The organism is Streptomyces drozdowiczii (genome assembly GCF_026167665.1).
Classification (GTDB): Bacteria; Actinomycetota; Actinomycetes; order Streptomycetales; family Streptomycetaceae; genus Streptomyces; species Streptomyces drozdowiczii_A.
In genome coordinates this window covers 6,350,498-6,465,840 of sequence record NZ_CP098740.1, presented here as the reverse complement: position 1 = coordinate 6,465,840, position 115,343 = coordinate 6,350,498, and the positions used below count along the sequence as shown (strand labels likewise).

At 72.8% G+C, this 115,343-nt stretch carries 86 protein-coding genes, 9 pseudogenes and 1 riboswitch (2 of these 96 running past the window's edge); of the genes and pseudogenes, 35 read left to right on the top strand and 60 right to left on the bottom strand.

Annotated features, from left to right (window positions below):
• Together NEH16_RS29285 and NEH16_RS29280 are read right to left on the bottom strand one after the other, a co-directional pair.
• A pseudogene (locus tag NEH16_RS29285) lies at positions 1–264 on the bottom strand (GNAT family N-acetyltransferase); it reaches 227 nt to the left of the window's first position.
• Between the two features lie 44 nt (positions 265–308).
• The gene (locus NEH16_RS29280) at positions 309–713 is read right to left on the bottom strand and encodes a DUF1992 domain-containing protein (RefSeq protein ID WP_265545992.1); all 405 of its coding nucleotides are present in this window, start codon (positions 711–713) and stop codon (positions 309–311) included.
• A 216-nt stretch (positions 714–929) separates the two neighbouring features.
• Here NEH16_RS29280 and NEH16_RS29275 point away from each other — a divergent pair, with 216 nt between their 5' ends.
• Both NEH16_RS29275 and NEH16_RS29270 read left to right on the top strand, forming a co-directional pair.
• The gene (locus NEH16_RS29275; RefSeq protein WP_265545991.1) at positions 930–1,535 is read left to right on the top strand and encodes a hypothetical protein; all 606 of its coding nucleotides are present in this window, start codon (positions 930–932) and stop codon (positions 1,533–1,535) included.
• A 357-nt stretch (positions 1,536–1,892) separates the two neighbouring features.
• Positions 1,893–2,108: a hypothetical protein gene (locus NEH16_RS29270; RefSeq protein ID WP_265545990.1), complete on the top strand. Its 216-nt coding sequence runs from the start codon at positions 1,893–1,895 to the stop codon at positions 2,106–2,108.
• Positions 2,109–2,182: 74 nt separating this feature from the next.
• Here NEH16_RS29270 and NEH16_RS29265 read toward each other — a convergent pair whose 3' ends face one another.
• From NEH16_RS29265 to NEH16_RS29255, 3 genes are all read right to left on the bottom strand, one after another.
• On the bottom strand, positions 2,183–2,986 hold the full coding sequence (locus NEH16_RS29265) for a tyrosine-protein phosphatase (protein ID WP_265545988.1): 804 nt from the start codon (positions 2,984–2,986) through the stop codon (positions 2,183–2,185).
• A gap of 180 nt (positions 2,987–3,166) precedes the next feature.
• Complete coding sequence (locus NEH16_RS29260; RefSeq protein WP_073969055.1) at positions 3,167–3,466, bottom strand: SHOCT domain-containing protein; 300 nt, start codon at positions 3,464–3,466, stop codon at positions 3,167–3,169.
• Positions 3,467–3,516: 50 nt separating this feature from the next.
• A complete protein-coding gene (locus tag NEH16_RS29255; RefSeq protein ID WP_242442258.1) occupies positions 3,517–3,945 on the bottom strand; it encodes a DUF6325 family protein in 429 nt (142 codons plus the stop codon).
• A gap of 193 nt (positions 3,946–4,138) precedes the next feature.
• Here NEH16_RS29255 and mutA point away from each other — a divergent pair, with 193 nt between their 5' ends.
• The 3 genes and pseudogenes from mutA to meaB all read left to right on the top strand — a co-directional run.
• Positions 4,139–5,995 carry a methylmalonyl-CoA mutase small subunit gene (gene mutA / locus NEH16_RS29250; RefSeq protein WP_265545983.1) on the top strand — a complete coding sequence of 619 codons (1,857 nt, stop codon included), beginning with the start codon at positions 4,139–4,141 and terminating at the stop codon, positions 5,993–5,995.
• The gene (gene scpA / locus NEH16_RS29245; protein WP_265545981.1) at positions 5,995–8,196 is read left to right on the top strand and encodes a methylmalonyl-CoA mutase; all 2,202 of its coding nucleotides are present in this window, start codon (positions 5,995–5,997) and stop codon (positions 8,194–8,196) included. The genes mutA and scpA overlap by 1 nt, the downstream gene beginning before the upstream one ends.
• An 11-nt stretch (positions 8,197–8,207) precedes the next feature.
• Positions 8,208–9,019 (top strand): annotated as a pseudogene (meaB, locus tag NEH16_RS29240) (methylmalonyl Co-A mutase-associated GTPase MeaB); the annotation flags it as partial.
• Between the two features lie 213 nt (positions 9,020–9,232).
• On the opposite strand, the gene NEH16_RS29235 reads toward meaB, so the two are convergent.
• The 6 genes from NEH16_RS29235 to NEH16_RS29210 form a co-directional block, all read right to left on the bottom strand.
• Complete coding sequence (locus NEH16_RS29235; protein ID WP_265545979.1) at positions 9,233–10,594, bottom strand: NAD(P)/FAD-dependent oxidoreductase; 1,362 nt, start codon at positions 10,592–10,594, stop codon at positions 9,233–9,235.
• Positions 10,595–10,727: 133 nt separating this feature from the next.
• Entirely contained in the window at positions 10,728–11,096 is a 369-nt protein-coding gene (locus tag NEH16_RS29230; RefSeq protein WP_265545977.1) for a hypothetical protein, read from the bottom strand.
• Positions 11,093–12,823, bottom strand: coding sequence for an aa3-type cytochrome oxidase subunit I (gene ctaD, locus NEH16_RS29225; protein WP_265545976.1), 1,731 nt, complete (start codon positions 12,821–12,823; stop codon positions 11,093–11,095). Before ctaD ends, NEH16_RS29230 begins: the two co-directional genes overlap by 4 nt.
• Before the next feature lie 185 nt (positions 12,824–13,008).
• Positions 13,009–15,228: an NADP-dependent isocitrate dehydrogenase gene (locus tag NEH16_RS29220; protein WP_073969814.1), complete on the bottom strand. Its 2,220-nt coding sequence runs from the start codon at positions 15,226–15,228 to the stop codon at positions 13,009–13,011.
• A 100-nt stretch (positions 15,229–15,328) separates the two neighbouring features.
• Positions 15,329–16,354: a glutathione S-transferase family protein gene (locus tag NEH16_RS29215; protein WP_265545974.1), complete on the bottom strand. Its 1,026-nt coding sequence runs from the start codon at positions 16,352–16,354 to the stop codon at positions 15,329–15,331.
• Positions 16,355–16,364: 10 nt separating this feature from the next.
• Positions 16,365–17,843: an MFS transporter gene (locus NEH16_RS29210; protein WP_265545972.1), complete on the bottom strand. Its 1,479-nt coding sequence runs from the start codon at positions 17,841–17,843 to the stop codon at positions 16,365–16,367.
• Positions 17,844–17,932: 89 nt separating this feature from the next.
• Between NEH16_RS29210 and NEH16_RS29205 the strand changes: the two genes are divergently transcribed.
• Complete coding sequence (locus tag NEH16_RS29205) at positions 17,933–18,328, top strand: TOBE domain-containing protein (RefSeq protein ID WP_265545970.1); 396 nt, start codon at positions 17,933–17,935, stop codon at positions 18,326–18,328.
• Here the strand turns inward: NEH16_RS29205 and NEH16_RS29200 are convergent.
• Complete coding sequence (locus NEH16_RS29200; protein WP_265545969.1) at positions 18,325–18,870, bottom strand: DUF1697 domain-containing protein; 546 nt, start codon at positions 18,868–18,870, stop codon at positions 18,325–18,327. The genes NEH16_RS29205 and NEH16_RS29200 overlap by 4 nt on opposite strands.
• A 147-nt stretch (positions 18,871–19,017) precedes the next feature.
• On the opposite strand from NEH16_RS29200, the pseudogene dhaK reads away from it, so the two are divergent.
• The 4 genes and pseudogenes from dhaK to NEH16_RS29180 all read left to right on the top strand — a co-directional run bounded on the left by dhaK (position 19,018) and on the right by NEH16_RS29180 (position 21,615).
• Positions 19,018–20,009, top strand: a pseudogene (gene dhaK / locus NEH16_RS29195) (dihydroxyacetone kinase subunit DhaK).
• A 26-nt stretch (positions 20,010–20,035) separates the two neighbouring features.
• Entirely contained in the window at positions 20,036–20,641 is a 606-nt protein-coding gene (gene dhaL / locus NEH16_RS29190) for a dihydroxyacetone kinase subunit DhaL (RefSeq protein WP_265545968.1), read from the top strand.
• Positions 20,638–21,042, top strand: a complete 405-nt coding sequence (locus NEH16_RS29185) for a PTS-dependent dihydroxyacetone kinase phosphotransferase subunit DhaM (RefSeq protein ID WP_265545966.1) — start codon at positions 20,638–20,640, stop codon at positions 21,040–21,042. The genes dhaL and NEH16_RS29185 overlap by 4 nt, the downstream gene beginning before the upstream one ends.
• Positions 21,043–21,123: 81 nt before the next feature.
• Positions 21,124–21,615, top strand: a complete 492-nt coding sequence (locus tag NEH16_RS29180) for an NUDIX domain-containing protein (protein WP_265545965.1) — start codon at positions 21,124–21,126, stop codon at positions 21,613–21,615.
• 27 nt (positions 21,616–21,642) lie between these two features.
• On the opposite strand, the gene NEH16_RS29175 is transcribed toward NEH16_RS29180, so the two are convergent.
• From NEH16_RS29175 to NEH16_RS29140, 8 genes are all read right to left on the bottom strand, one after another.
• A complete protein-coding gene (locus NEH16_RS29175; RefSeq protein WP_265545964.1) occupies positions 21,643–22,683 on the bottom strand; it encodes an NAD(P)-dependent alcohol dehydrogenase in 1,041 nt (346 codons plus the stop codon).
• Positions 22,684–22,769: 86 nt separating this feature from the next.
• Positions 22,770–23,537: an SDR family NAD(P)-dependent oxidoreductase gene (locus NEH16_RS29170; protein ID WP_265545962.1), complete on the bottom strand. Its 768-nt coding sequence runs from the start codon at positions 23,535–23,537 to the stop codon at positions 22,770–22,772.
• The gene (locus tag NEH16_RS29165; protein ID WP_265545960.1) at positions 23,534–24,211 is read right to left on the bottom strand and encodes a TetR family transcriptional regulator; all 678 of its coding nucleotides are present in this window, start codon (positions 24,209–24,211) and stop codon (positions 23,534–23,536) included. The genes NEH16_RS29170 and NEH16_RS29165 overlap by 4 nt, the downstream gene beginning before the upstream one ends.
• Before the next feature lie 77 nt (positions 24,212–24,288).
• The gene (locus NEH16_RS29160; protein WP_265545958.1) at positions 24,289–25,500 is read right to left on the bottom strand and encodes a PP2C family protein-serine/threonine phosphatase; all 1,212 of its coding nucleotides are present in this window, start codon (positions 25,498–25,500) and stop codon (positions 24,289–24,291) included.
• Between the two features lie 145 nt (positions 25,501–25,645).
• Positions 25,646–26,362, bottom strand: coding sequence for a GNAT family N-acetyltransferase (locus NEH16_RS29155; RefSeq protein WP_265545956.1), 717 nt, complete (start codon positions 26,360–26,362; stop codon positions 25,646–25,648).
• Complete coding sequence (locus NEH16_RS29150) at positions 26,359–27,276, bottom strand: NADP-dependent oxidoreductase (RefSeq protein ID WP_265545955.1); 918 nt, start codon at positions 27,274–27,276, stop codon at positions 26,359–26,361. The genes NEH16_RS29155 and NEH16_RS29150 overlap by 4 nt, the downstream gene beginning before the upstream one ends.
• Positions 27,277–27,515: 239 nt before the next feature.
• Positions 27,516–28,421, bottom strand: a complete 906-nt coding sequence (locus NEH16_RS29145; protein ID WP_265545953.1) for an NAD(P)-dependent oxidoreductase — start codon at positions 28,419–28,421, stop codon at positions 27,516–27,518.
• A 50-nt stretch (positions 28,422–28,471) separates the two neighbouring features.
• Complete coding sequence (locus NEH16_RS29140; protein ID WP_265547423.1) at positions 28,472–29,131, bottom strand: adenosylcobinamide amidohydrolase; 660 nt, start codon at positions 29,129–29,131, stop codon at positions 28,472–28,474.
• A 305-nt stretch (positions 29,132–29,436) separates the two neighbouring features.
• Here NEH16_RS29140 and NEH16_RS29135 point away from each other — a divergent pair, with 305 nt between their 5' ends.
• Positions 29,437–30,444, top strand: coding sequence for a PRC and DUF2382 domain-containing protein (locus NEH16_RS29135; protein ID WP_265545951.1), 1,008 nt, complete (start codon positions 29,437–29,439; stop codon positions 30,442–30,444).
• Between the two features lie 86 nt (positions 30,445–30,530).
• Here the strand turns inward: NEH16_RS29135 and NEH16_RS29130 are convergent, their stop codons facing one another.
• The 17 genes and pseudogenes from NEH16_RS29130 to NEH16_RS29050 all read right to left on the bottom strand — a co-directional run bounded on the left by NEH16_RS29130 (position 30,531) and on the right by NEH16_RS29050 (position 52,620).
• Positions 30,531–31,316: an ABC transporter ATP-binding protein gene (locus NEH16_RS29130; RefSeq protein ID WP_265545949.1), complete on the bottom strand. Its 786-nt coding sequence runs from the start codon at positions 31,314–31,316 to the stop codon at positions 30,531–30,533.
• The gene (locus NEH16_RS29125) at positions 31,313–32,380 is read right to left on the bottom strand and encodes a FecCD family ABC transporter permease (RefSeq protein ID WP_374215632.1); all 1,068 of its coding nucleotides are present in this window, start codon (positions 32,378–32,380) and stop codon (positions 31,313–31,315) included. Before NEH16_RS29125 ends, NEH16_RS29130 begins: the two co-directional genes overlap by 4 nt.
• Before the next feature lie 26 nt (positions 32,381–32,406).
• Positions 32,407–33,474, bottom strand: a complete 1,068-nt coding sequence (locus NEH16_RS29120; RefSeq protein ID WP_374215594.1) for an ABC transporter substrate-binding protein — start codon at positions 33,472–33,474, stop codon at positions 32,407–32,409.
• A gap of 47 nt (positions 33,475–33,521) precedes the next feature.
• Positions 33,522–33,679, bottom strand: a riboswitch (cobalamin riboswitch).
• Between the two features lie 51 nt (positions 33,680–33,730).
• On the bottom strand, positions 33,731–34,954 hold the full coding sequence (locus NEH16_RS29115) for a beta-ketoacyl-[acyl-carrier-protein] synthase family protein (protein WP_265545945.1): 1,224 nt from the start codon (positions 34,952–34,954) through the stop codon (positions 33,731–33,733).
• Positions 34,951–35,190, bottom strand: coding sequence for an acyl carrier protein (locus NEH16_RS29110; protein WP_073969632.1), 240 nt, complete (start codon positions 35,188–35,190; stop codon positions 34,951–34,953). The genes NEH16_RS29115 and NEH16_RS29110 overlap by 4 nt, the downstream gene beginning before the upstream one ends.
• 241 nt (positions 35,191–35,431) lie before the next feature.
• Complete coding sequence (locus NEH16_RS29105; protein WP_265545943.1) at positions 35,432–37,276, bottom strand: acyl-CoA dehydrogenase; 1,845 nt, start codon at positions 37,274–37,276, stop codon at positions 35,432–35,434.
• Between the two features lie 51 nt (positions 37,277–37,327).
• A complete protein-coding gene (locus tag NEH16_RS29100; RefSeq protein WP_265545941.1) occupies positions 37,328–38,575 on the bottom strand; it encodes a beta-ketoacyl-[acyl-carrier-protein] synthase family protein in 1,248 nt (415 codons plus the stop codon).
• An 81-nt stretch (positions 38,576–38,656) separates the two neighbouring features.
• Positions 38,657–39,589 (bottom strand): carbohydrate kinase family protein, encoded by a 933-nt coding sequence (locus NEH16_RS29095; protein ID WP_265545940.1) that lies wholly within the window; start codon positions 39,587–39,589, stop codon positions 38,657–38,659.
• A 79-nt stretch (positions 39,590–39,668) separates the two neighbouring features.
• Positions 39,669–40,553, bottom strand: coding sequence for an ABC transporter substrate-binding protein (locus NEH16_RS29090; RefSeq protein ID WP_265545939.1), 885 nt, complete (start codon positions 40,551–40,553; stop codon positions 39,669–39,671).
• 92 nt (positions 40,554–40,645) lie between these two features.
• Positions 40,646–41,272 carry a GNAT family N-acetyltransferase gene (locus tag NEH16_RS29085; protein WP_265545938.1) on the bottom strand — a complete coding sequence of 209 codons (627 nt, stop codon included), beginning with the start codon at positions 41,270–41,272 and terminating at the stop codon, positions 40,646–40,648.
• A gap of 43 nt (positions 41,273–41,315) precedes the next feature.
• A complete protein-coding gene (locus NEH16_RS29080) occupies positions 41,316–41,642 on the bottom strand; it encodes a cupin (RefSeq protein ID WP_073969638.1) in 327 nt (108 codons plus the stop codon).
• A gap of 109 nt (positions 41,643–41,751) precedes the next feature.
• Positions 41,752–43,377 (bottom strand): glycoside hydrolase family 13 protein, encoded by a 1,626-nt coding sequence (locus tag NEH16_RS29075; protein ID WP_265545935.1) that lies wholly within the window; start codon positions 43,375–43,377, stop codon positions 41,752–41,754.
• Positions 43,378–43,486: 109 nt separating this feature from the next.
• Positions 43,487–44,446: a carbohydrate ABC transporter permease gene (locus NEH16_RS29070; protein ID WP_265545933.1), complete on the bottom strand. Its 960-nt coding sequence runs from the start codon at positions 44,444–44,446 to the stop codon at positions 43,487–43,489.
• A 16-nt stretch (positions 44,447–44,462) separates the two neighbouring features.
• Positions 44,463–45,422, bottom strand: a complete 960-nt coding sequence (locus NEH16_RS29065) for a carbohydrate ABC transporter permease (protein ID WP_018102839.1) — start codon at positions 45,420–45,422, stop codon at positions 44,463–44,465.
• Positions 45,423–45,513: 91 nt separating this feature from the next.
• Positions 45,514–46,938: an extracellular solute-binding protein gene (locus tag NEH16_RS29060; protein WP_073969640.1), complete on the bottom strand. Its 1,425-nt coding sequence runs from the start codon at positions 46,936–46,938 to the stop codon at positions 45,514–45,516.
• A gap of 214 nt (positions 46,939–47,152) precedes the next feature.
• On the bottom strand, positions 47,153–51,430 hold the full coding sequence (locus tag NEH16_RS29055; RefSeq protein WP_265545931.1) for a discoidin domain-containing protein: 4,278 nt from the start codon (positions 51,428–51,430) through the stop codon (positions 47,153–47,155).
• 329 nt (positions 51,431–51,759) lie between these two features.
• Positions 51,760–52,620: pseudogene (locus NEH16_RS29050) on the bottom strand (SDR family oxidoreductase).
• A gap of 113 nt (positions 52,621–52,733) precedes the next feature.
• On the opposite strand from NEH16_RS29050, the gene NEH16_RS29045 reads away from it, so the two are divergent.
• Positions 52,734–53,462, top strand: coding sequence for a TetR/AcrR family transcriptional regulator (locus tag NEH16_RS29045; RefSeq protein ID WP_265545929.1), 729 nt, complete (start codon positions 52,734–52,736; stop codon positions 53,460–53,462).
• 33 nt (positions 53,463–53,495) lie between these two features.
• On the opposite strand, the gene NEH16_RS29040 is transcribed toward NEH16_RS29045, so the two are convergent.
• On the bottom strand, positions 53,496–53,975 hold the full coding sequence (locus NEH16_RS29040) for a GNAT family N-acetyltransferase (RefSeq protein WP_265545928.1): 480 nt from the start codon (positions 53,973–53,975) through the stop codon (positions 53,496–53,498).
• 158 nt (positions 53,976–54,133) lie between these two features.
• Here NEH16_RS29040 and NEH16_RS29035 point away from each other — a divergent pair, with 158 nt between their 5' ends.
• Positions 54,134–54,868: a 4'-phosphopantetheinyl transferase family protein gene (locus NEH16_RS29035; RefSeq protein WP_265545927.1), complete on the top strand. Its 735-nt coding sequence runs from the start codon at positions 54,134–54,136 to the stop codon at positions 54,866–54,868.
• A 46-nt stretch (positions 54,869–54,914) separates the two neighbouring features.
• A pseudogene (gene pgm / locus NEH16_RS29030) lies at positions 54,915–56,554 on the top strand (phosphoglucomutase (alpha-D-glucose-1,6-bisphosphate-dependent)).
• 54 nt (positions 56,555–56,608) lie between these two features.
• Here pgm and NEH16_RS29025 read toward each other — a convergent pair.
• Positions 56,609–58,492, bottom strand: coding sequence for a rhamnogalacturonan lyase (locus NEH16_RS29025; RefSeq protein ID WP_276598414.1), 1,884 nt, complete (start codon positions 58,490–58,492; stop codon positions 56,609–56,611).
• A 192-nt stretch (positions 58,493–58,684) separates the two neighbouring features.
• On the opposite strand from NEH16_RS29025, the pseudogene NEH16_RS29020 reads away from it, so the two are divergent.
• Positions 58,685–60,756, top strand: a pseudogene (locus tag NEH16_RS29020) (SpoIIE family protein phosphatase).
• Positions 60,757–60,822: 66 nt separating this feature from the next.
• Here NEH16_RS29020 and NEH16_RS29015 read toward each other — a convergent pair.
• Together NEH16_RS29015 and NEH16_RS29010 are read right to left on the bottom strand one after the other, a co-directional pair.
• Positions 60,823–61,314 carry a lamin tail domain-containing protein gene (locus NEH16_RS29015; protein WP_265545926.1) on the bottom strand — a complete coding sequence of 164 codons (492 nt, stop codon included), beginning with the start codon at positions 61,312–61,314 and terminating at the stop codon, positions 60,823–60,825.
• Between the two features lie 406 nt (positions 61,315–61,720).
• Positions 61,721–62,020, bottom strand: a complete 300-nt coding sequence (locus NEH16_RS29010; protein ID WP_265545925.1) for a DUF1876 domain-containing protein — start codon at positions 62,018–62,020, stop codon at positions 61,721–61,723.
• 168 nt (positions 62,021–62,188) lie between these two features.
• Between NEH16_RS29010 and NEH16_RS29005 the strand changes: the two genes are divergently transcribed.
• Positions 62,189–63,022 carry a PP2C family protein-serine/threonine phosphatase gene (locus NEH16_RS29005; protein ID WP_265545923.1) on the top strand — a complete coding sequence of 278 codons (834 nt, stop codon included), beginning with the start codon at positions 62,189–62,191 and terminating at the stop codon, positions 63,020–63,022.
• A 66-nt stretch (positions 63,023–63,088) separates the two neighbouring features.
• Positions 63,089–64,084, top strand: a complete 996-nt coding sequence (locus NEH16_RS29000; protein ID WP_265545922.1) for an MASE1 domain-containing protein — start codon at positions 63,089–63,091, stop codon at positions 64,082–64,084.
• A gap of 9 nt (positions 64,085–64,093) precedes the next feature.
• On the opposite strand, the gene NEH16_RS28995 is transcribed toward NEH16_RS29000, so the two are convergent.
• Positions 64,094–65,356, bottom strand: a complete 1,263-nt coding sequence (locus NEH16_RS28995) for a D-arabinono-1,4-lactone oxidase (RefSeq protein ID WP_265545921.1) — start codon at positions 65,354–65,356, stop codon at positions 64,094–64,096.
• 465 nt (positions 65,357–65,821) lie between these two features.
• Between NEH16_RS28995 and NEH16_RS28990 the strand changes: the two genes are divergently transcribed.
• Entirely contained in the window at positions 65,822–67,276 is a 1,455-nt protein-coding gene (locus NEH16_RS28990; RefSeq protein ID WP_265545920.1) for a sugar transferase, read from the top strand.
• Between the two features lie 87 nt (positions 67,277–67,363).
• Here NEH16_RS28990 and NEH16_RS28985 read toward each other — a convergent pair whose 3' ends face one another.
• Complete coding sequence (locus NEH16_RS28985) at positions 67,364–68,341, bottom strand: GDP-L-fucose synthase family protein (RefSeq protein ID WP_265545918.1); 978 nt, start codon at positions 68,339–68,341, stop codon at positions 67,364–67,366.
• Positions 68,342–68,453: 112 nt separating this feature from the next.
• Between NEH16_RS28985 and gmd the strand changes: the two genes are divergently transcribed.
• The 4 genes from gmd to NEH16_RS28965 all read left to right on the top strand — a co-directional run bounded on the left by gmd (position 68,454) and on the right by NEH16_RS28965 (position 73,394).
• Positions 68,454–69,467, top strand: a complete 1,014-nt coding sequence (gmd, locus tag NEH16_RS28980) for a GDP-mannose 4,6-dehydratase (protein ID WP_073969656.1) — start codon at positions 68,454–68,456, stop codon at positions 69,465–69,467.
• A gap of 146 nt (positions 69,468–69,613) precedes the next feature.
• Positions 69,614–71,860 carry a LamG-like jellyroll fold domain-containing protein gene (locus NEH16_RS28975; RefSeq protein WP_265545916.1) on the top strand — a complete coding sequence of 749 codons (2,247 nt, stop codon included), beginning with the start codon at positions 69,614–69,616 and terminating at the stop codon, positions 71,858–71,860.
• Positions 71,857–72,570 (top strand): hypothetical protein, encoded by a 714-nt coding sequence (locus NEH16_RS28970; RefSeq protein WP_265545915.1) that lies wholly within the window; start codon positions 71,857–71,859, stop codon positions 72,568–72,570. The genes NEH16_RS28975 and NEH16_RS28970 overlap by 4 nt, the downstream gene beginning before the upstream one ends.
• Positions 72,567–73,394, top strand: coding sequence for a glycosyltransferase family 2 protein (locus tag NEH16_RS28965; RefSeq protein WP_265545913.1), 828 nt, complete (start codon positions 72,567–72,569; stop codon positions 73,392–73,394). Before NEH16_RS28970 ends, NEH16_RS28965 begins: the two co-directional genes overlap by 4 nt.
• Here the strand turns inward: NEH16_RS28965 and NEH16_RS28960 are convergent.
• Positions 73,366–74,556, bottom strand: a complete 1,191-nt coding sequence (locus NEH16_RS28960; protein ID WP_265545910.1) for a glycosyltransferase — start codon at positions 74,554–74,556, stop codon at positions 73,366–73,368. The genes NEH16_RS28965 and NEH16_RS28960 overlap by 29 nt on opposite strands.
• A gap of 114 nt (positions 74,557–74,670) precedes the next feature.
• Here NEH16_RS28960 and NEH16_RS28955 point away from each other — a divergent pair, with 114 nt between their 5' ends.
• Positions 74,671–76,143 carry a hypothetical protein gene (locus tag NEH16_RS28955; protein ID WP_265545908.1) on the top strand — a complete coding sequence of 491 codons (1,473 nt, stop codon included), beginning with the start codon at positions 74,671–74,673 and terminating at the stop codon, positions 76,141–76,143.
• Here the strand turns inward: NEH16_RS28955 and NEH16_RS28950 are convergent.
• The 3 genes from NEH16_RS28950 to NEH16_RS28940 are packed head-to-tail and all read right to left on the bottom strand — an operon-like array spanning position 76,118 to position 80,336.
• On the bottom strand, positions 76,118–77,356 hold the full coding sequence (locus tag NEH16_RS28950) for a hypothetical protein (RefSeq protein WP_265545907.1): 1,239 nt from the start codon (positions 77,354–77,356) through the stop codon (positions 76,118–76,120). The two genes, NEH16_RS28955 and NEH16_RS28950, sit on opposite strands and share 26 nt — an antisense overlap.
• Positions 77,353–79,077 (bottom strand): lipopolysaccharide biosynthesis protein, encoded by a 1,725-nt coding sequence (locus NEH16_RS28945; protein WP_265545906.1) that lies wholly within the window; start codon positions 79,075–79,077, stop codon positions 77,353–77,355. The genes NEH16_RS28950 and NEH16_RS28945 overlap by 4 nt, the downstream gene beginning before the upstream one ends.
• Positions 79,074–80,336, bottom strand: coding sequence for a glycosyltransferase (locus NEH16_RS28940; protein ID WP_265545905.1), 1,263 nt, complete (start codon positions 80,334–80,336; stop codon positions 79,074–79,076). Before NEH16_RS28940 ends, NEH16_RS28945 begins: the two co-directional genes overlap by 4 nt.
• 166 nt (positions 80,337–80,502) lie before the next feature.
• Between NEH16_RS28940 and NEH16_RS28935 the strand changes: the two genes are divergently transcribed.
• Complete coding sequence (locus tag NEH16_RS28935) at positions 80,503–80,949, top strand: adenylyltransferase/cytidyltransferase family protein (protein ID WP_265545904.1); 447 nt, start codon at positions 80,503–80,505, stop codon at positions 80,947–80,949.
• On the opposite strand, the gene NEH16_RS28930 is transcribed toward NEH16_RS28935, so the two are convergent.
• Both NEH16_RS28930 and NEH16_RS28925 read right to left on the bottom strand, forming a co-directional pair.
• The gene (locus NEH16_RS28930) at positions 80,918–81,649 is read right to left on the bottom strand and encodes a CDP-alcohol phosphatidyltransferase family protein (protein WP_265545902.1); all 732 of its coding nucleotides are present in this window, start codon (positions 81,647–81,649) and stop codon (positions 80,918–80,920) included. The two genes, NEH16_RS28935 and NEH16_RS28930, sit on opposite strands and share 32 nt — an antisense overlap.
• 150 nt (positions 81,650–81,799) lie before the next feature.
• Positions 81,800–82,486, bottom strand: coding sequence for a ribonuclease H family protein (locus NEH16_RS28925; RefSeq protein ID WP_265545901.1), 687 nt, complete (start codon positions 82,484–82,486; stop codon positions 81,800–81,802).
• A 150-nt stretch (positions 82,487–82,636) separates the two neighbouring features.
• On the opposite strand from NEH16_RS28925, the gene NEH16_RS28920 reads away from it, so the two are divergent.
• From NEH16_RS28920 to ligD, 7 genes and pseudogenes are all read left to right on the top strand, one after another.
• Positions 82,637–82,804 carry a DUF6381 family protein gene (locus NEH16_RS28920; RefSeq protein ID WP_158070820.1) on the top strand — a complete coding sequence of 56 codons (168 nt, stop codon included), beginning with the start codon at positions 82,637–82,639 and terminating at the stop codon, positions 82,802–82,804.
• A gap of 143 nt (positions 82,805–82,947) precedes the next feature.
• Positions 82,948–83,682 (top strand): SDR family NAD(P)-dependent oxidoreductase, encoded by a 735-nt coding sequence (locus tag NEH16_RS28915; RefSeq protein ID WP_265545899.1) that lies wholly within the window; start codon positions 82,948–82,950, stop codon positions 83,680–83,682.
• A 23-nt stretch (positions 83,683–83,705) separates the two neighbouring features.
• Positions 83,706–84,223: pseudogene (locus NEH16_RS28910) on the top strand (hypothetical protein).
• A 97-nt stretch (positions 84,224–84,320) separates the two neighbouring features.
• A complete protein-coding gene (locus tag NEH16_RS28905; RefSeq protein WP_265545898.1) occupies positions 84,321–84,953 on the top strand; it encodes a class I SAM-dependent methyltransferase in 633 nt (210 codons plus the stop codon).
• 128 nt (positions 84,954–85,081) lie between these two features.
• Complete coding sequence (locus tag NEH16_RS28900; RefSeq protein WP_265545896.1) at positions 85,082–85,342, top strand: hypothetical protein; 261 nt, start codon at positions 85,082–85,084, stop codon at positions 85,340–85,342.
• Positions 85,343–85,398: 56 nt separating this feature from the next.
• Positions 85,399–85,920: a hypothetical protein gene (locus tag NEH16_RS28895; RefSeq protein WP_265545894.1), complete on the top strand. Its 522-nt coding sequence runs from the start codon at positions 85,399–85,401 to the stop codon at positions 85,918–85,920.
• A gap of 44 nt (positions 85,921–85,964) precedes the next feature.
• Complete coding sequence (gene ligD / locus NEH16_RS28890; protein ID WP_265545893.1) at positions 85,965–86,933, top strand: non-homologous end-joining DNA ligase; 969 nt, start codon at positions 85,965–85,967, stop codon at positions 86,931–86,933.
• Positions 86,934–86,971: 38 nt separating this feature from the next.
• On the opposite strand, the pseudogene NEH16_RS28885 reads toward ligD, so the two are convergent.
• Positions 86,972–87,732 (bottom strand): annotated as a pseudogene (locus NEH16_RS28885) (IclR family transcriptional regulator).
• Positions 87,733–87,985: 253 nt separating this feature from the next.
• Between NEH16_RS28885 and NEH16_RS28880 the strand changes: the two are divergent.
• Both NEH16_RS28880 and argB read left to right on the top strand, forming a co-directional pair.
• Positions 87,986–91,360, top strand: coding sequence for a pyruvate carboxylase (locus NEH16_RS28880; RefSeq protein WP_265545891.1), 3,375 nt, complete (start codon positions 87,986–87,988; stop codon positions 91,358–91,360).
• A 95-nt stretch (positions 91,361–91,455) separates the two neighbouring features.
• Complete coding sequence (gene argB, locus NEH16_RS28875) at positions 91,456–92,298, top strand: acetylglutamate kinase (protein ID WP_265545889.1); 843 nt, start codon at positions 91,456–91,458, stop codon at positions 92,296–92,298.
• Positions 92,299–92,347: 49 nt separating this feature from the next.
• On the opposite strand, the gene NEH16_RS28870 is transcribed toward argB, so the two are convergent.
• Together NEH16_RS28870 and NEH16_RS28865 are read right to left on the bottom strand one after the other, a co-directional pair.
• Complete coding sequence (locus NEH16_RS28870; protein WP_265545887.1) at positions 92,348–92,854, bottom strand: GNAT family N-acetyltransferase; 507 nt, start codon at positions 92,852–92,854, stop codon at positions 92,348–92,350.
• Positions 92,855–92,859: 5 nt separating this feature from the next.
• Positions 92,860–93,072 carry an MbtH family protein gene (locus NEH16_RS28865; RefSeq protein ID WP_265545886.1) on the bottom strand — a complete coding sequence of 71 codons (213 nt, stop codon included), beginning with the start codon at positions 93,070–93,072 and terminating at the stop codon, positions 92,860–92,862.
• Between the two features lie 103 nt (positions 93,073–93,175).
• Here NEH16_RS28865 and NEH16_RS28860 point away from each other — a divergent pair, with 103 nt between their 5' ends.
• Positions 93,176–94,297, top strand: a complete 1,122-nt coding sequence (locus tag NEH16_RS28860; protein WP_265545884.1) for an alpha/beta hydrolase-fold protein — start codon at positions 93,176–93,178, stop codon at positions 94,295–94,297.
• A 12-nt stretch (positions 94,298–94,309) separates the two neighbouring features.
• On the opposite strand, the gene NEH16_RS28855 is transcribed toward NEH16_RS28860, so the two are convergent.
• From NEH16_RS28855 to NEH16_RS28820, 8 genes and pseudogenes are all read right to left on the bottom strand, one after another.
• Positions 94,310–96,010 (bottom strand): ABC transporter ATP-binding protein, encoded by a 1,701-nt coding sequence (locus NEH16_RS28855; RefSeq protein ID WP_265545883.1) that lies wholly within the window; start codon positions 96,008–96,010, stop codon positions 94,310–94,312.
• Positions 95,997–106,853 (bottom strand): annotated as a pseudogene (locus tag NEH16_RS28850) (amino acid adenylation domain-containing protein). The gene NEH16_RS28855 and the pseudogene NEH16_RS28850 overlap by 14 nt, the downstream one beginning before the upstream one ends.
• A 57-nt stretch (positions 106,854–106,910) precedes the next feature.
• Positions 106,911–108,698, bottom strand: coding sequence for an ABC transporter ATP-binding protein (locus NEH16_RS28845; protein ID WP_265545881.1), 1,788 nt, complete (start codon positions 108,696–108,698; stop codon positions 106,911–106,913).
• A complete protein-coding gene (locus NEH16_RS28840; protein WP_265545879.1) occupies positions 108,695–109,753 on the bottom strand; it encodes an iron-siderophore ABC transporter substrate-binding protein in 1,059 nt (352 codons plus the stop codon). Before NEH16_RS28840 ends, NEH16_RS28845 begins: the two co-directional genes overlap by 4 nt.
• A gap of 113 nt (positions 109,754–109,866) precedes the next feature.
• The gene (locus tag NEH16_RS28835; protein ID WP_265545877.1) at positions 109,867–110,709 is read right to left on the bottom strand and encodes an ABC transporter ATP-binding protein; all 843 of its coding nucleotides are present in this window, start codon (positions 110,707–110,709) and stop codon (positions 109,867–109,869) included.
• Positions 110,710–110,748: 39 nt separating this feature from the next.
• Entirely contained in the window at positions 110,749–111,810 is a 1,062-nt protein-coding gene (locus tag NEH16_RS28830; RefSeq protein WP_265545875.1) for a FecCD family ABC transporter permease, read from the bottom strand.
• Entirely contained in the window at positions 111,807–112,865 is a 1,059-nt protein-coding gene (locus tag NEH16_RS28825) for a FecCD family ABC transporter permease (protein ID WP_265545873.1), read from the bottom strand. Before NEH16_RS28825 ends, NEH16_RS28830 begins: the two co-directional genes overlap by 4 nt.
• Positions 112,866–112,910: 45 nt before the next feature.
• Positions 112,911–114,257, bottom strand: coding sequence for a lysine N(6)-hydroxylase/L-ornithine N(5)-oxygenase family protein (locus NEH16_RS28820; RefSeq protein ID WP_265545872.1), 1,347 nt, complete (start codon positions 114,255–114,257; stop codon positions 112,911–112,913).
• A 247-nt stretch (positions 114,258–114,504) separates the two neighbouring features.
• Here NEH16_RS28820 and NEH16_RS28815 point away from each other — a divergent pair, with 247 nt between their 5' ends.
• Positions 114,505–115,343, top strand: the 5' portion of a protein-coding gene (locus NEH16_RS28815; RefSeq protein ID WP_265545871.1) for a methionyl-tRNA formyltransferase. Its footprint extends 109 nt past the window's final position; the window shows 839 of its 948 coding nt (coding positions 1–839); the start codon lies at positions 114,505–114,507; its stop codon lies beyond the right edge, outside the window.

The following is a 115,343-nucleotide window of genomic DNA, read 5'->3' as shown; positions in this document are numbered from 1 at the left end:
GTCCAGCTCGGGCGGGTCCAGGACGAGCGCGTAGAAGCCGAGCACGCGGTCCGTCGCCTCGCACACGGCCGCGAAGACCTCATGGGCCTCGATGTAGTCGGGACCCACCCGGTACCCGGCGACCATCGACGCGTAGGGGCCCTCGTAGGCGCGCGACGACCGGACCAGCCGGGTGAGCCGCTTGGCGTCGCGCGCGGTCGCCCGCCTGACGCGGACCGGGCCGCTGGGCATCCGGCGACCCGTCGGCGTAACGCTTGATCTCATGGGGCGAGTATTACGCATCCGTTCCGGGAGCGGCCCCGGCCCCTTCAGGAGGCGGCGCGTCCGGCGCGCCACTCCGCCACCAGAGCGTCCACGTCGAACGGGCTCAGGTTCAGCAGCGGGCCGGGCGGCGGCCTGCGGACGGCCTCGCGGATCTTCTCGTTCACCTCGCCGAGCACCCGGCGCACCTCGGCCTCGGTCCGGATCTCCGGCAGACCGGCGACGACGTCCTCGGCCTCCTTGCGCAGTGCCAGGGCGGGCGGGAGCACGGAGACGCCTTCGCGCTGCATCTTCGACTTGATCCACCACGCCTCGTCGTACGGGGCGCTCAGCGCCTCGATCGGCTTCCCGAATCCGGGCAGCTTGGAGACGTCACCGTTCCGTTCGGACTCCCGGATCTGCTGGTCCACCCATGATTCGAAGCTGACACCCGCGGGTTTGCGCTCGGTCACCGTGATCCCCTCTCGGAGTACGCCTGCTGCGGCGTCTCCCACCCTACCGAGGGGGCCTCAGGGGCCCCTTGGCCGCGCTTGTCGAAGCCGGTGCGTCTCGAACGCGTTCGCGGGGGTACACGAGCGTCACGCCCGGCCGGAAGGCACGCCGGGCAACGAACCCGAAGGGGTGGTGGGAGTGGAACACAGCGACCCGCGGACCGACTACCGCCGGGGGTGGTGACGATGACGACCCTCGTGATCATCCTCGCGGTCGTCGTGGTGGTGGCCGCCGGAGCGTTCCTCGTCTTCGGCCGGAAGAACGGCGGCCACGGCCTGCGGCGGCGTTTCGGACCGGAGTACGAGCGTGCCGTGGCCCGGCACAACGGCGACACCAAGGCCGCCGAACAGGAACTGAACGAACGGCTGAAGCGGCACGGCTCGCTGGACGAGCGTGCGCTGACGCCCGAGGAGCGGGAGCGCTACCTCGCGCGCTGGGCGCAGGTCCAGGACCGTTTCGTCGACTCGCCGCAGCAGGCGGTGGCCGAGGCCGACACGCTCCTCGCGGAGCTGGCCCGGGACATGGGCTTCCCCGACGGCAAGGACTTCGACGAGCAGAGCGACGCGCTCTCGGTCCACCACGCCAAGCACGTCCACGGCTATCGGCGCGTGCACGCCGCCAAGCGCGGCGAGGGCGACACGGAGCAGCTGCGGACGGCGCTGGTCGAGGCCCGGGGCCTCTTCGACGTTCTCGTGTCCAACGGCTCGGACCGCTCGGTCCGCCGGGACGGGCACCAGCACACGGACAAGCACCATCACGCGGAAGGAAGTGGCACGGCATGACCAAGGACACCGACCCGACCCCGCGGCCCACGGCCGCGCCCACGAGCCGTCCGGCCACCGAGGACCGGACCGTCCCCTCCCCGCACTTCTCCGACGACACCTCGGCCCGCCCGCCCGGACGGCGCCCTCCACTCCCCCGCCCGCCGCCGCCCCGGTCCCCTCGCCGAGAAGGACCTCGGCCACAAGGACACGAGCGGCACGGACCTGGGGCACAAGGACGCGCACAAGGACACCGACCGTACGGACCGGACGCACACCCCGGACCGCGACAGCCGGACGCACACCGCGCACGACGGCGCCGAGCGGCTCCTCCCGGCCGGCGACCAGGACAAGCTGGCCCACCGGCTGCACCAGGCGGTGACCGACTTCGTGGAGAGCCCGCACCGGGCGGTGGAGGAGGCCGAGTCCACCTTCGACGCGGTGGTCGCCGGCCTCACGAACGCCCTCAAGGAGCGCCGCAGCACCCTGCACGTCAGCGAGCGGGACGGCGGCGACCCCGGGACGCGGACCGAGGAGCTGCGGATCACGCTCCAGCACTACCGCGACCTCACGGAACGCCTCCTGAAGATCTGACGCGGACGCGAAGACGAAGGCTGCCCCGGCACTCGGCGTGCCGGGGCAGCGTGCTGTGCGGGGTGGGCGGCGGGCTACTGGCCGGTGTAGACGACGAGTTCGCTCCGCAGCCGTCGCAGCGTGGGGCCGGGGACGCGCAGGCAGTCGCGTACGTAGCCGTCCAGGCCGCCCCAGCGCTCGTCCATGGCGGCCAGCGCCGTTTCGAGGTAGCGGGGCCGGACCTCGATGATCGCCGAGGCGATCTCCGGGTCGCCGCCGGCGTCGAGGAAGCCCTGCACGTACGGCCGTCCGACGGCCCGCAGCACCGGGTTCACCGCGAGGAACTCCTCCCGCACGACGTCGCGCGAGGCGCCGAGGATCAGGAGCAGCAGGGCGGCCCCCCAGCCGGCGCGGTCCTTGCCGGTGGCGCAGTGGAAGAGCACCGGCCGCGCCGCGGGGTCGGCGGCCGTGTCGATGAAGGCGCGGTACGCGGCCGCGGCCCCCGGTGAGAGGACCAGCTGCCGGTACGACTGCGCGACCGCCTCCTCCGCCTTGCCGTTGCCCAGCAGCCGTTCGGCCTCGACGGGGTCGGCGAGCAGCGCGCGGAACCGGGCGGGGGTCACGCCCGGATTGTCACCCAGCACGTCGGCGACGAAGAGCCGGGCGCCGGGCGGCAGGGAGTCGGGGGCCGAGCTCCGCTCGTCGGCGGTCCGCAGGTCGACGACCGTACGGATGCCGAGTGCGGCCACGGCCGCGGCGTCGACCGGGTCGAGGCCGCCGAGCCGGCCGGCGCGCAGCACCACGCCCGGCCGTACCTGTCGGCCCGGGCCCAGCGTGATGCCGCCGAGATCGCGCAGATTGAGGGCGGAAACGGTCGGAACGGCCCTGACGGTTTGCACGATGGATTTCCTCTTTTCCCGGCGCGCATCCGAAATGATTTCGGCCTGGCCGGATCAAAAATCGCATGATGTCGTCACATCGACAAAGTAAAACGCCGGGGATCATCGAACGGCCGGACGTCGCCGTCATGCGGGCAGGCGGAACCGGGATTACGGAGCAGGCGCCCCGGAACCCTGCGCTCAGCCGGCCAGCAGCCGCGCCTTCTGGGCCTCGAATTCGGCCTCGGTCAGGATGCCCTGCTGCTTCAGCGCGGCGAGCCGCTCCAGCTGCCCGACCACGTCGTCGCCCGGCGCCGCGGGCGGTGCGGCGGGCTGCGGGGCCGGCGGCATCGGCTGCTGGGCCGCGTACTGCTCCGCCTCCTGCTGGGCGAACCTGTTCTGCTGGTGCTGCTGGACCCGCCCGGTGACGGCGGACGCGGTTCCGGCGATGACGGCCGTGCGCGCGGCGGCCCCGATGAGGCCGGGTCCGCGGCGGTTCATTCCGGGTCCTCGGAAGATCGGCATGGCGTGTTCCCCTTCCGGTGCGGGCGTCAGCTGTCGTGGCCGGCGGCGGAGGCGGCTGCCTCGGCGACCTCGGCGGGAATCCGTTCGTGGGCGATGACCTGTCCGCCGGAGGCCCGGACGGCCTCGGCCAGCGGGACCGCCCACAGGTCCTCCCACACGATGAGCGCGGCGGAGCTGCCCGGCGGAACGCGCTCGCCGAGCATCCGGATGTCCTCGCTGTTCAGCATGCCGCTGACTTCCCCCTCGACCGGCTCGAAGGAGACCAGGTCGTCGGGGTCCAGATCGTCCAGCTCGACGGCCTGGATCGTGCCGTCCTCGGCCCTCTGCACGAAGGTCAGGTCGAGGATGCGCACCGCCTTGGAGGCGACCGCGTCGGCCAGCGCCGGCGCGATGGCGCCGGTGAACCGGCTGCCCGGAAAAGCGACGACGAGGTATTCCACAGGTCCCACGGTCACGGGCGCGTCCTCTCCGCATGAATGGATTGGCAGCAGCATAACTTCGGGCATTCACGGCTGCACCGCGACAAAGGCCCGCATACCTCCTCTCTCGGCTACGCGACAGTACGTAAAGGATCAAGTGCGCTGGGGGAGGGCAAGGTCACAGGCCGACGCACTGCTCCTCCCCGGGAGCTGCCCTAGCATCTGGGCCATGACGGTCCAGCCTGCTGACGGGCTTCCGCTGGCCGCCGGATTCCCTGACCCCGCCCATGAGCAGTGGCAGAGCCTTGTCGAAGGTGTGCTGCGCAAATCGGGCAAGGACGTGTCGGGACCGGCCGCCGAGGAAGCACTGTCCACCACGGTGGAGGACGGGCTCATCACCCGGCCCCTCTACACCTCGCGCGACGACGCGCCCGATGCCGGTCTCCCGGGCTTCGCCCCGTTCACCCGCGGCAGCAAGCCGGAAGGGTCAACGGCGGGCGGCTGGGGCGTACGCCAGCGGCACGCGTTCACCGATCCCGCCCGGCTCAACGAGGCCGTGCTCGCGGATCTGGAGAACGGCGTCACCTCGTTGTGGCTGGCCGTGGGAGGCGACGACGGCGTGCCGGTCTCCGGTCTGGACCGGGCACTCGACGGCGTCCTGCTCGACCTGGCGCCGATCGTCCTGGATCCGGGCGCGGAACTTGATGCCGCGGCAACCGAGTTGCTGCGGCTGCACGCCGAGCGCGGTGTCCCGGCCGGGGAGGTACGGGGCAGCCTCGGCGCCGATCCGCTGGGGCGGGCCGCGCGCGAGGGCGGCGAGCCCGACCTGACGGAGGCCGTCCGCTGGGCGCGCCGGTGCGCCGAGGAGTACCCGGGCCTGCGCGCGGTCGTCGTGGACGCGATGCCGTACCACGAGGCGGGCGGCTCGGCTGCCCAGGAGCTGGGCGCCTCGCTGGCGACGGGCGTCGCCTATCTGCGGGCGCTGACCGACGCCGGGCTCGGCGTCGAAGCGGCGTGCGCGCAGCTGGAGTTCAGGTACGCGGCCACCGCCGACCAGTTCCTGACGATCGCCAAGATGCGGGCGGCACGCCGGCTGTGGGCGCGGGTCGCCGAGGTCTGCGGGGCTCCCGGCGCCGGGGCGCAGCGGCAGCACGCGGTGACGTCGCCGGTCATGATGACGCGGCGCGACCCGTGGGTGAACATGCTGCGGACCACGCTCGCCAGCCTCGGTGCGGGCGTCGGCGGGGCGGACGCGGTGACCGTGCTGCCGTTCGACCACGCGCTGGGCCTGCCCGACGCGTTCGCCAGGCGCATCGCCCGTAACACCTCCACGATCCTCCTCGAGGAGTCGCACCTGGCCCGGGTCATCGACCCGGCGGGCGGGTCCTGGTACGTGGAGCGACTGACCGACGAACTCGCCGAGGCGGCCTGGGCGTTCTTCCAGGAGATCGAGCGGGCGGGCGGTCAGGCGGCCGCGCTGGGCTCGGGTCTTGTCGAGGAGCGGATCGCGGCGACCTGGGCGGCGCGCAGCAAGGACCTGGCGCGGCGCAAGGAGCCGGTGACCGGGGTGAGCGAGTTCCCGCTGCTGACCGAACGACCGGTGGAGCGCGAGCCGTTCCCGGCGGCCCCGGCCCGGGGCGGCCTTCCGGTCGTCCGGCGCGACGAGGCGTTCGAAGCGCTGCGGGTCCGCTCGGACGCCCATCTCGCGGCGACCGGGAGCAGGCCGCGCGTGTTCATCGCCGCGCTGGGCCCGGCGGCGGTGCACACCGCGCGGGTCTCCTTCGCGGCGAACCTCTTCCAGGCGGGCGGCGTCGAGCCGGTGCACGAGCCGGTGCGGGTGGACGCGTCGACGGCGGCCGAGGCGTTCGCCGCCTCGGGGGCGGACGTGGCGTGTCTGTGCTCCAGCGACGCGCTCTACGCCGAACAGGCGGCGGAGGTCGCCGCGGCGCTGGTCGCGGCGGGCGCGCGGCGCGTGTACCTGGCGGGGCGGCCCGGCGCGTACGACGGTGTGGACGAGTACGTCTTCGCCGGCTGCGACGCGGTGGCCGTGCTCTCTTCCCTTCTCGACCGGATGGGTGTGGCGTAATGCGTATCCCCGACTTCTCCGACATCGGGCTCGGGCCGGGCAGCGCCCCCGAGGTCACCGAGGACCAGTGGCGCGCCGCGGTCAAGGAATCCTCCGGCAGCTCGGCGGGCGACCTGCTGTGGGAGACCCCGGAAGGCATCGCGGTCAAGCCGCTGTACACCGGGCACGACGTGGAGGGCCTGGACTTCCTCGGCACGTACCCGGGGATCGCGCCGTATCTGCGGGGCCCGTATCCGACGATGTACGTGAACCAGCCGTGGACGATCCGGCAGTACGCGGGTTTCTCGACGGCCGAGGAGTCCAACGCCTTCTACCGGCGCAACCTGGCGGCGGGCCAGAAGGGCCTTTCGGTCGCCTTCGACCTGCCCACGCACCGCGGGTACGACAGCGACCACCCCCGCGTGACGGGCGATGTCGGCATGGCGGGCGTGGCGATCGACTCGATCTACGACATGCGCCAGCTCTTCGACGGCATCCCGCTCGACCGGATGTCCGTCTCGATGACGATGAACGGGGCCGTGCTGCCGGTCCTCGCGCTGTACATCGTCGCCGCCGAGGAACAGGGCGTACCGCCCGAGAAGCTGGCCGGGACCATTCAGAACGACATTCTGAAGGAGTTCATGGTCCGCAACACCTATATCTATCCGCCGAAGCCGTCGATGCGGATCATCTCCGACATCTTCTCGTACACCTCGCAGAAGATGCCGCGCTACAACTCGATCTCCATCTCCGGCTACCACATCCAGGAGGCCGGGGCGACGGCCGATCTGGAGCTGGCCTACACCCTGGCCGACGGCGTCGAGTACCTGCGCGCGGGGCAGAACGCGGGGCTCGACGTCGACGCGTTCGCCCCACGGTTGTCCTTCTTCTGGGCGATCGGCATGAACTTCTTCATGGAGATCGCGAAACTGCGCGCCGCCCGCCTGCTCTGGGCCAAGCTCGTGCAGCAGTTCGACCCGAAGAACGCCAAATCACTCTCCCTGCGCACCCACTCGCAGACCTCGGGGTGGTCGCTGACCGCGCAGGACGTCTTCAACAACGTCACCCGCACCTGTGTGGAGGCGATGGCCGCCACGCAGGGCCACACCCAGTCGCTGCACACCAATGCCCTGGATGAGGCGCTGGCCCTGCCCACCGACTTCTCCGCCCGCATCGCCCGCAACACCCAGCTCCTCCTTCAGCAGGAGTCCGGGACCGGGCGGGTCATCGATCCGTGGGGCGGCAGCGCGTACGTGGAGAAGCTGACGTACGACCTGGCGCGGCGGGCCTGGCAGCACATCGAGGAGGTCGAGGCCGCAGGCGGCATGGCCAAGGCCATCGACGCCGGCATTCCCAAGCTCCGCATCGAGGAGGCCGCCGCCCGCACCCAGGCCCGCATCGACTCCGGCCGCCAGCCCGTCATCGGCGTCAACAAATACCGCGTCGAGACCGACGAGCAGATCGACGTCCTCAAGGTCGACAACACCTCCGTCCGCGCCCAGCAGATCGAGAAGCTGCGCCGACTGCGCGAGGAACGCGACGAACAGGCGTGCCAGGACGCGCTGCGCGCGCTGACCGCCGCCGCCGAGCGCGATCCGGGCCCCGGCCTGGAGGGCAATCTGCTGGCCCTCGCCGTGGACGCGGCGCGCGCGATGGCGACCGTGGGCGAGATCTCGGACGCCCTGGAGAAGGTCTATGGCCGCCACGCGGGCCAGATCCGTACGATCTCCGGTGTGTACCGCAACGAGGCAGGGGAGTCGCCGTCCGTGGACCGCACCCGCGCGCTGGTCGACGCGTTCGAGGAGGCCGAGGGTCGGCGTCCGCGCATCCTGGTCGCCAAGATGGGCCAGGACGGGCACGACCGGGGCCAGAAGGTGATCGCGACCGCCTTCGCCGACCTCGGCTTCGACGTGGACGTCGGCCCGCTCTTCCAGACCCCGGGCGAGGTCGCCCGGCAGGCGGTCGAGGCGGACGTGCACATCGTGGGCGTCTCGTCCCTGGCCGCCGGCCACCTCACCCTCGTCCCCGCGCTCCGCGAGGAGCTGGCCGCCGAGGGGCGCGAGGACATCATGATCGTGGTGGGCGGGGTGATTCCGCCGCAGGACGTGGACGCGCTCCTGGAGGCGGGAGCCGCAGCCGTGTTCCCGCCCGGGACCGTGATCCCGGAGGCGGCCCACGACCTGGTGACGCGGCTCGGGTCCGCGCTCGGCCACGAGCTGTGAGCCGCTGACCGATGGCCCCGAGGATCGATCTCGACAGTTATGTGAAGGGCGTGCTCGACGGGAAGCGCGCGCACATCGCGCGCGCCATCACCCTCGTCGAGTCCACCCGCCCCGACCACCGGGCGCTCGCCCAGGAGCTGCTGCGGCGACTGCTGCCGCACTCGGGCCACGCCCGGCGCGTCGGCATCAGCGGCGTGCCCGGGGTCGGCAAGTCGACGTTCATCGACGCGCTCGGCACCATGCTCACCGGCCTCGGGCACCGGGTCGCCGTGCTGGCGGTCGACCCGTCGTCCAGCCGGACGGGCGGTTCCATCCTGGGCGACAAGACCCGGATGGAGCGGCTGGCGGTGGACCCGAACGCCTTCGTGCGCCCCTCCCCACCGCCGGCACGCTGGGCGGGGTGGCGAAGGCGACCCGCGAGTCCGTCGTGGTGATGGAGGCGGCGGGCTACGACGTGGTGCTGGTGGAGACCGTCGGTGTCGGCCAGTCGGAGACCGCGGTCGCCAATATGGTCGACACGTTCCTGCTGCTGACCCTGGCGCGTACGGGTGACCAGTTGCAGGGCATCAAGAAGGGCGTCCTGGAACTCGCGGACGCCATCGCCGTCAACAAGGCGGACGGCCCGCACGAGCGCGACGCGCGGGCCGCCGCCCGTGAACTCGCGGGCGCGCTGCGGCTGATGCACCCGGCGGACGCGGCGTGGACCCCGCCGGTCCTGACGTGCAGCGCCCGCGAGTCGACCGGTCTCGACACGCTGTGGGAGCGGCTGGAACAGCACCGGGCACTGCTGGAGTCGACCGGCCGGCTCGCCGCCAAGCGCAGCGAGCAGCAGGTGGACTGGGCCTGGACGATGGTGCGCGACGAACTCCTGGAGAGCCTGCGCGGCCACCCCGGCGTGCGGGCGGTGGCGCCGGACCTGGAGCGCCGGGTACGGGAGGGGACGCTCCCGGCGACGCTGGCCGCCGAGGAGATCCTCAACGCGTTCCGGGGCTCCGGCCCGGCGGTCTGAGCGGCCGCCGCCGCCCGCCGCTTCCGGTCACATCCGGGTGTGGAGGGCGGCGGTGTGCTTCCGGACCTGCTCCGGGGTCAGGTAGCTGTCGGTGTATTCAAAGTCCCGCAGCGTCGCCGGTTTGCGCATCTGGAAGCCGGTGCGGACGAAGTCGTCACCGGCGGTGGCGTTGATCAGCCAGTTCGCCATGACGCGGGCCTTGGCCACGTTGGTGCGCAGCGCCGACCAGTGGTAGCCGCGCGCCACCGCCTGGGCGCTGATGCCGTGCATCTCGATGCCGAGGGGCTTGGACACGGCATCCTTCCCGCCGAGGTCCACGACGAGCCCCAGGTCCTTGTGGACGTACGGCTGGAGCGGCTGGTTGCGGAGCTTCGCGAGGAGGTTGTCGGCGAGCTTGCGGCCCTGGCGCTGCGCGTGCTGCGCGGTGGGCGGGCAGATCGCGCCGTCGCCCTTGGCCAGGTCGGGCACGGCGGCCACGTCGCCGAGCGCGAAGATGCCGTCGTGGCCCGGCAGCACCATCTCGGGCGTGACGGCGAGCCGGCCCTTCACGGTCTCCGCGTCGAAGGTGCCGACCAGCGGGCTGGCGGCGACCCCGGCGGTCCAGATCAGCGTCCGGCAGGGCAGCACCCGGCCGTCGGTGAACGTCACGGTGTCGGGCCCGGCCTCGGCGACGGACACGCCGAGCGACACCTCGATGCCCCGGTCGCGCAGCACCTTGAGGGCGCTGGCACCCAGCTTGTCGCCCAGCTCGGGCATGAGCTTCGGGGCGATGTCGATCAGGTGCCACTTGACGAGCTTCGGGTCGAGGCGGGGGTAGTGCCGCAGCGCGCTGGTGGTGAGCCGCTGGAGGCAGGCCGCGGTCTCGGTGCCGGCGTAACCACCGCCGACCACGACGAACTGGAGCCGGGACGCCCGCTCCTCCTCGTCGTCGCTGGCGTCCGCGAGGTCGAGCTGCGCGATGACGTGGTCGCGTACGTAGGCCGCCTCGGCCAGCGTCTTCATGCCGCGGGCGTGGTCGAGGAGCCCGGGGATGTCGAAGGTCCGGGTGACGCTGCCGGGGCTGAGGACGAGGTGGTCGTACCGTTCGTTGACGATCTCGTCGGTGATCTTGCGGATCACGCACACCTTCGCCTCGGGGTCCACGCCGATGGCCCCGCCGGGAATGATCCGGGTGCGGTGGCGGCTGCTGCGGCGCAGCGAGAGCGCGACGGACTGCGGGGTCAGCACACCGGACGCCACCTGGGGCAGCAGGGGCAGGTAGAGCTGGTACGAGAACGGGGCGACGAGCGAGACGTCCGCTTCTCCGGGCCGCAGCCCCCGCTCCAGACGGCGTACGCACTCGACCCCGGCGAAACCGGCTCCGACTACGAGAATCCTGGGTCGTGCCACAGTGATCGTCCCTTCTGGGGGTCTGCACGGTCGTCCGTTCGCCTGCCCCGTCACACGCGCCCGTCACCTCTCATCTTCACGACCGGGCGGCGAGTGCGCCTGCTGGGACGGCAGAACGGACGACCGCGCCGGCTCACCTGGCCAGGTAGCCGACCACGCCGCAGGCGCCGCCCGCCGCGCCCGCGCAGACCACGGCGGCGGCGACACAGCGGGCGCGCAGCCTGCGGTAGCGGTCGGTGTACTCGCCGCGCAGTTGCAGGGCGCGGGCGGCGATCCGGGTCAGCACCGCCCGGGATTCGGCGGTCCGCTCGGCGGTGTAGACCCGCTCCACGTCCTCCCGCTGGGCGGTGGTGAGCCAGGGCAGTTGGTCGGTGAAACGGCGGGCGAGCCTGCGTGCCTGCTCGACCTCGGCGTTCCACAGCAGGTAGCCCTCCATCTGGGCCAGTCCCCGGGCGCTCTCGGCGTCCGCGTCGGCCGGTGGCCGCCTCTTCTCGCCGCTCACTCCTGCTTGTCCCCCGGTGCCACCGTCATGGCGGTGTGGGGCCGGGTCGCGGCCTCCTCCAGCTCCCGTACGGCGGGGTGGTGGAGGTCGAAGGCCGGGGACTCGGAGCGGATACGGGGCAGGGTGACGAAGTTGTGCCGGGGCGGCGGGCAGGAGGTCGCCCACTCCAGCGAACGGCCGTAGCCCCACGGGTCGTCCACCTCGATCTTCTTGCCGTACTTGGCGGTCTTCCAGACGTTGTAGATGAAGGGCAGCATCGACAGGCCGAGCAGGAAGGAGGCGATGGTCGAGATGGTGTTCAGCGCGGTGAAGCCATCCGCGGCGAGGTAGTCCGCGTACCGGCGGGGCATGCCCTCCGCGCCCAGCCAGTGCTGCACCAGGAACGTGCCGTGGAAGCCCACGAACAGCGTCCAGAAGGTGATCTTGCCGAGCCGCTCGTCCAGCAGCTTCCCGGTGAACTTCGGCCACCAGAAGTGGAACCCGGCGAACATCGCGAAGACGACGGTGCCGAAGACGACGTAGTGGAAGTGCGCCACCACGAAGTACGAGTCCGAGACGTGGAAGTCGAGCGGCGGCGAGGCCAGGATCACCCCGGTCAGGCCGCCGAAGAGGAACGTGACGAGGAAGCCGACGGACCAGAGCATCGGGGTCTCGAAGGAGAGCGAGCCCCGCCACATCGTGCCGATCCAGTTGAAGAACTTCACCCCGGTGGGCACCGCGATGAGGAACGTCATGAAGGAGAAGAACGGCAGGAGCACACCGCCGGTGACGTACATGTGGTGCGCCCACACCGTGATCGAGAGCCCGGCGATGGCGGTCGTCGCTCCCACCAGGCCGATGTAGCCGAAGATCGGCTTGCGGCTGAAGACCGGGATGATCTCGGTGACGATGCCGAAGAACGGCAGGGCGATGATGTACACCTCCGGATGGCCGAAGAACCAGAAGAGGTGTTGCCACAGCAAGGCGCCGCCGTTGGCCGCGTCGAAGACATGGGCACCGAACTTGCGGTCCGCCTCGAGCGCCAGGAGCGCCCCGGCGAGGACCGGGAACGCCAGCAGCACCAGCACGGCGGTCAGCAGGACGTTCCAGACGAAGATCGGCATCCGGAACATCGTCATGCCGGGGGCGCGCATGCAGATGATCGTGGTGACGAAGTTGACCGAGCCGAGAATCGTGCCGAACCCGGAGAAGGCCAGGCCCATGATCCACAGGTCGCCGCCGATGCCGGGCGAGCGGACCACGTCGGTCAGCGGCGAGTAGGCGAACCAGCCGAAGTCGGCGGCGCCGTTCGGCGTGAGGAAGCCGGCCACCGCGATGAGCGAGCCGAACAGGTAGAGCCAGTAGGCGAACATGTTCAGCCGGGGGAACGCCACGTCGGGCGCGCCGATCTGGAGTGGCATGATCCAGTTCGTGAAGCCGGCGAACAGGGGCGTCGCGAACATCAGCAGCATGATCGTGCCGTGCATCGTGAACGCCTGGTTGTACTGCTCGTTCGACATGATCTGCATGCCCGGCCGGGCCAGTTCGGCGCGCATGAACAGGGCGAGCAGCCCGCCGCCGAGGAAGAACGCGAACGAGGTGACCAGGTAGAGCGTGCCGATCGTCTTGTGGTCGGTGGTGGTCGCCCACTTGATGACGACGTTGCCGGGCTCCCTGCTGCGCACCGGCAGCTCGTTGGAGTACGACTCCTCGTCCTCGGCCGTACCTGGTGTGCCCGTCGTCGTCACGGGGCCGCTCCTTCGCTTGTGCATCCGTGTTACCGGATGCAGCAAACCAGCGAAGCGGGTCCGTCGCGCGGCCCGGCACCCGCCGGGCCGCGACATTCACCCGTCAGGGGGGTGAACGCCTTGCCCCGGACACGCCGACGCCCCGGCGCGGCGGAGGCCGGCCGGGGCGTCGGGTGACCTTCGGGTCAGGCGAGGCTCGCGATCGCCTGGTTGAACGTCGCGGACGGGCGCATGACGGCCGCGGCCTTGGCCGGGTCGGGCTGGTAGTAGCCGCCGATGTCGGCCGGCTTGCCCTGGACCGCGATCAGCTCGTCCACGATCGTCTGCTCCTGCTCGGCCAGCGTCTTGGCGAGCGGGGCGAACGCGGCGGCGAGCTCGGCGTCGGCGTTCTGCTGCGCCAGCTCCTGGGCCCAGTAGAGGGACAGGTAGAAGTGGCTGCCGCGGTTGTCGATGCCACCGAGGCGGCGGGAGGGCGACTTGTCCTCGTTGAGGAACGTGGCCGTGGCCCGGTCCAGCGTGTCGGCGAGGACCTGGGCGCGGGCGTTGCCCGTGGTCTGCGCGAGGTGCTCGAAGCTGACGGCGAGGGCCAGGAACTCGCCCAGGCTGTCCCAGCGCAGGTAGTCCTCCTTGACGAGCTGCTGCACGTGCTTCGGCGCGGAGCCGCCGGCGCCCGTCTCGAAGAGGCCGCCGCCGTTCATCAGCGGGACGACGGAGAGCATCTTCGCGCTGGTGCCGAGCTCCAGGATCGGGAAGAGGTCCGTCAGGTAGTCGCGGAGCACGTTGCCGGTGACGGAGATGGTGTCCTCGCCGCGGCGGATGCGCTCCAGGGAGAAGGCGGTGGCCTCCTGCGGGGTCATGATCTCGATCCGGAGGCCCTCGGTGTCGTGCTCGGCGAGGTACGTCCGGACCTTCTCGATGAGCTTCGCGTCGTGCGCGCGGTCCGCGTCGAGCCAGAAGACGGCCGGGCTGCCGGTCGCGCGGGCGCGGGTGACGGCGAGCTTGACCCAGTCCTGGATCGGCAGGTCCTTGGTCTGGCACATGCGGAAGATGTCGCCGGCGCCGACGGCCTGCTCCAGGACGGCGTTGCCGGCCGCGTCCACGACGCGGACGGTGCCGGTGGCGGGGATCTCGAAGGTCTTGTCGTGGCTGCCGTACTCCTCGGCCTTCTGCGCCATGAGGCCGACGTTGGGCACGGAGCCCATCGTGGCCGGGTCGAAGGCGCCGTTGGCGCGGCAGTCGTCGATGACGACCTGGTAGACACCGGCGTAGCTGCTGTCCGGCAGGACGGCGATGGTGTCGGCCTCGTTGCCGTCCGGGCCCCACATGTGGCCGGAGGTGCGGATCATGGCCGGCATGGAGGCGTCGACGATGACGTCGCTGGGGACGTGCAGGTTGGTGATGCCCTTGTCGGAGTCGACCATGGCGAGGGCCGGGCCCTCGGCCAGCTCGGCCTCGAAGGACTCCTTGATCTTCGCGCCCTCGGGCAGGGCCTCCAGGCCCTTGAGGATGCCGCCCAGACCGTCGTTCGGGGTCAGGCCGGCCGCGGCGAGCACGTCACCGTACTCGGCGAAGGTCTTCGGGAAGAAGGCGCGTACGACGTGGCCGAAGATGATCGGGTCGGAGACCTTCATCATCGTGGCCTTGAGGTGCACGGAGAACAGGACGCCCTCGGCCTTGGCGCGGGCGATCTGGGCGGTGATGAACTCGCGCAGGGCGGCGACGCGCATGACGGACGCGTCCACGACCTCGCCCGCGAGGACCGGGACGGACTCGCGCAGGACGGTGGTGGTGCCGTCGTCACCGGCGAGCTCGATGCGCAGGTTGCCGGCCTCGGCGATGACCGCGGACTTCTCGGTGGAACGGAAGTCGTCGACGCCCATGGTGGCGACGTTGGTCTTCGAGTCGGCGGTCCAGGCGCCCATGCGGTGCGGGTGGGTCTTGGCGTAGTTCTTGACCGACGCGGGGGCGCGGCGGTCGGAGTTGCCCTCGCGCAGGACCGGGTTGACGGCGCTGCCCTTGACCTTGTCGTAACGGGCGCGGACGTCCTTGTCCTCGTCGGTCTTCGGGTCGTCCGGGTAGTCCGGGAGGGCGTAGCCCTGGGCCTGGAGCTCGGCGATCGCGGCCTTCAGCTGCGGGATGGAGGCCGAGATGTTCGGCAGCTTGATGATGTTGGCGCCCGGGGTGGTGGCCAGCTCGCCGAGCTCGGCGAGAGCGTCGTCGATGCGCTGGTCCTCGCGGAGGCGCTCGGGGAAGCCGGCGATGATCCGGCCCGCCAGGGAGATGTCCCGGCTCTCGACGGTGACACCGGCCTTGGAGGCGTACGCCTCGATCACGGGCAGGAACGAATACGTCGCCAGGGCCGGGGCCTCGTCGGTGTGTGTATAGATGATGGTCGAGTCAGTCACCCTGTGCTCCGCTCCACGTCTGCAACATTGCTTGACATCAAGATATCTCGTGAGCGGGGCGGACTCGACAGGACCCCGCCACACACGGCGGGATCACGCCCTAGGGCTGGTGGGCGGTGGGGATCGCCTCGTTCTCCGGCACGGGTCCGGGCGGGGTGCCGTCGCCGAAGGGGCGGCCGCCGAGCTGTTCGCGGTGGTGCGGGGTCAGCCAGCCGGAGAGGTCGGGGCCCGCGGGCACGATGCCGGTCGGGTTGATGCCGGTGTGCACCCGGTAGTAGTGCTGCTTGATGTGGTGGAAGTCGACCGTGTCCCCGAACCCGGGGGTCTGGTAGAGGTCCCTGGCGTACGCCCACAGCACCGGGTCCTCGGAGAGCTTCCGGCGGTTGCACTTGAAGTGGCCGTGGTAGACGGCGTCGAAGCGGACCAGGGTGGTGAAGAACCGGATGTCGGCCTCGGTGATGGTGTCCCCGACGAGGTAGCGCCGGTCCGCGAGCCGCTCGGACATCTGCTCAAGGCGGCGGAACAGCGCCTCGTACGCCTCCTCGTAGGTGTCCTGGCCGTCCGCGAACCCGGCGCGGTACACCCCGTTGTTGACGTCCCGGTAGATGCCCTCCATGACCTCGTCGATCTCCGCGCGCAGCGGCTCGGGGTAGAGGTCGGGCGCGCCGGGGCGGTGCAGGGCGGTCCACTCGGTGGCGAGGTCCAGGGTGATCTGCTGGTAGTCGTTGGTGACCAGCTTCCCGCTGGGTACGTCGACGATCGCCGGGACGCTGACGCCGCCCGGGTAGTCGCGCTCGCGGGCGTCGTACGCCTCGCTGAGGTAGCGGATGCCGAGCACCGGGTCCCGGCCATCCGGGTCGAGCGTGAAGCGCCAGCTGCGGTCGTCCTGGAGCGGGTCGGCGACGGCGAGCGAGAGCGCGTCCTCCAGGCCGAGCAGCCGGCGGGAGACCAGGGCGCGGCTGGCCCAGGGGCAGGCCCGGCTGGCGACGAGCCGGTAGCGGCCCGCCTCGACGGGCCAGCCGTCGCGGCCGTCGGCGGTGACGCGGTCCGCGAAGTGGCTGCGGGAGCGCTTGAAGGGCTTGTGACCGTACGAGCTGTTGCCGTCGGTGCCGGCGGAGTCGTTCATCGCGTTCTCCTCAGGAGGCGGCTGCGGGTGGGGAGTGCTGTGTACGCCGTCTGCCCCGTCGGCCGCCGCCCACGTCGGCGATGGCGACGAGCAGGGCGCCGACGACGAAGGCGACGGAGACGATGAGCCCGTGGTCGTACGCGTCGGACCAGCCGTCCCCGCCGACCTGGGCGAAGAACACCGCTCCGACGGCGGCGATCCCGATCGCGGAGCCGACGCGCTGCCCGGTCTGGAGCGTGCCGCCGGCGCTGCCCGCGGTGGCCACCGGCACCTCGGAGAGCGTCAGGGTCTGGTTGGGGGCGATGACCAGGCCGCTGCCGAGCCCCGCGAAGAGCAGCGGGGCCGCCATCGCCCAGCCGGCACCCCGGCCGGGCACCAGGTGGACGGCGAGCGCGGTGGCCCCGAGCCCGATGGCCACGGCGGCCAGGCCGACGACGACGAGGGGACGGCCGAAGCGTCCGACGAGCCGGCCACCGGGGCTCGCGGCGACGGCGGAGCCGAGGGCGAAGGGGGTGATCGCCAGACCGGCCTGGAGGGCGGTGTAGTGCAGGCCGCTCTGGAGGTAGAGCGTGGTGATGAAGAAGATCGAGGTGAATCCGGCGAAGTACAGCAGGATGAGCAGGCAGCCAAGCCAGTACGAGCGCACCTTGAAGAGCCGGAGGTCCACGACCGGCTGGGTGCCGCGCCGGCCGCACCGGGACTCCCAGCCGACGAACGCGCCGAGCAGCGCCACGGCCAGGATCAGCAGCAGCCACTTCTCGTCGCCGGGCCACTGGCGGGACTGGACGAAGGGCAGCAGCAGGGCCAGGACCCCGGTGCCGAGCAGCAGCACGCCGAGCGGGTCGAGGTCCCGCAGCCGGACCGGGCCGGCCGACGGGGTGTCGGGCAGCAGGCGGCGGGCCAGCAGGAGGCAGACGAGCCCCAGCGGCAGGTTGACGTAGAAGACCCAGCGCCAGCCCTCCTCGGCTCCGGCCGCCTGGATCAGCAGGCCGCCGAGGAGCGGGCCGACGGCGGTGGAGATGCCGACCACCGTGCCGAACATGCCGAAGGCGCGACCGCGCTCGCGGCCCTGGAACATCTGCTGGATGAGAGCGGAGATCTGCGGCGAGACCATGCCGCCGGCGAGCCCCTGGACCAGTCGGGCGATCACCAGCCACATGCTGGACTGGGCGGCCCCGCAGGCCGCGGAGGACAGCGTGAAGAGCGTGAGCCCCGCCATGAACACGGCGCGCCGGCCGCGGGCGTCGCCGAGCCGTCCGGCCGGGATGAGGAACAGGCCGAAGGCCAGCGCGTAACCGGAGAGGACCCATTGCAGGTCGGACTCCGGGGTGTGCAGCCCCTCCTTGATGGAGGGGAGCGCGACGTTGACGATCGAGACGTCCAGGAGGGTCATGAACCCGGCGACCAGGCAGACGGCAAGCGCGCGCCACCGTCGCGGATCGGGCGTGTCGTGCCCGTCGGAACCCCGGTCCCCCGCGCTGTCTGCCATGGTTCGCACCCTAGGACGCGGGCCCGGATTCCTCATCTCGGCTGGTCCACCCGGCCGTGCGGGGCGGGGCGCCGGTTAGGGTACGGCGCATGCAGTCGTACACGATCGGGCAGGCGGCCCGGCTCCTGGGTGTCAGCCCCGACACCGCCCGGCGCTGGGCCGACGCGGGGCGCGTCGCGACCCACCGCGACGAGGGCGGCCGCCGCCTCATCGACGGCCGCGACCTGGCGGCCTTCTCCGTGGAGGTCGCGCAGAGCGGAGCGGGCGACGAGGAGGTCTCGTACACCTCCGCGCGCAACGCGTTCGCGGGCATCGTCACCGCCGTGAAGCTGGGCGATGTGGCCGCGCAGGTCGAGATCCAGGCCGGACCGCACCGGCTGGTGTCCCTGCTGACCCGGGAGGCCGTGGAGGAACTGGGCCTGGAGGTCGGGGTGCAGGCCACCGCCCGGGTGAAGTCGACCAGCGTGCACATCGACCGGGCCTAGGCGGTTCCCTTCCTGGCCGCGGCCAGGATCTTCGCGACGGTGTGGAAGAAGCGGGTGGTCGCGTCGCGGCCCAGGACGCCTTCCTGGAAGCCCTTGGCGGCCGGTGCCTTGCCGTTGATGAGGTGCCAGACGACGAACGCGTCGTAGTCGGTGTGGCCGATGATCTCCATGTCCTTCTTCGGGGAGAGCATCGGCAGGTCCAGATCCGACGGGATGCGCTCGGTCGTGAACACGACGCAGCAGCGGATGTCGTCGGTGACGGTGACGTCCTTGAACGGGTCGAGCGCGATCAGCTCCTCCAGCTCGGGGACCGTGCGCAGGCAGACCGCGACGTCGTAGCCGAGGGCCCCGGCGAGGTGGTCGCCGATACGGGCGGCGAGGGCGGCCCGGTCGGTCTCGTCGGACTCGAAGAAGACGTTGCCGCTCTGGATGTAGCTGCGTACGGAGGCGAGACCCAGCTCCGTGAAGAGTCCGCGCAGCCGCTCCATCTTCACGGAGCGGCCCGGCACGTTCAGCCCTCGGAGCAGCGCGATGTACAGCAAATCCGGTCACCTGTTCCTGCGGGAGGGGGCGCGGGGCGCGGCGGACGGCGACAGCGTAGCCCCGCCGTCTTCGCAGCGGCGCGATCACGGCCTACGGTGGGAACGGTTCACGCCGTCCGGGTCCGACAGCTCTCCTGGGAGATTCCGTTGCGCATGCTGATCAACGTTCCCGAAACCGTGGTGGCCGACGCGTTGCGCGGGATCGCCGCCTCCCATCCCGAGCTGACCGTGGACGTGGAGAACCGGGTCGTCGTACGCCGGGACGCGCCCGTGGCCGGGAAGGTGGCCCTGGTCTCCGGTGGCGGGTCGGGGCACGAGCCGCTGCACGCCGGGTTCGTCGGGCCCGGAATGCTGTCGGCGGCGTGTCCGGGCGAGGTGTTCACCTCTCCGGTGCCGGACCAGATGGTGCGGGCGGCGGCCGCCGTGGACAGCGGCGAGGGCGTGCTCTTCGTCGTCAAGAACTACACCGGGGACGTCCTCAACTTCGAGATGGCGGCCGAGCTCGCCGAGGAGGAGGGGCTGCGCGTCGAGCAGGTGCTCGTGGACGACGACGTCGCGGTGACCGACAGCCTCTACACCGCCGGGCGCCGGGGCACGGGGGCCACCCTGTTCGTGGAGAAGATCGCGGGCGCGGCGGCCGACGAGGGCGCCCCGCTGGACCGGGTGGCCGCGATCGCCCGCCGGGTGGACGAGTCCTCGCGCAGCTTCGGCGTGGCCCTCAGCTCCGTCACGACGCCCGCGAAGGGCTCCCCACCTTCGATCTGCCCGCGGGCGAGCTGGAACTGGGCATCGGCATCCACGGCGAACCGGGCCGGGAGCGGCGGGCGATGATGACCTCCGGGGAGATCGCGGACTTCGCCGTGAACGCGGTCCTGGACGACCTGCGGCCCAGCGGCCCGGTCCTCGCCCTGGTCAACGGCATGGGCGCGACCCCGCTGCTGGAGCTGTACGGGTTCGGCGCCGAGGTGCACCGGGTACTGCGGGAACGGGGCGTGGTGGTCGCCCGTACGCTCGTGGGCAACTACGTGACCTCGCTCGACATGGCGGGCTGCTCGGTGACGCTGTGCCAGGTGGACGAGGAGCTGTTGCGGCTGTGGGACGCGCCGGTCGAGACGCCGGCGCTGCGCTGGGGACGCTGATCCGCGTGACGGACCTAGGAGATCAAGTGCTCGACGCCGATTTCTTCCACCGCTGGATGACCGCGACCGCCGGTCTGGTCGACCGTGAGGCGGCGCGTCTGACCGAGCTGGACTCCGCGATCGGGGACGCCGATCACGGCAGCAATCTCCAGCGCGGGTTCGCCGCGGTCTCGGCGGCCCTGGCGAAGGAGCCGCCGCGGACGCCGGGGGCCGTGCTGGCCCTGGCCGGACGGCAGCTGATCTCGACGGTCGGCGGCGCCTCGGGCCCGCTGTACGGGACGCTGCTGCGGCGTACGGGCAAGGCGCTGGGCGACGCCGCCGCCGTGTCCCCCGCCGATCTGGCGCGGGCGCTCGGCGAGGGCGTCGCCGCGGTGGCGCAGCTGGGCGGGGCGCAGGCCGGTGACAAGACGATGCTCGACGCGCTGCTGCCGGGCGTGGAGGCGCTGGGAACCTCGTTCGCGGCGGGCCGGGACGCGGCGGCCGCGGGTGCGGAGGCGACCGTGCCGCTCCGGGCGCGCAAGGGGCGGGCGAGCTATCTGGGCGAGCGGAGCGAGGGGCATCAGGACCCGGGGGCGACCTCGGCGGCGCTGCTGATCGCGGCGCTGGCGGAGGCGGACGGGGGCGCGGAGTGAGCGCGCAGGTGGGCATCGTGCTGGTCTCGCACAGCGGGGCGGTGGCCGAGTCCGTGGCGGAGCTGGCCCGGGGGCTGGCGGCGGGCGGGGCGACGGCTCCGGTGGCCGCGGCGGGCGGCACCGGGGCGGGCGGGCTCGGGACGAGCGCGGAGCTGATCGCAAAGGCCGCCCGGGCGGTGGACGGCGGGGCGGGGGTCGCCGTCCTGGTCGATCTGGGGAGCGCGGTCCTCACGGTGAAGGCGATGCTCGCCGAGGGCGACGAACTCCCGGCCGGGACGCGGCTGGTGGACGCCCCGTTCGTGGAGGGCGCGGTGGCCGCGGTGGTCACGGCGTCGGCGGGCGGGGACCTCGACGCGGTGGCAGCGGCGGCCTCGGAGGCGTACGACTACCGCAAGGTCTAGGACCTGTCCGGCGGACCTTCGTGGCCCGCGAGGATCCGCCGGACAGGCCCCGGCGGCCGGTTGCCGCGCACACTTGGCGGTATGACGGCCAAGAAGACCGCCCGCCGCAGCGCGGGCCTCCTGCTGTTCCGCACCGGTGCCGGGCGCGGCCTCGAAGTGTTCATCGGCCACATGGGCGGGCCGTTCTGGACGGGGCGCGAGGAGGCCGCCTGGTCGGTGCCCAAGGGCGAGTACGGCCCCGACGAGGAGCCGAGGGCTGCGGCGCGCCGGGAGTTCGAGGAGGAGTTCGGGCATCCGGCGCCGGACGGTGCGTGGGTGGATCTCGGCGAGGCCCGGCAGCCCAGCGGGAAGACGGTGACCGTGTGGGCGGTGGAGGGCGATGCCGATCCGGCGAGCGCGGTGCCGGGCACGTTCGCGATGGAGTGGCCCCGGAAGTCGGGGACGCTGCGGGAGTTCCCGGAGATGGACCGGTTCGCCTGGTGCACGCCCGAGGAGGCGGCGGTGCGGCTGGTGAAGGGGCAGCGGGTCTTCGTGGACCGGCTGCGGGGGCGTCTGGCGGAGGGCGGGGCCTGATGCCGGCCCCGCCCCGCCCGCCACGGCTCAGCTCTGCGGGAGGATGACCGCCCGGCCGTTGATCTTGCCGGCGTGCAGGCGCTCGTAGGCGAGCGGCGCCTCGTCCAGCGGGTAGGTCTCGACGTGCACGTCCACCGCACCGGCGTGGGCCAGCTCCAGCACCTCGGCCAGCTCGGAACGCGATCCCCAGTACGGGGCGGTGACCGTCGTGTTGAACGGAAGGGCGCCGAAGCCCACGGGCAGCGCTCCCCCGCCGATGCCGACGATGGTCACGTCGGAGTCGATGGCGGCCGCCGCGCCGGCGGTGGCGACGGTCGGCGGGGCGCCGACGAAGTCCAGGACGACCTGGGCGCCGATGCCGCCCGTCAGCTCACGGATGCGGGCGGCCGCGTGCTCGTCGGACAGGACGGTCTCGTGCGCCCCGACGGCGCGGGCGAGGGCGAGCTTGTCCTCGGTGACGTCGAGGGCGACGACCCGGGCGGACGTCAGGGCGCGCAGCAGCTGGATCGCCACATGGCCGAGGCCGCCGGTGCCGATGACGACGACGGTGGCCCCGGGCACCAGCTTCGGCAGCGAGCGCTTGATGGCGTGGTACGGGGTGAGGCCGGCGTCGGTGAGCGGCACGGTCCTCACGGGGTCGAGGTCGCCGATGGGCAGCAGGTGGCGCGGGTCGTCCACGATCATGTACTCGGCCATGGCGCCGGGCGAGCCGAGGCCGGGCGGGTTGATGCCCAGCTCGGCGGCGCGCAGGCAGTAGTTCTCCTTGCCCTCGGCGCACTTCACGCAGGTGCCGCAGCCCCAGGGGCCGTAGACCGCGACGGACTGGCCGGTCTCCAGGCCGGTGACGCCGTCGCCGAGCGCGGCGATCGTGCCGACGCCCTCGTGGCCGAGGGTGAGGGGCAGCGGGTACGGGAACTGGTCCGCGGTCCAGCTCATCACGGCGATGTCGGAGTGGCAGACGCCCGCCGCCGTGACCTTCAGCAGCACCTGCCCGGGGCCCGGCTCCGGGTCGGGCACGGTGACGACCTCGGGTGCGGCGCCGATCTCGCGGTACTGAACTGCCTTCATGGGGTCCTCCTCGACCTCTGTGGCTGTCTTCTGTGCTGACCCCCGGAAATGTGCTGACCCCGAATGCGCTGCCCCCCGAAACCCCCTCAGGAGGCCGAGTAGCCGCCGTCCACCAGGTGGTAGCTGCCGTGGATGAACGAGGCGCGGTCGGAGAGCAGGAAGGCGGCCAGCTCCGCGACCTCCTCGGACGTGCCCAGGCGGCCCGCCGGGTGCAGCGAGATCAGGTGGTCGCGGGCCGGGCCCTCCGTGTTCCGCAGCAGCGGGGTGTCGATGAAGCCGGGGCCCACCGCGTTGATCCGGACGTTCTGGGCGGCGTACTCGAGGGCGGCGGTCTTGGTGAGGCCGACGACGCCGTGCTTGGCGGCGACGTAGGCCGGCGAGCCGGCGAAGCCGTTGGTGCCCAGGATCGAGGACATGTTGACGATCGCGCCGCCGCCCGCGGCGACGATGGCGGGCAGTTCGTAGCGCATCGAGTAGAAGACGCCGCTGAGGTTGGTCGCGACGACCCGGTCCCAGTCCGCGACGGCGTACTCACCGGTCGGGTTGCTGGGTCCGCCGATGCCGGCGTTGTTCACGGCGAGGTGCAGGGCGCCGAAGGTGTCGACGGCGAACCGCACGCCCGCCTCGACGGACGCGGGGTCGGTGACGTCCATGGCCACGGCGGCGGCCCGGCCGCCGGCGCTCTCCAGGGCGGCGGCCGCCTCGCGGGCGCTCTCCTCGTTGTAGTCGGCGACCACGACCGAGGCGCCCGCGCCGGCGAGCCGGTGGGCGAGGGCCAGGCCGATGCCGGAGGCCCCGCCGGTGACGAGGGCGGTGCGGCCGGCGAACTCCTGGTCGGTGGGGGTGGTGCTCATGATGTGCCGTTTCCTTCCGTGGTGCTGGTGGTGCTGGTGGTGCTGTGCGGCGCGGGGCCGGTGAAGAGTTCGCCGACCAGGGCATCGAACGCCCGTTCCACGAGCCGGGGCAGCTCGTCGGGGCGGTCGCCGCGGACCCAGGCGGCCTGGGCGGCGAGCAGGGCGCCGGCTCCGGCGGCGACCGTGACGGCGGGCCGCAGGTCGCTGAGGGGGTCGGTGCCGAGCCGGTCCGCGATGATGGCGACCGAGTCCGCCTGGGCGTCCACCCGGATGTGGTGGAAGGCCGCGTAGAGGGTCGGTTCGCGCTCGGCGAGTACCAGCAGCTCGTAGATGCGCGGGCGGCGGTGCCAGGCCGGGATCTCGGGGTCCGCGAGCCAGTCCTGGACGGCCCGGCGGTAGGCGGTGAGCGGGGGCTCGTCGGCCGGGCGGGCGCGCAGGGCCTCGTTGATGCGGTCGCCGTCGCCCCGGACCGAGTCAAGGACGGCGTCCTCCTTGCCGGCGAAGTACCGGCTGAAGGTGCGGCGGTCCAGGTCGGCGCGTTCCGCGATCTCCTCGACCGTGACCTCCCGGAGCCCCCGGTCGAGCACGAGCTCGAACGCGGCCCCGGCCAGCGCGTCCCGGGTCCGGCGGGCCTTGCGGCCCCGCCTGTCCGGAATCTTCTGTTCCGCCTGCATGTCTTTCACCGTACACCCGAAAATGTCCCGGCGCGACAGAAGTCTCGCCGGGACATCGAATGCCTGGTGGGTGCCTGTTACCGCCCGCTGAACGCCTCGGCGGGCGGCATCGCCTCGTACAGCGTCGGTTCGGTCGGAGCGGGGGCCGACGCGGAGACCCGGCTCAGCGCCAGTACGGCGATGTCGTCGCGTCGCACACCGCCGGAGAACTCCTCCAGGTCGTGTCCGAGCGCGTCGAGCAGTTCCCGGGGCCCCTGGCGTGCCCAGCGGCTCAGCCGGGCGTCGAGCGGATAGAAGCGCCCCTCGGGGTCGCGGGCCTCGGTCACCCCGTCGGTGAACATCAGGAGCGTCGCGCCGGGCGGGAAGTCGAGCCGTTCCGCGGTGCGGCCCTCGTCGCTGAGTTCCGCCATGCCCAACGGTACCGACGTCCGGCGCAGCGGCACGGTGACGGCGACCCCGTCGTGCACCAGGCGCGGCGGCAGATGGCCGCAGTTGACGGCCCGGACCCGGCCGTCGCCGTCGAACCCGAGGACGAGCGCGGTCACGAAGCGTTCCGTGTCGCCGGTCTGGGCGGCGAAGGCGTTCTGCCGGACGACGGCGTCCTCCAGCCGGTCCACGACACCGATGAGGGAGGGTTCGCGGATGGCCGCCTCGCGGAACGCGCCGAGGACGGCGAAGCCCACACCGATCGCGGGAAGCCCCTTGCCCTGGACGTCGCCGATGATCACGCGGGTGCCGTAGGGCGACTGCACGACCTCGTAGATGTCCCCGCCGACCAGGTGGTCCTCCTCGATCGGCGTGTACGAGCCGTGGGCGGTGATCTGGTCGGTGGGGATGGGCAGCGGGCGCAGGATCTGGCGCTGGAGCGCGACGGCGGCGGAGCGGAGCCGGGCGACCTCGATGGCGTGCCGGATGCGCAGCACGCAGGCGCCGATACCGAGGAGACACGCCAGGACGGTGAAGACGACACTGCTCGCGATGTCCCAGTTGCTTCCCCCGGCCGCCAGGCGCGAGGCGACGGACACCGCCAGGACGAAGGCGGCGACACCGGTGGTCTGGGCGATGGTGCCGAAGACCGAGACGAAGGCCGGTACCACCACCAGCAGGGGCACCAGGCGCAGATCCTGGCCCGTCGACACGTCCAGGCAGACGATCGCGGCGGTCAGCAGGGCCAGCGCGCCGAACAGCACCCCGTTCCCGACCCGGGGGGCGCGCACGGCGGCCTCTCCGAGGTCGGTGCCGGGAAGCGTCACGGGGGGCGCGGGCCGGCTCAGGAGTCCGAACGTCAAGGCCCTCTCCTTCCGGGATCGGCCGGCCGGATGCCGGCGCCTGCCCCCATTCGACCCGGTCGGAGGGGTGGCGCACACGAGGCTTACGGCCCCGGGGGCCGCGCCGAAGGTCCCGGAAAGCGCGGAGACACCGCCCTGCCCCCTCTCAGCGCGCCGCCACGGGCACCCCGGCCGGGACGAGGGCAGCCAGGAATTCGACCCCTCGGCGGAGCTCGAAGCCCAGCGACTCGTAGAGCCGGACGGCTCCGGTGTTGGCGGCCGCCGCGTGCAGGAACGGGATCTCGCCGCGCTGCCGGATCTCGTGGGCGACGGCGCGCACGAGTCCGCCGCCGAGCCCTTGGCCGCGTACCGACGCGTCGGTGCAGACGGCGCTGATCTCGCTCCAGCCCGGCGGGCGCATCCGCTCACCCGCCATGGCGACGAGCACCCCGTCCCGGCGCACCCCGAGGTAGGTGCCGAGCTCGACGGTCCGGGGCTCGAAGGGGCCCGGCCGGGTGCGGGCGACCAGGTCGAGCATCTCCGGTACGTCGGCGGGGCCCAGCCGGACCGCTTCCGGCAGGGGCTCCGCGGCCACGCCCGCGTCCACCAGCTGGACGCCGGGGGCATGGAAGGTGATCTCCCAGTCGGCGGGCGGGGGCTCCCGGAAGGCGGTGATCGTGACGCCTCCGCCCGGCCCGGTGAGCGCCGCCACGTCGGCCCAGTCGGCCGGCCCGGGATCCGGCGGGAGGGCCACCCAGGGGGCGACCGCGGCGGGGTAGCGCAGCACGCGGCCCCGGCCCTCGGCGAAGTGGGCGTGCGGCCCGCGCAGCGCGCTGCCGACCGGGTCGTCGAGCGGGTGGCCCGGCTCCGGGTGCGTGGTCACGCGGTCACCTCGATCACGGTCTTGCCCAGGGCGTGGCCGTCCTCCACCGCGCGCAGCGCGTCGGCCGCCCGGTCGAGGGGCACGGTCCGGGTCACCTGGGTGCGCAGGACCCCTTCGACGGTCAGCCGCGCCACTTCGTCGAGGACGGCGGCGGTACGGGCCCGCCGGACGGGTTCTCCGCCGAGTTCGGTCACCAGGGGCTTGCCGCCGGCGCTGATGAGCGCGGCCGGGTCGGTCAGCCCGGCCGCCTCGCGCAGGGTGTCGCCGCCGACCAGGTCGAAGACGGCGTCCACGCCCTCGGGCGCGGCTGCCCGCACCCGGTCGGCGAGGCCGGTGCCGGACGGGATGTGCTCGGCGCCCAGGGACTCCACGAAGTCCTTCTTGGCCGCGCTCGCGACGCCGAGGACCCGGAGGCCCGCGTGGCGGGCGAGCTGGACGGCGGCGCTGCCCACGCCGCCGCCGGCCCCGGTGACCAGGAGCGTGGCGCCGGGCGCGAGGTCCAGCTGGCGCAGGCCGTCGTAGGCGGTGGCGGCGGCGACGGGCAGGACCGCCGCGTCGGTGAAGGACAGGGCGGCCGGCTTGTGGGCGGTGACGGCTGCGGGCATGAGCGTGTACTCGGCGTACCCGCCGGTCAGCGGGTTGCCGAACACCTCGTCGCCGGGCGCGAAGCCCTCCACTCCGGGGCCGGTCTCCACGACGGTGCCGGCGGCCTCGCTGCCGAAGACGGTCGGGAACGGCAGCGGCTCGCTGCCGGGCCGCGTGTAGCCGGTGCGCAGCTTCCAGTCGACCGGGTTGACGCCCGCCGCGCGGACGGCGACGAGCAGTTCGCCGGGGCCGGGTTTCGGCCGTTCCAGATCGGCGAAGCCCTCCACCTCCGGGCCGCCGTTGCGGGTGAACACGTACGCCTTCGGCATGAACTCCTTCTCCCCTGTTCCGTGCGCCGGCGCCCGCCGACGGGCGCCCCAGCTGCGGCAAGGACGGGTGGCGCCCGGGTATTCCCGTACCGTCGATTTCGACTCAATCACGGCCCGGTACGCGCCGGTCGGCCCCTGCGGCGGGCCGTCCTGTGGCACGCTGAGGGCGGCCGTCCCACCGGGCTCCCCCGTACCGGTGGGGCGGTCTCGCGCCGTTACGGGGCCGGGCCCCGGTCCGGTCAGTCGCCGTCCCGCCCGGGGGCCCGGCCCGCGAAGTAGGTGGCGATCATGTCCTCCTCGCCGTGTCCGGCGGCCTCCGCGCGCTCGAAGCGGGCGGCCGAGGCGGCGGCCAGGTCCAGCCGGACCCCGGCCTGGGCGGCTGCGTCGAGGATGAGGCGGGTGTCCTTGAGGGCGGTGGACAGGGCGAAGCTCGGCGTGAGGTCGCCGTCCAGGACGGCGGCGGACTTGGCCTGGAGGTAACCGGAGTCGAGCGGTCCGCCCTTGACGAGGCCGAGGAACGTACGCGGGTCGACGCCCAGCCCCTCGGCGAGGTTCAGGCACTCCGCGACGCCGCCGACCATGTTGACGACCCAGGCGTTGACCACGAGCTTCAGCCGGGACGCCGCGCCCGGCTCCTCACCGGCCCAGACCGTGCGCTGCCCGATCGCGTCCAGCACCGGTTCGACGACCGGGCGGGCGGCCTCCGGGCCGGAGAGGAGGACGGTGAGCGCGCCCTGCTCGGCGGGCTGCCGGGTGCCGACGACCGGGGCGTCGAGGTGGATCAGCCCGAGGTCGGCGGCGCGCTGGGCCAGTTCGACGGCGCCGTCCGGGCCGACCGTGGAGGTCTGGAGCAGCACCTGGCCCCGGTGCAGCCCGTCGGACGCGGCGGTGAGCGCGGCGGCGACGGCGGTCGTGTCGGTGAGCGCGGTGAGCACGACATGGGCGCCGCGCACGGCCTCGGCCGCCGTGTCGGTGACGGTGGCGCCGTCGGCGGCGAGCGGGGCGGCCTTGGCCTGGGTGCGGTTCCAGGCCCGGACCTCCAGACCGGCGCGGAGCAGGCTGCGGGCCATGGCCGCGCCCATGATCCCGGCTCCGAGTACGGCGACGACCGGCCGCTGGGGTGCTGCGGGGACTGCTGAAGTCATGGGGTTCCCTTCGTCGGCCGCGCTCCGGAGTGCGCGGCGGCTTCGGTTTCTCAGGGTTGCCGCAGCGCGCCTTCCAGCACGGCGGCGTGTACGGCTCTGGCGAGTCGCGCGCCCCAGCGGGAGCGCGGACCGGCGAACGGTTCGGCGGCGCCGGTCTCCGGCCCCGGTTCGGGCGCGGCGAGGCAGACGGCGTCCGTGGGGGTGCCGGAGCAGTCGAGTCCGGCGTCCAGGAGCGCCTGCACCTTGGCCTCGGTGGCGGTGGCCACGGCGTTGACCAGGGCGGCGTCGGTCAGCGGTACCGGAAAGGTCACCACGATGTTGACGGTGCCGGGGCGCGGCGGTCCGCCGGTGCCCTCGGCCGGTGCGGCGGCCCAGCCGCGTACGCCCAGACCGCAGGTGGCGGTGGCGTGCACGTCCCCGTCGTCGGCGGTGGTGTACGCGGTGACGTCGGCGGCGGTCAGGAGGCCGGCGCCGTGGCCGGTGAGGTGTGCGGCGGCGGCGATCTCGGCGAGGTGGCGGTCCGGGTCCATGCGGGGATAGCCGCCGGGCACCTGCGCGTTGAGGATCCACTCGCGCGGGCCGATGCCGCCGCCCAGGACCGCGCTGCTGCACACCCGCCAGCCGGGGCCGAGGCGCCACAGGAGGTGGTGCAGCTCCGCGCCGTCCTCGCGCCGGGCGAGCAGCTCGCCGCGCTGCGCGGGGAGCCGGATGCGTACGAAACGGATGGGGCACCCCCGGGTGGCGCGGCGGGACGCCGGTCGGCGTGGACCCGTTGATCATATGCGGCGGGGCCGGGGCGTCCGGGGACCGGCCCGTTCACCCGGATGGCGTAACGGGCGCGGAAGCCGCGCAGCCGCGTGACGCGGGGGCTGCGGCGGTCCGAGGCGGATGCGGCGCGCCGCCCCGGGTGGCCGGGCGGTTGCAGCGTCCATCCGGGTGAGGCGCGATGGAATCCGGACGCGCCTTCTCTGCTGGACCCACCCACAGGACGCGCCCGGGCGAGGAGGATTCGGATATGGGAGCCGCTGACGGTTTCACGGATTCCGGAGAGCTCGACGGCCTGACGGTGTACGACACCGAGGGCGAGAAGATCGGCAACGTGGGCCGCGTGTATGTCGACGACAACACCGGCCGCCCGGACTGGATCACGGTGAAGACCGGCCTGTTCGGCATGAAGGAGAGTTTCGTGCCTCTCGCCGGAGCCCGTCGAGTGGGCTCCGACCTGCACATCTCCCACGGCAAGGACCAGGTCAAGGAAGCCCCCCGGGTGGACGCGGACGCGCATCTGTCGGTGTCCGAGGAGGAGGAGCTGTACCGCCACTACGGCCTGACCAGGAACACCCGGGGCAACCTGGGCGACAAGTCCGGGACCGGCGCACCGACCACCACGGGCACCGGCACCATGGGCGCGGCCGGCACCGGCGCGGCGGCCGGGGCCGGAGCAGGCGCGGGGGCCGGGGCCATGGGCGCGGCCGGCACGGACCGCGCGCAGACGGCCGGCACCGGCAGGCACCGGGACACCGAGGCGGCGGGCACGGGCGCGGGACGCCCGCTGGCCGGAGCCGGCGCGGGTACCCGGTCCGGGGCCGACCTGGGCGGCAAGGAGGAGATGATCCGCTCCGAGGAGCAGCTGCACATCGGCACCGAGGAGTACGAGAGCGGCAAGGCCCGCCTCCACAAGTACGTCGTCACCGAGAACGTCACGCGCAGCGTGCCGGTCTCGCACGAGGAGGTACGGGTGGTCCGCGAGCCGCTTCAGCCGGGCGACAGGACGGCGCGCGCGGGCGATCTGACGGAGCAGGACGTGGAGGTCACCCTGCACGCGGAACGCGCCACGACGCGCAAGGAGACCGTCCCGGTCGAGCGCGTCCGGATGGAAACCCAGAGGGTGACCGAGCAGAAGGAGGTCTCCGCCGAGCTGCGCAAGGAGCAGATCGACTACGCGGACGGCACCACCAAGGGCGAAAAGGACATGCCCGGCAAGGACACCGGCGGCGACATGGGCCGAGGACGTCACCGCTGACCCCGCGCCGGCATGCCGGCCGTACCGCACGACAAGCGAGGGGCGGACCCGCCCGACGGGTCCGCCCTCTCGTGTGCCCGGGCCCGTCAGGGCAGGAAGCGCACCGAGGGCCGCCCCTGCGGGCCGTCCGGTGTGACGACGGACCGCACCCGGTAGACCTCCTCGATCAGTTCCTCGGTGATGACCTGCGCGGGTGTCCCGCCCGCGACCGCCCGGCCGCCGCTGAGCACCACGATCCGGTCGCAGAACATGGCGGCCAGATTGAGGTCGTGCAGGGCGACGACGGCGGTCAGCGGGAGCGAGGCGACCAGGGCGAGCAGTTCCAGCTGGTGCTGGATGTCGAGGTGGTTGGTCGGCTCGTCGAGGAGGAGTTCGCGCGGCCGCTGGGCGAGCGCGCGGGCGATCTGGACGCGCTGGCGCTCCCCGCCCGACAGTGTGTGCCAGGACTGGTCGCGCCGGTCGGTCAGCCCGGTACGTTCCAGCGCCTCGTCCACCGCCGCCGCGTCCGCCTCCGTCGGTGCCGACCAGGCGCGCCGGTGCGGGATGCGGCCCAGGCGTACGACGTCCAGGACGCTCAGCTCGTCCTGGGTGGCGGCGTGCTGGTCGACGACGGCGACGCGCCGGGCCACCGCGCGGCGGCCGACCTCGGGCAGCGGAGCGCCGTCCAGGGTGACGACGCCCGTGTGCGGGGCGAGGACCCCGGCGAGGATGCGCAGCAGCGTGGACTTGCCGGAGCCGTTGGGGCCGATCAGGCCCACGGTGGTGCCGGGCTCCGGCGCGAGTGTCACGCCGTCCAGGAGGAGGCGGCCGCCGGCCTCCCGGGCGACCCGCTCGGCCCGCAGGCCCTCGTCCGTCGTCCCGGCCCCGGTCACGCGGGCCGCCTGGTGCGGTAGAGGACGGCGACGAAGGCGGGCACGCCGATCAGAGCGGTGACGACGCCCACCGGGACCTCCTGGGGGTCGAGGACGGTCCGGGCGAGCGTGTCGACCCAGACGAGGAAGACGGCCCCGGCGAGCGCGGTGACCGGCAGCAGTCTGCGGTGGCCCGAGCCGGTGAGGGCGCGGGCGGCGTGCGGCAGGACCAGCCCGACGAAGCCGATGGCCCCGGCCGAGCTGACGAGCGCGGCGGTGAGCAGCGCGGTCGTGCAGAGCAGGACGGTCCGCACGCGGGCGACGTTCACCCCGAGGGCGGCGGCCGCGTCCTGCCCGAAGGCGAAGGCGTCGAGCGTACGGGCGTGGCCCAGGCAGACGACCAGGCTGACGGCGAGGACGGCGGAGCAGACCCAGACGTCGGTCCAGCCGACCCCGCCGAGCGAGCCGAGCAGCCAGAACAGCACGCCCCGGGTCTGCTCGGCGTCGGCGGCGGTCATGACGACGAACGAGGTCAGCGCCGAGAACAGCTGCATGGCGGCGACGCCGGAGAGGACGACCCGGTCGGTGGAGCCGCCCAGGGTGTGGCTGAGCAGCATCACCAGGGCGAAGGAGCAGAGCGCCCCGATGAACGCCCCCGCCGGCAGCGTCACCGCTCCCCCGCCGACGCCGAGCACGACGACCAGGACCGCGCCGGTGGACGCGCCGGAGGAGACGCCGAGGACGAACGGGTCGGCCAGCGGGTTGCGCAGCAGGGACTGCATGACGGTCCCGCAGACCGCGAGGCCCGCCCCGCAGACGGCGGCGAGCAGCGTACGCGGCATGCGCAGGTTCCAGATGATGCCGTCGCGGATCGGGCTGAGCCGGGCCTCGCCCACACCGAGGTGCGCGGCGACGGCGGACCAGACGTCCACGACGGAGATCCGGGCCGGTCCGATGGTGACGGCGACCGCGACGGACAGGGTGAGCAGCACGACGCCGCCGGTCCACAGGAGGCCGCCGCGCAGTGCGCGGGCGCGGGGGCGTGCGGTGTGCGGGGCCTTACCGGGCGGGGCCTTTTCGGGCAGAGCCTTTTCGGGCAGGTCGGTGGCCGTCACCCCGCGAGCCCGAAGTCGCGCAGCCCGGCGGCCACCAGCTCCACGCCCTCGACCGTGCGGATGGTCGGGTTCATGGCCTGGCCGCTGAGCAGGACGTAACGCTTGTGGCGCACGGCGTCCATCTTCTTCGTGACGGGGTTGGACTCCAGGAAGGCGATCTTCCCGGCGGCGCTCTCGGCGGTCTGCGACTTGCGGGTGAGGTCCCCGATGACGAGGACGTCCGGGTCGCGGTCGGCGACGGTCTCCCAGTTGATCTGGGGCCACTCGTCGTGCGTGTCGTCGAAGACGTTCTTGAGGCCCAGCTCCCGGGTCATGATGCCCGGCGCCCCGCAGCAGCCCGCCAGATAGGGGGACTCGGAGTTGGCGAACCAGTACATGACGGAGGTGCCGGATCCGTCGATGCCGTCGGCGGCCTTCCGGATACGCTCCCGGAGCCGCGCGACCAGCTTCTCGCCGCGCTCCGGCACACCGAACACCCGGGCCAGGTCGCGCACTTCGGCGTAGACGCTGTCCATGGTGAGGGCGCCGGTGCGGACGCCGTCGCCGTCCTTGGTGTTGTCCTTGGCGGTGCAGTCGGCGGGCGCGACATAGGTGGGGACGCCCAGCTTCTCGAACTGTTCGCGCGGGGCGACGCCGCCCTTGGCGAGGGTCGACTCGAAGTCGGCGGCGACGAAGTCGGGCTCCTGGTCGAGGACCTTCTCGGAGGAGGGCCGGTTGTCGGCGATGCGCTTCACGCCGGCGTTGGCCTTCTCCAGGCCCTTCATCACCGGGTCGGTCCAGGTGGCGGTGGCCGCGATCCGGTCCTGGAGGCCGAGCGAGAGCAGGATCTCCGTGGTGCCCTGGTCGACGGAGACCGCGCGCCGGGGCGGGGCGTCCACGGTGACGGTGCGCCCGCAGTTCTTGAGCGTGACCGGATAGCCGTCGGCCTTGCCCGGTGCGTCGGCCTGTTCGGAGGGAGACCCCCCGCAGGCCGTCAGCAGCAGGAGCGCGGCGGTGAGCAGGGCGGCGGAACGGGCGGGGCCGGATATCGGCGGCACGGGGTACCTCGGCGTCTCTGGGCCCATGCGCGGGGCCCGCTGTACGGTCCGCCGCCCGGTCCCGGACGGCGGTCGCCAGCAGGTCTTCGGACTCGGGTTCGTCCGGGCGGGACGCCTTCCCGGGAGACGCCGGGTCTCCCAGTGGCCGTGGCCCCGCCCGTCCCCCTCACCGCTGCGCGTCAGTTCCGGATTCGCACCGGATTCCCTGACTCCCACGAGGAGTTCGACTGGCTCCGGGGACGCTACCACGGGCGTCCGCGCAGTTCAGGGCCGCCCCGGGGGATCATGGACGTTGCAGGGCCACCACCGCGTTGTGCCCGCCGAAGCCGAAGGAGTGGCTGACGGCCCGGCGGACCGGCCGCACCAACGGCACCTTGGTGACGCAGTCGATGTCGAACCCGGGCGCGGGCGCGTCCAGGTTGGCGACCGGCGGGACGACCCCGCGCTGGAGGGTGAGGACCGTCAGCCCCGCCTCGATCGCCCCGGCCGCGCCCATGCAGTGCCCGAGCACGCCCTTGGGGGCGGTGACGGGTGGCCGGTGCGGGTACACCCGGCTGATCAGCGCGGCCTCGGCGGCGTCGTTGCGTACGGTCGCGGTGCCGTGCGCGTTGACGTGCTCCACCTCGTCGGCCCGCCAGCCCGCGTCGCGCAGGGCGGCCTCGACGGCGGCCCGGGCGATCCGGCCGTCGGGGTGCGGGCTGGTGGGGTGGTGGGCGTCCGTGGTGGCCCCGGTGCCGGCGAGCAGGGCCCGGGGCTCGGCGCCCCTGGCCTCCGCGTCCGCCACGCGTTCCAGCACCATGACCGCGGCGCCCTCGCCCATGACGAGTCCGGCCCGGTCGGCGGCGAAGGGCCGGCTGAGCCGGGACAGGTCGCCGTCCGCGCGGGCGGCGGCCCCCGACCGGGCGAAGCCGGTCATGGCGATCGGGAAGACGGTCGACTCGGTCGCCCCCGCGATGGCCACGTCGCACTGCCCGGTCGCCAGGAGGTCACGGGCGACGGACAGCGCGGTGACACCGGACGAACAGGCCGTGCACGGGGCCATGCTGGGGCCGGTGGCCCGCATCTCGATCGCGATCTCGGCGGCGGGCATGTTGGGGATGGTCAGCAGGACCCCGGCCGGCGAGGTCGCCTCCGGGCCCTTCCGCTCCAGGACCAGCGCCTGGTCGGTGAGGTGCGCCGAGCCCCCGCTGCTGGTGCCGACGACGACCGCGACCCGGCTGCCGTCCCAGCCGGCCGGGTCGAGCCCGGCGTCGGCGACGGCCTCCCGGGCGGCCAGGACCGCGAACTTGACGTACCGGCCCATCCGGAAGGCGGTACGGCGGCCGATCTCGGCGTCCAGGTCGATGCCGTCGACCACGCAGGCGAAGTCGATCGCGCACCCGGCGAGCGCGGGGACGGTGCGGGCCGGGCTCACCGCGGCGCACACCCCGTCCCAGGTGGACTCGGTGTCGTTGCCGACCGGGGTGATCATGCCGAGCCCGGTGACGGCGACGGCCGGTGTCCTCATCGGGCGCCGGCCGACGCGTGCAGGTGCGCCGTGAGCTCGGCAAGGGTGGTCCCCCGGGTCAGGGTGCCGGTGTCCAGCTCGACCCCGGTGGTCTCCCGGAGGACGACGGCGAACTCGGCGGCCGCGAGGGAGTCCATGTCCAGGCTGTCCATCGTGGAGTCCGGGAGGATCTCGGCCACGGGCACCTTGAAGGTACGGCTGAGTACGTCGGTGATGCGGGGGTGGATCGTGCTCATGGTCTTCCTTTCCTCACGCCCATCCGGGGGGTGTCCGGCGCCGGCGCACACGGCCCCGACGCCGGAACAACTGAGCAGCGTCGATCCGGTTACGCCTTGCGGCGAACCGATTCGCCAACGCCCGTCCGGGGCGCCCCGCACCACCGCGCCAACAGGGCGACGGTCGTCCAGTAGGCGAGGAGGACGGCCCCCGCCCCGAGCCCCTGTACGGCCCGTGCCGCCCGGCGCGCCCGGGTGCCGCTCATCGCCCCGCCTCCGCGTGCCAGTGGGCCTCCGGATCGTCGTACGCCTCGGCGTAACCGGGGCCCGTGATCGGCCAGTCGGCGAGCAGCTCGTCGGGGAGGGCGAAGGAGTCGGCCAGCTCCGGGAGGTGGGGGGCGACCGCCGCGATGAGCCGTTCCGTGTGGTCCGTCAGCGCCTCCGCCCGACCTGCGCTCAGGTGGCCGGCCGCGAGCAGGTCGCCGCTGTCGCGGGCGACCCGGCCCAGGGCGAACAGCCGGGCCAGCTCGACGAGCCGGTCCCGGTCCGCCCCGGGCGGCAGCGCCTCGACCGCCTCCGCGTACGCCTCGGCCGCCTGCCGGCAGGCGTGCGCCTCGACCCCGCGCAGCGCCGGGCCCGCCGCCGCGTTCCAGCGGCCCAGCGGGTCGCCGTGCGCGGCGTCGGCCGCCCGGGCCCCGGCGCGCGCGAACCACAGCTCCTCGGCGCACCCCAGGAGGCGGACCAGGAACCGGAGGTCGGTGAGGTCGCCGTGGGCCGGGGCGGCGGGCTCGTACGCGGGGCGGTCGGCGAGCAGGGCGGCGGCGGCCCTGGCGTGGACGGCGAGGTTGTCGCCCTCGGCGGTGATGGCGCCCTCGACGCCGGTGACGAGCGCGGCCATCCCGTTGTTCTCCAGGAGGCCCTGGGCGCCGCAGCGTTCCCGGGATTCCACGATCACGGCCCTGGCCTGCCAGGTGATCCAGCCCTTGGCGATGTCCACGAGGCGCTCGGCCGCCTCCCGCCCGGCCTCGGGCCCCGCCTGGGCCGCCTCCCAGCGGTCCAGGACGCGGCGGTGCAGCAGGCTCATGGCGAAGACGGTGGCCATGGCTTCGGCGAGCGGCCCGTGGTGGGTGCGGTACGCGAGCACGGGCAGCCGTGCCCCGCGTACGGCGGAGACCTGGCGGTGTCCGCCGTACCGCACCGCGACGGCCAGCGTGGCGCGCGCGGAGCCGACGGCGCTGGCGGACATGGAGATCCTGCCGGTGACGACCCGGGCGATGGAGGCGAGGAAGCGGCGCCGGCGGCCCTCGATGGCGCTGCGGAACTCGCCGTCGGCGTCGATCCGCCCCTGCGGGCCCGTCAGCAGCGCCTCGCGTCCCACGAAGACCTGGTCGAACGAGGTCAGGCTGTGGTCGACGGGGCTGCCCATGCGGGCCGGCAGCCTGCGCACCCGTACGCCCGGCAGCGGACCGGTGGCGTCGGTGAGCGGCACCAGGAACAGGAACACCCCCCGGTCGGCCCCGCCGGCCAGCAGCCGCGCGGCGACGAGCCCCGACTTGGGGCCGCCCGGCTGCCCCGTGTTGGGCATGAACTTCTGCGCCCCGCAGTGCGGGGTGTGCAGCACGAACCCGTCGCGTACGGGGTCGTGGGAGGCGGTCGTCTCGACGGCCGCCGCGTCGTTGCCGTGCGCCACCTCCGTACACAGGAAGGTTCCGGTACGCCGCAGCGCCAGGAAGTCCGACAGGTCGCGGGGGCTGTCGGCGATGTGGTCCAGGAGGCTGCCGAGGAAGAGGTTGTAGTGGATGCCCGCGATGGTGGCGAGCGCCGGGTCGACCGGGGCCAGCCATTCGTGCAGGGCCGCCAGCGCCCGGAAGTCGGAGGCCGGGCGGGCGGCGCTGTCCAGGGAGTCGTTGAGGGTGCGCAGTCGTGCGTACGCGCGGGCGAGCCGTTCGTCCGGGGTGCCGCCGGCGGCGGGACCGGGCGGCAGCCGGAACGGTTCGGTGGCGACGAGCCGCCGCCAGAAGCCGTGCTCGCGGCGGGCGTCGGCGCCGAGGAGTACGGAGGTGAGCGGGCGTGCGAGAGGATCGGCGCCGGTGAGCGTGGTGGTCATACAAGGCTGAACGACCGGCGTACGGTCAGGACACCGCGCTCGTGCAGATGTTCACCGGCCGGAGGGGCGAACCCGTTCGAAGCAGAGGGCGACGTTGTGCCCGCCGAAGCCGAAGGAGTGGCTGACGGCCCGGTCGACGCGCAGGCGGCGCGGCTGCTTGGTGACGCAGTCGATGTCCCAGTCGGCGGGCGGCGCGTCCAGGTTGGCGACCGGCGGGACGACCCCGTGTTCGAGGGTGAGCACGGTGGCGGCGGCCTCGATCGCGCCGGCGGCGGCGAGCGTGTGCCCGAGGACCCCCTTCGGGGCGGTGACCGGGGGCCGGTGCGGGAAGAGGCCGGCGATCAGCTCGGCCTCCATCGCGTCGTTCAGCGGGGTCGAGGTGCCGTGCGCGTTGACGTGGCCGACCTCGTGGGCGGCCCAGCCCGCCGCGTCCAGGGCGGCTTCGACGGCGCGCCGGGCGCCGTGGCCGCCGGGGTCGGGCGCGGTGGGGTGGTGGGCGTCCGTGGCGGCCCCGGTCCCGGCGAGCACGGCCCGTAGCCGGGCGCCCCGGGCCGCCGCGTGCGCGCCCCGCTCCAGGACGAGCACGCCGGCGCCCTCGCCGAGGACGAAGCCGTCACGGTCGGGCGCGAAGGGGCGGGACGCGGCGGCCGGGTCGCCGGTGCGCGTGGAGAGCGCGCCCAGCTGGCCGAAGGCGGCGGCCACCAGGGGCGTCAGGACGGATTCCGCGCCGCCCGCGACGACGAGGTCGCAGCGGCCGGTGGCCAGGAGGTCGTGCGCGGTGGCGAGGGCGGTGGCGCCCGAGGCGCAGGCGGTGGCCGGGGCCAGGCTGGGGCCGTGGGCGCCCAGGTCGATGGCGATCTCGCCGGCCGCCGCGTTGGGCATCATCATCGGCGCGAGGAGCGGCGAGACGGCCTGCGCGCCGCCGCCGTCGAACCGGCGGACGTTGTCCACGAGGGTGGAGACCCCGCCGACGCCGACGCCGAGCACGACGCCCACCCGGCCGCCGTCCCAGCGGTCCGGGCGCAGTCCGGCGTCGTCGACGGCCCGGCGCGCCGCGACCAGGGCCATCTTCGCGAACCGCGCCATCCGCCAGCCGGCCCGGCCCCCGATGGCCTCGTCCAGATCGGTCCGGTCGGCCCGGCAGGCGAAGTCGGCGGGCAGCCCGGCCAGTTCCTCGCAGCGCCGGGCCGTGGACCGCCCCGCGCACAGCCCGGCCCAGAAGGCGCGCTCGTCGTCGCCCGCGGGGGTGACCAGCCCCAGCCCCGTCACCACGGTCGCCGTCCCCGTGTCCCGCACCATGCCCCGGCCCTCCCCTGCGTCGTCGGTCTCTCCGAAGGGGAACGCGTCGGAGGCCGTCGAGGGTGCGGTCCCGACCGGATTTCAGGCCGTTCCCAGCGCCCCGCGCAGCTCCGCCTCGTCCGGCGGGTTCGCGCCGGCCCGGGCGACCGTCACCGCCGCCGAGGCCGCCGCGTGGCGCAGTACGTCGCTCACCGTGCCGCGCTCCGGGGAGCGCAGCCGCTTCCGGCCGGACGCGCCGAGCAGACCGTGCGCGGCGAGCGCGTGGAGGGTGCCGGACATGAAGGCGTCCCCCGCGCCCACCGTGTCCACGACCTCGGCGGGGAGCGCGCCGATGTCCACCTGGCCGCCGGGCAGGATCGCCGTGGCGCCGTCGCCGCCCCGGGTGACGAGGACGAGGGCGGGGCCCGAGGCGAGCCAGCGACGGGCGGCGTCGGCCGGGTCCTGGCCGGGGTACAGCCAGTCCAGGTCCTCGTCGCTGGCCTTGACGACGTCGCTGAGGCCCACGCACCGCTCGACCCGGCGCACGGCGGTGCCGTGGTCCCCCATCAGCGCGGGCCGCACATTGGGGTCGTAGCTGACGGTGGCGGCCGTCCGCAGCGACTCGACGGCGGCGAGCACCGTGGCCGCCCCGGGTTCGGTCACCGCCGCGATCGACCCGGTGTGGACGTGCCGGGGCTGCCGGTCGAGGGCGACCTGCCCGAGCGTCCAGGCGATGTCGAACGCGTACGCGGCGCGGCCCTCGCCGTCCAGGGTGACGACGGCCGACGGGGTGGGGCCGGGGGCTCCGTCCGTCAGCACCTCGACGCCCGCCCCGGTGAGATGCGCGCGGATCAGCCGTCCGTTGTCGTCCCGGCCCAGCTGGGTCAGCAGCTCCGCGTCGTGGCCGAGCCTGGCCAGGCCGTACGCCAGGTTGGCCGGGCTGCCCCCGGGGTGCACCCGGTCGGGGGCGCCCGGGACGCGGACGATGTCGGCGACGCATTCACCGATGACCAGGAAGTCGGGGCGGTCGGGCATGAGGAATGGATCTCCCGGGGTGGGGCGGCGGGGTGACGGAACGTCCGGCCCACCGTACGGCCCCGGTCGGCCCGGGGCCTCAGGCCGTGCCCGGAGAGTCCAGCGCGTCGGCCACCAGCTCCAGGAACCGGGCGTGGGCGTGGGCGCTGCACACCGGTTCCGGGTTCCACGGGACCACCCGGGCCGTCGCGGCGACGGCCGCCCACTCGGCGTTGTCGCGCAGCTCGGCGAGCGGGACCGCGTTGACCCGGATGTCGGCGAGGACGACGTCGGGGCGCAGGGCGGCGGCCTCGGTCCAGCCGGTCGTGGACCAGTTGGCCCCGGGGCCCTCGGCGGGTTCGATCAGGCCGACGCCGAGGTCCGCGAGGACCCGGAGTTCGGGCCACATGCGGGGGCGGGCCAGGTAGGCCTGCTCCTGGTCCGCCGGGGACAGGGCGAGGACCCTCGCCCTGTCCGGGCCCGCGGTGAGGGCGCGCAGGCGGGCCCTGGCGGCGTCCAGTTCCCGGGTCGCCGAGGCCGGTTCCTCCGCGCCGAGCGAGCGGGCCAGCTCCGTGAACCGGTCGCCGATGTCGGCGAGGGTGCGCGCCTGGCCGACGTCGATGACGACGACCGGGAGCTGGCCCTCCAGGTGCTTGGCGGTCTCCGGGTCGAGGCCGTAGACCTGGCCGCCGCCGTAGCTGACGGCGACGACGAGGTCCGGTGCGCAGCGCAGTAAGGCGTCCACGTCCAGGGCGGCCCCGGCACCGGCGTAGGCGATGCCGTCGAGCGGGAGCGACCCGGTCTTCGCGGGGTCGGGGGCGGCCGGGTCGTCGTGGCCGGAGCCGAAGAGCCCGGCCGGGCGTATCCCGTGGTCCCACAGGGTCGCGCCGGCCTGGATGTACGCGAGCACCCGTTGCGGGCGCTCGCCGGTTGCCGACAACTGCCCCCGGTCGTCGGTGAATTGCCACACGGTCCGCTCGTTCACGTCACACGCCTCCCAGCCGGAATCCGCCGCCCGGCGGCGGCGGTCGACCAGTACCTGCCCAGCAATCGCGGGCCGCACCCTCCGGACGCGCCCTAGGAATCGGCCTTCGTGCCGCGTACGAGGTAGGTGACGGGGCCGGGATCGGCAACGGGGATCTCGGTGAAGCCGACCCGGTCGTAGAAGGCCCTGGCCCTCGTGTTGGAGGTGAGCATGGAGAGGTGGACGCCCTCGACCCCCTTGGCGTCCAGGGCCGCGAGGAAGGTGTGCATCAGCTCCCTCCCGTACCCCTTGCGCTGCCAGTCGGGCAGCAGGTCGATGTGCAGGTGGGCGGGGTGGCCGGCGAGTTCGGGCAGGACCATGCGCTCGGGGTTGTGCAGGAGGGCGGCCATCTCGTCGGAGGGGGTCCGCGGCGGGCCCTCGGGCAGCGGGAAGCGGTCCGCGACCCTGGGCAGCCAGTGCTCGCGGTACTCCTTCACGAAGCGGGGGGTGTCGGCGGTGCCGAGGATGTAGCCGACCGCGCGGCCCGTGCCGTCGTCCACGACGAAGGTGAGGTCCGGTTCCAGCTCGGCGTAGGGCGTGGCGAAGATGGACGGCACCAGGTCGTGGTCCGGGTAGATGTCCCGGGCGTCGTCGCCGCCCGCGGCGGTGCGTATGCAGATCTCGGAGAGGGCGGCGCTGTCTTCGGGGCGGTAGGGCCGGAGGCCGGGAAGCGAGGTCACCGGCCCATCCTGCCTACTCTGAGAGCGCTCTCACAAGGGGGTGTCAGGGGTTGACGGCGGTGAGGAGGACGACCGCGTCCTCCAGGGCGAGCAGCCCGTGCCGCTCCTGCGGGATCGGGTGCAGCCGTCCGGGTGTCAGTTCGACGTCGCCGGAGGCGGCGGTGAGCCGGACGGAGCCGCGCAGGACCTGGAGCGAGGCGGCGGGCGGGGCGTTGTGCTCGTCGAGCGCGGAGCCCGAGGTGAGCGCGATGACGGTCTGCCGCAGCGGGTCCTGGTGGAGCAGGAGGTGGGCGCTGCGGCCGTGCGGCGCGTCGCGGGCGGCGGCCAGGTGCTCGGCGGCGAGGGCATTGAGGTCGTGGGGAGCGTCCATAAGCCCACTGTGCCGCAGCCCCGGCCCGCCCGCGAACCTGCCGCACGGGCCTGGACGCGCTCCCACGCGTCCCGGCCCGTGCGGCGGATGCGGCCCGCCGGGGCGTCCGTCAGGCGCGCAGCCACACCGCCGTGTCCTGCGGGAGGCGGCCGGCCTCGTCCAGCGGTCCGCTGGTGAGCAGCACCGCGCTGTGCGGGGGCAGCTCCGCGGCTTCGGCGGCCAGGTTGACGACGCAGAGCAGTCCGTCGGTCCGGGCGAAGGCGAGCACCCCGGGCGGGGCGTCGAGCCAGGTCAGCCGCCGGATGCCGGGCTCTCCCCCGGTCCCGAAGCCCGCTTCGGAGCGCCGCAGCCGCAGGGCCTCGCGGTACAGGCTGAGCATGGAGTCCGGGTCGCCGTTCTGGATGTCGGCGGCGTAGCCGGACCAGCCGTCGGGCTGCGGGAGCCAGGTCTCCGTGGTGGCCCCGAATCCGGCGTACGGTTCGCCCGCCGCCCAGGGCATGGGCACCCGGCAGCCGTCCCGGCCCGGGTCGGTGCCGTTCTTGCGGAAGTGCATCGGGTCCTGGATGCGGTCGAGCGGGATGTCGGCCTCGGGCAGGCCCAGTTCCTCGCCCTGGTAGAGGTAGGCCGCGCCGGGCAGGGCCAGCGAGAGGAGGGCGGCGGCGCGGGCCCGGCGGGTGCCGAGGGCGAGGTCGGTGGGGGTGCCGAAGGTCTTGGCGGCGAAGTCGAACCCGGTCTCCTCGCGGCCGTAGCGGGTGACGGTACGGGTGACGTCGTGGTTGCAGAGGACCCAGGTGGCGGGGGCGCCGACCGAGGCGTGCTCGGAGAGCGTGTCGTCGATGGCGGTCCGCAGCTTCTCCGGGTCCCAGGGGCAGGCCAGGAAGTTGAAGTTGAAGGCGGTGTGCAGCTCGTCCGGGCGCAGGTAGCGGGCGAAGCGCTCGGTGTCGGGGAGCCAGACCTCGCCGACGAAGACCCCGTCGTACTCGTCGGCGATGGCGCGCCAGGAGCGGTAGATGTCGTGGAGTTCGTCCCGGTCGACAAAGGGGTGCGGGTCGCTGCCGAGGGTGAAGTCGGGGAGCGCGGGGTCCTTGGCGAGCAGGGCGGCGGAGTCGATGCGTACGCCGGCGACGCCGCGTTCGAACCAGAAGCGCAGGACGTCCTCGTGCTCGCGGCGGACGGCGGGGTGGGCCCAGTTGAGGTCGGGCTGCTGGGTGGCGAAGAGGTGGAGGTACCACTCGCCGTCGTCCAGCCTGGTCCAGGGGGTGCCGCCGAATTCGGAGACCCAGTCGTTGGGCGGGATCTCGCCGTTCGCGCCGCGGCCCTTGCGGAAGTGGAAGAGGTCGCGCTCGGGGCTGCCGGAGCCGGCTTCCAGGGCGGCGCGGAACCAGGGGTGCTGGTCCGACACATGGTTGGGCACGATGTCGACGATGGTGCGGATGCCCAGCTCGCGGGCCTCGGCGATCAGCTTCTCGGCCTCGGCGAGGGTGCCGAACGCGGGGTCGATCGTACGGTAGTCGGCCACGTCGTAACCGCCGTCGGCCAGCGGCGAGAGGTACCAGGGGGTGAACCAGAGGGCGTCCACGCCCAGTTCGACGAGGTAGGGCAGCCTGGCCCGTACCCCTGCCAGGTCGCCGGTGCCGTCGCCGTCGCCGTCGGCGAAGCTGCGTACGTAGATCTGGTAGATGGCGGCGTCGCGCCACCAGGGTGCGGTGGCCTCGGACGGACGGTTGGCTGCCACGGACGTTCCTTTCGGGCAGGTGGGACTCCGCCGCCGGCCCGGTAAGCGGGGCAGGATGGAAGAGCCGGCGGCGGAGTGCTGAGGGGAAGGCGGTTCCGGGGAGCGGGCGTCAGCCCTTGAGGCCGCCCGCGGTGAGACCGCTCATGATGTTGCGCTGGAAGAGCAGGAAGATCAGCAGCGTCGGGATCGACGCGATGGTGAGCGCGGCGATCAGGACGTTCTCGGGGACGCCGCTGGCCAGTGAGTAGATGCCCACGTTGAGGGTCTGCTTGTTCGGGTCGGGCAGCGTGAGCATCGGCCAGAGGAAGTCCTTCCACACGCCGACGACGGCGAAGATGGAGACGACCCCGAGGATCGGCCGGGAGATGGGCAGGATGATCGAGCGCAGGGTGCGCAGGGGTGAGGCGCCGTCCATGGCCGCGGCGTCGAGGAGTTCGCCCGGGATGGAGTCGAAGAACCGCTTCAGCAGGAAGATGTTGAAGGCGTTGGTGACCGACGGCAGCCAGATCGCCCAGGGCGAGTTGACCAGGTTGCGCTGGACCAGGGGCACGTCCAGGACCGTGAGGTACTGCGGGACGACGAGCACGGTGGCCGGGATCATCAGGGTGGCCAACATCATGCCGAGGATGACCTTGCCGAAGATCGGCCGCAGCTTGGACAGCGAGTAGGCGGCGGCGACGTCGAAGATCAGCTGGAAGGCGAGTGCCCCGAAGGCGTAGTACAGGGTGTTGAACAGCAGCTTGGACAGGTCCATGACCGTCCATGCCTGGCTGTAGTTCTCGGTGTGGAGGGAGCTGGGGAAGGCCGTGGGCGGGCTCTGCACCACTTCCTGGGTGGTCTTCAGGCCGCCGGTGACCATCCAGTAGAGCGGGCCGAGGAAGACCGCCGTGAACAGGACCATCACCAGGCCGAAGACGATCCAGTAGACGGCCTTGCCGCGCGGCCGGCCGAGCTGGGCCGGTGAGATCAGGGTGCGCTGGCGGGCCCGTTCGGCGCCGCCGTCGGACGTGCGGCGTGCGGACTTGCGTGGAGTGCTCCCGCGCCGGGAGACAAGCGTGTTCGATGCCATGGTCTTGGCTCCCGTCCTAGTCTTCGCTGCTGCGGCTCAGCCGTACGTACACCGCGGAGAATCCCGCGAGGACGACGAGCAGGACGAGGCCGAGTGCCGCCGCGCTGCCGTAGTTGTTGAAGTTGAAGGCGTACTGGTAGATGAGGTAGACGACGGTGGTGGTGGAGCCCTCGGGTCCGGCGCCGTTGGTGAGCAGGAAGGGCTCGGTGAAGACCTGCATCGTCGCGATGATCTGCATGAGCAGCAGGAGCGAGAGGATGAGGCGGGTCTGCGGGATGGTGACGTGCCAGATCTTCCGCAGCAGCCCGGCGCCGTCGAGCTCGGCGGCCTCGTACAGCTCGCCGGGGATGCCCTGGAGCGCGGCGAGGTAGATGAGGGTGGCGCCGCCCATGTTCATCCAGGTCGCCGCGATGACGACGGAGAGCATCGAGGTGCTGGTGTCCTGGAGCCACTGCTGTTCGGGCAGGTGGAAGATGCCCAGGATGCGGTTGAAGAGCCCGTAGCCGGGGTCGTAGAAGTACTTGAAGAGCAGGACCGAGGCGACCGGCGGCAGCATCACGGGGAGGTAGACGAGCAGCCGCAGGTAGCCCTGGCCGTGCCGGAACTCGTTGAGCACGACGGCGACGGCGAACGGGACGACGAAGCCGAGGAGCAGGGCGAGGACGGTGAACAGCAGGGTGTTGCGCCATGCCTGCCAGAAGGCCGGGTCGTTGAAGACGTACGTGAGGTTGGACCAGCCGGCCCAGGTGGTGGTGCCGTCCTCGTTCTTCTGGAAGGCCAGGATGAATTCCCGGACCATCGGATACCAGGAGAAGAGGGAGAAGCAGAGCACCGCTCCGATCAGGAAGCCGTGCGCTGAGATGTTGCGGCGCAGGGCGCGCAGGAACTCCTCGCGGGCGGAGTCCGGGCGGGCGGAGCTTCGGTGTCCTGGGCGAGGCCGGGTCGCCTTGCGGGGGGACAGGGTTGGGGCCGACATGGTGTCTCCTCGGTGCCGGTGTACGACGAGCGCGTAGCGGACGGGGTCCGGATGCGGGGCCGGGTCCGCGTGACCCGGCCCCGCGCGTCCGTTACTGGTTCGCCAGAACCTGGTTGACCTGCTGCTCGGCGGTGGAGAGCAGCTTGTCGATGTCGGCGTTCTTGTTGGTCAGGACGCCCGACATGGCGTTGTCGAGGATCTTGTAGATCTCCTGGGCCTTCGGGGGCTCGGCCTTGCCGGGGACGGGGTTGTCCATGAAGGCCTTGAAGTTCTCGACGGGCATCGTCGCGTTCTGGGCGCGTGCGGCGTCGTCCTTGGTCTTGCTCTCGCCGAGGAAGAAGTTCGGCTGCGGCAGTCCGACGGGGAGCTTGTCGGCCTTGGTGCGGGCCCAGTCGAACTGGCCCTTGCCGGGGGTTAGGTTCTTGAAGTTGAGCCAGGCGATGGCGGCCTTGATCTGGTCGGGCGAGCTGCCCTTCTTGATCAGGTAGTTGTTGCCGCCGAAGAGGGTGCCCTTGGCGCCGGGGATCGGGCCCAGGCCGAAGGTCTCGTACGAGGCGCCGAGCTGCTGCACCATGTAGGCGATGTCGTCGGGGGCGGCGAGGAACATGCCGAGCTTGTCGCTGGCGATCTGCTTCTGGAGGTCGCCCCACTTGAGCAGCTGGGTCTTGCCCATGCTGTCGTCCTCCCAGCGCATGTCGTGCAGCTGCTGGAGGACCTGCTTGCCGGTCTCGTTGTTGAAGGCGGCCTTCTTGCCGGAGGCGTCGACTATCTCCCCGCCGAGGCCGAACTGCGTGGCGGCGAAGTGCCAGCCGCCGTTGTTGCCGGCGCTGTACTCGCCGTAGCCGGAGATGCCCTTGCCGAGGCCCGCGATCTTCTTGGCGGCGGCGCGCACCTCGTCCCAGGTGGCGGGCGGGGTGTTCGGGTCGAGACCGGCCTGCTTGAACAGCTTCCGGTTGATCATCAGGCCCATGGTGTAGTTGCTGGTCGGCAGGCCGTAGAGCTTGCCGTCCTTGCGGGCCACGTCGACGACCTGCGGCTGGATGTCCTTCAGCGCGGGCACGGTCTTGTCGTTGACGTACGCGGAGATGTCCTCGGCGCCGTCGTTGTCCAGGACCTGCTGGAGGTCGCTGAAGTAGGCGTAGAAGACGTCGGGCTGCGACTTGCCCTTCAGCATGGCGGTGAAGCGGGGCGGCTCGTTGCACTGGCCCGGGGTGGACTTGCCGTTGATCGTGACGTTCGGGTACTTCTCGTTGAACGTCTTGATGTCCTCCTTCCACTCCCGCAGCTCCGCGGCCTTGGCGGCCGGCGGCATGCAGTCGATGGAGATCGTCACCTTGGTCTTCGGGTCCAGCGGAGCCGAGGGGTCGGACGAACCCTTGGACGAACTGCTCGAGTCGTCGTCCTTGCTGCTGCTCGTGCCGCAGGACGCGAGCGAGGTCAGCGCAAGTGCGGTGACAAGGGCAGCCGCGGAGGCACGGCTGATACGGCGTGTGCGGCGCAACCCAGCACTTCTCATCGATGGTCCCCTTCGGGCATGAGCGTGGATGGCCCTCGGCCGACTGACTGCCGGGGCGAGGCACACTCAACCAGCGTCGACATGTGAACGCAATATCTCGCGCAGTTTTCGTAAAAGTTTGACAGCCATCGGTACGCCGCATGCGGAATCCGGCGCGAGTGCAGCACGGGGCGCCGCCCGGCGGACCGGACGACGCCCCTGTGTGCGGTGGTTGCTACGGGTTGATGTTGATCTTCATGGTGGACGTCGTGTTCTTCACGTCCTGGGCGTTGTCGCTGAACCTGAGCCCGTTGAAGGTGACCTCACCGACGGCGGGTCCCTGGCCGGCCTCGGGCATCTCGTTGGCCCACAGCCCGAAGCCGGACTTGGCGTCGAAGGCGTCGCCGCTCTTGTGGGCGCCGGAGATCGAGATGTCGGTCAGGATGGTGTCCTTGATCGGGAACTGCGGCTGGCCTCCCACGTAGTTGGTCTGGAACATGATGCCGCTGTACGTCGGGTCGACGATGTCGACGTGGTTGATCCGGATGCCCTGGAAGACCTTGGAGGCGGAGAACAGCCAGATGCCGGGGAAGGTCTGGGTGCCCCAGAAATGGCCGCCGGAGCGGACCACGGAGACGTTCTCGACCGTCGTCGGGCCGGTCCCGAAGCCGTTCATCGGGTAGCCGAAGTCGAGCGAGCTGACCGTGATCCCCGAGTACACCAGGGTGTCCGCGATGCGGATGTTGCGGAAGGTGTTGTCGTAGCCGCCGTAGACGGCCACACCGGCCGCGCGCCAGGTCAGGAGCGAGGTGAGGTTCTCGTAGACGTTGTTCTTCATGTCCGCGCCGCCGGCGTCGATCGCCGAGAACAGCGCGAAGCTGTCGTCACCGGTGGCCCGCGACTCGTTGTTGACGACGTGGTTGTCGGTCGAGCCGTTGGTCATGTTGATGCCGTCGGCGAACGTGTCCCGGATACGGGAGTTCTTGATGGTGATGTTGTCGGTGTTGGCACCCCAGTAGAGGCACACCGTGTGCTCGTTCCAGATGTTGTCGATGACCATGTCCGACACGTTGGAGAAGTCGAACACCTTGCCCGGTCCGTCGATGCGCGAGGTGTAGTTCCCGAAGTACGCGAAGTTCGCGAACGTCGAGCCCTTGGCGCTCGCCTCGGCCCGGAAGCCGATGTCGGTGTTCTCCTGGGTCGAGGGCGCGTGGAACCTGGTGTACCAGGGCCCCGCACCGATCACCTTGACGGCCTTGCCGTACACCTGGAACTTGCTCGCGGTCTGGTAGTCGCCCGCGGGCAGGTAGACGCCCACCAGCTTGCCCGTGGTGTCCATGCGCACCTTGTCCAGGGCGTTCTGGACGTCCTGATGGGTGAAGCCGGCCGGAACGGCGTAGGCGGCCGGGTCCGGGTTGGCGATCTGGGCGGCCTGCTCCAGGCTGACGAAGTCGATCGCGTAGGTGCTGGTGTTCGCCGTGTCCTTCTGGAGCCGGATCTTGCTGCCCGCCGGGACGGTCCTGCCCAGCATCACGTTGGCCTCGTCGTAGATGTGCCGGGGTGAACCGGAGCCCGGGGAGTTGCCGGGGCCGGTCTCGGCGCCGTACAGCCAGGCGTACTTCGAGGTGAGGTCGATCGTCTTGAGGAAGGTGCCGTCCACGTAGACGTTGAGCGTGGAGTCGATGCCGCCGCCGCCCGCGGAGTCCGGGATGGAGTAGCGGGTCACCAGGGTGTTGGTGCTGGCCCGGGTGGTGAACTCGACGTAGTTTCCGGTGCTGTTCAGCGTGACCGCCTTGCGGCCCGACGCCTCGCCCGCGATGTCGCCGACGGTCCTGTTCGGCCCGACGACCTTGGCGCCGCCGCCGGTGACGCCGTCCTCCGCCTCGTAGGTGTCGTACGGCATGTTGGCGCCGCGCCCGACGAAGAAGGAGCTGCTGACGGTGTTGTTCTCGCGCTTGACCGGCAGTTCCTCGGCGTCGTCCGCGACGACCGTCTTCACGGTGTACGAGCCGTTGGCCGCCGTCCAGGAGCCCAGGTTCACCGGGGAGCTGGTGGCGCCCGCGGCGATCGAGCCGTTGTAGCTGCCGGTGAGGGTCTTCACCGTGGCGCCCTTGGAGTCGAGCAGGGTGACGGTGACGGCGTGACCGCCCGAGGCGGAGGCGACCGTGCCCTGGTTCCGGATGGCGACGGAGAAGGTGACGTTGTCGCCCTGGGCCGGTGCCGAGGGCGAGGTGGTGACCGCGGTGGGCACCAGGTCGGAGCTGGCGACCGGCTTCACGACCAGGCCGGAGGCGCTGGTGTAGGTGTTGTCGGTCTCGTTCTGCTCGATGATCTGGTTGTCCGGGTCGGCGACCGCGCTCAGCGTGTACGTGCCCGCGCCCCGCGCCCCGATGTTCGCGCTGACCTGCGCGGAGGCCCCGGCGGCGAGCGCACCCACGTTGGCGGTCGCGACCTTGGTGCCGCCGAGCCGGAATTCGAGCTTGCCGGCCGGGGCGGCGACGGCGCCGGTGTTGCGCACCGTCGCGGTGAGCGTGACCGGGTCCGACTCGACGGGTGCGGCCGGGCTCGCCGTCACTGCGCTGACCTGGAGGTTCGGGTTGGGTGCCGGGGCGCCCAGGACCTGGAACTCCGCGACCTGCCCGGCGGGCGCGCCGGTGTTGGAGGTGAACTTCAGCTGGACGTCGGCCACTCGGGCGTCGACCGGGATCGTCACCGTGTTGGCGCTGCCCGGGCTGAACGCGTAGTCCTTGGCGGCGACCAGGCTGGTGAAGGACGAGGCGCTCTGCTCCCGGCCGAGGACCTGGATGTTCTGGGTCCTGGCCCCCCAGCTGCTGTCCGGGTTGAGCTTCACGACGACGCTCTGGGTGTCCGCGTTGGCGCCCAGCTTCACCGTGAGGGTGTTGGGGTAGCTGCCGCCGGCGCCCTCCCAGTAGGTGGAGAGCTGATTGTCGTTGGCGTTCTCCGCGACGAAGGTGTGCACCACGGAGGAGGCGGTGATGGGCTTGCCGACGGCGAGGTTGGAGGCCGCGCCGGTGGAGCCGTTGCGGGTGACGGTGTTGCTGTCGCCCGAGACGTTGCCCGCCGCGTCCTTGGCCCGTACGACGTACGAGACGGTGGTGCCGGCGGGCTGGGTGTCGGTGTACGTGGTGACATCGCCGGCCACGGTCTTGCGCAGCACGTTGTTGGCGTAGATGTCGTACCCGGTGACGCCCTTGTTGTCGGTGGACGCCGTCCAGGTCAGCTTGATCTGTCCGGAGGCGGGCTCGGTGAAGCTCAGGTTCGCCGGTGCGGTGGGCGCCTGGGTGTCACCGGAGTCCCCCTTGCGGGTGACGGTGTTGCTGTTGCCCGAGACGTTGCCCGCGGCGTCCTTGGCCCGTACGTAGTACGAGACGGTGGAGCCGGCCGGGCGGGTGTCGGTGTACGTGGTGACGTCACCGGCGACGCTGGTGAGCAGGGTGTTGTCGGCGTAGATGTCGTAGCCGGTGACGGCGGTGTCGTCCGTCGAGGGCTTCCAGGTCAGCTTGATCTGCCCGGTGGCCGGTTCGGTGTACGCCAGCTGCGTCGGGGCGCTCGGTGCCTGGGTGTCGCCGGTCTCGGGGCCGTAGATCTCCAGCTCGGAGACCTGGGCGCCGGGCTGGACGCTGTTGGCGGTGACCAGGACGCGGACGTAGCGGGTGGTGGTGGCGTCGAAGGTGATCGTCGCCGTCTCGGAGCCGGGGCTGAAGGTGTACGCCTTGGCCTGGGTCAGGTCCGTGAAGTCGGAGCCGTTGGCGCTGCCCTGGATCTTCAGCGTCTGGCTGCGGGTCTCCCAGCCGTCGGGCAGCCGCAGCACCACGCGGTCGACGCGCACGGAGGAGCCCAGGTCGGCCTGGAGCCACTGCGGGAACTCGTTGTTGCGGCTCTCCCAGTAGCTGGCCCGGTTGCCGTCGTTGGCGTTGGCCGCGATGTACGTCTGGGTGTTGCTGCTGGCTGTGAGCGGGCGCCCGGCGGCGAGGTTCACCGAGGACTCGGCCGCCGCCCGGACCTCCAGTTCGGCGAGCTGGCCGTTGTCGGACGCGGTGTTCGCGGTGATGTCGGCCCGGACGAAGCGGGCCTGAGTGGCCGGGAAGCTGATCGTGACCTTGTTGGAGCTGCCCGGTGCGAAGGAGTAGGAGGCCGAGGTCTTCAGCGTGGTGAAGCTGGTGCCGTCGACGCTGCCCTGGAGGGAGAGCGTCTGGCGGCGGGCCGACCAGTCGGCGGGGAGCTTCAGCGTGACCTGGTCGATGCGGGTGACCTTGCCCAGGTCGCTCTGTACCCACTGGGGCAGGGACTTGCCCGACCCCTCCCAGTAGGTGGACTGCTGTCCGTCGGCGATGTTCCCGGCGGATGTGCCGCTGCTCGCGGCGGCGCGGTGGCCGGCGGCGATGTTCGGGCCGCCGGCGGCCGAGGCGTTCAGCGCCGGCCAGGCGACCATCATCAGGCTGGTGGAGACGGTCGCGGAAAGGATCCGCCATCTCCAGCGTCGCGTTCTCATCTGTCCCCGATCTGCTGCCTCGGCGCAGGGCGGCCGAGGCGCGGCTCAGTCTGCGACCCCGCCCGTACATGACTTTCTGCACGGGCGGGATGACCTTTTGCGTTTTGCGGTCAGAGAGTTGCAGAGAATTGACGTGGAGTCCACCACTCCGGCAGAAGTTCGCAGCCTTGCGGGCGCCGCCCGGGCACGCCAACTTGCCTGACAAGAAGGGCATTTGGCCACGGATCCCCTCAGGCGCCCGGAGCCGGTCGCTCCCGCAAGGAATTTGCGTAAATATGCAAGCCGATGAAAGGTGGCAGCTCGGACGGGGTGCCCGCACCGGGCCGGGGCTACTCGGACCAGCCGCGTTCCAGCAGCGTGCGGAAGGCGGCGGGTTCCCGTCCGATCAGTTCGGACAGGGTCGGGTCGACGGCGGCGAACTCCCCGTGCCGCGCCGCCTCGAAGATGCTCAGCAGCAGGTCGGCGACCGGGGCCGGGGCGCCGTGCGCGAGGACCTGCTCGCGGTAGGCGTCGCCGGGGACGACGGTGCGGGTGAAGGGCCGCCCGGTGACCTGGGCCGCCATTCCGGCTACGGCGTCGAAGTCGAGCGCCGCCGGACCGGTGAGCGGCGGGGTGGGCCCCTCGAAGCGGCCCTCCTCGGCCAGGACGACCGCGGTGGCCTCGGCGAGATCGTCGTGGCCGGTCCAGGCGACGGGGCCGTCGGCGGGGAGGGCGATGTCGCCGGTGTGGCGGGCGGCCTCCAGGAACTACAGGGCGCTGGCGGCGTAGAAGCCGTTGCGCAGCGAGGTCCAGGGCAGGCCGGTGGCGCGCAGCAGGTCCTCGGTCCGGGCGTGGTCGCGGCACGCCTCGAAGCGGGAGTCGTGGGCGGCGCCCATCTGGCTCGTGTAGAGGATGCGGCCGGCACCGGCCTTCACGGCGGCGTCGATCGCGGCGCGGTGGCCGTTGACACACCCCTCGCCCGTACGGTCCAGGGAGACGATCAGCACCTGTTCGGCACCCTCGAACGCGTGGACGAGCGAGGCGGGGTCGTCGAAGCTGCCCTGCCGGACGCGGACACCGCGGGCGGCGAGGTCCCCGGCCTTGCGGGGATCGCGGACACTGACGCCCACACGGTCGGCGGGGACGCGCTCCAGCAGGCGCTCGACGGTGCGGCGGCCGAGCTTTCCGGTGGCTCCGGTAACGATGATCACAGAGTTCTCCCAGCAGTGTTTCCAGTGGTACTTCCAGCGGCATTTCCAGTGGAATCATTTTCACGATAACACTGGAACTCACAGTGGAAGCAAACGCTCGATATCATCGATACATGCCTATCCGCGAGACACCCGCCGACCCTCGTCGGCGCATCATCGAGGCGGCCGTCGAGCTGCTGGAGAGCGGCGGCCCCGGCGCGGTCAGCACCCGCGCGGTCGCCGCCGCGGCCGGGATGCAGCCACCGGCCATCTACCGCCACTTCGGCGACAAGGACGGGCTGCTCGAAGCGGTCGCCGAGCACGGCTACGCGCAGTTCCTGGAGGGCAAGCGCGCTCGGCTCGACCCCGCGCCGGAGGATCCGGTGGAGGAGCTGCGCCGCGCCTGGGACGTGGTGGTGGAGTTCGGGATCTCGCGCCCGGAGCTCTTCGCCGTGATGAACCGGGCCACCGGCTCGGCGTCGGACGCGGCGCACCGCGCGGGCCTGGAGATCCTGCGCGGCCGGGTGCGCCGGCTGGCGGCCTCGGGGTGGCTGCGGGTCGACGAGGAGCTGGCCGCCCAGATCATCCGGGCCACCGGCCAGGGCGGGGTCACCACCTGGCACGCCACCCCCGTGGAACACCGCGATCCGGCGCTGCTGACCGTCCTGCGCGAGTCGATGATCGCCGCGGTCACCCGCGCCGAGCCGGTGGTCCCCGCCACGGAGTCGGGCCCCGCCCCGGCGGCCCGCGCGCTGCGCGCCGCCCTCCCCGACGCCACCGGCGTCCTGAGCGAAGCCGAGCAGCGCCTGCTGCACGAGTGGCTGACGCGCCTGGCGGGGGACGGCGGCAGGCCGCGGCACTGATCCTCGCCGGACAGGCCCGTAAGCCGGAGTGGTTCACTCGCCGGGCGCCCACCGGTACCGGACGTCCGGCTCCTTCTCCTCGTTGCGGCTGCCGTCGTCGTACGCGACCGCGGTGAACCCGTGGCGCTCGTAGAAGGACCGGGCCCCGGTGTTGCGCTGGAAGGTGTAGAGGGTGAGTCCTCCGGGGCTGGCCTCCTTGGCCGCCGCCAGCAGAAGCGAGCCGATGCCCCGGCGGCGCAGCCCGGGGTCGATGTAGAGGTGTTCCAGCTCGGAGCCGTCCAGCGAGAGGAAGCCGGCGATCCGCGGCTCCCCGCCCTCGCGGGTCTCCGCCACCCGCACATCGGTGCCGGGCAGCACCACATGGGTCAGCCAGGCGAGGGTGGCCTCGTCGCTGTGCACCCGCGCCAGATACGGCATGGCGGCGGCGCGGGAGGCGAGGAAGAGCCGGGTGAGGGGCCCGGCGTCGTCCGCCCGGGCCTCCCGGAGCACTGCGGGCCGGCTGTCCGACGGCATGGGTTCTCTCCTGTCCGAGGGGCCGCCGCCAGGAGCGCGGGGGCACACGGTGATCGAACATACGTCGGGCACGTTCCGGATCTCCATAGGATAAGAGCGCCCCTGCCCCACCGGTGCCCGCCCGAGGTGCCCGCCCCCGCCGAGGAAACGACGTAACGGTGTACCAGCCCCACGAGTTCACGCTGACCGAGGACGGCTACCAGGGGCCCGCGCCCTCCTGGGCCTCCGGCGCCCCGTCCCTGTGGCTGGTCGACACGGAAAGCGCGGCCGAGGCCGCCCGGGTGCTGGCGCCCGGCATCCTCGACGCCTCGGAGCTGGCCCGGATGGAGCGGCTGGCCTTCCCCGCGGACCGGGCCTGCTACACCTCCGCCCACCTGGCCCTGCGTCTGCTGCTCGGCGCCCTCCAGGGCGTCGCCCCGGAGGCCGTACGGCTGACGCGGGAGCGCTGCCCCTCCTGCGACGGCCCGCACGGCCGCCCCGCGACCGGCGGCGGCACGCACTTCTCGCTCTCCCACACCCGGGGCGTCGCGCTGCTGGCCTTCGCGGGCGTCCCGGTCGGGGTGGACGTGGAGCGCGTCCCCGGGGCGCGGGTGGTGCGGGAGATCGCCGCGCAGCTGCACCCGGCCGAGGCGGACGAGCTGGACGCGCTGCCGCAGGAGGAGCGGCCCGCCGCCTTCGCCCGGGTGTGGACGCGCAAGGAGGCGTACCTCAAGGGCGAGGGCACCGGCCTGGCGGGCGGCCTGCACCGCGAGCACGTCGGCACCGGCCCGCACCCGCTCGGCCCGCCGGGCTGGGCCGTCACCGATGTCTCGGTCCCCGCCGGGTACGCGGCGGCGGTGGCCGTGCGGGCGGCGGGGCGACCGCCCGCCGAGGACCATGACCGGCGAAAATAGCCGCACGGGCACATCGCACCGACCGACCGATACGGAGGAGTGGCAGATGCCGCACGCACGAGCCGGACAGCAGGCGCGCCCCGAGGACCTGACCGATGTGGCACGGCTGGTGACGGCGTACTACGCGCTGCACCCCGATCCGGCCGAGCCCGGCCAGCGGGTGGCGTTCGGCACCTCCGGGCACCGCGGTTCGTCCACGGCCACCGCGTTCAACGAAGACCACATCGCGGCGACGAGCCAGGCCATCAGCGAGTACCGGGCGCGGCAGGGCACCGACGGGCCGCTGTTCCTGGGGGCGGACACCCACGCCCTGTCGGAGCCGGCGAGGGTCACCGCCCTGGAGGTGTTCGCCGCCAACGACGTGCGGGTCCTCATCGACTCCGAGGACGGGTACACCCCGACGCCCGCGGTCTCGCACGCCATCCTCACGTACAACCGCGGCCGCACCACCGGCCTCGCGGACGGGGTCGTGGTCACCCCGTCGCACAACCCGCCGGGCGACGGCGGGTTCAAGTACAACCCGCCGAGCGGCGGTCCGGCCGGGTCGGACGCGACCGGCTGGATCCAGGACCGGGCCAACGAGATCATCACGGGCGGGCTCAAGGACGTCCGCCGGATGCCGTACACCCGGGCGCTCGGCGCCTCCACGACCGGCAGGTACGACTTCCTCGGCACCTATGTGGCGGATCTGCCGTCCGTCCTGGACCTGGACGCGGTGCGCGGGGCCGGGGTGCGGATCGGCGCCGACCCGCTGGGCGGCGCTTCGGTCGCGTACTGGGGGCGGATCGCCGAGCAGCACCGGCTGGACCTGACCGTGGTCAACCCGCTGACCGATCCCACCTGGCGGTTCATGACGCTGGACTGGGACGGGAAGATCCGGATGGACTGCTCGTCGCCGCACGCGATGGCGTCGCTGATCGCTCAGCGCGACCGCTACCAGATCGCCACCGGCAACGACGCCGACGCCGACCGGCACGGCATCGTCACCCCGGACGGCGGGCTGATGAACCCGAACCACTATCTGGCCGTGGCCATCGACTACCTGTACGCGCACCGGGAGAACTGGCCGTCCGGGGCGGGCGTCGGCAAGACCCTGGTGTCGTCCGGCATGATCGACCGGGTCGCCGCCGACCTCGGCCGGGAGCTGGTCGAGGTGCCGGTCGGCTTCAAGTGGTTCGTGGACGGGCTGTCCGACGGCTCGCTGGGCTTCGGCGGCGAGGAGTCGGCCGGGGCGTCGTTCCTGCGCCGGGACGGCTCGGTGTGGACGACCGACAAGGACGGCATCCTGCTCGCCCTGCTGGCCTCCGAGATCCAGGCGGTCACCGGCGAGTCCCCGTCCCAGCACTACGCCGCGCTGACCGCCCGCTTCGGTGAGCCCGCGTACGCGCGGATCGACGCCCCGGCGGACCGGGAGCAGAAGGCGGTCCTCGCGCGCCTCTCCCCGAGCAGGTCGGTGCGGACACGCTCGCGGGTGAGCCGGTGACCGCCGTGCTGACCACGGCACCGGGCAACGGAGCCGCGATCGGCGGGATCAAGGTGACCACGGAGAACGCCTGGTTCGCGGCCCGCCCCTCGGGCACCGAGGACGTCTACAAGGTGTACGCGGAGTCCTTCCGGGGTGCCGAGCACCTGGCCCAGGTGCAGGAGGAGGCCAAGACCGTGGTCTCGGCGGCGCTGGAGTCCTGACCCCGGCAGGGCGCCCGCCCTCCCGGCAGCGGTACCGGGAGGGCGGGCGTCGGCTCAGGGGGTCCACACCGTGGGCCTCGGGGCGGCCGCCATGCCGTTGCCGAGGAAGAAACCGGGGTGCGGCGGCTGGTTGTACGCGGTGTTCTGCCAGGCCAGAGCGGTGCGGTAGGTGGTGTCGTGGAGCAGGGTGGTAATCCTGGTGGGGGTCTCGTACGGCGTGGAGTAGATCCGCAGCGCGGTGTTGTTCGTGGTCGCCCAGACCACCTCCTCGCGCCAGTCGCCGAACAGGTCGCCGGAGATGACCGGGGTGGCCTTGGTGCCGTTGCCGGAATGGACCGAGGCGCCGGTCAGCAGGCGGGTGTCGCCGGAGGTGCCGTACTTGTCGATGTGGGTGCCGTCCAGCAGTTCCCGGGTGGTGTCACCGTCCCACCAGGCCAGGAAATTGGTGCTGGAAGGCTTGCGGCTCGCGACCACCGTGCCGTGCGGGTCGCGTATCCCGGAGGCGGCGGACGACCAGGACTCGGCGCCGGGGCTGCCGGCCCAGATGTCGTCGCTGACCCCGCGTCCGTTGTCGCCCCCGGCGGGCGTCGACCAGATGATCTGCCCCGTCCTCGCGTCGGCCATCCAGGACGAGGGCTTCGAGCCGTCCTCGTCCACCTTGAACTCCTCCAGGCCCGGGCGCGACGGGTCCAGGTCGCCGACGTGCATGGCGTCGCCGTGGCCGTTCCTCGTGGTCCACAGGGCCCGGCCGTCGTCGTCCACGGCCATGGCGCCGTAGACGATCTCGTCCCTGCCGTCGCCGTCCACGTCGGCCACCGACAGCTGGTGGTTGCCCTGGCCGTCGTAGCCCCGGCCGGAGTTGGTGGAGCTGTTGGTGTCGAAGGTCCAGCGCCGGGTGAAGGCCCCGCCGCGCCAGTCCCAGGCGGCGATCACCGTACGGGTGTAGTAGCCGCGCGCCATGATCAGTGAGGGCCTGCCGCCGTCCAGGTAGGCGGTGCCGGCGAGGAAGCGGTCGACGCGGTTGCCGTAGCCGTCGCCCCACGAGGAGACGGTGCCGCGTGCGGGGACGTAGTCGACGGTGCCCATGGCGGCGCCCGTCGAGCCGTTGAACATGGTGAGGTATTCGGGTCCCGACAGGACGTAGCCGGAGGAGTTGCGGTGGTCGGCCGACGCGCTGCCGATCACGGTGCCCCGGCCGTCGACGCTGCCGTCGGCGGTCTTCACCGCCACCTCGGCCCGGCCGTCGCCGTCGTAGTCGTACACCTGGAACTGCGTGTAGTGCGCCCCGGAGCGGATGTTGCGGCCCAGGTCGATCCGCCACAGCCGGGTGCCGTCGAGCCTGATGCCGTCCAGGATCGTGTTGCCGGTGTAGCCGGACTGGGAGTTGTCCTTGGCGTTGGTGGGCTGCCACTTCAGTACGAAGTCGAGTGCGCCGTCGCCGTCGAGGTCGCCGACGGAGGCGTCGTTGGCCTCGTAGGTGTAGGCGACGCCGTCGGGGGTCGTGCCGCCCGGGGGCGGGGAGATGGGCACGTCCTTGTATCCGGCGCGGAACTGGACCGCGTGCGCGGAGTCGCCCTGCTCGACGCCGTCGACCACCGCGCGCACGGTGTAGTCGGCCGAGTTGGGCGCGCCGGTGTGGAAGTAGTTGGTCGAGCCGGTGACGGGCGAGGCGTTGACCTTCGTACCCGCGCGGTAGACGTTGAAGGCGACGGAGTCGGGGTCGGTGGCGAGCCAGCGCCAGCTGATGAGGTTGCCGGAGCCGGTGTGCACGCTGACGACGCCCCGGTCCAGCGCCTCCACCTGGCGTGCGGTCGCGGCGTGCGACGTGTGGCCGGTGACGACCAGTCCGGCGGCGGCGAGGATGCCGGCGGTGACGGCGCCGAGCAGGGTCCGGGTGGTACGGCGTCTGCGGGAGGTGCGAGGGTGCGCGAGAGCCACGGTACGTGCCTTCCGGAGTGGGGGGTGGGGTACTTCTCAGTGGCCGCCGGGCGCGGAAAGGTTGCCGCCTCCCGCGAGCCCGTGCGGCCTCACCCGTTCGGCGCCGCGCGGTGGCGGGCGGGGCGCGGGGGCACGCAGGCTGTCCGGAGAGCTGCCGATCGCCAGGGCGGCGGAGCCCGTTGGGGGTGCGACGTGTCGGACACCGGTACCACGGCCCCCGGTGCGGCCCCGGGAGACGACATGGCGGGGGCGCTGCTCGACACGCTGTTCAGCCAGTCCGCGGTCGGCCTGCACGTCCTGGACCTGGATCTCCGGGTGGTCCGCGTCAACGCCCTGACCGAGGTGGCGGACCCGGATCAGCTCCTCGGCCTCCACTTCACCGACGCCTACCGGCTGGACGACCCGGAGGAGGCGGAACACCTGCTGCGCCAGGTCCTGAAGACGGGCGCACCGGTGGTCAACCACGCGGTGCGCGGGCGCGTCGCCCGGGCCCCCGGCCCCTCTCGCCACCTGAACGTCACCCTGCACCGGCTGGACGCCGCGGACGGCCGCCCGCTCGGCCTGCTGGCGGCCGTGGTCGACGTCGACGAGCGGGACAAGGCGCACGTCCGGGCCGATGTGCTGGCCGCCGTGCGCCGGGGGGCGGGCCACTCCCTCGATGTGGCGGCGACCTGCGAGGGGCTGGTGTCGGCGCTGGTGCCCGCGTTCGCCGACCTGGCCGTGGTTGAGGTGGTGGACGAGGTGCTGCGCGGGGCCGACCCGCCGCTGAGCCCCTGGACCGGGACGTCCCGCTGCGGCGTGCGGCGGTACGGGGCACGGTGGCGGCGCCGGACAACCTGGTCGGTGAGCTGCGCCGGCTGCCGGAGGCGACCCCGTTCGCCCTCGCCGTCGCGGATCTGCGGCCCCGGCTGGTCCAGCTGGCCCCGGACACGCCCTGGCTGGACGCCGACCCGGCGACGCGCCGGATGATCGAGGCGACCGGGGCGCACTCGATGATCGTGGCGCCGCTGAAGCTGCACGGCTCCGTGCTCGGCCTAGTGAGCCTGTACCGGCACCGGGGCGACCCGTACAACGAGCGCGACCTCACCCTCGCGCTGAACGCCGCCGCGCACGCGGCGCTGAGCATCGAGAACGCGCTGCGCTTCGCCCGCGAGCATGTGATCGCCTCGACCGTCCAGCGCCGGCTGCTCCCCCAGCACGAGGGCGACCGGGTCGCGATCGAGACCGCGCACGTCCTGCTGCCGGGGCGCAACAGCGGCTGCTGGTTCGACACGATCGGGCTCTCCGGCGCCCGGACGGCCCTCATCATCGGCAATGTCGCCGGACACGGGTTGCAGACCGCCATCACCATGGGGCAGCTGCGCACCGTCATCCACGCGCTGGCCGGGCTCGACCTGGAGCCCGACGAGGTGCTGGCCCGGCTCAACGACACGGCGGACCGGCTGGTCGAGGAGCGGCGGTCGCTGCCGCCCGGGGACTCGCTGCACCGCCAGCCGCTGACCGCGACCTGCCTGTACGCGGTCTACGACCCGTTCACGCAGCTGTGCACGGTGGCGCGGGCCGGGCATCCGGCGCCGGTGGCCGTCGGGCCGGACGGGCGTCCGCTGGTGCTGGACGTGCCGGAGGGGCCGGCGCTCTTCTCGACGGACAGCGCGCCCTTCGCGACGGGCTCGGTGCGGCTGGACGAGGGCAGTGTGCTGGCGTTCCTCACCGGTTCGCTGCTGCCCGAGGAGCGGTCGGTGGATGGGGTGCGGGAGGCCCTGGCCTTTCCGGAGCGCCCGCTGCGGGACCTGTGCGACGCGATCGTGTACAACCTGCCGGCCGAGGCCGATCCGGACGGGGCCGCCCTGCTGCTCGCCCGGACGGGCGTGGTGCCGCCGGACCGGGTGGCGACCTGGGAGCTGGCCCACGACCGGACCACCCCGGCGGTCGCCCGCACCCTGGTCAGGGACCGGCTGGAGGGCTGGGAGCTGGACGAGGACACCATCGAGGCGACCGAGCTGATCGTCAGCGAGCTGATCACCAACGCGGTCCGCTACGGGACGCCGCCCCTGCAACTGCGGCTGCTGCTGGACCGCGCGCTGACCTGCGAGGTGCACGACACCAGCCCGGTCGCCCCGCATCTGCGGCACGCCCGGACGGTCGACGAGGGCGGGCGGGGCCTGTTCATCGTGTCGCAGCTCGCCAACCACTGGGGCACCCGCTACAGCACGAACGGCAAGGCGCTGTGGACGGAGCAGGACCTCCGGGACGACGACTCCTGACGGGCATACGGGTGCGGCGCACCCCGGCCGGTGGGCCGGAGTGCGCCGCGAGGTGCCGCCGGTGGGTCAGCGGCGGGGACCGTGGTGGCGGTGCCCCCAGGACTTGGAGTCGACCTTGTGGCCGTGCGCGTCGCGCAGGGTGGCCGTGTCGCTGTTGTCCCAGACGTAGCTGCGCCGGTCCTGGTAGACGTCGTGGCGGGTGTCGCGGCCGACGCCGGTGTGGACGCGCACCGAGGAGCGGCCGGGCAGGCGCAGGTCGAACTTGTAGGTGCGGTGGCTCTCGTCGCTGAGCGTCCAGCCGCGCAGGTTCACCGTGTGCCGCCCGGTGTTGGTGACGGTGACCCACTCACCGTTCAGGCTCCGGTTCGAGCCGTTGTCGCGACCGGGGCTGTCGTACTGGACCTTGCCCAGGACGACGGCCGAACGCGGGGCGTGGTGGCCCCGGCCGTGGTCACGGCCGTGGTCGCGACCGTCGGCGACCGCGGGGAGGGCGGCGGCTGCGACCAGTGCGCCGGAAGCGAGGACGGCGGCGGTGATCCGCCGTGCGGAACGGGACATGAAGACCCCTCAGGTGCAGGCCCGGACCGGTGGGGTCCGGGCGGTTCAACGTTCCCGGCGTCCTGCCGGGAGCCACACCTTGGACCCGTCGGCGGCCGTGCGGGAACGGCATCGGGGCGTGTTACGAAGTGCGGACATTTCCGTCACACACGGCTGTAGTCGGCATGTAGGGAAAGCTACGGGTACCTGTCAATTCCTGTCCGCTGCAACCAGCCGTACGGTGCCGGATTGACGGGGTCGTCCGTGCGGGCGACATGGCACGGCGCCCCGCCGGCGGCTCTGCGCGCGGGGCCTGCGGGTGCGTAACAAACAGACCGCGAGCCCTGTTGAACGCCCGTTCCGTTACCGCCGGAACGGGCGCACGGATGTTCCTTCGAACGCCGGGCGGGATGCGCTCGCCGTGTGCTCAGGCCGTGGCGTCCGACCAGGCGTAGGGCGGTGGCACCGGGCCGTCCTGGCGGCCGGCACCGGCCTCGCCGATGGCGCGGTCGGCCACGCTCATCAGCTGTCCGGCGACGTCGTGCATCGCGCGGCTCGCCGCGACCTCGTCGCCGATCGTGGGGACGTCGGGGTCCTGGGGGCTCAGCCGGGCGATCCCCTGGCCGGTGAGCCTCGCGGTGCCCGTGTCCAGCACCGCTTCCGCCTTGGTCGTCCCGCCCTCCTCGGAGAGCTCGACGCGCACCGTCCATTCCAGCGTGCGGTTCATCGCATACCTCCCGGCCCGCACCGGCCGGCGGGCGCGGGCCGACGCACGGGTCCACTTCCAGCATCCACCCGACCGGCCGCCGCCGCCCGCCCGGCCTGCGCCCGGCCCCCGCCGAAATAGGATGCAGGGACCCGGCCCGCCATCCCACCCGTCCCCGCGGAGCGGCCCATGAACCGGCGTCGTCCTTCCCGGTCGGCCAGCTCCGACGAACTGCTCACCACCCTCCACGACCTCACCTCCCGGGCCCGCCGCGAGGTGGAGCTGCACCAGGCCAGGGTGGAGCTGGCCGAGGCGATCCAGCGCGAGATGCTGCCCCCCGGCCTGCCCTCGGCGCCGGGGCTGCGGTCCGCCGCCCGGTACGCCCCGGCGCGCAGCGGCCTGGACATCGGCGGCGACTGGTACGACGGGTTCGTGCTCCCCGACGGGGCGCTGGCCTTCGCCGTGGGGGACGTCCAGGGGCACGATGTGGAGGCCGCCGCCTTCATGGGCCAGACCAGGATCGCGATGCGCGCCTTCGCGCTCACGGCCGATGATCCGGGCGAGGTCATGAGCCGTACCAACGACCTGTTGCTCGCCGCCGACACCGGACTGCTCGCCACCTGCACCTTCGTACGTCTCGACCCCGCGACCCGGGAGCTGCGCAGTGCCCGGGCCGGTCATGTGGCCGCCGTCTGGTCCACCGCCGACGGCCGGGCCGGCACCACGGACGACGAGGGCGGGCTGCCGCTCGGGGTGCAGTCGGGCGAGGAGTATCCGGTCACCACGCGCTCGCTCGGCGGCGAGGGGGCGTTCGTGCTGCTGACCGACGGGGTGGTCGAGGGTCCCTCGTACTCCCTGGACGAAGGGCTGGACGAGGTGGTGCGGCTCGTACGTTCCCGGGTGGCCGAGGACGCGGACGCGCTGGCCGACGCGGTCATGGGCTCCGCCGAGCGCACGGGGCACCAGGACGACGCGGCGGTGCTCGTGCTGCGCCACGGGGGCCCCGGCTCCGGCGGAGGGTGAGGCGGACCCCGGCCGCCCGTGCGTGTCACACCGCCGTCCGCCTCGGGCCGGTGTCTGATGAGAGGCGTGATCCACAGCGAGAGGAACCGCCGGTACCTGGTGGCGGTCCTGCGTGTCGTGGGCGTCGCCGCCGTCTACTACGGGGCGGCCCGGCTGGGCCTGCTGCGGGAGCTGACCGTCCATGGCGCGGTGGTGACGCCGCTGTGGCCGCCGACCGGGATCGCGCTGGGCTGCCTGCTGTACGACGGATTACGCGTCTGGCCCGGGATCGCGGTCGGCTCGCTGGTCGTCGTGGGCATGCTGGGCGGTACGGTGACGCCGTCCACGCTCGTCGTGGCGGCGGGCAACACGCTCGCGCCCCTCTGCGCGTACGCGCTGTTGCGGCGGACCGGTTTCCGCCGGGAGCTGGACCGGCTGCGCGACGGCGTCGTGCTGGTGTTCCTCGGGGCGATGGCCGCCATGGTGATCGGCGCGACCGCCGGGACGACGATGCTCGTGGTGGACGGCAAGCTGCCCGCCGGGAACTTCTGGTCCGTCTGGGCGGCGTGGTGGGCCGGCGACGTCATGGGGGTCCTGGTGGTCACGCCCGTCGTGCTGGTGCTCGGCCGGGTGCGGCCGCCCCGGTTCACGGACCGCTGGGCGGAGGCCGTGGCGCTGTCGGCGGTCGCGGTCGCCGGGGCACTCGTCGCCACCCGTAGCTCGCTGTCGATGCTCTATCTGGTGTTCCCGATCGTCATCTGGGCCGCCCTGCGCTTCCGGCTCGCGGGCAGCGCGCCGTGCGCTCTGCTGGTGTCCGTCCTGGCGATCGTGGCGGGGACGGACGGGACCGGACCATTCGCGGGGCACACCATCGTGGAAGTGATGATCAACCTCACGGTGCTCAACGGGGCCGTCGCCCTCACCGCCCTCCTGCTGGCCGCCATGGTCGCCGAGCAGCAGAACATCCGGCACCGCATCGAGCGCGCCTGCGAGGAGCTGGCCGAGGTGGTCGACCAGCTCGCCCCGGGCCGCTCGGCCGCCGCCTGGCCCTCCCGGGCCGAGGACGAACGCGGCAGCCGCTGACCACGCGGATCAGCTCCGGAAGTACCGGTCCAGGAACGCGTTGCGGAAGGTGCCCTCCGGGTCGTAGCGGCGCACCAGCTCCTCGAAGTCCGCGTAGCGCGGGTAGAGCGTGCGCAGCACCCCGGGGTCCGTGGAGAAGACCTTGCCCCAGTGCGGGCGGGCGCCGAACGGGGCCAGGGCCTCCTCGATCGCCGCGGCCACCGGCGCGACGGCCGCCGCGTCCGGGACCCAGGTGAAGTGGAAGGCCACCGAGTCCCGGCCGTGGGCGGGGCTCAGCCACAGGTCGTCGGCGGCGACGGTGCGGAGCTCGGAGACCTGGAGCACCGGGGCGATCCGGTCCCGCAGCCGGGCCAGGGCCTCGTAGGCGGCGACGGCGTCCCTGCGGGCCACGAAGTACTCCGACTGGAGCTCGTCGCCGTTGCTCGGGGTGAACTCCATCCGGAAGTGCGGCAGCCGCTCGTGCCAGGGCCCTGGCACACCCTGCTGCGCGGTGCAGTTCCCGGCGGGCATCCCGGGGATCGGGTGCCGGGGGCCGTCGGCGAGCCGTGCGCCCAGCCACTCGGCGGGCATCGCGGCCGTGGTGCCCCCGTCGCCCACCCGCTGCTTCAGCCACACCTGGCCGACCGGTCCGGGGCGCCAGTCCGTGAAGACGCTGACGCTGTAGGCGGCGGACACCACCTCGTCGAAGCGCGCGGTGAGTGTGGCCTCGGGCAGATCCTCGTACACCCACTGGCGCACCTCGAAGGCGGGTACGAGGTCCAGTTCCAGCGAGGTCACCACGCCGAGCGCGCCGAGGGAGACGACCGCGCCCGCGAAGTCCTCGTCGGTGCGCCGCAGGGTGCGCGTCCCTCCGTCGGCCGTCACCAGGGAGAGGGCGCGCACCGCGCCCGCGAGGGAGCGGTTGCCCACGCCGGAGCCGTGGGTGCCGGTCGCGACGGCGCCGGCGGCCGAGATGTGCGGGAGCGAGCCCAGGTTGGCCAGGGCGAGACCGTGCTCGTGCAGTTCGGCGGCGAACTCACCGAAGCGGAGTCCGGCGGTCAGGGTGACGGTCCGGCCGGGGACGTCGATGTCCACGACGCGCGGGAGTCCGGCGAGCGACACCTGGTCGCCTGTGGTGTCCGCGACGGTGTTGAAGGAGTGCCGGGTGCCCAGGGGGCGGACCGCGTCGGAGGCGGCGACCGTCTCGCGCAGTTCGCGGACGGATCGCGGCACGCACAGCCGCTTCGCGCCGAAGGTGATGTTGCCGGCCCAGTTCTTCTCCGCGGGGGTCACCGTGCGTCCCTCTTCCACTCATGGCCGGGTACGTGCTCCCGACACCGCATCCTCCCAGACCGCCCGGTGGCCGTCCGAGCCGAGCAGGCCGAATACCGCCCGCGCAACCGCGCGAGCACGTACGGTAGTTGGCGACCGAGGTACATATCCGCACACCAACCGTTTGGGCCATGGCACACATACCAACAGGTGCGCACAGAACCTGTGATCCGGTACGGATCGGGACGAGTCGCGGGACAACGTGCCTGTCTGAACTTCACCGGAACTCCAGCGAAATGCCATGTGTGTGGATATCGTGCACCGAGCGAGGGCGCGTCCGTCAGTCCACTGGATCGGCGGGTGCGCCCCGTTTGTGGCGATGCGACTGTGACTGGGGGGTTCATGGGGCATGTCGAGCTACCCGAATCCGATATACCGAGGCCCGTGGGACTGGCGGGAGCGCCACGTCCGCGGACCTCGTCGGGAATGCCGCGCGGCCAGGACATCGGCCGGCCGCGGCAGCTGCCGGACGTACGGCGGGAACGCGGCGCCGGGGCGCCCGGCAGGCGCCCGGGCCTGCTGCCCCTGGTGGTGTGCGCCGAATCCGCCGGGCTCGGTTTACCCGCCTGGCTGGTGCTCCGCGCCGACGGGCAGCCCGAGGCCCTGGCCGGGGCGTCCGCGGCCACCCTGGTGTGGTGCGGGGTGCGGGCCGCGCGGGGGCGGTACGTCCTACGTGCGCCGGGCCGTCCGCCCGGGGCGCTGACCACGCCCGGGGACTGGTTGCTGCTCATCGGTGTGCTGGCGGTGCTGTGGACCGCCCTCGACGCACCGATCGACCCGGGGGCGGCCGTCGTCGCCCTCGTCCCCGGGCTTCTGGCGGGGACGGGCATCTCGGGGGCGCGCCGGCTGGCCCGGTCCGGGAGGCGCCGGACGGCGCGCCGGGTGCTGGTGGTCGGCGAGGCCGCGGGGGTGGACCGGGCGGTGCGGCTGCTCACCTCGCGGGAGGACCACGGCTATCGCGTGGTGGCCGCCCTGCCGGTGGGCGCGGCGGCGCTGAGCTGCGAGGTCCCGGTGCCGGGGCGGCTGGCTCCGGCCCCGGCGGGGGACGACGCCTCGACGGTGCTGGGCGCTTCCTTCGCGCACGAGGCGGACCTCGCGCTGGTGGTCCCGGGTCCGGGGCTGGCCGAGGAGCGGTTGCGGCAGCTGACCTGGGGCCTGCACGACGGCGGTCTGGAGGTGTCGGTGCTCTCGCACCTCTCGGAGACCGCGGCGGACCGGATACGCCCCTCTTCGGCGGCCGGGCTCACCCTGCTGCACATCGTGCCGCCGCTGCGCCGGGGGCTCCAGCCGGCCCTGAAGGCGGCGGTGGACCGGACGGGGGCCGCCTGCGGGCTGGTCGCCCTGGCCCCCTTGTTGCTGCTGATCGCGGTGGCGGTCCGGCTGACCTCGGCGGGGCCGGTCTTCCACCGGCAGGTCCGTCAGGGGCGGCACAACCACCCGTTCGTCATGTGGAAGTTCCGCACGATGGTGGTGGACGCCGAGCGGCGCAAGGCGCGGCTCACCGAGGCCAACGAGAACGACGGCCCGATGTTCAAGATGCGCCGGGACCCCCGGGTGACCCGGCTCGGCCGGCTGCTGCGGCGCTCGTCGCTGGACGAACTGCCCCAGCTCATCAACGTACTCAAGGGTGACATGTCCCTGGTCGGCCCGCGTCCGCCGCTGCCGGACGAGGTGTCCCGGTACGACGAGCGGGAGTTGCGGAGGCTCGCGGTGAAACCGGGGCTGACGGGCCTGTGGCAGGTCAGCGGCCGGTCCGACCTCTCGTGGCAGGAGACGGTGTCGCTGGACCTCTGGTACGTCGACAACTGGTCGGTGGCCACGGACATGGGGCTCATGGCCCGCACGCTGCGCGCCGTCACCGACGGCCGCGGGGCGTACTGAGGGCGGGGGCGGATGAGGATCGGGGAAGGGGGCCGGGTGGTCCGCCCGTCGCGGACGGGAGCGGGCCGCCCGGCCGGGCGGGGGCGGCTACGCGGCCCGCTGCCGGAGCCACCAGGAGTACGTCTCCGCGATGCCCTCCTTCAGCGGGATGCGCGGTGCGAAGCCGAGGGAGGTCAGCCGGGAGACGTCCAGGAGTTTGCGCGGGGTGCCGTCGGGTTTGCCCGTGTCCCAGCGGGTCTCGCCCTGATAGGCCGTCACGTCGGCCACCATGGCGGCGAGTTCGCGGATGGTGAGGTCGTCGCCGCAGCCGACGTTGACCGGTGCGTCGTCGTCGTAACGCTCCAGCAGGAGCACGCAGGCGGCGGCGAGGTCGTCCACGTGCAGGAACTCGCGACGGGGGTTTCCGGACCCCCAGAGCGTGAGGGCGGGTGCGCCGGACTCGCGGGCCTCGTGGAAGCGGCGGATCAGGGCGGGCAGGACGTGCGAGGTCTCCAGGTCGAAGCTGTCGCCGGGGCCGTAGAGATTGGTCGGCATGGCGCTGATGTAGGAGGCGCCGTACTGGCGGCGGTAGGACTGCGTCTGCACGATGCCGGCGATCTTCGCCAGCGCGTACGCCTCGTTGGTGGGTTCCAGGGGTCCGGTGAGCAGCGCGCTCTCGGGGATCGGCTGGGGGGCGTGCTTCGGGTAGATGCAGGACGAGCCGAGGAAGAGCAGCCGCTCGGTACCGGCCGCGTGCGCACCCGCGATCACGCTCAGCTGGATGCGCAGGTTGTCCTCGATGAACTGCACGGGATACGTGCTGTTGGCCATGATCCCGCCGACCCGGGCGGCGGCCAGCACCACGGCGTCCGGGCGTATGCCGCGCAGGAAGGCGGCGGTGCGCTCGGCGTCCCGGAGATCGAGGCGGTCGCGGCCGCGGGTGACCACCTCATGGCCGTCGGCGGTGAGGCGGCGGACCACCGCCGACCCGACCAGGCCCCGGTGGCCGGCGACGAACACGCGGGCACCGGGGCGTAGCAGGGACGGGACGCGTTCCCGGGGAGGGCCGGGGAGATCTGTCGTCATGTTTTCGGATTGTGCCAGCAGCCGGGAGAAACGTTGATGTTTTGTCCCGGATCCCTCAGACATTGACATTCCATGACCAACTGCCTTGCAGCCGACCGCAGAAGGGGGAAACGTGGCGAAGACCGCGCTCATCACCGGGGTGACCGGACAGGACGGTTCGTACCTGTCGGAGCTGCTGCTCCAGAAGGGGTACACGGTCCACGGCCTGATCCGCCGCTCGTCCAGTTTCAACACGGAGCGGATCGACCACATCTACCAGGGCCCGGAGCAGGAGCACCGGTCCTTCGTGCTGCACCACGCGGATCTGGCCGACGGGGTCGCGCTGGTGAACCTGTTGCGGGACATCCGGCCCGACGAGGTGTACAACCTGGGCGCGCAGTCGCATGTGCGGGTCTCCTTCGACGCGCCGCTGTACACGGGGGACGTGACCGGTCTGGGCACGATCCGGCTCCTGGAGGCGGTCCGGGCCAGTGGCATCGACACCCGGATCTACCAGGCGTCCTCCTCGGAGATGTTCGGCGCGAGCCCGCCGCCGCAGAACGAACTGACCCCGTTCCACCCGCGCAGCCCGTACAGCGTCGCCAAGGTCTACTCGTACTGGGCGACGGTCAACTACCGCGAGGCGTACGGGATGTTCGCGGTGAACGGCATCCTGTTCAACCATGAGTCGCCCCGGCGCGGGGAGACCTTCGTGACCCGGAAGATCACCCGTGGTGTGGCCCGGATCAAGGCGGGCCTCCAGTCCCGGCTGCATCTGGGCAACCTGGACGCGATACGCGACTGGGGTTACGCCCCCGAGTACGTGGACGCGATGTGGCGCATGCTCCAGTGCGAAACCCCGGACGACTACGTGGTGGCCACCGGCGAGGGCGTCAGCGTCCGGCAGTTCCTGGAGTACGCCTTCGAGCACGCCGGCCTCGACTGGCGCGAGTACGTCCGCTACGACGCGAAGTACGAGCGGCCCAGCGAGGTCGACGCGCTGATCGGGGACGCCTCGAAGGCCGGGCAGCTGCTGGGCTGGAAACCGGCCGTACGGGCCCGGGAGCTGGCCCGGATCATGGTCGACGCCGATGTGCGCCGGCTCTCCGACGAACTCGCGGGGGCCGCCGTGCGCGTGGACAGATAGGACACGCCCCAGGACTCCGGCGCGCTCCCCCACCCCCACCGGCGACGCGGTGGGGTCGCACGCGCCGGCTCGGGCGGGGCTCCGGCCCCGCCCACTCGACCGCGGCCAGCGGGCCGCAAGCTCGTTCTCACCTTCGGAGCTGAATGATGAACCGAACCACGGGGCGCCGACGCGGCCGGACGCGGGCCGCGACCGCGGCGCTCGGCCTGCTCGCGGGCGCCCTGAGCGCCGCCGCCGCGGGCAGTCCTCCGGCCGCCGCCCTCACCGCACCCGTCTCGATCACCGCGGACGACCTGTCCACCTGGCAGACCAACGGCATCGTCTGGTCGATGGCCGCGTCCGACGACGGTGTGGTCTACGCGGGCGGCACCTTCTCCACCGTACGGCCGCCGGGTGCGGCCGCCGGGACCTCCGAGCAGCCCGCGGTGAACTTCGCCGCGTTCGACACCGCGACCGGGGCGCCCACCGGTTGCTCCCTGTCGTTCACGCTGTCCTCGGGGACCGCGACGGTCCGCGCGCTGGCCCTGTCGCCGGACGGTGAAACCCTGTACGCGGGCGGGCAGTTCGGTGCGGTGAACGGGGTGGGCGTCAGCAACATCGCGGCCATCGACACCGCCACCTGCACCCCGCGCCAGAACTTCAAGGTCGCCGTCTCCGCCACCGTGCGGGCGCTCGCGGTCACCGACGACACGGTGTACCTCGGGGGCGACTTCAAGAGCGTGGCGGGGCAGCCCCGCAACTTCTTCGCCGCCGTCACCACCGGTGCGGCGCTGAAGCCGTGGACGGCGAACGCGGACGAGGTGGGCCGGGCGGTGGAGGTCACCCCGGACGGGCAGCATGTGGTGCTCGGCGGGGACTTCTTCACCGTGAACGGCACCAGCTCGCACGCGCTGGCGGTGGTGGACGCCACCGGCGGAGCGCTGGACAAGAGCTACCCGGGCTTCATCCCGAACACCTCCACGGTGCAGGACCTCACCAGCGACGCCAAGCAGTTCTACACCGCCAACGAGGGCACCGGGGGCGGGGTGTTCGACGGGCGTATCGCCGTCGACCTCACCACGTTCAACCAGGTGTGGCGCGACACCTGCCTGGGCGCCACACAGGCCCTCCTGGTGCACGACGGGGTGCTCTACAGCGGCAGTCACGCGCACGACTGCGCGTCCATGGGCGAGTTCCCCGACCAGCCGCGCAAGCACCTGCTGGCCCAGTCGGTGGACGACCCGAAGCTGCTGCCGTGGTTCCCGGACACCAACGACGGGATCGGCGAGCCGGTCGGCCCGCGGGTGATGGCGCAGACCGACAAGGGCGGCCGCCACTACCTGTGGGTGGGCGGCGAGTTCACCACGGTCAACAGCAAGGCGCAGCAGGGGCTCACCCGGTTCGCCGACGGCCCGGACACGGGGGCGCCCTGGGTGCCGAACGTCAGCGTCTCCACGGTCGCCCCGAACAAGGTGGACGTGAACTGGCAGACCAGTTTCGACACCGACGACGGGGTGCTCACGTACCGGATCTACAAGGACGGGGCGGCCACCCCGGTCCACACGACGACGGGGTACTCCGTCTTCTGGGACCGTCCGCAGCTGCGGTGGACGGACACCGATGTGGCGCCCGGCGAGACCCACACGTACCGGATCACCGCGAGCGACGGCACCAACACCAGCGCGAAGTCGCCCGCGGTGAGCGCGACCGTGGCGGCCAAGGCGGAGAGCTATCCGGCGAAGGTCGTCGCCGACGGGGCGAGCCTGTACTGGCGCTACGACGAGGGCACGTCCACCTTCGCCGCCGACACCGGGCCGGGGCTGGACAACGGCTTCCTGCGCAACTCGCCCTCGTACCGGCAGACCCCGGCAGCGGTGGCCGGGCCCTCGACCGCCATCGGCTTCAACGGGTCCACGCAGTACGCGTACAGCAACCGCGGGCGGCCGCAGCCCACGGCGTTCTCCGTGGAGACCTGGATCAAGACCACGACGACCCGGGGAGGGAAGATCATCGGCTTCGGCAGCAACACCATGGAGCTGAGCGGCAAGTACGACAAGCATGTGTACATGCTCAACAACGGGCGTCTGACGTTCGGCACCTCCAACGGCGGCGGTCAGACCGTCAGCACCACCGGGGCGTACAACGACGGCGCCTGGCACCATGTCGTCGCCACCCAGGGTTCCGGTGGCATGGCCCTGTACGTGGACGGGCAGCTGCGCGCGTCGAACTCCCGGTACACCAAGAACCAGAGCTACACCGGCTACTGGCGGGTGGGCGGGGACAACCTCGCGACCTGGCCGAACCGGCCGACGAGCAACTTCTTCGCCGGCCAGATCGACGAGACCGCCGTCTACCCGACCGCGCTGACCGCCGCCCAGGTCAGTGCGCACTACGCGCTGAGGAACAGTGCATGAGGAACACGTTCCTGGCCGGCGCCGCCGTCGTTCTCGCGACGGTGGCGCTGGCCGCCTGCGGCTCCTCCTCCGACGACGGCGGCGGGGCCGGGGCCGGCAAGGCCGCGGGCCCCGCGGTTTCGAGCAGCGCGGCGCCGTCCGCGCCCGCGGCCGGAGCGGAGGCCGATCCCTCCGCGCCCGCCGGCCCGGAGGGCACCCGGAGCAGCGAGCCGCCCAAGATCCCCACCGACCGGCTGACGCCCGCGACCGGCACGTTCACCAAGAAGCAGAAGGAGTATCTGACCGACCGGGTGCCCGTGGGCATGGACCCGGCGGCGGTGCTCCAGACCGGGCAGGAGACCTGCGACCGGCTCGACTACCTGGTCAAGGTGGACCGGGACACGGCGGTGGGGGCCGTCGTGACGGGTGAGATCACCGGCGCCGAGCCCGCTGTCACCCATCTGTGCCCCCGGCACAAGGACCTCGTGGAGCGGGCCTCGCACGGGTACGCCGACGGTACGCACCGGGACGGCGAGCTGCGGCCGGGACGCTACCGGGACGTCTCCCCCACCGCGAACTGCACCTGGGAGGTGACCGGCCCGGGCGGGAAGGTACTGGCATCCGGCTCCTCGCACGACGGGAAGCGGACCACGCTCACGATTCCGGAGGCGGCGCTCGCCTTCACCTCCACAGGCTGCTGGGCCTGGCTGCCCGAAGGGGGCAACGGATGAAGAAGCTGCCGATAGCCGTGGCGATCCCCACGAAGAACGAGGGGCTGAACATCGCGGAGGCCGTGCGGTCGGTCATCGGCCATTTCGAGGCGGTGGTCGTCGTGGACTCGCACAGCTCCGACGACACCGCGAAGATCGCCGCCGAGTGCGGCGCCGAGGTCGTCCTGTACAGCTGGGACGGCGGGCATCCGCGGAAGAAGCAGTGGTGCCTGGACCGGGTGCGCACGGACCTGGACTGGATCCTGCTGCTCGACGGGGACGAGCGGCTGAGCCCCGGACTGCTGGACGAGCTGCGGGGGATCTTCGCCGATCCGGACGCGCCGAAGCCCGCCGCGTACGACATCCCGCTCGGCTACTGGTTCGCCGGGAAGCGGCTGCGGCACGGCTACACCATCCGCAAACGCTCGCTGACCGACCGGACCCGCTGCCACTACCCGGAAGTGGGCGATCTGGACGCGCCCGGCATCGGGGAGGTGGAGGGGCACTACCAGCCGGTCGCGCAGAGCACGGCGGCGCTGCGCCATCCGATCGAGCACCAGGACCTGGACCCGGTGACCGCCTGGTTCGAGCGGCACAACCGCTACTCGGACTGGGAGGCGTGGCTCAACCACCACCCGGAGGTGAAGGAGCAGGTGCGCCGCGCCAAGTCGCGGCAGGGGCAGCTGTTCCACCGGGCGCCGTTCAAGCCGCTGATGTCCTTCGCCTATATGTACGTCTACCGGCGGGGGTTCCTGGACGGGCGCGCCGGGTTCGACTTCGCCCTGGCGATGAGCTTCTACCGCTGGCAGATCGCCCTCAAGTCGCGTGCGCAGCCGTCCTCTTGATGCCTTCGCTTCTCCGGCGGACCACGTCCTCGTAGGTCCGCCGGAGGGTGCGGGTGACCACCTCGATGGTGAAGTGTTCGTTGACCAGCTCCCAGGCGGCCTTGCCCGCCTCGGCGTTGGCGCCCGGCTCGAGGAGTTCCAGGATGGCGCGCGCGACCTTGTCCGCGTTGGCGGCGTCCTCCCCGACGCGGCTGTCGATCACCCGGCCCGCCCCGGCGCGCGCCACATCGGGCCCGAGCCCGCAGGTGCGGGTGATGACGGCCGGGGTGCCGACGGACATCGCTTCCAGGACGGAGACGCCCAGGGGTTCCTCGATGGACGGCAGGACGTACACGTCGGCCTCGCGGCCCGCCGCCAGCACCTCCTCGTGGCCGAGCGGCCCGACGTGGTCCAGCGAGTCCGTCACGCCGAGGCGGCGCGCCAGTTCGAGGGTGCCGGGCAGGGCCCCGGTGTCCGGGCCCGCGAGGACGAAGCGGGCGTCGGGGTGTTCGGCGAGGACGGCGGGCATCGCGGCGACGAAGTCCTCGGGGCGCTTGCGCTCCTGGATGCGGGCGAGGAACAGCACGGTCGGCGGGCGGCCGGGCTCGCGGGCCGGTTTGAACGGCTGCGGGCGCACCCCGTTGACCAGGCGCACGGTCCGGGTGAGCGGCACGGGGGCGGCGACGGCGTTGACGTCGACGCGCTCGGCCTCGGTGAGGTGGAGGACCGCGTCGGCGCCGCGCAGCACCCGGCGGACGCCCAGGAGGTCGGTGAGCTGGGCGACCCGTTTCTCGGTCGGGTCGACCATGCCGTGGGTCTGGACGACCAGGGGGGTGCCGGTGGCCAGGGCGATGAGGGCGGCGGGCAGGGTGACCAGGTCGCGCATCAGGTGGACGTGGACGAGGTCGGCGCCGCGCATCATGCGGCGGGCGGTCCGCAGCAGGGCGGCGGAGGTGATCCCGCTGACCTCGAACACCGGCAGCAGGTGGCGGGCCTGGAAGAGGTGGACGGGGACGCCCTCCACCTCGCGGGGCAGGGGCCCGTCGAAGCCGTCGCCCAGCGCCATGATCCTCGCGTCGTCGCCCCCGGCGCGCTGCGCCTTGGAGAGGTTCAGGGCCACCCGGGTCGGACCGCCGAAGGCGTGGTCCGGGGTGTGCAGCGTGACGATGTGCAGGATCTTCACCAGGGTCCCCCTCGCCCTCGTTCCGGCGCTGCCCAGACTAGTCGCCACATCTCCTCCCGTGTGGTGATTCGTTAATGTGTGGCTACGCAACCGCGCTTCGGGAACGGGGAGTTGATGGCATCCGTGCATGAGGGTGCGGCGCCCTCCGCGACGGCCCGCCCGCTGTCCTGGGCGATGCTGTCGCGGGCGCTGGCCGTGCCGATCGTCCTCGCCCTGGTGTGCTTCCTGCCCGCGCTGATCGCCGCCCAGCCCGGGACCGGGGTGCGGGACACCGCGTACTGGTTGCAGCTCGTCCTGACCTGTTACGCGGGGGCGCGGCTCGCGACGATGATCCTGTCCACGCGGCGGCGGCTCCTCCAGGGCGTCTTCTGGATGTTCGTGTACATCGCGATGGGGGTGGCGCCGTTCGCGCAGGTGGTCATCGGGCAGACGCCGACGCCCGCGGTCGGGCCGCGCGCCGATCTGGTGACCGCCGTCGCGCTGGTCCTCGTGGGGTGCGCGGCCTTCGACCTCGGGGCGTTGCTGGCCTCGCGGCGTCCGCTGCGCCGCCGTCGCACGGCGCGCGGGGACGGGCACGGTGCCACCGCGCACCCGGTGCGGCTGCGGCTGCTGGTGCTGGTGGCGTTCGCGGCGAGCGGGTACTACGTGCTGAAGCTGGGCGGGCCCGCGGTCTTCTTCTCCAGCAGGCAGGAGATCAGCGCATCGGTCGCCGAGAGCGGGGTGGCGTCGGGCGAGTCCAATGTGGGCTCGGCGTTCCTGAAGGGCTTCGGCACGGTGCCGGCGCTCCTTGCGCTGCTGTTCTGCACGCGCAGGCTGGTGACCTCGCGCCGGGCCAGGCGCTCGCCGTCGACCGTCTTGGTCTGGTGCGGGCTGGCGGCCGTCAACCTGATCGTGAACAACCCCATTTCCAACGCCCGTTACTGGTTCCTGACGGTGCTGGTCTCGCTGCTGTTCACGGCCTTCCCGCGCAGTGCGGCGATGTACCGGTCGGTGCTGGCGCTCGGGGTGGTCGGGGCGCTGGTGCTGTTCCCCTACGCGGACCGCTTCCGGTACGACGACGAGGGGTACCGGCCGGTCCAGTCGTCCTCGGTGTTCGAGCCGCTGGCCACGAAGGACTACGACCAGACGGTGATGTTCGCCAACACGGTCACCTGGGTCGGCACCCGTGGGCACACCTACGGGCGGCAGCTGGCCGGGTCCGCGTTCTTCTTCGTGCCGAGGGCGGCGTGGAGCGGGAAGCCGGAGGACACCGGGGTGCGGGTCGGGCAGTGGATGGGGATGAACATGACCAACCTCTCCGCGCCGCTGTGGGCGGAGCTGTGGGTCGACTTCGGGATGGTGGGCCTGGTCGGCGGGCTGGCGCTGACGGGGTACGGGGCCGCGCGCACCGACCGGCGTTACGCACGGGCGGTCTCGCGGGACGGGCCGGGTCCGGGCAGCGTGCTGGCCATCGCGGCGCCGCTGATCGCCGGGTACACGTTCATCCTGCTGCGCGGGCCGTTGTTGCAGGCGGCGGGGAAGCTGGCGATCGCGGCCCTGTGCCTGGCGCTGGTGACGAGTTTCAGGTCCGGGCGGCGTCCGCGCTGATCCGCCCCGGCGCCCGCGCGCCCGCCCGGGTCAGCCGGGCCACCCGGGTCCAGGTCGCGACGGCCTTGCAGACGGAGCCCAGGCACAGGCCCCAGGCGGCTCCGGTCACCCCGCCGATCGCGTAACCGGTGGCGAGGAAGGCGACCGCGGCGAGCGAGAACACCACCTGGATCGAGAGCGTGGTGCGCGGGTCCAGGAGCCGGAGTGCCAGCAGTCCGCAGGTGCCGGCGGCCATCGCCGCGTACTGGCTGCCGGTGGCCGGGAGGAGCGCCGCCGCCGTGGGCCAGGTCGCGCCGAGCAGGTGGCGGCCGACGGAGCCGGGCAGCAGGGCGAGGACGGTGGCCCAGGCGGCGGCCGTCAGGGCCAGGACGGCGGCCAGCGCGGCGGTCGCGCGCACCCGGAGCCGGTCGGTCGCGAGGCGCCCGAGGAGCGGGGGGCCGAAGCCGGTGGCGGAGGTGAACAGCACGTTGAGCGGGCCGAAGAGCGTGGTGGCGCCGCGCAGGGCGCCCACGACGAGGGGGTTGCCGACGGCGCCGAGGCCGAGGACGGAGAGCTGGGAGGTGGCGTTGCCGACGCCGAACTCGACGACGAACCTCCGGCCGAGGTGCCCCTTCGCGAGCAGCGGCCGCAGCGCCACCGGGGTCCCCCTGGTCCTGCCGTGCAGGGCGGCCGCGGACAGCAGCAGCGCGGGAAGGGCGGAGAGCCCCCAGACCGCGACCAGCCGGGCGGCCGGGGCCCCGTGCGGCTGTACGGCCAGGGCGCCGATGACGCCGACCAGCCGGAGGGTGTCGGCGGCCAGGGCGAGATGCTGGGCGTGCAGTGTGGCGAAGGCGTAACGGGCGATGTCCTGCCCGAGCACCACCGGCAGGACCAGGCCCAGCGTCATCAGGGCGCGTGCCGTGGAGCCGGGCAGCAGGACGCAGACGGCGGCGAGCAGGCCGCCGAGGGCGGTGGCGGCGAGCAGCGTGAAGCAGAGGGCGGACCGGCAGGCGGACCGGGTGTCCTCGCCGCCGCCCCGGCGGAGCACGAGCGGCTGCCCCGTGAAGGCGCCGGAGACGCCGAGCAGGACGGTGAAGACGAGGTAGACGGCGGAGAAGCGGGCGAATCCGGCTACGGTGGAGAGCCGGGCGGCGGCCACCAGCACCAGGATGTTGGTGAGGGCGGCCACCCCCTGGTCCGCGACCGAGCAGACGATCGCGGTACGGGCTCTCATCGGTGTCCGGCCGCGCTGTTGCGGCCGCCGCGGCCGTCGTCCACGGTGCGCAGGCCGAGCGTCTCCGCGGGGTCGCCGGTGCGGCCGGCCACCTCGGGATCGCCGTACCTGCCGCGTGGGGCGGCGGGTTCCCGCGTGGCCGGCTGTCGCCCCCGCCCGTCCCGGGGCGCGTTGCGGCGGGCCCGCCGGTCCAGCCGGCCGTGGCCGGGGTGGAGCAGGGTGCCGAGGACGGAGCCGCCCGCCGCGCCGATGATCTCGCGGATGCGTTCGAGGTCGCTGCGGTGCACCTCACGCGGTTGGCAGACGATGACGACGCCTTCGACGCGGTCGACGAGGGCGACGGCGTCCGCGTACGAGAGGACGGGCGGGGCGAGCACGATGACGACCGCGCCGGGCCTGCCGCCCTCGGCGATGATGCGGCTGACGGGGGCGGAGGTCAGGGCGCGCGGCACGTTGTCGGTGCGGCGGCCGGCAACCAGGGTGAAGGCGCCGGACCCCGGCACGTCGACGTTGGCCCGGCTGTCGGACGGCCAGCCGCGGTCCTGGTTGCCCGTCGCCCAGCGGGGGCTGCGGCCCGGGTGGGCGGCGCCGAGATCGTCGGCCAGGGACGGGGTCCGCAGATCGGCCTCGACCAGCAGGACGTCGCGGCCCATCTCGGCGAAGGCGGCGGCGAGGTTGGCGGCGGCGGCCCGCGCCATGTCGTTGTCGCCCCGGGGCGCGGTCACCAGGAGGCGGCGGCGTTCGGCGAAGGACGGGTCGTAGGCCAGCCGGAAGGCGACCGCCCGGTACTCCTCGGCGAGCCTGCTGCCGGGGCGGCCGATCGCGAGCAGCGTGCCGGCGGTCGCGCGCTCCCGGGGCAGGGTGCCGAGCAGCGGGGCGCCCAGGGAGCGGACGAGTTCCCTGGTGGAGCGGACGGCCGGGTCGAAGACGAGCCGCACCCAGGACATCAGCAGCCCGAGGGCGAGTCCGACGACGCCGCCGAGTCCGAGGAGGAGCGGCAGGCCCGCCCCGGTGGGGTGCTGCGGGGCGACGGGCTTCTTGTTGAGGTAGCCGGGTGTGGTGTCCAGGGCGCGGAGTTCGGAGACCTTCTGGTTGAGCGCGGAGATCGCGACGATGAGGTTGGCGCGGGCGCTGGAGACGTCGTCGCCGGTGCCGGTCTCCTGCTCGGCGAGCCGGTCGCGCTGTTCGGTGAGGGGTTTGAGCTGGGCGCGGTAGCCGTCGACCATGTTGTCGATGCTGTCCTCGGTGCGCTCCCGGCGTATCTCCAGATAGGCCTCGGCGAGGGCTTCGGCCCGGGCCCTGGCCTGCTCGGGGGTGCGGCCGGTGTAGGCGAACTTGAGGACGAGGGTGTTGGGCGGGTTGGTGACCTGGAGCCCGGAGAGCAGGGCGCCGACCTCGACGGTGTCGCCCTGTTTGGCGAGCGCGCCGGCCGCGATGGTGCCCACGGCGTCGCTGACGGCGGTCTGGCGTTCGGAGCCGATGTTGATGCCCTTGTCGGCGGAGGCCCCGGCGGCGAAGGGGTCGGAGGTGGCGGACCGTACGGACACCTCGCCGGTGGCCGCGTAGGTGTCCTCCCCGCTCAGGGCGAGCCAGCCGCTGCCCAGGAGTCCGAGGAGCACACCGGTGACGAGCAGGGTCCGGTAGCGCAGGAGCTGGCGGAACTGGTCCCGGAGCAGGGCGGGTTCGTCCTGCTCGTCCAGGGCGCGGATCGGTTCGGTCATCGGCGTGGGCCTTCCCGGCCGTCCCGCAGGGCCTCGGTGAGCAGGGCGTCGAAGCGGGCCAGCGCCGCTTCCCGGCCCAGATGGCGGGCCACGTAGCGCGGCCCGTTGGCGCCGAGCGCGTCGGCCTCGGCGGGTGACTCGACCAGTTTGCGGACGGCGCCGAGCACGGCGGCCGGGTCCTCGGGTGCGACGAGGAGCGCGGCCCCGGAGCGCCGCACCTCCTCGGCGGTGCCGCCCTCCTCGGCCACGGAGGCGACGACGGGGCGCCCCGACACGAAGTAGGAGGTGAGCTTCGAGGGCACGCTCATGTCGAGCACCGAGGCGCGCTGGGTGACGGCGAGGACGTCGGCGGCGGCCAGGATGTCGGTGAACTCCGCCGCGTCGGCCGGGGGGAGGAAGTCGAGGTTGGGCAGCCCGGCGGCGCGGGCGCGCAGGGCGTCGCGCTGATTGCCGTCGCCCATCAGGACGATCCGGATCTCGGGGGCGAGCCGGGCCGCGTCGACCAGGACCTCCAGGCCCTGTTTGAGGCCCATGTTGCCGGAGTGCAGGACGACGGGGGTGTCCTCGCGCCAGCCGAGCCGGGCCCTGGTCGCGGCGCGGTCGGCCGAAGGGGTGCTCACATGGCTCCAGTTGGGCACCGTGCGGATGCGGCTCGGGTCCACCCCGTAGGCGGTGACCCGGGGCACGAAGCTCTCGTGGATGACGCCGACGAGGGTCGCGGAGCGCAGCGCGAACCGCTCGGCCCTCGCCGCGAGGGCCGCCGCCCTGTCCCCGCCCCGGATGCCGCTCTGGGCCGCGGCGGCACCCATCAGGTCCTGGACGACGGGGATGTACGGCACCCGGTGGCGGCGGGCGAGGCGGGCGCCGATGACCCCGCCGGCGAGGCTGGGCATCTGGGCGACCACCGCGTCGGGCCGGACGCCGGGCGGCGCGAGGAGGCCGTGTGCCAGGACGCTCCCCTCGAAGGCGGCTCTGCGCAGGGCGCTCTGCCGGGGCGGCACGTAGTGGCGCCTGCGGTGCACGGTGACACCCGCGCGCCGCTCCTCGGTGCGCCACACCCCCCGGTAGGCCGCGTCGGTCCGCCACGCCGGGTAGTGCGGCATGCCCGCGAGCACATGGGTGTCGGCGCCGGACGCGGCCCAGTGCTCGGCGAGCTGGGCGGCGTACGGGCCGATGCCCGTCAGCTCCGGCGCGTAGTTCGTGGAGACCACGAGCAGCCGGCGCCGCTCGAACGGTCTGTGGTGCTCTTCGTCTGCCATCGGACGATCGCCTTCCCCCCGGAGCCACCTGTGTTCCACCGACTGTGTCCACCGAGGAACAGCCCCAAAAGCGAGCTTATCCGTTCATGAGATGAGCAAGTGGTCTTCGCAGTAAGGTCGTTGGACTATCGCGGACATTGCGTTCACCGTGGGGGGGAAAGAACAGATGGTGCACAGGGTCGGTTACGCGCCAGGGGTCTACGACCTGTTCCATGTGGGACACCTCAATATCCTTCGTCATGCGCGCAGCCAGTGCGACTACCTGGTCGCGGGGGTCGTCTCCGACGAGATGGCCACGCTCGCCAAGGGACACCGGCCGGTGATCCCGCTCCCGGAACGGCTGGAGATCGTGCGGAGCGTGCGGTACGTGGACGCCGCCTTCGTGGAGACCGTGCCGGAGAAGGTCGAGACTTGGCAGCAGGTCAGGTTCGACGTCATCTTCAAGGGGGACGACTGGCGGGACACGGACAAGGGCAGAAAGCTCGAACGCGACTTCGCCGACGTGGGGGTGGAGGTGGTGTACTTCCCGTACACCATGCACACCTCCAGCACGCAGTTGCGCCGGGCGCTGGACACGCTCGTCAGTGCGCCCGGAGCGCTTTCAGCTCCCTGAACCACTTGCCCAGGAACAGGACGAGGAACAGCGCGTGCACGGCGGCGAGTACGGCGTATCCGGTCCGGAACGCCGTCTCGTCGCCGAGCAGCAGGAAGACCAGGCAGAACACGCCGTAGTCGGCGGGCAGCAGCGCCACGGCCCGCAGCCGGGACGGCGGGGCGGCGGGCCCGGGCGCCGGCGGCGCGCCGGGCGCCGCCGCCTTGCCGAGCTGTTCGCGCAGCAGCCCCGCGCAGAAGGTCAGCACGGCGACGAACAGGAAGCCGAGCGGCAGCAGCAGCCAGCCGTCGCCGGGCAGTGTGAAGTACCGGTGGAACGCAATCAGTACGGCGGTGTGGACCAGGATCATCTTGGCGCAGTCGACCACATGGTCCAGCCACTCGCCGTCTGGCCCGCCGCGCCCGGTCAGCCGGGCGAGCTGCCCGTCGGCCGAGTCGAGGGCGAAGCCCACGGCGAGACCGAGGTACACCAGGACGGCCGCCCCGGGGCCGGGGCGCACCAGCGCCACGCAGGCGAGGGCGGTGAAGGTGAACGCCGCGCTGGTCAGGGTGACCTGATTGGGCGTCATGCCGAGCCGGTACGCGGCGGCGGCGAAGACACGGCCGGCCGGGCGGTTCACGTACCGCGAGTAGAGCGAGACCCCCTTGGCCGTCTTCTGCGCGCCGCGCAGCCGGCCGAGCACCGTCGTCGTGGTTTCCATGCGCCCCCCAGCGTCCCGGTGTCGCCACCGCTCCCCGGCGGCGCTCCCCGCGCGCCACCGGAGCGCATCATGGCACGGGGCGGCCCGCCGCGCGGGCGGATCGCCCCATCCGGTGGGCCTACGGGGGGAGTCGGCCGGGAAGAGCCGCCCTCAGGCGGAGGCGGTGCGGCACTCCGGGTGGCCCCAGCCGTGGTCGTTCTTCGCGATCATGTCCTTGGCCGCGTAGGGCCGTCCGCAGTGGCAGCGGCCGGCGAACTTGGCGCGGATGGTGGCCCCGCTGCCGGTCTTCCGTGGCGCGCTCTTCTTCGCCGTCGCGCCGGTCCGGCGGCCCTCGGTGGCGCGGGAGGGCGCCGGGACGGGGGTGGCCGAGCCGTACGCGGTGCCGGCGGCGCTCTGGCTGACGGCGACCTCGCTGGCGGCCTGGTCGGCCAGCGCGTTGAGCGGGTCGCCGTCGACCTGGTGGGCGGGCACGTAGACGAAGGTCACGGCGCGCCCGGTCAGGAGCGCGTCGATGCGGGTGACCAGCTCGCGGTTGGCGACGGGCTTGCCGCCCGAGGTCTTCCAGCCGTTGCGCTTCCAGCCGGGCAGCCACTTGGTGACCGCGTTCATCGCGTACTGCGAGTCCATCCGGACCTCGAGCGCCACGGCGGGGTCCACGGACTCCAGGAGCTCCTGGAGGGCGGTGAGCTCGGCGACGTTGTTGGTGGCGGTGCCGAGCGGCCCCGCCTCCCACCGCTGGGGACGGCCCTCGGCGTCGGCCACCACATAGGCCCAGGCGGCCGGCCCCGGATTACCCTTCGACGCCCCGTCACACGCGGCGATCATGCGCTCGTTCATACCCTCGATCATGCCAGCGCGCGGGACCGGTTCGGTCCGCCCGCCCCCACCTGCGGCCTTCACATTGGGTGATGCTTCGGCGTGCGTCGGTGACGGGGCACTGCTTCTCTGAAGGGGCCCGCTCTCCCCTACCGTCCCCGAGGAGTGACGATGAGCGTTGCACGAGAGGTGAACCGAGCCCAGCAGATGCGCGAGAAGGCGCGGCACCTGACCGAGGCCGCGGAGCGCACCAGCGACCCGGAGCAGCGCCGCCGCCTCCAGGAGAAGGCCCGCAAGCTCCAGGAGCAGAGCGAGCGGCCGGACGGCATGCCCGTCTGAGAGCGGGCCGCACAGACCGGTGGACTGTCACTCTTCCATGAGTGGGTGACAGTCCACCGCCGCGTTCCGGCCCCCTCCGGGGTGGATGATCACCCGCGCCTACGATGACTCCGCAAGCGAGTACGAGGGAAGTGGGGCCTGCCATGAACGGTCAACCGGTCACCGTGGTCACCGGAGGCAGCCGCGGCATCGGCGCGGCGGTCTGCGTACGGCTGGCGGACGAGGGCCATGACATCGCGCTGGCCTACCGCTCGGACGCCGATGCGGCGGAGCAGGTCGCCGAGGCGGTACGGGGGACGGGGCGGCGCTGCGTGACGGTCCGGGCGGACACGGCGGACGAGGCGGACGTGGACCGCCTCTTCGACACCGCCGCCGCCGAGCTGGGCCCGGTCACCGGCCTGGTCAACAACGCGGGCATGAGCGGCCCGGTCGGCCCGCTGGCCGAAGCCGACGCGGCGGGCATGCGGCGCGCCCTGGAGGTCAACGTCCTCGGCTACCTGCTCTGCGCGCGCCGCGCGGTCCGCTCCATGACGGCCTCGGGCGGCGGGGCGATCGTCAACGTGTCCTCGGCCGCCGCCACGCTGGGCAGCCCCGGCGAGTACGTGCACTACGCCGCCGCCAAGGGGGCCGTCGACACGATGACCGTCGGCCTGTCCAAGGAGGTCGGCCCGTCCGGCATCCGCGTCAACGCGGTCGCCCCCGGCGTCATCCGCACCGAATTCCACGCGGACCCGGCCCGCCCCGACAAGCTGGGCCCCAGCACCCCGCTCGGCCGCCCCGGCGAACCGGACGAGATCGCGGCTGCCGTCGCCTGGCTGCTCTCCCCGGACGCCTCGTACACGACGGGAACGGTGCTGCGGGTGTCGGGCGGACGCTGAGGGGCGGCGGGTACGGTGCCGGGGTGACCGCCCCGGACCCGCTCCCCCTGCTCTTCCTCGATGTCGACGGCCCCTGATCCCGTTCGGCGCGCGGCCCGGCGGCCACCGCACGTATCCCATGGGGCCGGTGCCGCCCGGTGCGGCGGCCCACCCGCTGCTGACGAGGGTCGACCCGTCGCTCGGGCCCCGGCTCGGCGCGCTGCCCTGCACGCTGGTCTGGGCGACGACCTGGGAGGACGAGGCGAACACGGTCCTCGGGCCCCGGCTCGGCCTGCCCGTCCTGGACGTGGTCGCCTGGCCGGACGCGCCGGAGCAGGAGGCGCGGGACGCCCGGGCGGGGCTGCACTGGAAGACGCGCCCGCTCGTGGAGTGGGCGGCGGGGCGCGCGTTCGCCTGGGTCGACGACGAGATCGGCGGGCCCGACCGGCGCTGGGTCGCCGGTCACCACGGCGGGCCGGCCCTGCTCCATCGCGTCGATCCCGTCCTGGGCCTGACCGGGGCCGACCTCCGGCTGGTCGAGGGGTGGCTGCGGGCGGTGTAGGGCCGCGGCGCACCGGTTTTCGGTGGTTTCGTGGTGGGGGTGTGGTCGTTGCAGTAGAAGTGGTGGTGCACCGGAACAGGACAGGAAGGGGCCTGCCATGTCAGCGGGACGAGGTCGCACCGCCGCAGCCGTGTTCGACGCTCTCGGCACCGATTACGAGGCGGCGTTCGCCGCGTCGGCCGCGCATCGGGCCTCGCTGGAGCGGCTTCTGGGGGTGCTGCCGCCGCACGCGCGGGTGCTGGACGTGGGCAGCGGTACGGGCCGGCCGACGGCGCAGACGCTGGTGGACGCCGGGCACGAGGTGCTGGGTGTCGACGTCTCGCCGGTGATGGTGGACATCGCCGCGCGCCAGGTGCCGGGGGCCGAATTCCGCTGCGCCGACATCCGCACGCTCCCGCTGGAGGACGGTTCCTTCGACGCGGTCTGCCTGTACTTCGCGCTGTTGCAGATGTCGCGGGAGGACCAGGGCGAGGTGCTGCGCCTGATCGCGCGGGTGCTGCGGCCGGGGGGTCATCTGGCCGTGGCGACGGTGCCGTTCGACGTGGAGGGCGTCAGCGGCACGTTCATGGGCCAGCCGGTCGAGGTGACCAGCTTCGGCGAGGACGCGTTCACGGCGCTGGTGGAGGACGCCGGGTTCACCGTCCTCTCCCGGGAGAGCACGATGTTCGTGCCCGCCGTCCCGGCGGCCGTGCCCGAACCGCAGATGTTCCTGCTCGCCCGGCGGCGCTGAACGGCCGGACGTGCCGTGCGGTCCTCACCGGCCCACAATGAGTTGGCCGGACCTCCGTGGGTACCCGGCACCGCGAGGCTGCCGATGCCCCGCCGCCTGCCCGCGGGGACGACGACGGAGGATCTTCCATGACCGACCGCAGACCAGAGGGCCCCGTCCACGAGGGCGCGTCCCCGAGTCCCCCTCCGGTGCCCGCGGACATGCCCGACCAGCAGGTCCAGGAGGGCGAGGACCCGATGGACGTGCCGGCCCCGCCGCGCGACGCGCGGACCGGGGACGAGGGCCGGGACGACCTGCCCGACCCCGACGAGTCCGGCTCGGGCCGCGGTTCCGCCCGTAACGCCGGAGTGCACCCGGAGCATCCGGTGCCGGACGAGTCACCGGGCTGAGCCGTGCCCCGTGAGCGCCGGGCCGCCCGGCGCGTCCTGGCGCTCGCGGTGGCCCCGTGCCTCGCCCTGGCGCTCGCCGCCCGGCGGTCCGTGCGGACGCCGGGGCGGGGCGCTCGGCCGCGTGTGACCCGGACCATGAGCGCTGCCTCGACGGCAGGCGCCTCCTCTACTGGTACGGCTACGGGCTCGGCGTACACCCGTTCACCACGCCGGAGGCCGTACGCAGGCAGCTCACCGACAACTTCAGGCTGTTCCCGGTGAGCGGGAGCTGCCCGGGCCGCGTCCGCACGGGCGACACCTGCGATCTGCTGGGCGGCAATCCGGTGCGCGTGGAGTCCGCCACCGGGGACCACCTCCAGATCGCCACCCTCCCCGGCCACGACCTGGGCAACGGCCTGCACATCCGGTTCACCTTCACCCGCTCCCTCGGCTTCCACTACCTGGACGTCGCCGCGTGGCAGGACCGCGAGACGGACTGCACCAGGCAGGTCCTGTGCGGCGCGGCGAGCCGCGCGGGCGCCTGGGCCCTGTGGCAGGTCCTCGCCTCCACCCTGACGCTGACCGCCTGGGCGGCTTAGGCGTCGGACTGCGGGGAACCGCCGGCCGTTCGATCATGGAGGCTATGGCCCCCCTCCCCGCCGACGCCTCCGGGGCACCCCCGTGGATCGCACCGATGCTGGCCGTGCCCGGTCCGCTCCCCGTACCGGACACGGAGTGGGCCTTCGAGGCCAAGTGGGACGGTGCCCGGTGCGTCGTCGCGACCCCGGGCGACGGCACCCTGCGGCTGACCTCGCGGGCCCGCAACGACGTGACCCCGACCTATCCCGAGCTGCACGCGCTCGGCGAGGTCCTGCGCGGCCGCAGCGTGGTCCTGGACGGCGAGATCGTGGCCCTGGACGCGTCGGGGCGGTCCGACTTCGGGCTGCTCCAGCGCCGGATGGGCGTCCTGAACGCGCGCCGCGCCGCCCGCCTGGCGCTGGACGTCCCCGCGCACCTGGTGGTCTTCGACGTGATGTACCTGGACGGCCGGAAGCTGTCGGCGCTGGGTTACGAGGAGCGCCGCGCGGTCCTGTCCGGTCTGCTGTCCGGGGGGCCGCACTGGTCGGTGCCGTCCTATGTGCGCGGCCAGGGCGCGAAGGCGTGGGACACCGTCGTGCGCGGGGGTCTGGAGGGGGTGGTCGCCAAGCGGCTCTCGTCTCCGTACGCGCCGGGGCTCCGTTCACCCGACTGGCGCAAGACCAAGCGGGTCGAGACGCTGGACGTGGTCATCGGCGGCTGGACCCAGCGCAAGGGCGCGCCGACCGGTGTCCCCGGGGCGGTGCTGGTCGGTCTGGACGACCCGGCGGGGCTGCGGTACGCGGGGTCCGTGGGGTCGGGGATGTCCGACCGGGAGCTGGGCGAGCTGCGGGAGTACTTCGCGGTGATCGCGCGTCCGGACTCCCCGTTCACGGGGCCGGTCGACGTGGCCGGGGCGCACTGGGTGGAGCCGAGGCTCGTGGCGGAGGTCAGCGCGTCGGAGTGGACGGCGGCGGGGCGGCTGCGTCATCCGGTGTGGCAGCGGCTGCGGCCGGACCTGACCCGGCTCGACTGACCGCGGGCCCCTCGGCGGGGGTCTCTCGGCGGGGCCTCTCAGCCGGGCAGCGTGAGCCTGCGGGACACACTGACGGCGGCCGAAAGCAGCTCCGCGCGGACCCGCGACGTCCGGTACATCCGGTCGGACCGGAAGGAGATGCCGAGGGAGCCGATCTGCTCGCGGCTGTACACCGGGACGGCCACACAGGTCGTGCCGCGTACGTACTCCTCGCGGTCCATGACCACCGGCGCGGGCGAGCCGTCGAGCTGCTGGACCAGCTCGTCCGGGTGCGTGATGGTCCGGGGGGTGAGCCCGGTCAGGTCGTGCCGGGAGAAGTAGTCGGCCCGTGCCTCGTCGTCGAGTTCCTTCAGCACGGACTTGCCGAGTGCCGTGGCGTGGCCGGCCTCCTCCAGACCCACCCACAGGTCCACGCGCGGGGTGCGCGCGCTGTCCACGATCTCCATGACCCGGATCTCGCCGTCCACGTAGAGCGTCAGATAGGCGGCCGCCCACAGATCGTTGCGCAGGGCGGTGAGGGCTGGCCGTACCCGGGCGGGTACCGGCTGGGTGCCGGGGCCGCCGCCCGGGGCGTCGTCGGCGAGGACGTAGGTGTGGTCCTCCAGCTCCCTCAGGTAGCCGTCGCCGATCAGCATGGGCAGCAGCTCCCGCACGGTGGCCGGGGGAAGCCCCGCCTCCCGGGCCAGCTGCTGCGCGGTGGCCTCGCCCCGTGCGCGCCCGCGGCCTCCAGCAGGCGGAGGGCTCGCCGGACGGCGGCGACGGGTTCGGGGCCGGCGTGGTCGGCCATGCCCACCAGCATGGCCCCGCTGCCAAGAACCGGCAAAACGTCCCGGTGGGAGCGGTGCGTCCGGGGGACGTTTTGGGGCGTGACGCAAGCCATCTTTTGCGCTCGCGATCTCGGGGGAAGTCTCCGGTACGGTGTCGAACGCTCCGTATCCGGCAGGTCACGGAGCACCTCGCCACCGCCGTACGGTCTCCGACGCCGAGCAGCGTGTCCGTGCCGTACCGCCCGTCCTCGACGCCACACAGCCGCGACACGACTGGGGAGTTCGATGTTCGACAAGGTATTGGTCGCCAACCGCGGGGAGATCGCGATCCGCGCGTTCCGCGCGGCCTTCGAGCTGGGCATCTCCACGGTGGCCGTGTATCCGCACGAGGACCGCAACTCGCTGCACCGGGCCAAGGCGGACGAGGCGTACCGGATCGGTGAGCCGGGGCATCCGGTGCGGGCGTACCTGTCGGTGGACGAGGTGGTGAAGGCGGCCCGCAAGGCGGGGGCGGACGCGATCTATCCCGGCTACGGCTTCCTGTCGGAGAATCCGGACCTGGCGGCGGCGTGCGCGGAGGCCGGCATCACCTTCGTCGGGCCCCCGGCGTCGGTGCTGAACCTGACGGGCAACAAGTCGCGTGCGGTGGCGGCGGCCCGGGAGGCCGGTGTGCCGGTGCTGAAGTCGTCCGAGCCGTCCGAGGACGTGGACGCCCTGGTGGCGGCCTCGGAGGAGATCGGTTTCCCGGTGTTCGTGAAGGCGGTCGCCGGGGGCGGCGGGCGCGGCATGCGGCGGGTCGCGGACGCCGGTGAGCTGCGCGAGGCGATCGACGCGGCGATGCGGGAGGCCCGGTCCGCGTTCGGTGACGCGACGGTGTTCCTGGAGCAGGCGGTGATCAACCCCCGCCATATCGAGGTGCAGATCCTGGCCGACGCCGAGGGCAACGTGGTGCACCTCTACGAGCGGGACTGTTCGCTCCAGCGCCGCCACCAGAAGGTGGTCGAGATCGCGCCGGCCCCGAATCTGGACCCGGAGCTGCGGGCGCGGATCTGCGCCGACGCGGTCTCCTTCGCCCGGCACATCGGGTATGTGAACGCGGGCACCGTCGAGTTCCTGGTGGACGAGCGGGGCAACCACGTCTTCATCGAGATGAACCCGCGCATCCAGGTCGAGCACACCGTGACGGAGCAGGTCACGGGGCGCGACCTGGTGATCGCGCAGCTGCGCATCGCGGCGGGCATGACGCTGCCCGAACTGCGCCTGTCCCAGGACTCCATCACCCTCAACGGCACGGCGATGCAGTGCCGCATCACGACGGAGGACCCGGTCAACGGCTTCCGTCCGGACACCGGCACCATCTCCGCGTACCGCTCCCCCGGCGGTCCGGGGGTGCGCCTCGACGGCGGGACCGTGCACACGGGTGCGGAGGTGTCGGCGCACTTCGACTCGATGCTGGTCAAACTCACCTGCCACGGCCACGACTTCGCCAACGCGGCCCGCCGTGCGCGCCGGGCGATCGCCGAGTTCCGTATCCGCGGGGTGGCGACCAACCTGCCGTTCCTGGGCGCGGTCCTCGACCACCCGGAGTTCCGGGCGGGACGCATCACGACCTCGTTCATCGACGAGCACCCGGAGCTGATCCGGGCCCGTCCGTCGGCCGACCGGGGCAGCCGGATGCTCAGCTATCTGGCCGAGACCACCGTCAACCGCCCTTACGGGCCGCGCCCTTCGGTCATCGACCCGGCGGACAAGCTGCCCGCGCTGCCGCTGGGGACGCCGCCGCCGGGTTCGCGGCAGCGGCTGGCCGAGCTGGGTCCGGAGCGGTTCGCCGCGGAGCTGCGGGCGCAGTCGGCGGTCGCGGTCACCGACACCACGTTCCGCGACGCCCATCAGTCGCTGCTGGCCACCCGGGTGCGCACCCGGGACCTGCTGGCGGTGGCACCGCATGTGGCGCACACCGTCCCGCAGTTGCTGAGCCTGGAGTGCTGGGGCGGGGCCACCTATGACGTGGCGCTGAGGTTCCTCGCGGAGGACCCGTGGGAGCGGCTGGTCAAGCTCCGTGAGGCGGTGCCCAACATCTGTACGCAGATGCTGCTGCGCGGCCGCAACACGGTGGGCTACACGCCGTATCCGACGGAGGTCACCGAGGCGTTCGTGTCGGAGGCGGCCTCGGCCGGGATGGACATCTTCCGGATCTTCGACGCCCTCAACGACGTGTCGCAGATGCGTCCGGCGATCGACGCGGTACGCGCCACGGGCACCTCGCTCGCGGAGGTGGCGCTGTGCTACACCGCCGACCTGTCGGACCCGGGCGAGACCCTGTACACGCTGGACTACTACCTGCGGCTCGCGGAGCAGATCGTGGAGGCGGGCGCCCATGTGCTCGCCATCAAGGACATGGCGGGGCTGCTGCGTCCGCCCGCCGCCCGCACCCTGGTCACGGCGTTGCGCGAGCGGTTCGATCTGCCGGTGCACCTGCACACCCATGACACGGCGGGCGGCCAGCTGGGCACGCTGATCGCCGCGATCGACGCCGGGGTGGACGCGGTGGACGCGGCCGTCGCCTCGATGGCCGGGACGACCAGCCAGCCGCCGCTGTCCGCGCTGGTGGCGGCCACGGACCACACCGAGCGCGCGACGGGCCTCTCGCTCCAGGCGGTCGGCGATCTGGAGCCGTACTGGGAGGCGACCCGCAAGGTGTACGCCCCGTTCGAGTCGGGGCTCGCCTCGCCGACGGGCCGGATCTACCACCACGAGATCCCGGGCGGCCAGCTCTCCAACCTGCGGCAGCAGGCCATCGCCCTGGGTCTCGGGGACCGGTTCGAGCTGATCGAGGACTGCTATGCGGCGGCCGACCGGATGCTGGGCCGGCTGGTGAAGGTGACCCCGTCCTCGAAGGTGGTAGGTGACCTGGCGCTGCACCTGGTGGGCGCGGGTGTGGAGGCTGCGGACTTCGAGTCGGACCCCGGGAAGTTCGACGTTCCGGACTCGGTGATCGGGTTCCTGCGCGGTGAGCTGGGCGACCCGCCCGGCGGCTGGCCCGAGCCGTTCCGCACCCGGGCCCTCAAGGGCCGCCCCGAGAAGGCGCAGACGCCGCACCTGTCGGACGAGGACCGTCAGGCGCTGCGCGAGTCGCCGCGCGCGACGCTGAACCGGCTGCTGTTCCCCGGCCCGACGAAGGAGTTCACCGCGCACCGGGAGGCGTACGGCGACACCTCGGTGCTGCCGACGCCGGACTTCCTGTACGGGCTGGAGCCGGAGACGGAGCACCCGGTCGAGCTGGAGCCCGGGGTGACGCTGCTGTTCGAGCTGGAGGCCATCTCCGAGGCGGACGAACGCGGCTTCCGGAGCGTACTGGCCACGCTCAACGGGCAGTTGCGGCCGGTGTCGGTGCGGGACAGGTCCGTGGCGACCGAGGTGAAGGCGGCGGAGAAGGCCGACCGCTCCGACGCGGGGCAGGTGGCGGCGCCGTTCGCCGGGGTGGTGACGCTCCAGGTGGAGGAGGGCGCGTCGGTGTCGGCCGGGCAGACGGTCGCCACGATCGAGGCGATGAAGATGGAGGCGTCGATCACCGCCCAGTCCGCCGGTGTGGTGCGCCGCCTGGCGATCGGCCGGGTCCAGCAGGTGGAGGCGGGCGACCTGCTCATCGAGATCGGCTGACCGCGCGTGGGGCCGCCCGCCGGCGGAGGGGACTTCCTCCGCCGGCGGGCCTCTTCTTGACCAACACCGAGCCAATTAAGGTTAGGCTAAGCTAAATGGAAGAGGATTCGGGACCGGTCGTCGTCATCAAGTTCGGCGGCAACGCCATGGTCGACGCACAGCTGCAACAGAGCTTCGCCGAGGACGTCGTGGAGTTGCGGCGCGCGGGCCTGCGCCCGGTCGTCGTGCACGGCGGCGGCCCGCAGATCAGTGCCATGCTCGACCGCCTCGGCCTGGAGAGCCGCTTCGAGGCGGGGCTGCGGGTGACCACGGCGGAGACCATGGAGGTCGTCCGCATGGTGCTGTCCGGCCGCGTCCAGCGCGAACTGGTGGGCCACATCAACAGCCATGGACCGTACGCCGTGGGCATGACCGGCGAGGACGCCCACACGATGACGGCCGTGCGGCGGCCCGCCTGGGTGGACGGCGCACCGGTGGACATCGGCCAGGTCGGGGACGTCGTGGAGGTGAACCCGGGCATGGTGCGCGCCCTCCTGACGCAGGGTCACATACCCGTGGTCTCACCGGTGGCGCGGGGCGCGGACGGGCAGGTCTACAACGTCAACGCGGACCTCGCCGCCTCCGCGCTGGCCGTGGCGCTCGGCGCGCGGCGGCTGGTGGTCCTGACGGATGTGGCGGGCCTGTACGCGGACTGGCCGGCGAGCACCGAGGTGATCGGGCGCCTGACGGCGGACGCCCTGGACGGGCTGCTGCCGGGTCTGGCGAGCGGGATGCTGCCCAAGATGGAGGGCTGCCTGCGGGCGGTACGGGGCGGGGTCGGCCGGGCGGACGTGCTGGACGGCCGGGTGCCGCACGCGGTGCTGCGGAGCGTCCTCGGCGGGGACGGCGCGGGGACCACGGTGGTGCCGGACGAGGACCACGCCGTGAGCCCGGCCTGACGGACGCGGAGGGCGCCGGGCCGGGCTCACGGTCGGCCCGGCGCCCGGTTCACGGGGTGCGGGAGAGGATCAGCGCGTTGCGCCGGGGGTCCAGGGATTCGGCCCAGGCACGCGGCGCCTGACGGCCCGTCACCGGCGCGAAGCCGTACCGGCGGAACAGCCGGCCGTCCCCGGTGGTCGCGGTGAAGAGGGCACCGAGCGCCTGGGTGCGCCCCAGAGCGAGCGCGGTCCGCAGGAGGGCGGCCCCGACCCCGCACCCCTGCCGGTGGCCGGCCACGCAGAAGTTGTACAGGACGCCCGCGTGGACCCCCTCCCCCTCGTACACCCGCAGGCCCACACAGCCCTCGATGCCGCCGTCGGACCCGACGGCCACGAGGAATTCGGCGGCGCGGGCCGCGTAGAGGGAGTCGGGGCGTTCGCGCAGGGCGCCCGAGCGGGCGAACGGCCGGGACAGCTCGGCGAGTGCGGCGGCGTCGCCGGACCCGGCGGTCCGGACGCGCGGCGCCCGCCCGAGCGACGGGGACAGGGGTGCGGGGCGCGGCGCGGCCGTGGTCACGGGCGTCAGGCGTCCATCGACGCGGCGAGCGAACGGGGCCGCAGATCCGTCCAGTTGGCCTCGACGTACTCCAGGCACGCCTCGCGCGTGTCCTCCTCGAAGGCGACCGTCCAGCCGCCGGGCACCTCGGCGAAGGAGGGCCACAGGGAGTGCTGGCCCTCGTCGTTCACCAGGACCAGGAAACGGCCTTCGGGATCGTCGAACGGGTTGGTGCTCATGCGGGCAGTGCCTCCTCAACCAGGGAAAACAAGCTTAGGTTAGGCTCGCCTAACCAACTGCGAGCTTAGCCTTTCCCTTTCCCTCTGCACAAGGAGACCCCTCATGCCCTCCGGTGATCGCACGGATCAGGTCGTGGCCGCCACCGGCAGCCCCTTCGCCGACTTCGGGCTGCCCGGCGAGCCCGGCTCCGAGCCGTTCTGGGCGGCGGCCGGGACGCCCGCCTCGCGGCCCCGTGAAAGTGGCGGCTGGACGACGCTCTTCCTGTGGCGCGGCGGTCCGGCCGACCTGGTCTTCGAGAGCTGGTCGCGGGAGCCGCTGCCGCTGCGCCGGTGGGGTGCCACGGACTGCTGGTACGCGGAGGTGCCGATGCCCGAGCGGCTGCGGGTGACCTATCGCTTCCTCACGGACGAGGGGGCGCACGCCGATCCGTTCAACCCGTCCGCCGCCGGTGGCGACCGGTCGATCGCGGCCACACCGGACGCCCCGGCGCAGCCGTACTGGCCCCTCGTCGGCGCCGACGACGTCCTGCCCGTGCCGAGCACCCGGCTGCGCTGGGCGTCCGCGCGGCTCGGCGGGCGCCGCACGGTGCGCGTGCACCCGGTGGCCGGCGGCGGGCCCGTGGTGCTGCTGCTCGACGGGGACGACTGGCTGTATCTGCACCCCGCGACGACCGCGTTCGAGGCGGCCGTCGCGGACGGGGCGCTGCCACCGGTCACGCTGGTCTTCCTGCCGGCCAAGGACCGGGTGGGCGAGTTCGGATGCCGGCCGGAGCTGTGGGAGGGGGTCCGGGACGAACTGCTGCCCCTGGTCGCGGAGTCCGGGGTGCCCGCCGACCCGGAGACGCTGGTGGTCGCCGGGCAGAGTCTGGGCGGGCTCAGCGCGCTGTACGCCGCGTTGGAGTTCCCGGACCTGGTGTCGCGGGTCGCCTGCCAGTCCGGGTCGTTCTGGTGGGCCCCCGACCGCGCGGACCGTACGGACCTGCTGGACGGCCCGGTCGGCGGCGCCCTCGCCGACCGGCTCCGGGAGCGGCCCGACCTCTCGGGCCTGCGCATCGCCTTCGACCTGGGGGAACACGAGACGGGGATGCTCCCCCACTGCACGGCGGTCGAGGCGCTGACCGAGCGGGCCGGGGCGGCCGTGCGCGTGTCGCGGTCCCCCTCGGGTCACGACCGGGCCGGCTGGCGGCACGCGCTGCTCCGGGACGTCGGCTGGGCGCTCGGCTGAGTCACCGCCGCGTCACCGCGCCACGGCCAGGCAGTACGCCTCGTCCTGGGACAGCAGGTTGCGGTGGGTGTCCTCGGCCGTGATGACGCCGTCGTCCAGGACGAGGACCCGGTCGGCGGCGTCCAGGACGGCCGGGCTGCTGGTGACGACCACGGTGGTCCGGCCGCGCCGCAGCTTCGCGATGTTGCGGGCGATGAGCTGTTCGGTGACCGCGTCGACGGCGGTGGTCGGGTTGTGGAGCACCAGGATCTCCGCGTCGGCGGCCAGGGCGCGGGCCAGAGAGAGGCGCTGGCGCTGGCCCCCGGAGAGGTTCGCGCCCCGGTCGCGGATGGCGTAGTCGAGGCCCTCGCGGTGGAGGGCGACCACGTCGGTCAGCATGGACGCCTCGACGGCCTCGGGGAGCATGGTGCTGGTGCCCGAGGGGTCGATGTTGGTACGGAGGGTGCCCGCGAAGATCTCCCCGTCGTACGGGTTCACCAGCAGGTGTTCCCGGACCGCCTCGGCCGACAGGTCCGCGAGGTCCCGCCCGCCGACCCGCACCACTCCCCCGTACGCCTCCGGGGGCACCGCCAGGGCGAGGACCGCCGCGAAGTCGGCGGCGGCGCGCGGCTGGTAGGCGGCGACGGCCACGAACTCCCCGGCCGCCACCTCGAACTTCAGGCCGCGCAGCACCCCGTGGCGGAGGCCGTCGATCTCCAGCGTCCCGCCGGGCTCCGGGCGCCCGTCCCCCGGGACGGTGACCGGGGGCGCGGAGAGCACCAGCGCCATGCGTTCGGCCGAGGCGCGGGCCATCATCACGTACTTGGGCATCTCCGAGAACAGCTTCAGCGGTTCCATGATGAACTGCGCCAGACCCACCGCCATGACGAGTTCGCCGATGTTGATGTGCCCGGCGAAGGCCAGGTATCCGGCCGTGAGGGTGACGGCGGTGGCGAGGGCCGCGTTGAGGGCCAGGGCCGTGCCCGCGTACACCCCGTTGACCCGGGCGACGGTGATCGACTGCTCCTTGGCCTCGGTGCTGACTCGGCGGTAGGAGCCGAAGGCGGCGTGGTTGCCGCCGAAGCCGTGCAGCGGGCGCAGGCCGGTGATCAGGTCGGCGACCTTGGCACCGGCGCGCGCGACCCGGGCCTGCTGCTCCTGCGTACTGGCGCCGATCCGCCGGGACATCACGCTGAGCACGGACAGGATCGCCACGGTGCCCACGATCACCAGCAGCCCGAGCCGCAGGTCGGCGAGGCCGAGCGCGACGGCGGCGACCAGGACCGCGACCATCGAGCTGATCAGCAGCGGCACCACCTCGATGATGTCGGCGGTCTGGTCGGCGTCCTCGGTGGCGATGGTCAGCACCTCGCCGGACTTCAGGTCCACGTCCCGGGCCACCGGCTGGAGTCCGCAGGCCGCGACCCGTACCCGCCACCGGTGTGCCTCGGTCGTGTTGGCCTTCTGGAGGATGCGCATCCCGAACCGCCAGGACAGCGAGACGGTCGTGATGATCACGGCCAGCGCACCGATCGACAGGCCGAGCGCGCCGGTGCTGCGGTGTTGCAGCGTGTGTTCCACGATCAGGCCGAGCGCGATCGGGAACGCGGTCTCCCCGGCCTGGTAGAGGCCCATGAGGACGGTGCCCCAGGCCATGGCGCCGAGGTTGCGCCGCAGTGCGGTGCGCAGGATGGCGGCGCCGCGGCGGGGCCGGGGGGTGTCAGGAGTGGTCATCGATGTGGCCGGCAATCGCTTCGGGGGTTCGCAGGGTGAGCAGGTCGCGGATGGTGATCACTGGACCGTACTCCCGCCGGAGCAGGCCGGTCAGCCGGACCGCCAGCATGGAGTGTCCGCCGAGGGAGACGAAGTCGCTGACCGCGCTCACCTCGTCGTCGTCCAGGTCGAGTGCTTCGGCGAAGAACTCGCACACCGTGATCTCGGTGTCGGTCTCCGGGGCGCGCTCCTCCGCCCCGGCCAGGACGCCGAGCGGTTTGGGTTCGGGGAGCGCCTTGGTGTCGGCCTTGCCGTTCACGGTGAGCGGGATGCGGTCCACCTCGGCGTAGTGGGACGGGCGCAGGAAGTCCGGGAGCGCGGCGCCCACTTCGGCGGCGACGGCGGCAAGGTCGGCGCCGTTGAGCACGAGGTAGGCGGCCAGCCGGTGGGCACCGTCGACCTGGGGGTCGGGCTGGGCGACGGCCGCGGCGAAGCGGACCGCCGGGTGCGCGGCGAACGCGGCCTCCACCTCGCCGAGTTCGACGCGGTGGCCCCGGATCTTGACCTGCTGGTCGGTGCGGCCGAGGTAGGCGAGGTTGCCGTCGGGCCGCCGGACGACGAGGTCGCCGGTGCGGTACATGCGCTCGCCGGGCGCGCCGAACGGGCAGGCGACGAAGCGGTGGGCGGTCTGGCCGGGCTGCCCGAGGTAGCCGCGAGCGATGCCGATGCCCGCCACGTACAGCTCGCCCGGGACCCCGTCGGGCAGCGGTCGCAGCCAGGGGTCGAGGACGTACACGTCGGTGTTGTCGATGGCCACACCGACCACCGGGTCCTGGCACTCGAAGGTGCCGACGCCGAGGGTGTTGATGGTGTATTCGGTGGGCCCGTAGAGGTTGTAGCCGACGGTGCCTTCGGTGTCCGCGAGCCGCTGCCAGAGGCCCGGGGTGACGGCCTCGCCGCCGAGCAGTACCAGGGCGGGGCGCCGCCCGGGGTCGTCGAGCAGCCCCTCGGCGACCAGTTGCTGTGCGTACGTCGGGGTCACGTTGATGACGTCGATGCCGTGGTCGAGGCAGTAGGCGACGAGCCGGGGCGCGTCGCGGCGCAGTTCCTCGTCGCAGATGTGCACCTCGTGCCCGTCCGCGAGCCAGAGCAGTTCCTCCCAGGACATGTCGAACGCGAACGACACGGTGTGCGCGATCCGGAAGGTGCGGTGGCCGTGCTCGGCCAGCACCGGTTCGAAGATCCGGCGCCGGTGGTTGACGAGCATGTTGGTGAGCCCGGCGTACTCGGTGACCACGCCCTTGGGCCGGCCGGTGGAGCCGGAGGTGTAGATCGTGTACGCGGGGTGCCGCAGCCGGTCCGGGTCGCCGGGCGCGAAGGTGGTGAAGGGCTCGGCGGCGGGCAACGGGCGGTCCAGCTCGATCAGTTCGCCGGTGAGGCGGGGTGCGACGGCGCTCACGGTGAGGGTCACCTCGGGGCGGGCGTCCGCGACGATCGTCGCGATCCGCTCGTCGGGGTGGTCCAGTTCCAGCGGGACGTACGCGGCTCCGGTGCGCAGCACGGCGAACAGGGCCACGATCGAGTCGAGCGAGCGCGGTACGGCGATGCCCACCGCCTTCTCCGGTCCGATGCCCCGGCCCGCGAGCACCCCGGCCACCTCGCGGCTGCGGTCCCGGAGCTGCCCGAAGGTCATGGCAGCGCCGTCGGCGGCGAGGGCGATGCGGTAGGGGTGGCGGTCGGCCGCCCGGTCGAAGCGGTCCACCACGGTGTCCGTGCCGACATCCGTGCGGACGGCCGGTCCGGGGGCGGGTACCGGTCCCGGCAGGGCGCCGAGCGGGCCGGTGGCCCGGGCCAGGTCCTCGAGGAGCCGCACGTAGTCGCCCAGGAGGCGGCGGGCGGCGGCGGGGTCGTCGTCGCGGTGCTCCAGCTTGACGGTGAGCCGGTCGCCGGGGGTGACGACCCAGGTGTACGGGTAGTGCGTGGAGTCGTCGGCGCGCACCGAGGTGATGCCGTGCCGGGCGTTGATCCCGGCGAGGGCGTCCAGGTCCAGGAAGTTCTGGAGGACGAAGAGGTTGTCGAACAGGGTGTCGTGGCCGCTGGCACGCTGGATCTCGCCGAGTCCCAGGTGCTCGTGGTCCATGGCCTCCACCCGGGCGGCCTGCACGGCGCCGAGGTACTCCCCCACCGTGTCCTGCGGCCGGGCGCGGGTCCACATGGGCACGGTGTTGAGGAGGACGCCGACGATGTCCTCCAGGCCCTCGCCCTCGCGCCCGGAGACGGTCACCCCGAACACCGCGTCGCTGCGGCCGGTGTGCGCCCCGAGCAGCAGGCCGAACGCGCCGGTGAGCACGGTGTTGAGGGTGACGCCGTACGCCTTGGCCGCGCCGCGCAGCAGCTCGGAGAGTTCGGCGGACAGGGTGTGCGGGAGCGCGTGCGGCAGCTCGTCCGTGCGGGGCGGCCGGGGCCCGGCGAGCAGCGTCGGCCCGGTGAGGCCGCTCAGGTGCTCCGCCCAGAAGCGCTCCGACCCGGCGGGGTCCTTGGCGGCCAGCGTGCGCGCGTAGTCCTCGAAGCCGGGTGTACGGGGTGTGGCATCGGCCAACAGCTTGCCCGCGACGAGGGTTTCGTAGGCGTCGAAGAGGTCCCGCAGCAGGATCTCCCGGGACCAGCCGTCCCACAGCAGCAGGTGGTAGCTGAGCAGCAGCGCGTCGCGGCCGTCGGGCAGGCGGAGGACGGTGAGCCGGATCAGCGGCGGCTCCCCCGGGTCGAAGCCGGTGTCGCGGTCCCGGGCGCGCAGGGCGTCGGCCTCCGCCTCGGACTCGACCTCGACCGTGCGGACGCCGACGCGGGTCCCGGCCCGGAGGATCTGGACCGGGTCGCCGTCGTCGTCGGTGGTGAAGCCCGCGCCGACGACCGGGTGCCGGGCGATGACGTGGGCCATCGCGTCGGCCAGGGCGTCGGTGTCGAGGCGCCGGTCGAAGGTGAAGTGGCTCTGGGCGACGTAGTGCCCGGTCGCGCCGGTCAGCTGGGCCTGGAAGTACAGGCCGCGCTGGAGCGGGGTGACGGGTGCGGTGCGCTCGGCGGTCGCGGCGGTGTCCGCGAGCTGTTCCAGGGCCGCGCGCCAGTGGCCGGTCAGCTCGTCGGGGACGCCTTCGGCGAGGACGAACTCGGCGTGCAGGCCGCCGGTGGCGGCGTCGGTCCAGGCGTTGACCTCGACGGCGTACGGGCTGTCGCCCTCGCCGCCGGTGATGCGCGGGACGTCGGACTCGCCGCCCCGGCCGAGGTAGTTGAACAGCACCTGCGGGTGGGCGGTGAGCAGGGGCGCGGTCTGCGGGTTGAGGTACCTGAGCAGGCCGTAGGCGATGTGCCCCTGCTCGTCGGGCTGGCGGGCCACGACCTCGCGGGCGGCGGCGACGGGGTCGGTGTGCGGGCCGAGCCGTACGGGTGCGATGGAGGTGAACCAGCCGACGGTACGGGTGTAGTCGTGGCCCTCCAGGGCGGGGACCCGGCCGTGGCGCTCCAGGTCGACCGCGAGGTCGGTGGGCTCGGGCTGGACGCGGGTCAGCGCGGTGCGCAGGGCGCCGCAGAGCAGTTCGGTGAGGCCGATGCCCAGGGCGGCGGGCGCCGTGCGCGTCAGCCGGTCGCTGGCCTCGGGGCCGAGGACCACGGTCGTCTCGCGCAGTTCCCCGGCGGCGGGCAGCGCGGCGGGGGCGTCGAGCACCGTGATCCAGTCGCCCAGGTCCTCGGTGGTGTGCGCGGCCCGGGCGGTGAGCACGTCGGCGTACTCGGCGTAGGACGTGGTCGCGGGCGGCAGGGGGTCGCCGCGCAGGGCAGTGGCCAGGTCGTCCAGGAGTATCAGCCAGGACACCGTGTCGACCGCGAGGTGGTGCGCGGTGACGACGAGGGTCCGGGTGGCGGCCAGCCAGGTGAACGCGACGACCTCGCCTGCCTCCGGGTTCAGCCGTGCGGCGGCCGCGTGGGCGGCGAGCGCGGGGTCACCGAGGTCCGCGTGGACGACGGTGACCTCGCGTACGGGCTCGATGCGCGGGGTCCAGACGCCGTGCGCGGTGTCCAGGCTCATGTGCAGGGCCGGGTGGGCGGCCACGACGGCGTTCGCGGCGCGCTCGATGTCGGCGGGCGTGATCCCCTCGGCCGTGGCCATCGTCCGGGCCTGGGCGAACCCGTCGAGGGTGCCGCCCAGTTCACGGCGGCGCAGGATGATGGGCGTCGGCGCGAAGGGCCCGTCGTCGCGGCGCCTGTGCTCGGGCGCGGCGGTCTGCGGGGCGCGCGAGCGCAGCTCCTCCGCGAGGGCGCGCGGGGTCTTGCGCAGGAAGACGTCCCGGGGCGCGATGGCCAGGCCGAGCGCCCTGGCCCGGTTGATGACGGTGATCGCCAGGATGCTGTCGCCGCCCGCCATGAAGAAGTCGGTGTCCTCGTGGACGGCGGTGCCGGGCAGGACCTCCGCGAAGATCGCGGTCAGCGCGGCGAGCGAGGAGTCGCCCTCGGGCGCGGGGACGGGCTCCGGCTCCGTGGCGGCCTGGGCCGTCAGCGCCTTGCGGTCGAGCTTGCCGTTGACCGTGAGCGGCAGTGCGTCGACCGTGAGGACCCGGCCGGGCACCATGTGCACGGGCAGCTTCGCGGCGAGCCGTGCGGCGAGGTCCCCGGGTGCCCGGCCCACGACGTGCGCGATGAGCTGGTCGCCCTCGGCCGACGGGGTCACGGCCACATCGACCACCCCGTCCAGCTCCCGGACGGCCGCTTCGACCTCGCCCAGCTCGATCCGGAAGCCCTTGAGCTGCACCTGGTCGTCGGCGCGTCCGGCGAACTCCAGCTCCCCGTCGAGCGTGCGGCGGGCCAGGTCGCCCGTGTGGTACATCCGGGAGCCGTCGTCCGCGAAGGGGTTCGCGACGAACCGCCCGGCGGTGAGGCCGGGGCGGCCGAGGTAGCCGAGGGAGACCTGATCGCCGGCCACGTAGATCGCGCCGACCCTGCCGGGCGGGACCGGGCGGAGCCGGTCGTCCAGCAGATAGGTGGTCAGGCGGGGGACGGGGCCGCCGATCGGGCTGACGTCGACGCCCAGGTCCTCGTCGGTGAGGACCCGGTGGGTGACGTGGACGGTGGTCTCGGTGATCCCGTACATGTTGACCAGCTCCGGCGAGCCGGTGCCGTACCGCTCCACCCAGCCGCGCAGCCGTACGGGGTCCAGCGCCTCGCCGCCGAAGATGATCCGGCGCAGCGCGGTGAGCCGTTCCCCGGCGTGCCGGTCGGCCTCGATGAACTGGTAGAAGGCGGACGGGGTCTGGTTGAGCACGGTGACCCCGCGCTCGCGCACCAGCCGGTGGAAGTCGACCGGGGAGCGGGTCAGCCCGTAGTCCGGGACCAGCAGCTCCCCGCCGTGCGCCAGCGCGCCCCACAGCTCCCAGACGGCGAAGTCGAAGGAGTACGAGTGGAACTGCACCCACACGTCGTCGGGCCCGAAGCCCATGTCGGCGCGGGTGTTGGCGAGGAGCGCGGCCACGCTGAGGTGCGGGACGACGACGCCCTTGGGGCGGCCGGTCGATCCCGAGGTGTAGATGACGTACGCGGGGTCGTGCGGGGCGGGTCGCGTGGCCACCGGTGGCTCGCCGAGGACGGGTTCCTCGCCGAGGACGAGCACCCGGGCCGGGACGCCCGCCCGATCCAGAAGTCCGCTGAAGCGCGCGCGCTCGTCCGGGCCGACCAGGACGGCCTGCGGGGCGGCGTCGCGGAGGATGTACTCCAGCCGCTCGTCGGGGTACGCCTGGTCGAGCGGTACGTAGGCACCGCCGGCCGAGACGATGGCGATCAGCGCGGTGACCTGTTCCAGTGAACGCGGTACGGCGACGGCGACGCGCAGCCCGGGCCGGACCCCGGCGGCGCGCAGGGTCGCGGCCAACCGGTCCTTGGCGGCGGCGAGTTCGCCGTAGGTGAGGGAGTCGGTGGTGCCGTCGAGCCCGCACCGGGTGACGGCGGTGGCGGCCGGGTCGCGGCGCGCGGCGGCGTCGAAGAGGGCGTCCAGCGTGGTGGGGCCGGGGGCGCGGTCTTGCTGGTCGCCAGCTCACCGACCGGGGTGCCCGGCCGGGTGAGGAGGCCAGTGAGGGTGCGGGTGAACGTGTCGAGGATGCGCCGGGCGCCCGGTTCCCGGAGGAGGGCGCCGTCGTAGATCAGGTTGAAGCGGGGGCGGCCGTCGTCGGCGCGCTCCACCACCAGGGTCAGCGGGTAGTGCGGGGCGCCCTCGTTCACGAGGGCGGAGACGACCAGCTCGTCGTCGGGGCCGCGCAGGGCGGCCACATCGGTGGCGACGTCGAACACCACCAGGGTGTCGAACCGGGCGGCGGCACCGGCGAGTCGGCCGATCCGCGCCAGGGAGACGTGCTGGTGCGCCAGGACCGCGCTCTGGTGGTCGCGTACGGAGGCCAGCAGGTCCCCCGCGGTGGTGGACGCGTCCCAACGGGCCCGCACCGGGATGGTGTTGATGAGGAGGCCGACCATGTCCGCGATGCCGGGGACATCGGCGTCCCGCCCGGAGACAGTGGAGCCGAAGACCACGTCCTCGCGGTGCAGCAGGCCGCCCAGCGTCACCGCCCAGGCGCTGTGCACGGCCACGCTCAGCGGCACCCCGGCCTCGCGGGCGGCGGTGTCGATGTCGTGGGCGGGCCGCACGGCCGTGTCGGTGAAGGTGTCGGACGGGGTGTGGCCCTCGGCGACCAGGGACGGGCCGGGCAGTCCGGCGAGCTGCTCGTCCCAGACCCGGTCGCTCTCCTCGTCGTCGCGGGCGGCCAGCAGGCGTACGTAGTCGGGGAAGCCGCCCGCCCGGTAGGCCGCGCCGGGCCGGTGGTACTCGGCCAGCAGCGCCCGGAGCATCGGCGGGACGGACCAGCCGTCCGCGACGATGTGGTGCACGGTCTGCACGAGCACGGTACGGCCTGGGCCGCCCCGCACGAGGGTGTACCGCATGAGCGGCCCCGTGGCCAGGTCGAACCCGGCGCGGCGGTCGCGCTCGGCGAGGTCGCGGATCTCCTCGTCGGTGATGCCGGGCCGGTCCAGGGCCGTGAAGGGGGCCTCGGTGCCGCTTTCCAGGACGGAGACGACCCGGCCGTCTGCGAGGGCCGTGAAGCGTACGGCCAGGTTCGGGTAGAGGACGAGCAGCCGGGTGGCGGCCGTCGCGAGCCGTTCGGGGTCCACCTCGCCTTCCAGGGTGAGGAGTTGCTGTTCGACGTAGCTGCCCGCCGAGTCGTCGTCGTAGACCGAGTGGAAGTACAGGCCCTCCTGGAGCGGGGTCAGCGGCAGGATGTCGCGCAGGGCCGGTCCGTCGAGTGCGTCGACGTCCGCCTGGGTGAGCGGGACGGGCGCGAAGTCGCTGGGCGAGTGGCCGCCGCCGTCGAGCTCGGCCAGGGCGGTCAGGGTGTCCTGGAAGTATCCGCCGAGGGTGTCGATGTCCTCGTCGGTGAACATGCCCTCGGGCCAGGAGACGGTGGTGGCGAGGCCGTACGCGCCGCTCGCGTCGGGCTCCGCGATGGCGTTGAACTCCAGGGCGCGCGGCAACCGCATCCGCGGGTCGCGCTTCTCGCCCAGCTGCCCGGTGGTCCCGGCGAGCTGCCAGTCCCCGCCGGTGCCCGCGTCGAACCGGCCCAGGTAGTTGAAGAGCACCTGCGGCGCGGGCGACGCCCCGAGGGTGCCGTGGAGGTGGCGCAGGACGCCGTACGAGAGGCCGTGGTGCGGAACGCGGGCGAGGTCCTCCTTCACCGCCTTGAGGGCGGCGGCGAGGTCTGCCCCGGGCCCGGGTCCACGGTCACGGGGAAGAGGGTGGTGAACCAGCCCACGGTGCGGGACAGGTCGGGCTCGAATCCGGCGGTGTCCGCGACGGCCCGGCCCTCGCGGCCGTGTCCTTCGAGTTCGATGTGCGCGAAGGTCTGGTCCTGGCCGAGGTCGCGCCGCCACCGGGCGAGGGCGACGGCGAGCCCGGTGAGCAGGACGTCGTTGACGCCCGCGTGGAACCTGGCGGGGAGATCGCCCAGCAGGGCGGAGGTGGTGGCGGGCCCGAGCGTGAAGGTCCGCGCGCACTCCCGGGCGACCGTGTCGTCCTCGGACAGGGGGCGGCGGCCCAGCGGTCGGTCCGGGCCGGGCAGGGGGCGCGCGTAGTGGTCCCGGTCGGCGTCGAAGGCGGTGCGGCCGAGGAGTTCGGCCCAGCGGCGGAACGAGGTGCCCTCGCGGGGCAGTTCGACCGGGGCGCCTTGGGCGGACTGCTCCCAGGCGGTGGCCAGGTCCTCCGTCAGGACGCGCCAGGAGACGCCGTCGACGACCATGTGGTGGGCGACCAGGACGAGTTGGCGGGCTTCGCGGCGCCAGACGGCACGCAGCATGACGCCGTGGTCCGGGTCGAGTCGGGCGGTGGCGCGGGCGACGCAGGCGTCGAGCGGTTCGCCGCTCTCCTCCCAGGCCGCGGCGGCTTCGTCCGCCCCGGGTATGTCGAAGCTCCACTGCTCGCCGCGTACCAGTCGGGCGCGCAGCATGTCGTGCCGGCGGACGAGGGCGGTGAGGAGGTCGTCCAGCGCTTCGGCGGTCAGGGCCGCCGGGGTGTTCACCACCACGGACTGCACGAATCCGTCGATCGCGTCGGTGGTATCGCCGAGCCACCGCACGATGGGCGTGCCCGCGACGGGTCCGGTCGGCTCGTCGTCGTCCCGGGCCGTGGCGGTGTCCTCGCGGCTCGCGACCGCCGCGAGTTCGCCGAGGACGCTGTGGGTGAAGATCTGGCGGGCGGTGACATGGAGGCCGGCCCTGCGCAGCGCGCTCAGCAGGGAGATCGCCAGGATGCTGTCGCCGCCGAGGCGGAAGAAGTCCTGGTCGGTGCCGACCTCCTCCAGCCGCAGCACCTCCGCGACCGCCGCGCACACGGTGCGCTCCTCGTCGGTGGCGGGCGTGGTGACCGGACCGCCGGTGAGGACCGGCTCGGGCAGCGCGGCCCGGTCGGTCTTGCCGTTCGCGGTGAGCGGGAAGGCGTCCAGGACGACGGTGTGGGCGGGCACCATGTATTCCACCAGGTGCGCCTCGGCCCAGGCCCGGACGTCCTCCGGGGTCAGCTCCTCGTGCCCGGCGGCGGGGATCACGTACGCCACCAGATAGGTGCCGCCCGCCGTGTTCTTCCGGGCGACGACGCAGGTGTGCCGTACGCGGGGGTGCTCGGCGAGACCGGCCTCCACGTCCTCGATCTCCAGCCGCATGCCGCGGATCTTGATCTGGTTGTCGGCGCGGCCGAGGAAGTCCAGCGAGCCGTCCGGGGCGAACCGGGCGAGGTCACCGGTCCGGTAGAGCCGGGAGCCGTCCCGGGCGAAGGGGTTGGCCACGAAGCGGGAGGCGGTGAGTCCGGGCGCGTTGACATAGCCGCGACCCAACAGGAGTCCGCCCGCGTAGAGTTCGCCGCCGACGCCGACGGGGACCGGGCGCAGCTCGTCGTCCAGCACATAGAGCTGGGTGTTGGGGTTCGCCTTGCCGATGGAGGTGGACAGGCGCTCGGCCTCGCCCCGGTAGATGACGTGCGAGACGCCGATCGTCGTCTCGGCGGGGCCGTAGCCGTGGTACAGCGGGATGCCGAGGCGGGCGCGGAACCGCTCGTACAGCTCGGGGGTCAGCAGTTCACCGCCGCACCACACATGGCGCAGGCTGTCGAGCCGGCCGGAGTCGCCGGCCATCTCCAGGAGCACGTCGAGCATGGAGGAGACCAGGTAGGTGAAGGTGACCCGGTGCCCGGCGATGACGTCCAGCAGGTGGTGCGGGTCGCGTTCGCCGCCCGGCCGGAGGACCACCAGCCGGGCGCCGGTGACCAGCGGCAGGAATATCTCGTTGATGGAGATGTCGAAGGAGAGCGGCGCCTTGAACAGCGAGGCGTCGTCGTGGCCGAAGCCGAGGATCTCGCGGGACTGCCACAACAACCGTTCGCTGATGGCCTCGTGGCGGATCATCGCGCCCTTGGGCCGGCCGGTCGAGCCGGAGGTGAAGATCACGTAGGCGAGGGACTCCCCGCGACGGTCACGGCGGGCGGGTCGGCGGGGTGGGCGGCGAAGGCCCAGTCGTCCAGGTCGACGCGTACGGCCTGCGGCTCTCCCGGGGCCTGCTCGCCCGAGCCGTTGAGCTGGAGCACGATCCGGGCATCCTCCGCGACGACGGCGCGCCGGGCGGCGGGCCACAGCGGGTCGAGCGGGACGAACGCGCACCCGGCCTGGACCACGCCGAGCAGTGCGATGACCATCTCGGCGGAGCGGCCGAGGGATATCCCGACGACCTGCTCGGCGGCGAGGCCGCGCTCGGTGATCTCCCACGCCAACTGGAAGCTGTAGCGCGCCGCCTGGCGGTATGTCAGGGAACGATGTTCGTCCACGATCGCGACGGCGTCCGGCCGCAGCCGCGCCTGTTCGCGGAACATCTCCACGATCGTGGGGCGGTCCCGGTCCGCGCGCGTGTCGTTCCAGCGGGCCAGCTCCTCGATACGGATGCCGGTCCCCGAGGGGGCGATCGTGCCGAGCGGCCGGTCGGGGAAGTCCGCGAGGTCGTCCAGGGCGAGCTGCGCGTCGCCCGGGTCGACGCCCTCGGGAAGGTCGATGCGGCCGTCCGCACCGACACCCCAACCGGCGGGTGACGTACCGCCGTTGTCGGCCCAGGCGAGCACATCGGCGAAGAGGGTGGCGGGAGTCAGGTCGATTCCCTCCGGGCTCCGGCCGCTCGCCCAGTACGCCAGGCCGATGGCGCACGCTTCGGTGAGGGTCCGGTCGTCGCGGTCGCCGGTCCGCCGGCGCAGTTCGGCCAGTCCCCGGGGAGAAAGCCGTACGTGGTGACCGCTCGGTGCCGACATCGAGGACTCCGCTTCTCTCCGAGATATTTAGGCGAGCCTAACCTAACCAAGCATGGTCTAGCTTCCTTCCCGCCATGCTCGCCACAGACGGGCGTATCGGCCGCCCAGAGCGACCAACTCCTGGTGGGAGCCCTGTTCCACCACCCGCCCGGCATCCAGGACGGCGATGCGGTCCGCCGCCATCGCCTGGGTCAGCCGGTGCGCGACGAACAGCGTCGTGCGGCCCGCACAGGCCGCCAGCACGGCGCGCTCCAGCTCCGCGGCGCCCTCGCTGCCCGCCTCGGCGGTGGACTCGTCCAGCACCACGACGGGCGAACGGGCCAGCACCAGACGGGCCAGCGCGACCTGGGCCACCTTGGTGACGTCCAGCCGCTCACCGCCCTCGCCGACCGCGGTCCGCAGCCCCTCGGGTAGAGCCGCCACCCAGTCGGCGGCCCCCACCGTCCGCAGGGCGTCCATCAGTTCGGCCTCGCTCGCCCCGGGCGCGGACAGCCGCAGGTCGTCGGCGAGCGGACCGGAGAACACATGGGTCTCCTGGGTGAGGATGCTCACCAGGGCCCGCGCGCCCGCCTCGTCCACCTCCGCCAGATCGGTCGTCCCGATGCGCACCGACCCCGACTGCGGGGTGCCGATGCCGGCGATCAGGGCGGCCAGCGTCGACTTGCCGGCTCCGGTGGCGCCCACCAGGGCGAGGGAACCGCCGGCCGGGATGGTCAGGCTCACCTCGCGCAGGACCGGCGCCTCGGAGCCGGGATAGCGATAGGTCAGCCCCTCCACCGTCACCTGGTACGGCACGTTCTGAGCGGGCGTCACCTCGGGGTCGCCGACCAGTCTCTCCTCGGCGTCCTCCCCCAGGACTCCGACCAGCCGGGTCAGACTCGCGCCCGACTTCTGCGCCTCGTCGAAGGTGAACATGATCGCGCCGAGCGGGGTGAACAGCCGGTGGAACATCAGCGGTGCGGCCGCGACCTCCCCGAGGGTGGCCGCGTCGCCCTCCAGCAGGGCGTACCCGACCAGGAGGATGAGGACGAGGCCGATGAACTCGGCGCGGTTCTCCCGGCCGACGAACCGGCCGAAGAAGCGGAACACCTCGACGCCCAGATCGCGTACCCGCCAGGACTCGGTGGTGACCTTCTCGCGGAACGCGCCCTCCAGGCGGTACGCCCGGACCGTGTCGATTCCGTTGAGGCCGCTGATCAGCGCCTGGGCACGGTCGGCCTGGGCCGCGCGCTGCTTGCGGTAGAGCGGGGCGGAGCGCGGCAGGTACCAGCGCAGCGCCAGCGCGTACGCCGGCAGCGCGCCGGCGCCCGCGAGCCCGAGCCGCCAGTCCAGACCGAACATGCCGACGGTGGCGATGGCGACGAGCACGCCGGCCGAGAACACGGTGGGGATCGCGCTGCGGATGCCCCGGGAGAGCACGGCGACGTCGTCGCCCACCCGGGAGAGCACATCGCCTCGGCCGACCTGTTCCAGCCGGGTGCTCGGCATGCCCAGCACCGCGCGGACGGCGCCCTCCCGCAGCGTGGCAAGCAGGTCGGCGCCGAGCCGTCCGATCAGATACGTCGATGCCGCGGTGGCCGCCGCGCCGAGCAGCACGGCGGCCACCATCAGCGCCCCGACCCGGACCAGCACCGTGCGCGACCCGCCGTCCACGACCCCGTCGACCACCTGGCCGAGCAGCAGCACGGGGAGCACCTGGAGTGCCGCCCCCGCCACGGTGGTGAGGAGCGTCGCGGCCGTCAGCCACGGCACCGCGCGGCAGTGGGCGAGGAGCCAGCGGGTGGCCTCACCGCCCGTCGCCGTACGCAGGGTCGACGGTGCGTCGGCGCGGGCGACGAGGGTCACTTGGCGGCCGCCGCCTTCACCAGCTCGTCCACCGCGTACGGCATGGACAGCAGCGTGCCCTGCGAGATGGCGGCACCGACCGCCGGGCCCTCACTGTCGAGGAGGTAGGTGACCCGGCCCTCCTTGAACGCCTTCAGGTTGCTGAAGAGTTCGGACTTCTTCAGGGCGTCCGTGTCGGCCTTGTCGTTGATGACGAAGACCCGGTCGACGTCCACGAGGTCCATGCGTTCCGGGGAGAGCTTGGTGTAGAACTTGCCGCCGGCGATCTTGTCGATCTCGGTGTCGCCCCGGTAGCCGATGCCGGTCAGCAGCCGGCCGCGCACGTCGGTGGTGGTGAACGGCGCCACCGAGTTGTCGTACCAGGACAGGGCGACGGCGGTCTGCTTCGCGAACTCGGGGTGCGCCTTCTTGGCGGCGTCCAGCTTCTCCTGGATGCCGTCCACCATCTCCTTGCCCTCCTTCTCCTTGCCGAGGGCCTTGGCGATGTGCAGCGCGTTGTCCTGCCACGGGGCGCTGAAGGGCTCCTTCTCGCCCTTGGTACGGGCGACCGTGGGGGCGATCTTCGACAGCTTGTCGTACGCGGCCTGGTCGATCTCGGAGTACACGGCGACGATCAGGTCGGGCCGCAGGCCCGCGATCTTCTCGTAGTTGGGGCCGGAGTCACCGTTCTTCATGATGACCTCGGGGCGGGCGTCCCCCCACTTGTCCTTGGTCCAGGGCCACTGGGTGTTGATGTCGGGGGTCTTGCCCTCGGGGTTCGGGTACTGGTCGACCATGCCGACCGGCTTGATGCCGAACGCCAGGATGTCCTGGTCGTCCGTGTAGCCGACGGAGACCACCCGCTTCGGGGCCTTGGTGATCTTCGTGGACCCGAAGGCGTGCTCCACGGTGACAGGGAAGGCGCCGTCGGCCGAGGCGGCCGGGGCCTTGTCGGCCGCCTTGTCCTCGGAGTCGGAGCCGCAGCCCGCGAGGAGGCCGACGCCGAGGGCAGCCGCGGTGATGACCGCCGCGAGCCGCCGCCGCGACCTGGTGGGCGTGGTTCTGTCGAGGAGCATCCGAATCCCTTGCTTTCACACGGTCATGAGGGCCCTTCATAAGGGCAGCCAAACCTTACCCCGGTCTAGTGAGGCCAGCCTAGCCTTACCTGGATATTTCCTTGATTCCGAAACTACTTCGGACGTACGTGAGTACGGCCGATGGGCACGATGAGCGGCCGGTCTCCGACCGGGTCGTCGATCACCATGGCCCGCAGCCCGAACGCCTCCTCCAACAGTTCGGCAGTGATCACGTCGCGGGGGTGGCCCTGCGCCAGGACCGAACCGTCCCGCATCACCACGAGGTTGTCGCTGTAGCGGGTGGCCAGGTTGAGGTCGTGCAGGACCATCACCACCGTGCACCCGGACTCGTGCAGATCGTCCACCAGGTCGAGCACGTCGATCGCGTGCGCCAGGTCCAGATAGGTGGTGGGTTCGTCCAGCAGCAGCAGATCGGTGCCCTGAGCCAGGGTCATCGATATCCAGACGCGCTGGCGCTGGCCGCCCGACAGCGAGTCGACGGGCCGGTCCGCGAGATCGGCGACCCCGGTCAGCGCGAGCGCCCGCCGTACGATGTCGGCGTCGTCCGAGGACCACTGCCGCAGCCAGCTCTGGTGCGGGTGGCGCCCCCGGGCGACCAGGTCCGAGACCGTCAGCCCCTCGGGCGCCACGGGCGCCTGGGGCAGCAGGCCGAGTTTCTTCGCCACGTCCCTGGTCCGGAGCGAGGCGATGTCGTCGCCGTCCAGCACGACGGCGCCGCCGGCCGGTTTCAGCAGCCGGGTCAGGGTGCGCAACAGGGTGGACTTGCCGCAGCCGTTGGGCCCGATGATGGTGGTGACCACTCCGGACGGGATCTCGACGTCGAGGCCGTCGATGACGGTCCGGCCGCCGTAGCCGACCTTGATGCCCCTGGCGGCGAGCCTTGGAGCACCGCCGACCGCCGCCTTCGATCCGGTGGTGGTGAGTTGCGTGGCCACTGGCCCCCCTCTGCTCGGGTTGTCCGAATCGTCTGTCATCTACCTGAGGTTCGCCCGGACCAGCAGGTACACCAGGAAGGGCCCGCCGATCGCGGCGGTGACCACGCCGACCGGCAGGCCGTCGGGCAGGGCCGTGCGCGCGATGAGGTCGGAACCGGTCAGCAGCAGCGCGCCGACCAGCCCCGAGGCGGCCATCGGGGGCGTCGGGTGTCTCGCCAGACGCATCGCCACCTGCGGTGCGACGAGCGCGACGAAGGGCACCGGTCCCGCCGCGCTCACCGCCGACGCGGCGAGCAGGACCGCGCACAGCAGCATGACGGCCCGCACCCGGTTGAACCGGACGCCGAGCCCCGCGGCGACCTCGTCCCCGAGGTGCAGCGGCTTGAACTGGAAGGCCAGGCAGACCACCACGGCCAGCAGGCCCAGGGTGCACCAGAGCGCCACCCGGACCTCGCTCCAGGACCGGTTGTCCAGGGAGCCGACCAGCCATGCCTGGGCCCGTGCCACGTCCCGGATGTCGGCCGAGGTCAGGAGCCAGGTCGTGATCGCTTCCATCGCCGCGCTCACCGAGATGCCGATGAGGATGAGCCGGAAGCCGTCGATCCCGCGCCGCCAGGCCAGGAAGTACACCAGCAGCCCGGTGCCGAGACCGCCCAGGAGCGCCGCCGCCGACAGGCCCACGGCGTCGGTGACCGCGGCGGCGGCCCCGCCCGAGACCGTCACCAGGAACACGGCGACCGCACTCGCGCCCCCGGTGATGCCGAGGATGTCGGGGCTGGCGAGGGGGTTGCGCGCGACGGACTGGGTGATGGCGCCGGACACCCCGAGCGCGACGCCGACGACGACGCCGGCCAGGGCGCGCGGCATCCGCAGGTCCATGATGACGAAGCGGTCGACCTGCTCGCCGCCGCCGAGGACCGTGGCGATCACCCGCGACAGGCCGATCGGGAAGTCACCGACGCCGATGGACAGGCAGAACACCAGGAAGGTGGCCGCCGCGAGGAGCAGGGTGACCAGGACGAGCCAGGGCCGCCAGACGAACGAGGCGCCGCCGACGCGTACGCCCGGCGTGACCGATGCTTTCAACTCCGTGCCGCTCATGCGCTCCTGAACTTTCCCCGCCACACCAGGACCGCGAAGAACGGGGCGCCGAGCAGCGAGACGACGACCCCCGCGTCCAGCTCCCCGGGCCGTACCACCAGGCGCCCGACGATGTCGCACACCAGCAGGACGACCGCGCCGAGCAGACCCGCGTACGGCACCAGCCAGCGGTAGTCGGGCCCGGTCAGATACCGGGCGACGTGGGCCACCATGAGCCCGAGGAACGCGATGGGGCCGCAGGCCGCGGTGGCGGCGCCCGCCAGCAGCGTGACGGCGACGATGCCGATCGTACGGCTGCGCGCGATGTTGACGCCGAGTCCGCGTGCCACGTCGTCACCGAGGTTGAGCAGGTTCAGGGAGGGCAGCATGACCGCGGCCAGGACCAGTCCGACCGCGACGAACGCGGTGACGGGCCGGATGACGTCGAAGCCGATGCCCGCCACCGAGCCCGCGTTCCAGAACCGCAGCACGTTCAGGGACTTGACGTCGGACAGGGCGACGGCCGTGGTCATCGCCGCGAGGAAGACCGTGACGCCCTGCCCGGCGAGGGCCAGGGTCAGCGGGTTGCCGGCGCCCCTGCCGATGCTGGCGAGGCCGAACACGACGACGCCGGCGACCGCCGATCCGAGGAAGCCGAACCAGACGTACTGGAGCGGGTCCGTGAGCCCGAACACGGCGATCACCGACACCACGGCGAACGAGGCGCCGGCGTTGACGCCGACCAGCCCGGTGTCGGCGATCGGGTTGCGCGTGTACCCCTGGATCAGCGCGCCGCCGACGCCGAGCGCGATGCCCGCCACGATTCCCAGCACGGTACGGGGCACCCGCACCGTCCGCACGATGAGCCGGATGTCGGAGAGCCGCTGGTCGGCCTCCGGACCGGCGAACAGGCCGTGCCACACCTCGCCGGGGTTCAGCGAACGCGCCCCGACCATCAGTGACAGCGCGCCCACGACCAGGACCGTCACCGCCAGGGCGGCGAGTCCGGTGACCCGTCTGCGACGGGTCACCGCGACGCCCCCGGTCCTGGGGCGCTCCACTGCAGTTGTGCTCATGTGCGCGTACGTTATCTCTCTGGCCCCGGGCGGCGGTCGGGCGGTCTAGCGGGTGCCGTCCCCGGCGACCGGACGGGCGGCGTCGGGGGCGGACTTGACGCTCCGGTCCAGCAGCGAGTCCAGGATCTCGCCGACCCTGATCGCGGTGTTGGACAGCAGGGCCGAGGTGATGCCGTGGGTGTGCTCCGTACCGCCCTGGAGGTAGATGCCGCAGTTCAGCGCGGCGTCGGTGGCGATGCGGTAGTCGCGCTCGACGCGGACCCGGCCCTCCTCGTCGCGCAGGCAGTAGGCGGCGGCCTCGCCCAGGAGGCCCAGGGGGTCGGCCGGGCTGTAGCCGGTGGCGAACACCACGACGTCGGCGTCGAGCACGGTCTCCTCGCCGGTGACGAGGGACTTCACGGTGGCGCGCACCGTGTCCGGGGTCTCCTCGGCCGCGGTGAGCCGGGACACGTTGAGGAAGCGCAGCCGCTCGGTGCCGAGCACCTTCTCCTGGTACATCTGCCGGTACAGGTCATCGATGAGATCGATGTCGACCACGGAGTAGTTGGTGTTCCCGTGGTAGTCCATCAGCCGGCGCTTGACGTTCTCGGGCGCCGCGTAGAACTCGTCCACCGCGTCCGGGTCGAAGATCTTGTTGGCGAAGCTGCTGTCGTCGGCCGGGCTGTATCCGTAGCGGGAGAAGACCGCGCATATCTCGGCGTCGGGGAAGCGGCGGTGCAGATACGCGACGTTCTCGGCGGCGCTCTGCCCGGCGCCCACGACGACGAAGCGGGAGGGCGAGGTGCCGTCCAACTCGCCGACCCGGGTCAGCAGTTCGGAGTTGTGCCAGACCCGTTCGCCGCGCTCGATGCCCTCGGGCACCAGCGGGCGCAGTCCCGTGCCGATGACGAGGTTGCGGGCGCGGTGGACCGTCAGCCCCTCGCCCGACCGGACGGTGACGTCCAGGTACTCCACGACGCCGTCCTCGACCACCTGGGTCACCCCGACGACCTCGTGGTCGTAGGAGACGAGGTCGTCCACCTGGGAGGCGGCCCACTCGAAGTAGTCGTGGAACTCGACCCGCAGCGGGAAGAGGTTCTTGTGGTTGATGAAGTCGATCAGGCGTCCCTTGCTCTTGAGGTAGCAGAGGAAGCTGAACTCACTGGCCGGGTTGCGGAGGGTCACCAGGTCCTTGAGGAACGAGACCTGCATGGTGGCGTCGTCGATGAGCATGCCCCGGTGCCAGCCGAAGGCCGGTTGCTGCTCGAAGAACTGGGCCGTCACCGCTTCCCGCGTCCCGGAGCGCGCGTTGTGCTCGCTGATCGCGATCGCCATGGCCACATTGGACGGGCCGAAGCCGATACCAATGAGGTCGTGGACCGGTGCTGCGTCGCCAGGACGAGCCTGTGACATGTCACTCCCATCGTGCGGGGAAGCCGCCTGTCGGATGTGGGGAACGGGCGAAGGACGGGCACGCCGAAACAGCGGCCCGATGAACTTAGGTGAGCCTAAGCTAATCCGTCAACGCTTGTCGATAGGTGCGATTCGGACACCCCCGGCACAGGGCCACCCCAACTGGGGCACTCCGCACCTCCGTTGCAAGATAAGGTAAGCCTTGCTTTACTTACCTGTCTTTGTTTCTACGTCGAGGAGGAACCCCATGCGGGTCGTCATGTTCGGTTACCAGACCTGGGGCCACCGCACCCTGCAAGCCCTCCTGGACTCCGAGCACGACGTGGTGCTGGTCGTCACCCACCCCAGGAGCGAGCACGCCTACGAGAAGATCTGGAGCGACTCCGTCGCCGATCTCGCCGAGGAGCACGGCGTCCCGGTCCTGATCCGCAACCGCCCGGACGACGACGAGCTGTACGAGCGGCTGCAGGCGGCCGACCCCGATGTCATCGTGGCCAACAACTGGCGTACGTGGATCCCGCCGCGCATCTTCGCCCTCCCCCGCCGGGGCACCCTGAACGTGCACGACTCGCTGCTGCCGAAGTACGCGGGCTTCTCGCCGCTCATCTGGGCCCTCATCAACGGCGAGACCGAGGTGGGCGTCACCGCGCACATGATGAACGACGAGCTGGACGCCGGCGACATCGTCCGGCAGGAGTCCGTCCCGGTCGGCCCGAGGGACACCACCACCGACCTCTTCCACAAGACCGTCGACCTCATCGCCCCCGTCACCACCAAGGCGCTGGCCCTGATCGCGGACGGGCAGACGGAGTTCACCCCGCAGGACCGCTCGCAGGCCACCTTCTTCCACAAGCGCGCCGAGGAGGACATCCGGATCGACTGGAACTGGCCGGCCGAGGACCTGGAGCGCCTGGTGCGCGCCCAGTCGGCCCCGTACCCCAGCGCCTTCACCTTCCACCGGGGCAAGCGGCTCGAGATCCTGGCCAGTGTGGTCTCCGAGGGCCGTTACGGCGGAACGCCCGGCCGGATCTTCTACCGCGAGGGCGAAGGCGTGGTCATCGTCGCCGGCGCCGACGCCCGCACCGG

Coding starts and splice junctions, on each gene's coding strand:
- NEH16_RS28940 (WP_265545905.1), bottom strand. CDS start 80,336: ATGGCAGACGAAGAGCACCACAGACCGTTCGAGCGGCGCCGGCTGCTC.
- NEH16_RS28825 (WP_265545873.1), bottom strand. CDS start 112,865: ATGAGCACAACTGCAGTGGAGCGCCCCAGGACCGGGGGCGTCGCGGTG.
- NEH16_RS29045 (WP_265545929.1), top strand. CDS start 52,734: ATGCCTATCCGCGAGACACCCGCCGACCCTCGTCGGCGCATCATCGAG.
- NEH16_RS29105 (WP_265545943.1), bottom strand. CDS start 37,276: ATGACCACCACGCTCACCGGCGCCGATCCTCTCGCACGCCCGCTCACC.
- NEH16_RS28830 (WP_265545875.1), bottom strand. CDS start 111,810: ATGAGCGGCACGGAGTTGAAAGCATCGGTCACGCCGGGCGTACGCGTC.
- NEH16_RS29015 (WP_265545926.1), bottom strand. CDS start 61,314: ATGTCCCGTTCCGCACGGCGGATCACCGCCGCCGTCCTCGCTTCCGGC.
- NEH16_RS29215 (WP_265545974.1), bottom strand. CDS start 16,354: ATGAACGACTCCGCCGGCACCGACGGCAACAGCTCGTACGGTCACAAG.
- NEH16_RS29135 (WP_265545951.1), top strand. CDS start 29,437: ATGGGAGCCGCTGACGGTTTCACGGATTCCGGAGAGCTCGACGGCCTG.
- NEH16_RS28955 (WP_265545908.1), top strand. CDS start 74,671: ATGGCATCCGTGCATGAGGGTGCGGCGCCCTCCGCGACGGCCCGCCCG.
- NEH16_RS29175 (WP_265545964.1), bottom strand. CDS start 22,683: ATGAAGGCAGTTCAGTACCGCGAGATCGGCGCCGCACCCGAGGTCGTC.
- NEH16_RS28905 (WP_265545898.1), top strand. CDS start 84,321: ATGTCAGCGGGACGAGGTCGCACCGCCGCAGCCGTGTTCGACGCTCTC.
- NEH16_RS29145 (WP_265545953.1), bottom strand. CDS start 28,421: ATGACTTCAGCAGTCCCCGCAGCACCCCAGCGGCCGGTCGTCGCCGTA.
- NEH16_RS29260 (WP_073969055.1), bottom strand. CDS start 3,466: ATGAACCGCCGCGGACCCGGCCTCATCGGGGCCGCCGCGCGCACGGCC.
- NEH16_RS29095 (WP_265545940.1), bottom strand. CDS start 39,589: ATGCCCGACCGCCCCGACTTCCTGGTCATCGGTGAATGCGTCGCCGAC.
- NEH16_RS28945 (WP_265545906.1), bottom strand. CDS start 79,077: ATGACCGAACCGATCCGCGCCCTGGACGAGCAGGACGAACCCGCCCTG.
- NEH16_RS29115 (WP_265545945.1), bottom strand. CDS start 34,954: ATGAGGACACCGGCCGTCGCCGTCACCGGGCTCGGCATGATCACCCCG.
- NEH16_RS29040 (WP_265545928.1), bottom strand. CDS start 53,975: ATGCCGTCGGACAGCCGGCCCGCAGTGCTCCGGGAGGCCCGGGCGGAC.
- NEH16_RS28865 (WP_265545886.1), bottom strand. CDS start 93,072: ATGAGCACCAACCCGTTCGACGATCCCGAAGGCCGTTTCCTGGTCCTG.
- NEH16_RS28965 (WP_265545913.1), top strand. CDS start 72,567: ATGAAGAAGCTGCCGATAGCCGTGGCGATCCCCACGAAGAACGAGGGG.
- NEH16_RS28840 (WP_265545879.1), bottom strand. CDS start 109,753: ATGCTCCTCGACAGAACCACGCCCACCAGGTCGCGGCGGCGGCTCGCG.
- NEH16_RS28915 (WP_265545899.1), top strand. CDS start 82,948: ATGAACGGTCAACCGGTCACCGTGGTCACCGGAGGCAGCCGCGGCATC.
- NEH16_RS29150 (WP_265545955.1), bottom strand. CDS start 27,276: ATGCCGAAGGCGTACGTGTTCACCCGCAACGGCGGCCCGGAGGTGGAG.
- NEH16_RS28820 (WP_265545872.1), bottom strand. CDS start 114,257: ATGTCACAGGCTCGTCCTGGCGACGCAGCACCGGTCCACGACCTCATT.
- NEH16_RS29055 (WP_265545931.1), bottom strand. CDS start 51,430: ATGAGAACGCGACGCTGGAGATGGCGGATCCTTTCCGCGACCGTCTCC.
- NEH16_RS28900 (WP_265545896.1), top strand. CDS start 85,082: ATGACCGACCGCAGACCAGAGGGCCCCGTCCACGAGGGCGCGTCCCCG.
- NEH16_RS28880 (WP_265545891.1), top strand. CDS start 87,986: ATGTTCGACAAGGTATTGGTCGCCAACCGCGGGGAGATCGCGATCCGC.
- NEH16_RS29010 (WP_265545925.1), bottom strand. CDS start 62,020: ATGAACCGCACGCTGGAATGGACGGTGCGCGTCGAGCTCTCCGAGGAG.
- NEH16_RS29100 (WP_265545941.1), bottom strand. CDS start 38,575: ATGGTGCGGGACACGGGGACGGCGACCGTGGTGACGGGGCTGGGGCTG.
- scpA (WP_265545981.1), top strand. CDS start 5,995: ATGCGTATCCCCGACTTCTCCGACATCGGGCTCGGGCCGGGCAGCGCC.
- NEH16_RS28950 (WP_265545907.1), bottom strand. CDS start 77,356: ATGAGAGCCCGTACCGCGATCGTCTGCTCGGTCGCGGACCAGGGGGTG.
- NEH16_RS29210 (WP_265545972.1), bottom strand. CDS start 17,843: ATGGCAGACAGCGCGGGGGACCGGGGTTCCGACGGGCACGACACGCCC.
- NEH16_RS29070 (WP_265545933.1), bottom strand. CDS start 44,446: ATGGCATCGAACACGCTTGTCTCCCGGCGCGGGAGCACTCCACGCAAG.
- NEH16_RS28855 (WP_265545883.1), bottom strand. CDS start 96,010: ATGACCACTCCTGACACCCCCCGGCCCCGCCGCGGCGCCGCCATCCTG.
- NEH16_RS28935 (WP_265545904.1), top strand. CDS start 80,503: ATGGTGCACAGGGTCGGTTACGCGCCAGGGGTCTACGACCTGTTCCAT.
- NEH16_RS28925 (WP_265545901.1), bottom strand. CDS start 82,486: ATGAACGAGCGCATGATCGCCGCGTGTGACGGGGCGTCGAAGGGTAAT.
- argB (WP_265545889.1), top strand. CDS start 91,456: ATGGAAGAGGATTCGGGACCGGTCGTCGTCATCAAGTTCGGCGGCAAC.
- NEH16_RS29060 (WP_073969640.1), bottom strand. CDS start 46,938: ATGAGAAGTGCTGGGTTGCGCCGCACACGCCGTATCAGCCGTGCCTCC.
- NEH16_RS28860 (WP_265545884.1), top strand. CDS start 93,176: ATGCCCTCCGGTGATCGCACGGATCAGGTCGTGGCCGCCACCGGCAGC.
- NEH16_RS29110 (WP_073969632.1), bottom strand. CDS start 35,190: ATGAGCACGATCCACCCCCGCATCACCGACGTACTCAGCCGTACCTTC.
- NEH16_RS28990 (WP_265545920.1), top strand. CDS start 65,822: ATGCCGCGCGGCCAGGACATCGGCCGGCCGCGGCAGCTGCCGGACGTA.
- NEH16_RS28975 (WP_265545916.1), top strand. CDS start 69,614: ATGAACCGAACCACGGGGCGCCGACGCGGCCGGACGCGGGCCGCGACC.
- NEH16_RS28970 (WP_265545915.1), top strand. CDS start 71,857: ATGAGGAACACGTTCCTGGCCGGCGCCGCCGTCGTTCTCGCGACGGTG.
- NEH16_RS28985 (WP_265545918.1), bottom strand. CDS start 68,341: ATGACGACAGATCTCCCCGGCCCTCCCCGGGAACGCGTCCCGTCCCTG.
- NEH16_RS29005 (WP_265545923.1), top strand. CDS start 62,189: ATGAACCGGCGTCGTCCTTCCCGGTCGGCCAGCTCCGACGAACTGCTC.
- NEH16_RS29180 (WP_265545965.1), top strand. CDS start 21,124: ATGACGGCCAAGAAGACCGCCCGCCGCAGCGCGGGCCTCCTGCTGTTC.
- NEH16_RS28920 (WP_158070820.1), top strand. CDS start 82,637: ATGAGCGTTGCACGAGAGGTGAACCGAGCCCAGCAGATGCGCGAGAAG.
- NEH16_RS29170 (WP_265545962.1), bottom strand. CDS start 23,537: ATGAGCACCACCCCCACCGACCAGGAGTTCGCCGGCCGCACCGCCCTC.
- mutA (WP_265545983.1), top strand. CDS start 4,139: ATGACGGTCCAGCCTGCTGACGGGCTTCCGCTGGCCGCCGGATTCCCT.
- NEH16_RS29120 (WP_374215594.1), bottom strand. CDS start 33,474: ATGGGCCCAGAGACGCCGAGGTACCCCGTGCCGCCGATATCCGGCCCC.
- NEH16_RS29205 (WP_265545970.1), top strand. CDS start 17,933: ATGCAGTCGTACACGATCGGGCAGGCGGCCCGGCTCCTGGGTGTCAGC.
- ligD (WP_265545893.1), top strand. CDS start 85,965: ATGGCCCCCCTCCCCGCCGACGCCTCCGGGGCACCCCCGTGGATCGCA.
- NEH16_RS28930 (WP_265545902.1), bottom strand. CDS start 81,649: ATGGAAACCACGACGACGGTGCTCGGCCGGCTGCGCGGCGCGCAGAAG.
- NEH16_RS29080 (WP_073969638.1), bottom strand. CDS start 41,642: ATGGACGCTCCCCACGACCTCAATGCCCTCGCCGCCGAGCACCTGGCC.
- NEH16_RS29065 (WP_018102839.1), bottom strand. CDS start 45,422: ATGTCGGCCCCAACCCTGTCCCCCCGCAAGGCGACCCGGCCTCGCCCA.
- NEH16_RS29165 (WP_265545960.1), bottom strand. CDS start 24,211: ATGCAGGCGGAACAGAAGATTCCGGACAGGCGGGGCCGCAAGGCCCGC.